Genomic DNA, 88,555 nt, shown 5'->3' with positions numbered 1-88,555 from the left:
TTAAAGCGGTACGCGAGCTGGGTTTAGAACGTCGTGAGACAGTTCGGTCCCTATCCGCTGCGCGCGCAGGAAATTTGAAAGGATCTGACCCTAGTACGAGAGGACCGGGTTGGACGAACCTCTGGTGTGTCAGTTGTTCCGCCAGGAGCACCGCTGATTAGCTACGTTCGGGATGGATAACCGCTGAAAGCATCTAAGCGGGAAGCCGGCCTTAAGATGAGATTTCCATGCCTTCGGGCGAGAGGCTCCCAGCCAGACTACTGGGTTGATAGGCCGGATGTGGAAGAGAGGACGAAAGACTCTCGGAGCTGACCGGTACTAATAAGCCGATAATTTGATAACACTTTCTTTGTTTGAATACGAAGATGCTACGCGTCCACTGAGTGGTTCTCGATGTACGGTCGAGAACCCGCAAACAACACCACTGTGTTCGCACAGCGTGTTGGTTTGCTTGTTCACTTTGATACATCAATAGTGTTTCGGCGGCCATAGCGAGAGGGAAACGCCCGGTCACATTCCGAACCCGGAAGCTAAGACTCTTTGCGCCGATGGTACTGCAGGGGGGACCCTGTGGGAGAGTAGGACACCGCCGGACTTCTTCGTTGAAATGGCCACCCAAGGTTCTTGGGTGGCCATTTTGCGTTAACGAAGCACAACAGAATGCAGTTGCTTGTCGGGTCTACATGGCGTAGGCTCGATCTTTGGTGTGGACGCTCCATGTCCCCATCGTGATCACGGTCACTGAGCTCCGGCTCGAGGACCGCGACGCCGACAAGAGATCTTGGGCAGGACAGTCGTCCTGCGGTAATGAAGGAGAAACTACTATGGCAGCAGTGTGCCAGGTGACAGGAGCCGTTCCAGGCTTCGGTCACAACATCTCGCACTCGCACCGTCGCACGAAGCGCCGCTTCGACCCGAACGTGCAGAAGAAGACCTACTACGTGCCCTCGCTGCGTCGTAACGTCACCCTCAAGGTGTCCGCCAAGGGCATCAAGGTGATCGACGCTCGTGGCATCGAATCCGTCGTCAAGGACATTCTCGCTCGTGGGGTGAAGATCTAATGGCTAAGCAGCAGGACGTCCGTCCGATCATCAAGCTCCGTTCGACGGCTGGTACCGGTTACACCTACGTGACCAAGAAGAACCGTCGCAACAACCCCGACCGTCTCGTGCTCAAGAAGTACGACCCCGTAGTGCGCAAGCACGTTGAATTCCGAGAGGAGCGCTAACGATGGCTAAGAAGAGCAAGATCGCCCGTAACGAGCAGCGCAAGGTTATCGTCGACCGCTACGCCACGAAGCGCGCCGAACTGAAGAAGGCCCTGGTCGACCCGGCCGGCACCGACGAGTCGCGCGAGGCAGCTCGCGTCGGCCTGCAGAAGCTTCCCCGCAACGCTTCGCCGGTCCGCCTCCGCAACCGCGACGCGATCGACGGTCGCCCGCGAGGCAACCTCTCGAAGTTCGGCATCAGCCGCGTTCGTTTCCGCGACATGGCGCACAAGGGCGAGCTGCCCGGCGTCCGCAAGTCGAGCTGGTAACACCCGCTCAGCCGGAACACACATTCCGCTGACACAGCAACGCACCATCGAACGGGCCGTCCGCATTGCGGGCGGCCCGTTCGCGTACACCGTCATCGACGACAGGAGCAGCAGCTGGACGTTCGCACGCAACGCGCCATCGCGCTCCTCGTCGCCGGGTGCTTCTTCATGGAGAACCTCGACGGCACGATCCTCACGACCGCGGCCCCGAGCATCGCACGCGACCTCGGTACGACGTCCACCGCGGTCGGGCTCGCCGTCACCGCATTCCTCCTCACCGTCGCCGTCCTCATCCCCGTGAGCGGCTGGCTGACCGACCGTTTCGGCGCGAAACGCGTCTTCGCTGTCGCCATCGCCGTGTTCACGGTCGCCTCCATCCTCTGCGCCCTGAGCTCCACACTGCCGATGCTCGTCGGGTTCCGGGTCCTCCAGGGCGTCGGAGGCGCGCTGATGGTTCCCGTCGGCCGGCTCGCCGTCCTTCGCGTGACCCCCAAGGACCGGCTCATCGAGGCCATCGCCCTCCTCACCTGGCCCGCCCTGGCCGCACCGATCATCGCGCCGTTCCTCGGTGGCGTCATCACCCAGTTCGCCTCGTGGCACTGGATCTTCCTCATCAACGTGCCCCTCGGTATCGCCGCATTCATCGTCGCCCTCCGCATCGTTCCCGACTTCGCCGCTGACGAGGTGCCGCCACTCGACTGGTTGGGCCTGTCGCTCAGCTGCGTCGGTCTGGCCTCGCTGCTCGTCGCCGCGTCGCTCGTCACCGGCATCGGCTTCGAACCGCTCTGGTTCGCCGTGTCCCTCGCCGTCGGGGTGACGCTGCTCGGGCTCGCCGTCCGACATCTCCTGCGCTCCTCGCATCCCTTCGTCGACCTCCGCTCCCTGCGCGTGGAGACGTTCCGGCTGGCGAACGCCGGGGGCAGCGTCTACCGCCTGACCATCAGCGCCGTCCCGTTCCTGCTGCCACTGCTGTTCCAGGACGCGTTCGGGTGGACGCCGGTGGAAGCCGGGTCGATGGTGCTGTTCCTGTTCGCCGGGAACCTGGCTATCAAGCCCGCGACGACGTGGATGCTCCGACGGTTCGGGTTCAGACTCGTGCTCGTCTCGTCGAACGTCATCGGGGTGCTGTGCATGGTCGCCATGGCGTTCCTGACGGCCGACACCTCCATCGTCGTCATGGCGCTCCTCCTGTTCCTGAGCGGTGTGGCGCGGTCGGTCGGCTTCACGGCGTACAACACGATCACCTTCGCCGACGTCGAACCAGCGGACATGTCGCGGGCGAACACCCTGAACTCGACCCTGCAACAGGCGGCGAGCGGGTTCGGCGTCGCGGTGGGAGCGATCCTCCTGTCCACAGGGTTCTCGCTCGAGACTGATGTCGGCGGGGGCCTCCTCCTGCCGTACCAGTTCGCCTTCTTCGCGATCGCCGTGCTGACGCTGTTCCCGACCATCGAGGCGTGGTTGCTCTCGCGGGCCGCCGGGCACAGCGTGATCGGCGCTCGGTGAGGGTCGACGTCCGGGCCGCTCCCAGCTGGGAAACGACCGACACGCAGGTCCGTTTGTCCGCGAACAGCGGATACATCCCTGATTTCTCGCGGATTGCTGCTACATTCGAGGCGGTCACACCGACCAGTTGGTGCCGTATCAGCGACACCTTCGCTACCAACCAGTCAGCTGTACGTTGCAGCAACGTCCGAGGAGGACCCTCACAATGGCAAATTTGAACAAGACCGAACTCGTCGCCGCCATCGCCGCTTCGACCGGCCAGAGCCAGGCGACCGTCGGCAGCGTTGTCGACGCGCTGTTCACCACCGTCGCTGAGACCGTCGCCAAGGGCGGCAAGGTTTCGATCCCGGGTTGGATCGCCTTCGAGCAGACCGATACCGCCGCTCGCACGGGCCGCAACCCGCAGACCGGCGCCGAGATCCAGATCCCGGCCGGCAAGCGCGTCAAGGTGACCGCCGGCTCGAAGCTCAAGGCTTCCGTCAAGTAACTCCTCGCGGACCACGGTCCGCGACGGCTCGGCCCGGACCCCACGGTTCCGGACCAGACCACGACAGCAGGGCGTCGCGAAAGCGACGCCCTGCTGTCGTTCGTCTTGGAGGACCTGTCGCAGGGCATCGACGGGTCGTGCATCCCGCCGTCCCCGGACGCTGCGGTGTCGGCGCATCCGCCTAGCATTGCTTGCATGCGGATCCTCCACACCTCGGACTGGCACCTTGGGCGGTCGCTGCACGGCGTGGACCTCCTCCCCTTCCAGCGCACCGTCCTGGAGCACCTCGAGCAGCTCGTCGAGGGGCACGCGGTCGACGTCCTCCTCGTGGCCGGTGACATCTACGACCGCGCGATCCCGCCCGTCGAGGCCGTGACGCTGCTCTCGGAATCACTCGGGCGCCTGGCCGCCCGGACGCGCGTCATCCTCGCCCCGGGTAACCACGACTCCGCGATCCGTCTGGGCTTCGGAGCGGCCATGCTGCGGGAGGGCATCGACATTCGAGCCGACCTCACGCGTGTCGGCGAACCGGTCGTCGTCGACGACGAGCATGGCCCCGTCGCCTTCTACCCCCTGCCCTACCTCGACCCCGACACCGCGAGAGGCGTGCTCGGATCAACCGACGCCCCGCTCGCCCGTTCGCATGCCGCCGTGATGGGCGCCGCCCTTGAGCGCGTCCGAGCCGACCTCACCGCACGACGGCAGGAGCAGCCGGTGCGGTCCGTCGTCGCCGCCCACGCCTTCGTGATCGGTGGGCTCGCGAGCGACAGCGAACGCGACATCCGGATCGGCGGGGTCGACGCGGTGCCGGCTCAGCTCTTCGACGGGTTCGACTACGTCGCCCTCGGCCACCTGCACGGTGCTCAGCACGTCGGCGCTGCGTCGGGCGTCGAGCGGATGCGCTACTCAGGCTCGCCATTGGCCTACTCCTTCTCGGAGCGGAACCAGGTGAAGTCCAGCGTGCTGGTCGACCTCGGAGCCGACGGTTCCGTCGAGCTGCAGCTGCTCCCGGCGCCTGTTCCGCGCCGCCTGGTCGACGTGACCGGCACCCTCGCCGAGCTGGAGGGGCCCGCCGGGGACTCGGCGACCGACGCATGGGTGCGCGCCACGGTCACCGACGACGTCCGTCCGCCGGAGCTCTACGCCGCGTTGAGCCGACGGTTCCCCCACCTGCTCGTCTGGTCGCACGCGCCGGCGAACCGTTCGGAGGACGCCCGGGCCGCGGCGGTCACAGCGATCTCCGACCCGGTGGAGGTCACCGCGGAGTTCATCGAGTATGCGACGGGCGCGCCCGCGACACCGCGCGAGCGCGAGCTCATCGCAGCGGCCAACGAAGCCGCCCTCGCGATGGAGGGCAGCGCCTGATGCGACTGCACCGACTCACCCTCCAAGCCATCGGCCCGTACGCCGGTGAACACACCATCGACTTCGTCGAGCTCGGCCGCGCAGGACTCTTCCTGCTCGAGGGGCCGACCGGGGCCGGGAAGTCCACGATCATCGACGCCATCGTCTTCGGCTTGTACGGCGAGCTCGCCGGCACCGGCGCCAGCAAGGACCGACTGCACTCGCACCACGCGCTCCCCGGCACGGAACCGTTCGTGGAGCTCGTGTTCGAGACCGGTTCTGGCGTGTACCGCGTGCGCCGGACGCCGGCGTATCAGCGACCCAAGCAGCGTGGCACCGGCTTCACGCCGCAGCAGGCGAGCGCCACCCTCGTCCGCCTGACGGATCCGGACGCCGCCACCGGGGAGACCCTGTCGACGCGCGCCCAGGAGATCGGTCCCGAGATCAGCCGCATCGTCGGACTCACCCGCGAGCAGTTCGTGCAGACCATCGTCCTGCCGCAGGGCGAGTTCGCGAAGTTCCTCGCCGCGGGTGGCGAGGAGCGCAGCGAGCTGTTGCGATCGCTCTTCGGGACGGAGCACTACGAGCGGCTCGCGAAGCACCTCGTGGAGCAACGCCGTCAGGCGCAGCGCGACATCGAAGGGGCGAAGGAGGCGCTCGGACGAGCGATCGCCCGGTTCGCCGGGGCCGCGGAACTCGACGACGCCCGAGCGCTCGCGGATGCTGCGGGGTCGGACCCCTCAAATGGAGTGGACTCCACCGCGCTCGAGCTCGCGGTGCCTGATCCCGGTACGAGCACCGAGGCCGGTCCCGACGCAGAGCGCGATCCCGGACCCGACGCCGAGCTGACCGCCCTCGCGGTGCCGCTCGAAGCCGATTCGCCGGACCTCCTCGCGAACGCCGAACGCGTGGTCGCCGTCCTCGAACGGTTCGCCGTGACCGATGCCGCTACCGCCACCGAGGCGCGGCAGGCGCTCGATCAGGCTCGGTCCGAACACGTCGCCGCGACGACGTTGCTCGCCGCCCTCGACCGCCGCGCCGAGCTGCTGCGGGAGCGCGAGTTGCTCGCGATCGACGACGAACCGGTCGCCACCCTGACCGAGCGGATCGCCGCAGCCGCGCGCGCCGAGACGGTCGCATCCGCGATGGCCGGAGCCACGGCCGCTGCCACCGCGCTCGACGACGCGACCGAAGCGCTCGCGGAGGTTGAGCGGCGGACGGATGAACGGATCGTCGCCTTGGACGACGCGGGGCTCGCGTCGCGTCGCGAGGCGATCACCGTCGAGCGCGCCGGCCTGACCGCCGTGCTCGCGCTCGAGGCCGGCACCGCGGCACGCCAGCTGGCTCTCGACGGCCTCCGCGCCGAACTCGCCCAGCTCGACGACCGGCTCGCGGAGCTGGCTGAGGAACAGACCCGCCGAGACGCCCGTCGAGCAGCTCTCCAGGAAGCGCCGCAACGCGCCTCGGACGCCGTCGCCGCGCTGGAGCACGCGAGGGCTTCGGTGGCGCGAGCCACTGAACGCCGGGCGGCACTCGATCAGGTGGACGCCGCGGATGTGCGCCTCACCGGACTCACCGCACGGTTCACCAGTGCGGCGGCAGCGGCGAAGACCGCGGTCGAAGCCGAGACCGCTCTGCGGCTCCGCCGGATCGACGGGATGGCGGGCGAGCTCGCGGCAGGCCTGGTCGACGGTGAGCCGTGCAGCGTCTGCGGTTCGCTCAGCCACCCGGCCCCCGCCGCGCTCGCGGGCGATCACCCCGACGCTGACGCGGTCGAGGCGGCCGCCGCCGCGCGCGACGAGGCCGAGACCGCCCTGCACGCGGCACAGCAGGCCCGTGACCTCGCGCTCGCCGAGCGCCGACGTCTCGTCGAGACGGTCCTGACGCTCACCGCCGACAGCGGTGTGGACCCCGCCGGAACCGACGCCGAGGTCGTGGACACGGGATCCGAGCCCGACCACGACACCGAGCCGGTGGCCGCGCCGGCCGGCTTCGACCCCGCGGCGGCCAGGAGTGAGGTCGACGCCGCGGTCGATGCTGCCGAGCGGCAGCGCACGGAGGCCGCCTCCGCTGCGGAACACGCACAGGCCGAGCTCGCGGAGGCCGCTCGGCTCGCCGAGGAACACCTCGCCGGTGTGGTCGCGGAGGCGCAGCTCGTCGCCGAGCGCGCGACCCTGATCGAGCGGTCGGCGTCGGCTGCACGTGCGCACGAGCAGGCCCGCGTCGAGGTGCTCAGCGTCCTGGACGACCGGGCTCCATCGCTGGCCGAGCTGGATGCCCTGCTCGCCGCCGAACTCGCCGCGCTCACCGAGCTCGCCGGCGCACGCACGTCCCTCGCAGAGCGGCGTCGGCGCGACACGGAACGGTCCGTGGAGCTGGAGGCGGCGCTCGAGCGCGCCGGCTTCCCGGACCGGGCTACAGCGGAAGCGGCGGCGATGGGTGGCGTGGAGCGCGCGAACGCCGAGGCGCGGGTCGCCGACCACCTGCGTCACACGACGGCGAACGCCCAGGCCCTCGCGAGCCCGAGCATCGTCGAGGCGGCGGATGCCGAGGCCCCGGACGTCGAGGCCACGGCCCGACGCTTGGCGGAGGCCGAGGCGGCGTCGGCGGCAGCGACAGCCGCGGCCGCGGTGTCGGCACGACGCGCCAGCAATGCGGCGACGGCCGGTGCCGCGCTCGAAGCAGCGGCGGAGGAGAACGCCGAGGCGGTCCGAGAGGCCGCGGCCGTCGTGCGCCTCGCCGACGTGGTGTCCGCCTCCGGCGGGGAGAACGCCACCCGGGTGACGCTCGGCACCTACGTCCTGCTGCGCCGCTTCGAGGATGTCGTCGCTGCGGCGAACGCCCGCCTCGAATCGATGTCCGGCGGCCGCTACGAGCTCGTCAGAAGCGACCTCAAGGAGGGGCCGTCCCGCAGCCAGAAGGTCGGCCTGTCACTCACCGTCCACGACCACCGGACCGATCGCCGACGCGACCCGAAGTCGCTCTCCGGCGGCGAGACCTTCTACGCGTCCCTCTGCCTGGCGCTCGGGCTCGCCGACGTCGTCACCGGAGAGGCCGGTGGTGTCGAACTCGGCACGCTCTTCGTCGACGAGGGGTTCGGCAGTCTCGACCCCGAGACCCTCGACACGGTGATGGCCGAACTCGGCCGTCTCTCGGCGGGTGGCCGGGTCGTCGGTGTCGTCAGCCACGTCGAGGAGATGAAGCAGCGCATCGGCGAACGGATCGAGGTACGTCGCTTGGAGGACGGCTCGTCCACCCTGCTCGTGCGGGCGTGAGCGGCGTCCCACTGCGGTCCGGGTTCCCAGCAGCGCCGCGTAGGCTTGCACCGTGAATCGTGCCGTCCGCCTCGCAGGTCCCGCCCTGCTGCTCCTCGTGGCGGTGGCGACCCTCCTCGCGGGTCTGGCCTTCGGTGGCGGCGCCGACGCCCAGTTGCTGGGCGATCCCGGTACGGTCGTCCGCTGGGGCCTGCCCGTCGCGCAGCTCCTCGTGAACCTCAGCGCAGCGGTCACCATCGGTGCGCTGCTCATGTCCTGCTGGGCGCTCAGCCCGGATCGTCGCGAATACGGTGCGGCGCTCGACGTCGCCGCGGCAGGCGCGGCGGTCTTCACCGTCGCCGCCGGTGTGACCGGGTTCTTCACCTTCCTCAACGTCACGCAGGTGCCGCTCACCTTCGACGACGCGTTCGGCGCCAAGCTCAGCCTGTTCTTCACGAGCATCGAGTCCGGTCAGGCCTGGCTCCAGACCACGCTCATCGCCGCGGCCGTGACGGTGCTCTGCTTCGCCGTCCGCAACCACACGGTGCTCGTGTTCGTGTTCGGGCTGTCGCTCGTCTCGCTCCTGCCGATGGCCCAACAGGGTCACTCGGCCGAGGCCAGCGGGCACAACGCCGCCGTGACCGCGCTCGGGCTGCACCTCGTGTTCGCCGCCATCTGGCTCGGCGGGCTCCTCACGCTCGTGTTCATCCGCAAGACCCTCGAAGACGGCCGACTCGCGCCTGTGCTCCTGCGGTACTCGACGGTCGCGCTGGTGTCGTTCGTCGTCGTCGCGGTGTCGGGGTACGTGAGTGCCGAGTTGCGCATCGGCTCGCTCGACCGCCTGGGCACGCCCTACGGCATCCTCGTCCTGGTCAAGGTCTTCGCGCTCCTGGCGCTCGGTCTCTTCGGCGCGCTGCAGCGTCGGGTGCTCATCCGCCGTATCGAGCGGTCGGCGGCGGAGCGGGCGACCACGGCCACCGCGCGCACCGGTACGTTCTGGTGGCTCGTCGCCCTCGAACTCGGGTTCATGGGCATCGCGTCCGGGGCTGCAGCAGCCCTGGCGAAGACCGCTCCGCCCGTCGACCAGGCGATCCCGAGCACACCCACCCCGGCCGTCCTGCTCACCGGTGAGGAGCTGCCACCCGAGCTGACCTTCGCGCGCTACTTCACCGAGTGGAACATCGACCTCCTGTGGCTGCTGGCCTGCGCGTTCGGCATCTTCTTCTACCTCGCCGGCGTCGTCCGCCTCCATCGCCGTGGCGACTCCTGGCCGGTCCTGCGGACCGTGAGCTGGGTGCTCGGGCTGCTCGTACTCTTCTACCTCACCTGCGGCGGCATCAACGTCTACCAGCCCTACCTCTTCAGCGTGCACATGCTCGGCCACATGGGCCTCACCATGCTCGTGCCGGTGCTGCTCGTCCCAGGCGCGCCGGTGACCCTGCTCGCGCGGGCCGTCCGCAAGCGCCAGGACGATTCCCGCGGTGGTCGCGAATGGGTGCTGCTCGCCGTGCACTCGAAGTTCGCGGGCCTGATCTCGAACCCCATCGTCACCGCGGTGCTGTTCGCCGGGTCGCTGTGGGTGTTCTACTACACGCCGTTGTTCCGCTGGTCCATGGAGGACCACATCGGTCACGAGTGGATGGTGGTGCACTTCCTCATCACCGGGTACCTCTTCGTCCAATCGCTCATCGGCATCGACCCCGTCCCGTACCGACTGCCCTACCCGATGCGGCTGCTCCTGCTCTTCGGGACGATGGCGTTCCACGCCTTCTTCGGGCTCGCGATCATCTCCTCCACGGGGCTCTTCCTCGCCGACTGGTTCGGCGCGATGGGCCGGACCTGGGGGCAGGCCCCGTTGCTCGACCAGCAGACGGGCGGCGGCATCGCCTGGAGCGTGGGCGAGATCCCGACGCTCGCGCTCGCCGTGGCCGTCGCGATCTCGTGGAGCAAGAGCGACGCGAAGGACCAGAAGCGCCTCGACCGCAACGCCGACCGGACGAACGACGCCGAACTCAACGAGTACAACGAGCGCCTCGCCCGGATGGCCGCGAACGACACCCGCTCCTAGCGGGCGGGCCTCAGCGGAGGTCGATGTAGAGGGAGCCGTCGTTCCGGATGGTGACGAACGCCGACAGCGTGAACGGTACGTCCTCGTCCAGGGTCGAGACGGTCCCGTCGAAGAGTGACTTCACCGCGACGACGATATGGGCGGCGCCGCCCGTCGCGGGCATCTGCCAGCCGATGTCGCCCGGCTGGACGTCGACGACGGGGTAGCTCGCGATGGACCAGACGGGGAGGTCGTCGACGCGGTCGCGGATCAGCATGCCGAACGGGCACCCCGTGGGTTGGAGCACCTGTTGAGCTGCGCAGCCGTCGAGGTACTCGTCGACCTGCGTCTGCACCTCGGAGACGAACCCGGGGGTCGCGTTCGCCGTCACCTCGGCGTCGACGACACTCGCGACCTCGGTGGTCGTGGCCGTGTCCACGGACGCCGTCAGGTACGGGGTGTCGACGGAGAAGTCCACACTGCCCGGCGTGAAGGTGAGGAGCGGGACGGTGGAGGTGAAGGCCCCCTCAGAACCCGCAGCCACCCGGCGGCTGTCGAGCTCGAAGCCGTTCGCCAGGAACCCGGTGGTGTGCGCGACGGTCAGCCGGACGACGCTCAGGGGGCTCGTCTCGAACCGCCAGGACGGGAAGAGGCCGAAGGTGCGTTCGCCGCTCATGATAGAGAAGGCGGTGCGGTGCGGCTGGCCGGCGAGCCGGTAGGAGAAGGTCACCTCGTGGGTGCCGGCGGCGGTCGTGACGTCGGACACGAGCCGGACGTTCTCGATCGTGCCGAGCGCTTCGCTGCGCAGGAGGGCGTCCGAACTGTCGGCGGGGAGGCCCGCCTCCTCGAGTTCGGCGGAGCTCAGCGCGACCCCGGGGAGGGCGAGTGCCGCGGCCGCGTCGTCGGCGGCGAGTGCTTGGAGGTAGCTTCTCGCGAACGACCCCGCGCCGTAGACGTCCCGGGCGACGGCCGACCAGGCTGAGAGGATGGCCGCTGTGAGCAGCGCGGCGATGCAGAGCCACAGCACGACGGCGCGCACGAGTGCACCGCGCACCGCCCCCGGGCGTCGCAGCTCCCCACGCGTCGCGACATGGCTCATCCCCACATCCTAGGCGGGCGCCTCGCGTAGGATTGGAGGGCGAAAACGGGAGGGAACCGAAGCACCATGAGCGTAGCCCTCTCCGCCGAGCAGCAAGCCGTCTTCGATCGCATCGAGAGCACCCGCGAGCACCTGTTCGTCACGGGTCGAGCGGGCACCGGCAAGTCGACGCTGCTCAACCACCTCGCGTGGAACACCTCGAAGCAGTTGGCCATCTGCGCACCGACGGGCGTCGCCGCCCTGAACGTCGGCGGCCAGACGATCCACTCGCTGTTCCGGTTGCCGATCGGGCTCATCGCCGATCACACGATCGATCAGAACGACCAGACCCGGAAGCTCCTCAACGCGATCGACACGCTCGTCGTCGACGAGGTCTCCATGGTGAGCGCCGACCTCATGGACGCCATGGACCGGAGCCTCCGCCAGGCCCGGCAGCGGCCGCGTGAGCCGTTCGGCGGCGTGCAGATCGTCCTGTTCGGCGACCCGTACCAGCTCGCCCCGGTGCCGGGGAGTCTCGAGGAGCGGGCGTACATCGCCGACACCTACCGCTCGTTCTGGTTCTTCGATGCGAAGGTCTGGTCCGAGACCCCGCTGCAGCTCGTCGAGTTGACGGAGATCCACCGCCAGCACGAGGCCGAGTTCAAGTACCTGCTGAACGGGGTCCGACACGGGCAGGTCACCGCGGAGATGGCGGGGCGACTGAACGGCATGGGTGCGCGCACCCCACCCGAGGACGGCGTCATCACCCTCGCGAGTCGCAACGACGCCGTCGACCGCATCAACAAAGCGGCGCTCGCGAAGCTCGACGGCAAGCCCCTCACCGCCAACGCCGAGGTCTCGGGTGACTTCGGGGGGCGTGCGTTCCCGGCCGACGAGGCGCTCGACCTCAAGGTCGGTGCGCAGGTCATGTTCCTCCGCAACGACAGCGAACGTCGTTGGGTGAACGGCACGCTCGGGACGGTGGTGAAGATCGACTCCACCGTGTGGGTCGAGGTCGACGGCGAGCAGTTCGAGGTCGAGCCGGCCACCTGGGAGAAGTACAAGTACTCCTACTCCGCGGTGACGAAGCAGCTGAAGCGCGACATCGTGGCGGAGTTCACGCAGTTCCCGCTGCGGCTCGCGTGGGCGGTCACGATCCACAAGTCCCAGGGCAAGACCTACGACCGCGCCATCGTCGACCTCGGGAGCCGTGCGTTCAGTCCCGGGCAGAGCTACGTCGCGCTCAGCCGGATCTCCACGCTGGACGGCCTCTACCTCTCGCGGCCGCTGCGCCCGAGCGACATCATCGTCGACACCGACGTGAAGCGGTTCATGTCGGGGCAGTAGCGTCCGCTCGCCCATTTCTGGGCGAATCGGCGTTCGTTCGCCCAAGAAGGGGCGAACGAACGGGGCCGGTAACCCTACGATTATCGGTTATGACGCATCCGATGCCACAGGGCCAGCCGCAGCCCGGTCCGATCACCGCCTGGCGCACGCTCGAGCTGCACACCAGCAAGCCGCCGTTCGCCGGGTACTGGGGGTTCATCCCGCTCGTCGTCCGCATCGACGGCTTCGAGCACCGACCGAACTGGGGGCCGTCGCAGTTCACGGTGCCCGCCGATCGGCCCGTCCACGTGGCGTGCTCGATGGCCTGGCTGTGGGAGTTCGGCCAGGCCGACTACCTGCTGCACCCAGGCGAGGCACCGACGCTCGACTACATCGCGCCGGCGCAGCAGTGGGTATCGGGCTCACTCGCGCCGCGGGGCCAAGCGGTCATCAAGGGACGCGGCGCGCAGATCGCCGTGTACGCGGTGCTCGCCCTCGTGTTCGTCGCCATGTTCGGGGTCCTGGCGCTCTCGCTGACGATGTAATCGGACGAGACCTCGCGGCTCAGGCGACGGCGGTCGCCTTCGCGGTCGCGAGGTCGCGGAAGAGGTCGGTGTTGAAACGGTAGGCCACCATGACCTCTTCGATGACTCGCGCCTGCTCGTCGTCGTCCCACGGCACGGCGTCGAGTTGCTCGCGGTAGGTGTCCTTGAACTCGCGCGGCTTCGCGATGTCGCCGAAGAGGTAGAAGCCGACGCCGTTGGTGTCGAAGCCGAACTGACGCTGCATGAGCGTGCGGATGATCTGCCCGCCGGAGAGGTCACCGAGGTAGCGGGTGTAGTGGTGCGCGACGAAGCCACCCGGCCAGATCGCGCCGACCTCGTTGATGCGAGCCACGTAGCGGGCGGTGGTCGGGAGCGGGGTGATCTGCTCGCGCCAGTCGGGCCCGATGAGGAACTCGAGGTCCTGCACGATGGCGGGGAGTCGCGTGAGCTTGTCGCTGATGAACGGCGCGGCGACGGCGTCCGCGCGCATGCGGTCGGCCGCGGCCTCCAGGGCCTCGTAGATGAAGAAGTGCTGGGCCACCAGGGCGACGTAGTCCGCCTTCGACCCCTTCCCGGTCATGAGGTCGCCCATGAAGTCCGCGCCCTCGCTGGAGGCGTGTCCGGCAGAAGTGCGCTCGCGCAGTGCCTGGGAGAAGGGGATCACAGTGCTCATGTCGGACTCCACGTCGGCGTTGTCGGTAAGGGTTGCCTAAGTGTAGCCGTCTGCGCTCTCGGAGGGGAGGGTGATTCGGCGGGGGTGGAGCTGATCAGTGGCTGCTGTGCAGGGAACCGTGCGGCACCGCGAACTCGCCGGCCCTGGTCTGCGCGAGCGCCGGCGTCGTGAGGGCCGCCACCACCGCGGCGCCGGCGAGCAGGGTGAGCACGTATCGCCCGGTGCTCGGTGCCCGGTGCGGGCGGCGGCTCCGGTGGGCCACCAGCTCGTCCAGCTCGAGTTCCTCCGGTGCCGTCGAGGCGAGCGTGAGCCTCCGGAGCCGCCTGGCGAGCACGCCGGCCACCGTCAACAGGAGGACCGTCGACGACAGCGTGGGGAGGAACGGCGGGACCGTTGTGACGCCCACGGAGGCCAGGCCGTACAGGGTCACCCACACGACGACCGTGCCGACCGCACCGACGAACGACGCTCGGAGCCCGGGGACACGGTCGCGGACGAGGACCACGACGGCCCACAGCAGTGCGCCGACCCCGAGCACCACGAGCGGGACCGCGCCGACGGGCGAGGACCCGGCGCCGGTCGCGACCAACACGAGACCGGCACCGAGGGCGGCCATCGCCAACAGGCTGTTCGCGATCGACGTCGTTCCGGCGCGAGCCGAGACGCCGTCGTCCGCCCGGGCGGTCACGCGTGCGGTCGATGTGGACATGTCAGGCCGTCGCCACCCGCGACACGCGCTTGTCGGCGGCGAGTCCGGCGCCGAGCAGGACCACCGCGCTCGCGAGGTGGAGGAAGTGGTCGGCGGTGTTCAGCGCGAGGATGTTGAGCGCTGATCCGACGATGAAGAACCCGACGACGCCGAGCAGCAGGTAGAACGCTCCGATGACCGTGTTGACGGTCTTGGCTGCGACCGCGCTGGACAGGCCCGCGATGAGCAGGGCGGCACCGATGAGCACGTGTGCGATGTTGTGCAGCGGGTTGACCTCGAAGATCCCGAGGAGGAGCCCACCCTCGGTGGTGAGGAACGGGAGGCCACCGGCGACGATGCCGCCGAGCAGTCCGACCACCACGTAGACCGCGCCGAAGACGGTGGCGAGGAGCCGGTTGGGTGAGTGACGCATGGGAGCCTCCTGGGGTCCGTCGGGCCGCGGGCGCTTCCCGGGCATGGAGGAGTTCGGAGGTCGGACACCCGACGGTTTGGTCGCTGCCAACACTCAGCCGTGCGGGCGGGGCTCCACACCGAGGCGCTCGCAGGCGGTGTCGTAGAGGGCCACGACCTCGCGGCGGATCTCACCGCGCTCGGTGATCGTTCCCGCCGGCCAGGGTACCCAGCCGCCGGCTGCAGTCCCGTCGACCGTCCACGTCCACTCGCCGCCCGTCTCGTCGAGCGAGATCATCGTGGCGGCCTCGGCGGCCGGTTCGAGGAACGCGCGCACGATGAGCAGGTTGTCGTCGGGGTGGCCGCCGTTCATGTGTGCCAGGACGGCGTCGACGGTGGACTGCGGGAACGGGTTCGAGGTCACCTCTCCAGGGAACACCATCATCGGTCGGCGCACCAGGGCCGCGGGCGACGTGCCCGGCGCGCGGCGCGCGACCGCTGCTCCCAGCCGACCCCGGTTACAATCGGGAGCAGTCTGCAGTCCGGCAGACCGCTCATCAGGGGGATGACTTGACTGCAACAGCTTCGAGGCGCAGACGCCTCGCCGCCTTCTTCACGGCGGCGACGCTCGCGACGGTGCTTGTCGGCTGCTCGGGACCCTCGGTGTCCGACACCGACTTCCCCGACCAGGTGAGCGGTGCCCTGGCGGGCGACACGACCGACGCCATCACGGCCGCGGTCGAATCCGCCGTCGCCCAGTCCGGTTCCTCCGGAGCCATCGTCGGCGTCTGGGCACCCTGGGCCGGCAGCTACACGGCGGGCGTCGGCACGACGGAGCCGGGTGGCAAGACCAAGATGGATCCGTCCATGGTCTACCGCATCGCCGACACCACGCGTCCCATGACCTGCACGGTGCTCCTCGAGCTCGTGGACGAGGGCAAGATCAAGCTCACCGACCAGGTGAAGAAGACGCTGCCGCAGATCCAGGGCATCGACGGCATCACCTTCCAGCAGCTCTGCCAGGGGACCTCGGGGCTCGGCACGTACACGCCTGCCCTCAACGCGCAGTTCGTCACGAACCCGACCCGGAACTGGTCGATGGCCGAGATCCTCGCGAACGGCCTGGCGAGTGGTTCGCGCACGGCTCCCGGCGCGCTCTTCGGCTCGAGCGACACCGGCTACATCCTGCTCGGGATGGCGCTCGAAGAACTGACCGGGCAGTCGTGGCAGTCCCTCTACGACCACTACGTCTTCTCGCCGCTCGGCATGTCGAAGTCCAGCTTCCCCGACGCCGCCACGGTCACCCTTCCCGGCTCGCACCCGAAGGGGTACCTGACGCCGCGCATCGCCGACGGCACCTTCCAGTGCGACACCCCGACGGACGAGACCGAACTCTCCCCGTCCATGGTGTGGACCGCGGGCGGCGTCGTCTCCTCGGTCGACGACCTGCGCAAGTTCACCCAGTCCTTCGCCTCGGGTTCGCTGTTGAACGACAGCACGTACAAGAAGCAGTGGAAGGACCCGGTCGCTCTCGGCGACGACCAGCCGACGTGGAAGACGTTCGGTGTCGGTGGCGTGCAGCTCGGGCCGCTCCGCGGTCAGGCCGGATCGATGCCCGGGTCGCTCTCCGCGGCCTTCGCGGATCCGACGTCCGGCCTCACGGTCGTCGTCATGCTGAACAACTCCACGCTCGGCGCCGGCTTCGTGCAGGCGCTGGCGATGCAGCTCGCGTCCATCGGTGCCAAGGCGGCACCGGCGAGTGGGCAGAAGGCTCCGGAGATCGCACTCCCGTGGTCGGAGCAGCAGATGGCCGAACAGCTCGCCGCCTCGGCGATGGTCTGCGCGCCGCCCGTCGCCCCCGCCGGGTAGCGCGATCGGTCTCCGCGGCCGCAGCGTGGCGCTGGATCGTGGCACGATGACGGTTTCCGGGGGCCGCTGAGCGACGCCGCTTCCTACAGTGAAGCCATGACGACACACACCCCCGACGAGGCCGGGATCGTCCCGGAGACGAAGAGCTGGACCTGGGTCCTCGAACGACCCTGCCCCGACTGCGGGCTCGATACGGCCCAGGTGGCGTTCCGCGCGCTGCCCGACGCGATCCGTGAGGTCGCCGCCGCGTGGCCGGCGGTCCTGGAGCGGGCCGACGTCCGGACGCGGCCCGACCCGCAGACCTGGTCGCCGCTCGAGTACGCGGCCCACGTGCGCGACGTGTTCCGCATCTTCGACGTCCGACTGCGGCTCGTCCTGGACGAGGACGACCCGACGTTCGCGAACTGGGACCAGGACGCGACGGCCGTCGAGGAGCGCTACGGCGAGCAGGACCCGCGGGTCGTCTCAGCTGAGTTGACCGAGGCGGCGGCGACGCTGGCGGCCGCGTTCGAACGGGTCCCCGACGATGCGCTGGGCCGGACCGCCCTCCGGAGCGACGGAGCGCGCTTCACGACGGAGACGCTCGGCCGCTACTTCATCCACGACCCCGTGCACCACCTGTGGGACGTGACACGGGCGCAGGCGTAGCCGCGTCCGACCCGCTGTCGAGCGGTTCCTGCGCTCTCGCGCGGAACGCGATCGTGTTGACCCGGTTGCTGCAGCGCACGGAGCAGTAGCGTTTGGAGCCGTTGCGCGACAGGTCGACGAGGAGCCCGTCGCAGTCGTCGGCGGCGCACAGACGGAGCCGGTCCCAGGCGTCGGACCGCACGACGTCGACGAGCGCCATGGCGATCTCGGTCTGGATCCGGTCGACGAGCGGGGCGTCGAACTCGGTGGCGTGGAGGTGCCAGTCGAAGCCGTCGTGGCGGCGCAACTGGGGGAGCGCGGCCGACTCGCGGAGCATCGTGTTGATCTCCGTGACGGCCTGGTCGCGGGTGTCGGGGCCGTCCGCGTCGGTCCTCCACAGGGCGTGGACCCGTTCCCGGAGCGCCGCTACGGCGGTGCGCTCGGGCTCGTCGCCGTCCACCCTGCCGGAGTAGCGGCTGACGCGGAGGAGCTCGACGAGTCGTGCCGGTGTCGCCAGCTCGTCCTCGCCGCTCCTGGACGCTCCGGCGCGGGTGTTCACGAGCAGCGCGGCGAACAGCAACGCGTCCTCAGTGTCAGGGGCAAAATGCAAGTTGACTCCTTACTCGGTCCGACGATAGCTTCATCTCAGCCGGGCGTCCACCCTTCCGCCGGCCCCACTCGCGGCAGTCGGAGGCTCGCATGAAGTCCACATCCTCGACCACGGTCGGTCTGCTCGTCGCCGTGCTCGCCGCGGTCGCGTTCGGCACCTCGGGAGCCTTCATCAAACCGGTGCTCGCGTCCGGGTGGAGTCCGGCCGCAGCGGTCACCGTCCGGGCGCTGATCGGCGGTCTCGTGCTCGCGCCGTTCGCCCTCATCGCGCTCCGTGGACGCTGGGACTCGGTGTGGCGAGGTCGCTGGCGGCTCCTCGGCATGGGCCTCATCGGTGTGGCTGCGACGCAGCTCGTCTACTTCGCCGCCCTGCAGACCATCGCCGTCGGCACCGCGATCCTCGTCGAGTACATGGCGCCGCTCCTCCTCGTCGCGGTCGCCTGGGTGCTGACCAGGCATCGCCCTGCGACCGTCGTGCTCGTCGGTTCCGTCGTGTCGCTCGTGGGGCTCGTGCTCGTCGTCGCTCCGAGTGGTGGCGCGACCCTCGACCCTGCGGGTCTCGTCTTCGCGATCCTCGCGATGGTCGGGTGTGCGGCCTACTACGTCATCTCGGCTCGTCCGGCCAAGGGCCTCCCTCCCGTCGCCTTCGCGTCCATCGGGCTGCTCATCGGTGCGCTCAGCCTGTGGCTCGCCGGGTTGGTCGGGGTGCCGTTCACGACGTCGGACAGCGACGTCACCGTCCTCGGGACGGCGGTGGCCTGGTGGGTGCCCCTCCTGTTCGTCGGCGTGGTGTCGACGGCGGTGGCGTACGCGTCGAGCATCACCGCGAGTCAGATGCTCGGGTCCCGGCTCGCGTCCTTCGCCGGCCTCCTCGAAGTGGTGGCAGCGACCGGCTTCGCCTGGGTCCTCCTCGGAGAGCAGTTGTCGCTCGCGCAGCTCTTCGGAGGGTTGTGCATCCTGCTCGGGATCGGTTTCGTGCGCTCCGAGCGTGCTCCGGCCGTGCCGATCCCCGTCCCCGTGCAGTGACCGGCCGAGCGGATCCGGGCTCAGCCCACTGAGGTCGGTACCGTGTCGAGATCGGCGATGATCGCCGCGACCGCCGCCCGACCCGCCCGGTTGGCGCCCACCGTCGACGCGGACGGGCCGTAGCCGATGAGGTGCAGCCGTGGTTCGTCGGCGGCTCGGGTGCCGTCGATCCGGATCCCGCCACCGGGGAGACGGATCCCCAGCGGTGCGAGGTGGTCGAGCGCCGCCCGGAACCCGGTGGCCCAGAGGATCGCGTCGACGTGCAGGAAGGAGCCGTCGTCGAGGATCACCCCGTCCTCCTCGATGCGCCTGAACATCGGATGCCGCACGAGCACCCCTCGCGCCTCGGCCGACCGCGCCCACGGCGTCCAGTGCATGCCCGTCACCGAGATCACGCTGCCCGGCGGGAGGCCCTGACGGACGCGCTCCTCGACGCCCGCGATCGCCGCGACCCGTGCCGCGGTGTCGAACTCGTCCTCCACCCACTCCGGCTCGCGACGCGTCATCCACACCGTCTCGGCGACGCGGGAGATCTCGTCGAGGAGTTGGATGGCGGATACGCCGGCACCCACCACGATCACGCGCTGGCCGCGGAACTCCTCGGCCGAGACGTAGTCGGCCACGTGCAGCTGACGCCCGGCGAATCGCTCGCGGCCCGGATAGGCGGGCCAGAACGGCTTCGTCCAGGTGCCCGTGGCGTTCACGACCGCGCGGGCGCGGAACACCGTGGGCGGCTGACCGGCGCTCGCCGCGGTCTCGACGAGGAGGCGGCCGCGCGGGTCGTCGTCCTCCCGCCGCACGGCGCGCACGTGCACCGGCCGGCGCACGGCCAGCGCGAAGCGTTCCTCGAAGGCTGCGAAGTAGGGCGGGATGACGTCGACGCTCGGGGAGGCGGGGTCGAGTTCGGGCTTCGGCATCCCCGGGAGGTCGTAGATGCCGTTGACCGTCGACATCGTGAGCGAGCGCCAACGATGCTGCCAGGCGCCACCAGGGGCGTCGTCGGCGTCGAGCACGACGAAGGTGCGGGTGTTTTCGTCGGACGCGGGGCCCCCGGCTGCTTCGAGCGGCACGGCGTCGAGCGGCACGAACCCGCGACGGTGGAGGTGGTATGCGGCGGAAAGGCCGGCCTGACCCGCGCCGACGACCACGACGTCGACGGTCTCCGGAGTGCTCACACGGGGCTCAACGTCGCGGACCGCCCGCGCATTTCCGGAAGTCCGTGCCGGACACCGCGGAACCGCTTCACCCGGCTCAGCCGTGGGCCAGGACCTGCACGCCGATCACGAGCACACCGAGGAGGACGAGCGCGGCGAGGGCGATGAGCTGCTGCCAGATCGTCAGCCGTGCGCGACGGACCGCGAACCATCCGCTCAGCCCGAGCGTGATCAGGTACACGATCGCCGAGACGCGCAGCGAGGTCGCCACCTCCATGACCCCGACGACGGCGAGCACGAGGAGGATGGTCGGCGTCGCCACGGTGAGCAGCGAACCCCACGCGATCCGGAGCATCGTGCGCCATCCGGCCTGATCGGGGAAGGCACCGTGCGCGGTGAGATGCGCGATCATCTCGGCGACGAGTCCCGCGAGCGTGATCCCGACGACGCCGATGACGAGGGAGAACAGGGCGTCCGCCGCGTCGTGGTGCTCCACGTTCGCGGCGAGCACGAGCACGATCGCGAGGCCGGTGAACGTCGCGTAGACCCGTTCCTTGAGGTACTTCGCGACGGTCTCGACGTCGCCCGGTTCCAGTCCGCGGCGCTGGGAGCGGTCGAACCCCCGTCGTGCACCGTCGTGGCGCGCGCGCCGTCGATCCGCCCAGGTTCCGCCGTCCGTCATGGTCGAGATGCTAGCCGACGGGCCGGGCGACGGCCCGGCGGTCCCACGGGGCGCGGGGATAGAGTGCCCGGTATGACCGAAACGATCATCACCGTCGAGGGCCGCTTCGACTACCACCACCCGGCCGAGCGTGGGACCGTCCGTCTCTCCGCAGGGTTCGAGGGGCCGGCCCGAGAGCCCGTCGTCTCCCGGACCACCGCCGTGCACAACGCGCTCACCCAGGCCGCACAGGGCCTCCGCGCGCAGTCGGCCGTCACCTGGTGGTCCGCCGACCGTCTGCGCGTCTGGAGCGAGCGACCCTGGAACAAGGACGGGAAACAGCTGCCGCTCGTGCACCATGCCTCCGTCGTGCTCGAGGTGAAGTTCGCCGAGCTGCAGACGTTGGCACGCTGGGTCGAGGAGATCGCGAGCCAGGACGGCGTGACGGTCGGGGGCGTGACCTGGGCCCTCACCGAGGCGACCAAGCACCGCATCACGGCCGAGGCGCAGCACAACGCGGTGCGCGACGCCGTCGACCGCGCGACGAGCTACGCCAGGAGCCTCGGGCTCGGCACGGTCCGGCCCATCGCACTCGCGGAGCCCGGGATGCTCGGCGACGAAACGCGCTCGACGAGCACCCAGAACGCCGCCCCCATGATGCGTGGGGCGGCCGCGCCGGCGGGTGACGGCGGGCTCGATCTGAAGCCGGAGGACATCACGGTGGCCGCCCGCGTGCACGCCCGCTTCGCCGCCTCCTGACCCGCCACTCCACCGCCAAGCCGTCGCACGGCCGACGCGGGAGTGCGGCATCATGAGGGCATGAGGATCGACGAACTCGCGTACCTCCGTGCGCTCGCCGAAGACGGCCACGTCCCGTACGCGGCCGAGGCCCTGGGCATCTCCCAGTCGACCCTCACGAGGGCGATCGGTCGGCTCGAGGCGGACGCCGGGGTCGAGTTGTTCGACCGCCACAAGAACCGCCTCGAGCTCAACCGCTACGGCGAGATCCTCCTCGTGCACGCACTCCGGGCGCAGACGGAACTCGACAACGCGCAGTCCCGGATCGACGAGCTCCGCGACCCCTCGGCCGGACTCGTGTCGATCGCCTACGTGTCGTCACTCGGCGGCTGGCTCATCCCGCGGATCGTGAGCGAGTATCGGACGCTGCTCCCGGAGATCCGGTTCGTCCTCGACGGAGGCAAGGCGGACAGCGTGCTCGACGCACTCCGCTCCGGCTCGGCCGACGTCGCCTTCCTCAGCCCGGAACCGCGAGATCCGGAGATCGAATGGCGTCCGCTCACCTCCGAGCGGCTCGCGCTCGGGGTGCCGGCCGGGCATGCGCTCGCCGAACGGACGTCGCTCGCCGCCGGGGATCTCGAGCAGACGGAGTTCCTCGCGATGACCACCGACTCCGGTCTGCGGCAGATCGCGGACGCGTACTTCGCCCGCCACGGGATCGTGCCGCGGGTGTCGATGGAGGTCTCGGAACTGTCGACGCTCCGCGGGCTCGTGCGATCCGGGGTCGGCATCGCCGTGCTCCCCGACTCGACGAATATCGAGGGCGTCGTGCTCGTCCCGCTCGACGACGAGGCGGTCCGGGTGATCGGCGTCGCGACCAGCCGTGTGCGTGCGGTGTCGCCGGCTGTCGAACAGTTCGTGCGGTTCGTCCGTGAGGAGTGGGAGAGCGCGCGGATCGGTCGTCCGTGAGTGCCGCGGCAGCGCTGGTGAGCCGCGGCTCAGTGCTCGTGCGTCGAACTCCATGGCGTGAAGGCGTCGGGGTAGCGCGCCCAGGCCCCCGGACCGGCGAGGAGCTCCTCGTCCGTGAGCGTACAGCCGTGCAGGGCGGCGGTGATCGCAGCCTCATCGAGGTCGATCCCGGTGACGACGAGCTCCTGCCCGAGCGGGGCCCCCGGATCGCTCGTCTCGAACGAGGTCGGCTCCAGGTCGATCATCGAACCGACGTGCTGGAGGACACCGACGCGCGACGCTCGGGTCGCGAGGGCGAGGAAGCCGGCGGTGCGGATCACCTGTCCGAGGTCGCCTGCCTCGATGGGGCCGTCGAAGCAGGCGAGCAGGCGTTCCGGGTGCATCGGCCTCGGGCTGTCGAACCGGAGGGTGGTCACGCGGTCGTGGTCGACCCACGGGCGGTGCTCGCCGTTCAGCATCGCGATCCATCCGGGTGAGGTGGTGAAACGCTCGAGGTCGAAGGGCGAGTCGCGGTAGCGTGCGAGCGGCTGGCGGGTGCTCGCGCTCACCGCGACCCCGGGTGTCGCTCGAGGACGGGTCGCGACAGGTTCGACCAAGCGCGTCAGTGCCGTCGGGTTCAGGTGGCTGAGCAGGGCGAGCAGGACGGCGAGCTGCGCGTGGGTGACGCCGCGCCGCCCGGCGACGGCGATGGTGTCGGCGTACTCGATGTGCTCGACGGTGATCATGGACCGGGCGGTGTACACGGTGTCGCCGTCGTCGTCTTCGTGGGTCACGTACTCGTCGTCGTGCAGGTCGCGCAGGAGGTGTGCGGCGTCGACGACCGTCACCACCGCGTCGAGGAACGCCTCGTCCCGATGCCCGAGGACCGCGGAGACCGCGTCGACGGGACGGACCGTGCTCCCGCAGTCGAGGACGAGATGTCGCGGGGCGAGCGGGTGCCGCACGATCGCCTCGATCGCGTCGTCGATCTCGGCGTGGGCGCTCTCGCCGAGGTCCGACCGTTCGATCGAGACGAGGGCGGACGAGGAGCCGGCGATCTGGCGGGCGACGGTGCGGCGTTCCGGCGGGCAGGTGCCGAGGACGAGGGTCACGGTCAACAACGGGGCGCTGGTGCGGGTCACGGCTGGCTCTCCTGAACGGTGGTGCTACGGTGGCTTTTGTTGAGAATCGTTCTCAACAAGTTAGCACGCATCATCACCACGGGAGGCCACCATGAAGGTCCGCGCATCGCTCAAGTCGCTGAAGGACAAGCCGGGTTCACAGATCGTCCGACGGCGCGGGCGGGTCTTCGTGATCAACAAGCTGAACCCGCGTTGGAAGGGCCGCCAGGGCTGACCGCCCGCTCGCTCAGCTGGAGACGAACCCCACGACGATAGCGACCACACCGATCGCCGCGATGATGAACGCCCAGAAGCGCACCGGGATGAAGAACAGGGTCGAGCTCGGTCGGCTGTAGAGCTGTTCGCCGGTCTGCGGGTGGAGCACCGGCACGGCCTCCTGCTTCACCGTCAGGCCGTGCTCGTTGACGTACGGCTGCGCGAGCTGCTGCCAGACGACGACCGGGCGCGGGGCGTCCAGCTTGGCCAGCGCGTATTTCCCGAAGGCCCAGCAGGCGACGGCGCCGAGGAGGAATCCGATGCCGACGAAGACGCCCGTCTGCGGTGCGCTGTCGTCGAGGTTCGGTACCGTGATCGCCTTGATGAGGAATCCGGCGCCGACGGAGAGGCCGAAGATGAGGAAGACGACGATGCCCCAGCGGGTCCAGATGATCATGTGAGCTCCTCCTGAGGGGACGACGCCGGGTTCGGATGGCGCCGCGGCCTTCCGCGACGTCGTTCACGCTACCGTCGGCTCCTTCCCCGGGCGATGGGGAGCCCTGCCCATGCGCGGTGAGGACTGAGCTGCTGAGCCGCTGAACCGCTGTGGACGGCGCTGATCGCGCGATCATGCCCGGGATCGCCGGATACGCTGCTCTGAGAGAGCGGCGGACGGACGTCGTCAGGTGGGAGCCGGCAGCACTGGTGGGTAACGACGACGAGAAGGCACGGGTCGCGACCATCTTCGACGTCGCGCGGCTCGCCGGTGTCTCACATCAGACGGTGTCGCGCGTGCTCAACGACCTCCCGAACGTGCGTCCTGCGACGCGGCTGCGGGTCGAGCAGGCGATCTCGCAGCTGCGGTACACGCCGTCGCAGGCGGCGCGTTCCCTCGTCACCCGGCGGTCGCGGACGATCGGGCTCATCACGACCGGCGGGCCGGACTACGGGCCGTCGAGTACCGCGCTCGGCTTCAACGAGGCCGCACGGGACGCCCGGTATGCGGTGAGCATGGCGAGCATGCTCGAGTCGGACCCGGCGTCGCTGCGGCAGGCGGTCGAGTTGTTGTTGCGGCAGAACGTGGAAGCCATCGTGCTCATCGCCGCACATCGCGAAGCGCTCGACGCGGTGCGTGGCATAGACCTGGGGGTGCCACTCGTCGCGGTCGAATCGAGTCGGCACGACGGGTTCCACAGTGTCTCCATCGACCAGTACCAGGGGGCACGGATCCTCGTCGATCATCTCGTCGGGCTCGGGCACCGGCGGATCGTGCATCTCGCCGGACCGGCGGATTCGGTGGACGCCCTCGAGCGGGTGCGCGGGTGGCGGGATGCGCTGTCGCAGCACGGCCTCGTGGCTCGCGAGCCGCTCGTCGGGGACTGGACGCCGGCGAGCGGGTTCCGGTTGGGGCGGGAGCTCGTCGCGAGTCGGGGCGCCGGCGACGGTCCGACCGGTGCGGGCTCGTCCTTCACGGCGGTGTTCGCGGCGAACGACCAGATGGCGCTCGGCGTGGTCCACGCGCTCACCGAGCGCGGGCTCCGGGTGCCGGACGACGTGAGTGTCGTGGGGTTCGACGACATCCCCGAGGCGGAGCACTTCGCGCCACCGTTGACGACGATGCGGCAGGACTTCCCCGAACTCGGCCGGACGATCATGTCGACACTGCTGGAGGTGCTGACCGAGGCCGACTCCGTCGGCACGGTGCGTTCGGTGCCGCGGCTCGTGGTGCGTGCGTCGACCGCCGAGGTGGGCGTCGGCCGCTGAGGGGCTGACGGTGGTCGCCATTGGTCCCTGAGCGCGCCGCTGGTCCTTGAGCGCAACCCTGGTCCCTGAGGGGATCCCTGATCCGTGAGCGCAACCCTGGTCCCTGAGGGGATCCCTGATCCGTGAGCGCAACCCTGGTCCTTGAGTGCAGCGCTGGTCCTTGAACGCAACCTGGTCCCTGAGCTTGTCGAAGGGCGTGGAGGTGGTCCGTGTGCCCTTCGACAGGCTCAGGGACCGGGTGGTCGGGTTTCGGAGAGCGGCTCCGTTCCGCGGCAAGCATCCCCGGTTCCCGAGTTCGGTACCGGTCCCCAGGACGGCACCGACCTCCGACTGGTCGTTTTCGGTCCCTGAGCTTGTCGAAGGGCGTGGAGGTGGTGCGTGTGCCCTTCGACAGGCTCAGGGACCGGGTGGTCCGGTTTCGGAGAGCGGCTCCGTTCCCTCTGAGCAGTGCTGGTCCGTGGCTGGTCGTCTCCGGTCCCCGAGCTTGTCGAAGGGCGGTGCGTGGGCAGGCGGGTGCCTTGCGTCGGTGTCAGGCGGCGAGTTGTATGCGTCCGCCGCGGATGGGGGTTTGGTGTCGGTCGATGGTGCCGGGTGGGATGAACCAGGGCACGCCGTCGCGCACCTGGATGGTCCAGTGGTCGTCGTGGATGCGGTGGTGGTGGAAGGGGCAGAGGAGGATGCCGTTGTCGAGGTCGGTGGGGCCGCCTGCTGACCACCAGGTGAGGTGGTGGGCTTCGGTGAAGGATGGTGGGTGGGTGCAGCCGGTCCAGGCGCAGCCGCCGTCTCGTTCGGCGAGGGCGAGTTTCTGGGCGCGGGAGAACAAGCGGGCACCCATACCGAGGTCGAGGACCTGCGAGGGGCCGCCGAGGACCATGGGGATGAGTTTCGCGTCCGCGGCAAGTCGGCGGAGGGCGCCTGCGCCGATGGGTTCTTCGATGCCGTCGATGGTGGCGGTGCCGGCGCCGGTTTCGAGGGTGTCGTGATCGACGCGGATGACGACGGACACGGGTGCGAGCTCGGTGGCGGCACCACTGCAGCCGGCCGTGTGGCGGAAGATCTCGGTGAGGGCGATGGCGCGGCGTCGGTCGGTGGGGATCAGTGACGGCCCCTCCGGCATGGGTGTGCCAGTTCCGTCCGGGTGATCGGCGTCGGCGTCCACGAACTGTAGTCGGCGCAGTCCGGCGCCGATGAGGGCGTCGAGCCCGGCGCGGACGAAGGCGGCGCTTTCTGGGGCGAGCTCGGCGCGGAGGAGGGTCATGCCGGAGGGCAGTTCTCGGAGGGTGGCGCGTTCGGCTCGGCGGAGGAGTTCGTCGCGGGGCTCCCGGCCGTCCTGATCGAGGCGGGTGCGGACGAGTTTCGCGATGCGGACGACGTCCTGCAGGGGTGCGTTGGCGGCATGCTCGACCGCGATCACGGTGACCGCCTGGAGTTCGGCGGTGGCGCAGATGCGGCCGGCGTTCCGAAGCTCCCGGACGATGACCGCGGCGCCGTCGACGCTGAGCGGGGCGGGCGGTGTGCCGGGTGCGTCCGGTGTGTCAGCCACGGCCGGAGCTGGCCCGCGATTGTCCGTTTCGGCGGGGACGGAGGGAGCATCGGCTCTTGCTGCCGGTTCGAGGGCGGCGGCGATGTCCAGGAACGGGCACTCCTCCAGCTCGCCGAGGAGCCCGCGCGGCTGGGTGATCGCGGCGCCGACCTCGGCGATGGCAGCGCCGTGGGCGCGTGCCACCCGCCACCGCTCGGACACCATCACACCAGGGTTGGCGTAACCGGCCGCGCGGACGAGCGACCCATCGCGGCCCGTGGGGACGGGCGGAGGGCGATCGCCCCGGTGACCCGCGCCGCGAGCACCTCGACTGCGTGCTGCACGGCCCCGAGTTCATCGAGGACCCGGAACAGGGCCTCACCGTTCATGTTCTCGAGCTGCTCCGCGACATTCGACCCGGCACGGATCGCGTCGAGCGCGCCGTGCCACACGGCATCGAACCCGGCCGTGGCGGCGGCGAGGGGGTTCGGTGCTGTGCTGGTCATGGTTCCATCCAAACACGGACCACCGACACTGGAACGCGCGTGGAATGTGACGCTGATCTGGCTTTTTATGCGACAGGTGAGGTCTGCTCGGGTGCCCTTCGACAAGCTCAGGGACCGAGGGGCTGCGGTGGATGCGGCGGCCGGGAGCGTCCTGAGGTCGGTCAGACACGGCAAACCCGCTCACCGGGGTGCCCTTCGACAAGCTCAGGGACCGGGAGTGCGCTCCGGCAGGCTCGGGGACCGGGAACGCCCTTTGACACGCTCAGGAACCGGAGTCATCCGGTGACGGATTCGGCGGACGGGAACGCCCCTCGGCTGGTGCTGTGCCCGGGCGTACACTCACCGCATGCGTTCATCGGCGATCGACACGGTTCTGGCGCTCATGCGGGCCTTCCACGAGCAGGACCGAGCCGCAGCTGAGGCGCTCATCCACGAGGACTTCGTCTTCACCAGCCCGCAGGACGATCACCTCGACCGTGCCGCCTGGTTCGAGCGCTGCTACCCGAGCGCCGACCACTTCGACGCCCCGAGTGACACGCTGCAGATCATCGAGACCGACGGCATCGTCCTCCACCGGTACGAGTACCTCGTCGACGGCACGACGTTCCGGAACGTGGAGGCGACCCGCGTGGTCGACGGTGCCGTGCGCGAGGTCGAGGTGTACTTCGGCGGTGCCGTGTGAGCTCCGGCCGGTGGAGGCGCTCGTGCCGCCAGTCCGAAGCGGCGGGCTCCTGGGGGTGATCGGGGGCTGCCCCGATCACCTCGCGACACTCGTCTGACAGCATTGAGTCATGCACATCAGTTCTCGCCGAACGACCCTGGCTGCGGCTCTCGCGGTCACCGCCCTCGCCCTCGGCGGCTGCTCCGCCGGCGCTCCCTCGGCAGAGGATCGGCCTGTCTCGGCTTCGGCGACGCCGTCCGTGTCGCAGCCGCCGAGCACCCCGCTCCAGGAGCGCACGCTCACCGACGAGGTCGACGGCACCACCGTGACCGCCCTCGCGATCGTGGACGACTTCCCAGTGCCGGAGGGCACCAGCTCCGGGCTGCGGCCGCTCCTCGTCCAGGTCCGCCTCGAGGCCGGCGACGAGTACGGTGGCAGCGTCTTCCCGTATCGCGTCTCCGTCACCACCCGCGCGGTCAACCTCGACGCCGTGACGCTCGGCCTCGGAACCCCTGAAGAGCTGAAGAAGCCGATGTCGACCGCGGGCTACACGCAGCTGCAGGCGACGCCCGCCGGCGAGACGGCCACGGGTTGGATCGGCGCGTGGGTGCGGACCGATGAGACGGAATTCGACCTCGTCTACGACCGTCGGGAGGGCAAGGTCATCGGGGGGAGCAAGAGCGGCGAGGTCGTGCCGCCGAGCCGCGACATCATCCCCCTCATCCCGAAGGACTGACCCCGCGGCAGATCCGCGTGCGTCCCGGCGACTCAGTTCGAGGGCGATCGCGGGGCGCCGGTGGTCGCGCGTTCGACCAGCAGGCACGGCAGGGTGATGCGTGAGACGTCCTGCTCCGGCTGCCGGAACCGCGCGAGCAGGGACTCGACCGCGCCGACCGCCATCTCCCGGATCGGCTGCCGGATCGTCGTGAGTCGGAACGACTCCCAGGCGGCCATCCGGACGTCGTCGAAGCCGAGGACGGAGACGTCGTCGGGCACGGACAAGCCGAGCGCCGCAGCCGCGTTCAGTGAGGCGAAGGCGAGCAGGTCGTTGTGGCAGAACACGGCTGTCGGGGCGTCCTCGCGTCGGAGCATGCTCGTCGCGGCCGTGTAGGCGCGGTCGTACTCCATGTCGCCGACGTCGAGGAGCGATGCGTCGAGTTCGATGCCTCGCGCGTCGAGCTCGGCGAGGAAGCCTGCGTGGCGGTCGCGCACCGAGGCGGCGTCCAGCGGGCCCGCGATCACGCCGATGCGCTCGTGCCCGAGGTCGAGGAGGTGGGCTGCCGCGATGCGTCCGCCGGCGAGGTTGTCGGGTGAGATCGAGTCGGCGTCCGGCAGGGCGTCCGGTCCCATCGTGACGGCGGGCACGTCGAGGGACACGAGCCTGGCCTCGTCCTCAGGCGACAGGAGCGTGGTCGTCACGATGACGCCGTCGACGTCGCTCTCCCACAGGATCGTCGCCAGGTCCTCGACGCCACCGAGGCGGTCGCTGAGCATGAGGGTGCGGTAGCCGGCCCGACGCAACTCCTCGCTGACGGTCTGCAGGAGCTCCGCGTAGTAGCTGTTCGTCGGGTCGCCGAGGACGACGCCGACCGTCTGCGTGCGACTCGTGACGAGGCTTCGCGCGCTCAGGTTGGGCCGGTAGCCGAGTCGCGCGATCGCGTCCTGCACCTGCGCGTGCATCTTGGGCGACACGCTCGGGTGGCCGTTGAGCACCCGCGACACGGTCGTCTGCGACACGCCGGCAGCCTTCGCGACGTCGATGCTCGTGACTCCACGAGACCCTTTCGGCATGTCTGTGCTCCCTCGCGCCCGGTGTTCATCGTAGGCGACCGGCTCGTCCGTCGGCCAGCACGGAGTCGCCGGTCGTCGCCCGCGCGTGCTCCACGGCCGCGGGTCGGGCGAGTCGCGGCGTGGCGGTCGGCGTGGCTTGACAGGGCGTCATGAATACGTAACCATTTCAGGACCACCATTTCGATGCAGCAATGGAGACACGATGCGCACCCTCGGACCAGCACAGTGAGCGGGCCCCTCGACGGCCTCGTCATCGCCGACTTCTCGCAACTGCTCCAGGGGCCCTTCGCCACCCAGGCGATGGCCGACCTCGGTGCCCGCGTGATCAAGATCGAACCGCTCGGCGGCGACTGGACCCGCTCCTACGCGATGCTCAACGCCTACCCGGGTGGGGAGTCGATCAGCTACCTGGCGTTCAACCGCAACAAGGAGTCGATCGCGATCGACCTGAAGTCGCCGGAAGGCCTGGAGCTCGCCCGCCGGATCATTGCGCGGGCCGACATCGTCGTCGAGAACTTCCGGCCGGGTGTCATGGACCGCCTCGGCATCGGCTACGAGGCGTCGAAGGTCGACAACCCCGGCCTGGTCTACGTGGCGTCCAGCGGCTTCGGCGTCGACGGACCGTATGCGAAACGGCCGGGCCAGGACCTCCTCGCCCAGTCGGTCGCCGGACTGCCGAACCTGCAGGGGAACATCGACGACCCACCCGTCCCCGTCGGCATCAGCATCGCCGACGTCTCGGCCAGCCTCCACATCGTCTACGGCGCCCTCGCCGCCGTCGTGGAGCGCTCGCGCACCGGGCTCGGCCAACGGGTCGACGTCTCGCTCCTCAACAGCATCATCGCCGTCCAGACGCAGGAGTTCGTCGCCACCCTGGCCAGCGCGGAACCGCCGACGAGGCCGGGTGACGGAGCCGGCAACGCGTTCACCGGCGCCCCCTACGGCGTCTACCCCACCCTGGACGGCTGGATCGCGATCGCGATGAACCCTGTGAAGCTGCTCGCGGAGGTGCTCGACATCCCCGAACTCCTCGGGGAGGAGTCGAAGAACGTCATGACCGGCCGTGAGCGCATCAAGGGACTCCTCGACGCCAAGACCGCCGAATGGACGCGCGACGACCTCCTCGACGAACTGCTCACCCACGACGTCTGGTGTGCACCCGTCAACGACTTCGCGGACGTCCCGAAGGACCCGCAGGTGGTGCACAACGGCATGTTCCGGACCGTGCAGCACCCGCTCGCCGGTGAGATCACCCTCGTCGGGCCACCGATCGCGTTCTCGTCGCAGACGACGGACCGGTTCGACGCCCCTCCGCTCCTCGGTGCGGACACCAGGAGCATCGCGGAGGAGTTCGGGTCGCTGCGTCCCGACGAAATCGAATCGCTGCTCACCAAGGGGGTGCTCCGTGGGTGAACCGACCACCAGCTCGCCGTCGACCGAACCGGTCGTCCTGTCCAGGGTCGACGGTCGGACGGCCGTCATCACGATCAACCGACCCGAGGTGCGGAACGCCGTCGACGCGCGGGCGGCCGCGGGGCTGGCTGACGCGATGGCCCGTGCCGAGGAGGATCCGGAGGTCTGGACGATCGTCCTGACCGGTGCCGGCGACCGGGCGTTCAGTGCCGGGGCCGACCTCAAGGCCGTCTTCCGGGGTGAAAGCGTCCACGATCCCGAACGCGAGCACCTCGGCTTCGCCGGATTCGTGCGGCACGACCTCGGCAAACCCGTCATCGCAGCGGTCAACGGCCTCGCCCTCGGCGGCGGCTTCGAGATCGTGCTCCACTGCGACCTCGCGATCGCCGCCTCCTCGGCCGTCTTCGGGTTCCCCGAGGCCCGCGTCGGGAAGATGGCGGCAGCCGGGGGCGCGTTCCGCATCGGCCGGGAGATCCCGCCGAAACTCGCCGCCGAGCTCCTGTACACGGCCGCACCGATCAGCGCGGACCGGGCGCTCGAACTCGGCCTCGTCAACCGGGTCGTCGCCGACGGCGAGGCCCTGGATGCGGCCCTGGAACTCGCCGCCCTGATCAACCGGAACTCCCCGTTGTCCGTGCGCGCCAGCAAGCGCTCGCTCCTGGGTGTCGACCACGACGGCTCCGTGCGCGAGGCGGACGACTGGGACCGCATCGCGTCCATCGACGCCGAACTGTTGCATTCCGCAGACGCCGAGGAGGGCGTGCGCGCCTTCGTCGAGAAGCGCGAACCCCGCTGGACCGGCAGGTAGAGAGGACCACCGTGAGCATCGACACACCGACCAGACCGACCAGAGGGGCGAGCCCGACGCGGTCGCGTGAGGCGTTCGCCGCGCACATCCGGCGGATCGTCCTCCTCGAGGCGGAGATCGCGGGCAGTGGTCACTACGGCCCGAGTCTGTCCTGCACCGACCTGCTCGCGGCCCTCTACTCGGGCTTTCTGCGCGTGGACCCGGGCGACGCCGGACGGCTCGACCGCGACCGACTGGTGCTGAGCAAGGGACACGCCTGCTCCGCGCTCTACGCCGTCCTGGCCGACCTCGGCTTCTTCCCGGCCGAGGAGCTGCGCACGTACACGCGACTCGGCACTGCCTACGGCGATCACCCCGACATGAAGAAGGTCGCCGGGATCGACTTCTCCTCCGGCGCGCTCGGGCACGGGCTGTCGATCGCGGTCGGCATGGCGGTGCACGCACGGCTCCGCGGTGACGGCGCCCGCACGGTCGCGATCGTCGGTGACGGCGAGTTGAACGAGGGCCAGATCTGGGAGGCCGCAGGCTACGCGGGCGCCAACCGGCTGTCGGGGCTCCTCGCCATCGTCGACGTCAACACGGTCTGCGTCGACGGGACCACCCGGGAGGTGCTCGACTACGAGCCCATCGGCGACAAGTGGGCTGCTTTCGGCTGGGCGGTCGAGCGCATCGACGGGCACGACGCCGACGCGATCGACGCGGCCCTCGCCCGCTTCGAGGAGCGGCACGCGGCCGGCGGCGCGCCGACCGTCCTCGTCGCCGACACCGTCGCGGGCAAGGGCATCCCGGCGATCGAGGGCATGGCCGAATGGCACATCGGGTACCTCGGCGGTTCGGACCTCGCCACCGCGCTGGAACAGCTCGGCACCCGTGTCGAGGAGCCCACCGACGATCACGCCGCTCCGCGTCTGGTCGCGACCGAGGAAGGCCACTGACATGCCGCTCGAGAGACGAACCACGGTCCTCACCGACCCGAGCTCCTACGATCACGAAGGACGCGCCGGATACCCGACGCGCTCCATCGGGTCGATCCTCGCCGACCTCGCCGACGAGGACCCGCGCATCATGGCGGGCAGTGCCGACCTCACGTGGTCGACGTTCCTCGCGGACTTCCCGGCCAGGCACCCCGACCGGTTCATCCAGGCGGGCATCGCCGAGCGCAACCTGCTCGGCATCGCCGCCGGACTCGCCTCCTGTGGCGCGGTCCCCTACATGTCGACGTTCTCGGCGTTCGCGAGCATGCAGAGTCTCGACGTGATCCGGAACGACCACGCGTACACCAACCTCCCGGTCCGGACCATCGGCACCCACACGGGCATCTCGATGGGGTACTTCGGCTCCTCCCACCATGCGATCGAGGACATCGGGGCGCTCCGTTCGATCCCGAACCTCACGGTCGTCTCGCCGGCCGACCTCGTGGCGACCGAGGCGCTCATCCGTGGCACGGTCGACCTGCCAGGACCGGTCTACTTCCGGCTGGGGCGCGGCGCGAGCGGACCGGACGTCTACGAGGCGACGTCCGAGGTGGTGTTCGGGGAGCCGACCGTCGTCCGGCGCGGCTCCGGCGTCCTCGTCGTCGCCAGCGGGATCACGGTCCACGCGGCACGCGACGCGGCGGACGCCCTCCGCGCGGACGGCCGTCTGGAGGTCACCGTCGTCGACCTCCACACGATCCGGCCGTTCCCGGCGCAGGCGGTCGCGGACCTCGCCGCGCAGCACGACGCGGTCGTCGTCGTCGAGGACCACGTGGTCGACGGTGGCCTGGGCACCAGCGTCCTCACCGCGCTCGCTGACCTCGACGTCGGCGTGCCCGTGTACCGACACGGGTTGCACGACTTCGCGATCTTCGGTCCCCCGACGCACCTGTACCGCTACTACGGCCTCGACGCCGAGGGCATCGCGACGGTCGTCGAGCGCGTGTCCGACCGGGCGCCGCGTGACCGCACGATTCCGCTGTGGGAGGAGGCCGACCGGTCCAGGGTGCTCGCGGAGCAGCAGGCGGCCGATGCGCTCCGCAAGCCGGAGATCACCTTTGCCTGAGTCCCCGTTGCCGGCGCGCCTACGGAGGCTGGTGCGGATCGTGGACGCCGGGCGCGTCGTCGTCGAGACGGTCGCGCCGGTCGAACCCGGCGCGGGCGAGGCCGTCGTCCGGGTCGAGAGCTGCGGGCTGTGCGGATCGGACGCCACCATGTTCGCGGGCCGCCACCCGGTCATCCGGCCGCCGATCGTCCCGGGCCATGAGATCGTCGGCATCGTGTCGGCCGTCGGTGACGGCGCGGACGAGCTGCTCGGCCGGCGCGTCGCGGTCCTCCCGCAGCTCGGCTGCGGCGTCTGCCGCCAGTGTCGACGCGGCCATGCGCGACTGTGTGCCGACATGCGACTGATCGGCGGGCAGGTCGACGGGGGAGCGGCCGACGAGGTGACCGTCCCGGCGGCGTCGCTCGTGATCGTGCCGGAGGACGTCCCGGCCTCGATTGCCCCGATCGTCGAACCGCTCGCCGTCGCCAGGCACGCCGTCTCGCGCGTCGACGTGGCAGACGCCGAGGTGCTCGTCGTCGGCGGAGGGCCGATCGGGCTCCTCGTCGCGCTGTGCATCCGCGCCGACGGTGCTCGCTCGGTCACCCTCGTCGAACCCGTCACCTCGCGGCAGGAGATCGTCACCCACTTCGGGATTCCGGTCGTCGACGCAACGCCGGACGACGGCCCGGCCGTAGCCGAGTTCGACGTCGTCTTCGACTGCGTCGGCGGCGCCCTGCCGGAACGGTTGCTCGGCCTGGTCGCCGCGGGCGGTTCCCTGGTGCTCGTGGGGGTGGCTGCGCCGGAGCTGTCGTTCGACGGGATGCTGTTGCAGCGCCAGGAGCGGACGATCCTCGGATCCCACATGTACTCGCGGACCGACTTCGAAGCGGCCCTCCGGCTCCTCGCCGAGGGGCTGCTGCCGACCGACGCGGCGTCGCTCGGCCTCCTGTTCGACCGACGGCCGCTCGATGACGCCGTCGCTGCGTTCGACGACCTGGTCGGGCGTCGCTCCCCGGCGATCAAGATGTTGCTGATCCCCTGAGGACACGGCTGGGCGAGCCACCGCCGGGTGGGCGGCTCGCGCCACCCACCCGACGGATCTCACGCCTCGGTCGCGGTCTTCGTCCGCGTGCCCGTCGTCGCGTCCGCCGAGGGGATCTCGCGGTGCAGCGTCTCCGGGAGGGCGATGATGCCGATCAACCCGATCACGCTGAGGACGATGAGGTAGATCGCGACGAGCCAGGGGGCGCCGCCGCTCGCCGCGACGAGGGCCGTCGCGACCAGTGGCGCCGTTCCGCCGACGATCGCGACCGGGATCTCCCGCGAGATCGCGATACCGCTCCACCGCATGGAGGTCGGGAAGAGCTCGGCGAGCATCGCCGCCGAGACCCCGATCGTCGCGCCTTGCACGATGGCGAGGCCGAGGATGAGGGCGATGCCGACCAGCACGGAACTCTCCGTCTGGAAGAGGAGGAACATCGGGAACGCGTAGACGATCCCGAAGATCGCCGTCGCGATGAGGACCGGCTTCCGGCCGATGCGGTCGGCGAGCTTGCCGAAGAGCAGCACGGCGGGCACGGTGATGAGCTGCGCGATGATGAGGCCGGTGAGTGCGACGGTCGGTGCGACCGTGAGCGTGCCGGTGACGTAGGAGACCGAGAACGTACCGACGACGTACGTCCACGGCAGGGCGAAGACGAAGATCGCCATTCCGGAGAGCAGCACCCGCCAGTGTCCGCGCACGGCCTGGACGAGCGGAGCCCGACGGATCTCCCCGTCGCGCTCGACCGCTTCGAACGCCGCGGTCTCCTTCACGCGGAGGCGGAAGTACAGGGCGAACGCGACGATGACGACGCTCGCGATGAACGGGATGCGCCATCCCCAGGCCTGGAACTGCTCGACCGGGAGCATGGTGAGGAGCGCGAACGCCCCGGTGGCGAGCGCCATCCCGACGTACACCGCTGCGCCGGGGAACCCTGCGGTGAACGCCCGGTTCTTCACATCCGAGGACTCGCTGGCCATGGTCATCGCCCCGGCGAACTCGGCACCGGCGCCGGCACCCTGGAAGATGCGCAGAATGATGAGGATGATGGGCGCCCAGGCGCCGATGGTCTCCGCCGTCGGCAGCAGGCCGATGAGCGTCGTGGCCGTGCCCATCATGAGCAGCGTGACGAGCAGGGTGGTCTTCCGGCCGACGCGGTCGCCGAAGTGGGCGAAGATCAGGCCGCCGATGGGGCGTGCTCCGAAGCCGACGGCGAAGGTGGCGAAGGCGCCGAGAACGCCGGCCAGCTCACCCCCGCCGGGGAAGAACAGCGGGGCGAAGACGAGCGCCGTCGCGAGGCCGTAGAGCGTGAAGTCGTACCACTCGATGACGGTTCCGACGGAGCTGCCGATCACCGCCCTTCGGCGCTGTTGTCTGGAATCGAGTTCGATCTGGTCGTGGGGGTTCTGATGGGACATGTCACTCCTTCGTGGTGGTCCGTGAGGGGTCCCGTCGCAACCGGACCCGTCGTGGGATCCACGCTAGAGCGAAGCGTGTCGACTGTCGAGGTTACGTAGTCATATTTTCTGGACCAATCCTGATCTGGACCGCAGCGAGCTCGGATCGGACCGACTGACGGGGTCCGGTTCCGCTGATATTCGGTACGCTGATGCCGTAGCATTCGCCGACGAAGGAGACCCAGCATGCCCGTGCCCTCAGCCAACCCGCCCGTCGAGCGTCGGTCCCTCCGCGAGGTCGCGGTCGAGCGCATCCGCACCGCCATCTTCGACGGCACGCTGGAGCCCGGAGAGCACCTCAACGACGGCGAGCTGCAGTCCTGGCTCGGCATCTCCCGCACCCCTATCCGCGAAGCCCTGAACGACCTCGCCCGCGTCGGCCTCATCGAGATGGCCGCCCAGCGCTACACCCGCGTCGCCCTGCCGGACCCCGCCCAGCGCACCGAGGTCATGCAGACCCTCGGCGCGATGCTCGGCGGCATCGTCCGCGTCACCGTCCCCGGCCTCGGCGCGACACAGAAGAAGGCGCTCGTCCGCTCGATCAACCAGGTGATCGTCGTCGTCGAGCAGCGCGACATGGCCGAGCACGGACGTCTCAGCTGGGAACTCTTCGACGCCTTCATCGCCGCGTGCCCGAACGCCACCCTCGTCGCAGCGACGAAGGACATCATCGACGGGCTCACCTACCGCTCGTCCGCCACCCGCACGGAGGAGACGACCGACTGGGCCGCGAAGGAACAGGGCTACCCGGAGCTGCGTAAGGCGGTTGAGGCCGGCGATGCGATCGCCGCCGAGCTCGCGGTCGAGAACATCTTCCGCCTGTCCGCTCAGCTGTAGCGGGCCGCCCTTCGACAGGCTCAGGGACCGGGGCAGTCTCAGGGACCGGGGCCGGCTCAGGGACCGGGGCTGCGGTCCTTCGACAGGCTCACGGCCGCCGTCGAGGTGCCAGGATCGCCCGCCCGGCGAAGCCGAGCAGCACCACAGCACTCCCGACGGCGACGGACGTCGGGGGCAGCGTGCCCATGAGCAGCACGCACCCGGCAGCACCCACCACGCTCACCGCCCGCGGATACCGGCGGTGGCCGCCCGTCTGTCGCAGCGCCGCGACGTTCGCGACCACGTAGTACAGCAGGACGCCGAACGAGGAGAAGCCGATCGCGCTCCGGAGGTCGACAAGCAGGACGAGCACGATGACGACGGCGCCCGCGAGGAGTTCAGCCCGGTACGGGGTCGCGAAGCGCGGGTGCACGGCGTCGAGCGCCCGGGGGAGGTCGCCGGTCCTCGCCATCGCGAACGCGGTCCGTCCCACGCCCGCGAACACGGCGAGCAACGCACCCAGACAGGCTGCCGCCGCTCCGACCCGCACGAGCGTCGACGCCCCCGGCCACCCGTTCGCCTCCACCACGGCCGCCAACGGTCGTGACGCCTGAGCCAGGCCGTCGGCGCCGAGGGTGAGCAACGCCACCACGGCGACGCCCGCGTAGACCACCACCGCCACCGCGAACGCGATCCCGATGGCCCGCGGGATCGTCCGGGCCGGATCGCGGACCTCCTCGCCGAGGGTCGCGATGCGCGCGTACCCGGCGAAGGCGAAGAACAGCAGGCCGGCGGACTGCAGCACAGCGAGTGGCCCGGCATCGAACACGAGCGAGGCGGAACCGGTCACGCCCGCCGTCGGCCCGAACGCCCCGGACGCGACGACCACGGCGAGCACGAGCAGGACGCCCACCACGATCACCCGGGTCGCCGTCGCCGTGCGGGTCACGCCCATGCAGTTGGTCACGACCACCAGGGCGACCGCGACCGCCGCGACCGGGCGACTCCACTCGGCGGGGGCAGCGTAGGCAGCGAAGGCGACGGCCATCGCCGCGGCGCTCGCCGTCTTCCCGATCACGAAACTCCACCCGGCGGCGAACCCCCACCACGGCCCGATGAGCTCGCGACCGTAGACGTAGCTGCCTCCTGCGGAGGGGAGCTGGGCCGCGAGTTGCGCCGACGACATCGCGTTGCAGCAGGCGACGACCGCGGCGATCAGGAGTCCGACGAGCAGGCCGGCGCCCGCCACCTGGGCGGCCGGCTGGAACACCGCGAACACGCCGGCGCCCATCATCGAACCGAGGCCGATGAACACGGCGGCGCTGGTGCCGAGTCGTCGCTGCAGTCCGGGAGCGCTCACCCGATCACGCTAGCGGTGTCGGGTGAACAGCAGGGTCCGGATGAGGCCTGCGTCCATCACTGGCCTCGGCGGATCACCGTCTGCCGCAGGACGCGCAGCAGGCCGAGGAAGCCGAGGAAACCGATGAACGCGGCGATCAGGTCGAAGACGCGGAGTCCGCCAGGCAGGGTCGGGCCAGCACCCGTCACGACGAGGACCACGGCGATCACCATGGCGGCGATCGAGATCAGCGTGCCGACGATCTCCGCCGTCACCCCCTGGACGAGTCCCTTCGCGGGTTCGTCGGCGAGGCCCTTCAAGGTCACCCCGACCGTGCCCTGCTCGAGCCCGGAGAGCAGCGCGTCGAGTCGGCGCGGCAGGTTGCGGGCCAACGCGGCCGACACCGCGGCCTGAGCCTGCAACGTCACGGCCGTCTGACGGATCGACCGGGCACGCCGGAGCAGTCGCGGCACCATGGGCAGCGCCTGCTCGAACATGTCGAAGTCCGGGTCCAGGGCCTTGAGGCAGCCTTCGAGCGTCGCGAAGCTGCGGAACGCGGCCGCGAGGTCGCCGGGCAGGGCGATGTGGTGCTGGCGGATGACGTCCAGGAGGCGGCTGAAGATCGAACCGTCGCCGCCCGGGCGGTGTCGTTCGGTGGTGATGACGATGCCCACGTCGTGGCGGAGGGCGTCGAGGTCGGCGTCCTCCGGCAGGTCGACGATGAGGAGGAGCGCGTCGGTCGCGGCGATGTCGTCCTCGCTGACGGTGGCGAGCATCACCGCGGTGAGCCGCTGACGCTGGCTGCGCTCGATGACACCGACGGCGCCGAAGTCGATGAGCCCGAGGGAACCGTCTTCGCGGAGGATGACGTTCCCCGGGTGCAGGTCGGCGTGGAAGACGCCGTGCACGAGGATCTGTTCGAGCACGACCTCCATGAGCCCTGTCGCGAGGGCCTGCCGTTCCTCCAGTGGGATGGTCGCGATGCGGTCGCGGGCGCGGCTGAGGGGGAGCCCGTCGACGAGGTCCATGGTGAGCAGGCGGGCGCCCGACGCCGCCGGGTACACGCGCGGGACGGTGATCCGGACACCGTCGTCGTGCTCGTCGCGTCGCTTCAGGGTGCTGCGGATCATCTCCACGTTGCGGGCTTCGATCCGGTAGTCGAGCTCCTCGAGGAGGGTCGAGGTGAACGCTCGGGCGACAGAGGCGAGGCGGAGGTCCTGCCCGAACTTGGTGTGCGTCTCGGCGCGCTCGGCCAGGCGGACGACGATGTCGGCGTCGGCCTCGACCTGCACCCGAGCGGCGGGACGCTGGACCTTCACGACCACGGGCGTGCCGTCGAGGAGCTCGGCGGTGTGCACCTGCGCGACGGAGGCGGCGGCGAGCGGGTCGGAGTCGATGGACGCGAAAACCGTGTCGATCGGCGCGCCGAGTTCGGTCTCGATGACGACCTCCACCTCGTGCCACGGCAGCGTCGTCGCCTCCGACTGCAGGGAGGCGAGGGCGCTGAGGTAGGGCTCCGGCACGAGGTCACGGCGCGTCGACAGCACCTGCCCGAGCTTCACGAAGGTGACGCCGGAGTCGTTGATCGTCGCGATGATCGCGTTGGCGCGCTGCTCGCTCGTGGTGAGTTCCAGCTGCACGCGGGATCGGCCGTGCACGAGCCAGCCGGCGCCGTGACGCGAGGCGATCGTGAGGATCTGGAGGTAGCGGCGGGTGCGGCGTCGCCGGCGGATCGCCGAGCGGACCACGTCGATCGGGTTCATCAACGGGCGGGTGGGGATGATCACCTCGATGGCGACGAGGACACCGAGACCGAGGGCGAAGATCCAGCCGATCGCGAGGAGGGCGACGGCGATCGCGGCGAACGCGGCGCGGGCGTCGTCGGCCTGGCCGTCCTGGAGGAGGCCGGTCTGCTGGACGAGCCAGCTGGCGAACGGGGGACCGGTGACGAACACGACCAGGCCGACGACGATGCTGCGTGGCCAGCCGACCGGGGCATCGAGCACGCGACGGGCGGCGAATCCGAGGAGGAGCGCGGAGACGATCGCCAGCACGATGGTGAGCGCATCAGTCAGCATCCGGCATCCCCTCGTCGGTCGAGCGGTCGACTCGCCCCGTCCGCCAGCGTATCCGGCCGAGCTGAGCGCGCGCGAGCGGTCGTCGCTCGTCTACATTCGACTCAACACCCGAGCCGATCATCGGAGTCCGCATGCTTCCCCCGACCAACCTGTGGGCGTTCGCCCTGGCGTCGCTCGCGCTGATCGTCATCCCGGGGCCGAGCATCCTCTTCGTCATCGGCCGCTCACTCGCGCTGGGGCGGAAGGCGGGCGTCCTCAGCGTGGTCGGCAACGCCCTCGGCATGCTGCCGGCGGTGGCGCTCGTCTCCCTCGGCGTCGGGTCGATCGTCGCCGAGTCGGTCGTCGTGTTCACCGTCATCAAGCTCGTCGGAGCCGCATACCTCGTGTTCCTCGGTGTGCAGGCGATCCGTCATCGCAACGACCACATCCGCACCGCGGAGACGACGAAGGCGCGTCCGTCCTCACGACGGCTCCTGGGCGAGGGCTTCCTCGTTGGCGTGACGAACCCGAAGACGATCGTGTTCTTCGTCGCCGTCCTCCCGCAGTTCGTCGCGTACGACTCCGGGGCGATCCCGGTGCAGATGGCCGTCCTCGGACTCGTCTTCTTCGCGATCGCGCTCGTGAGCGACAGCGTCTGGGCGCTCTCGGCGGGGACGGCGCGGGCCTGGTTCGCGCGGAGCCCGAAGCGTCTCTCGAAGCTGACCGCGGGCGGTGGCGTGATGATGATCGGCCTCGGTGGCACGATCGCGTTGACGGGCAGCAAGGCGTAGCGCTGCGCCTCGACCGATGATCGACCGGTGTTCCCGCTAGGGTGGCCGGCGGGGAACGGGGAACGGGCATGGACGATCAGCGGGTGCGGAGCGAGGCCGGGGCGGGCGAGTCGGCGGAACGGACGAGCCAGCGGCGGCACCAGCGCTCCGTGCTGCAGGTGCTCTCCGGGGTCATCGCGGTCCTCGCCTTCACGACCGCCGCGGGGCTCACCATGCCGGTGGTCCCCGCTGACGGGCCGGCGTTCAGCGCCCCCGACCGGATCACGGTGACCACCGCCGCCGGAACGGAGGTCGAGCTCGAACGGTTCCAGGGGGCGACGACCCGCTTCGGCTCGTATGCGCGCAACGGCCGGACCTTCACGCTGCTGGACGTCGACACCCGTTCGCGCGTCGTCGACCGCGTGCCGATCGTCGAACCGGCCGACATCATCGGCTCCGATGAGCTGCCGGTTCGATTCGTCGCCAGGGTGAGTGCGCCTCACGGGGAGGAGGACCCCTCCGCCGGCGAGGTCCGGCTCCGGGACGAATGGCGCATGTACGTCCCGGTCGAGGACGGCCTGCCGGAGTACACCGACCAGCAGATCAACCGGGGTGAGGTGGGTGCGGACGGCGGATCGGTCACCACCGACGACCGCTCGATCCTCGCGATCGCACCGTCCTACCGGGACGGGTCGACGAGCCCGCAGCAGTGGGTGGTCCTCTTCGACTTCGCCGCCCTGCATGCCGCGGGGAACACCAATCTCGGGTTCCCGCTGCCCTGGTACATCGATGGTCCGGTGGTCCCCGCGATCCGTGCCGTCGCTCCGGTGCTCGGCGTCGTCTTCCTCGGTCTCGCGCTGTTCCTGCCCCGACTGCACTGGCGCGGCTCATCGCCGCGCACCGGGTGAATCGGGGTTTCTCCCGTCAAGCGGCTCGGTCGCTCGGGCGAAGCGTCACCCGAGGGCGTCGCGGTGGCGGATGAGCTCCTGCAGGCGATCGTCGCGGCGGTCGGCGTCCGCCCTGACCAGCCCACGAAGCGAGGTGTCGTAGACGGACGTGGCTTGCTCCGGCTCGCAGTCCAGAACGGCTGCGATGCTGGCGAGCGCCTCGTCGTCCGACACCGCGCTCCCGATCACCTCGGCGATCGCGGGCCAGGACCGGCGGGTGCTGACGCGCAGCCGCTCCGCCTCAATCTGTCGGTCGTAGGCTCGGCGCTCGCTCGCGGGGTCGGCCCGGTGGTGGTTCTGCCTGGCGAGCTGACGCTCGACCATCTCGGCCGTCAGCTCGACGCGGAGCGGCTCGGCGAGGCGCAGGCCGAGTTCGACGACCACGACGTGGAGGTCGTAGGGGCCGGGCTCCAGCGAGTTGGCGTCCGACTGCGGCTGGAGCTGCACCGGGACACGGGTGACCTCGCCGGGGTCGAGCGGGACGGCGCGGTCCGCCGCGGAACCCATCCACCCGAAGGAGAATCCGGTCTCGCCGGGCGCGGTGAGGGCCCCGACCGCTCGGAACCCCTCGCTCTCCGGCGTCCATCTGGTGGCACCCGCGTTCACGATGTCGACGACGAGGTCGCTCGGATCGGCGATCTCCGCGACGAACGACGGCCACCGCAGCTCCAGGCCCTGTCGCCGCTCGGCTCGGCTCGGTCGAAGGTCCATGGTGTTCGGGTGGACGCGCACCAGCGGAAGCTGCTCGCTCGGATGCACCTGCGCCACGCGCCAGGTCCGGTGGTCCGTGTCGACCGGCGAACCGAGGTACACCGCACTGCTCTCCATCCGGCGGAGCACCCGCCAACCACCCGACGGTGCCTCAACGGCGGTGGTCTCATCGATGCCGCAAGCAAGTTCGTCCGCTAGCTCCGCGAGTGTCGTGCCGTCGCCGGTGAGTGCATCGCCGTCGACCTCGAGGTCCCCGATCCGTGGTGCGTCATCCATGGAATCCATGCCCGATGGTCTCATGCGCCATGCTCGAGACCCCGGCTCAGGTGTCGATGCGGTGGTCCTGGATGGACTCGTAGGTGACGCGGAGCGACTCCGCTGCGACGTCGTAGCGACGCTGGGCGACACGGATGAACAGCAGGTCGACGAGCGCGAGTTGCGCGATGCGCGAGGACATCGCCCCGGAACGGTAGCGGCTCTCCCTCGCCTGCGTCACGAGGACGAGGTCGCAGCGGCTCGCGATGGGGGAGTCGGGGAAGTTCGTGATGCACACCGTCGTCGCCCCGGCGGCCCGGGCGAGCTGCATCGCCTGCTCGGTCTCGACCGTGAGACCCGAGTGCGAGATGCCGATGGCGACCCCGCCCGGCCCGAGGAGGGCGGCCGACGGCAACGCGAGGTGGGCGTCGACGAAGGTGTTGGCCGGCATGCCGATCCGGTAGAGCTTCTGGTGGAGGTCCTGCGCGGTGAGGTTCGAGGAGCCGAAGCCGATGATGTCGATGCGCGGCGCGACGAGGAGGGCGTCCACGACCGCGTCCAGGGCGTCGCGGTCGAGCGAACGGGCGGTCAGTTCGATCGCCTGCACCTCCTGGTACGCGACCTTCGCGACGACCGTCTCGACCGAGTCGTCCGGGTCGATGTCGGCGTCGTCGACCTCGAACCGGTCGCGCTCCGCCTGCTCGCGGCTCGTCGACGTCGCGACGGCCACCCGGAACTCCCGGTAGCCCGTGTACCCGATCGTCTGGCAGAACCGGGCCACGGTCGCCTGCGAGGTGCCGCACGCCTTCGCGAGCTCCGTGATGGTCAACTCGACGACGAGCGACGGGGTGCCGATGATCGTCTCGGCGACGCGCGTCTCGGCGGCGCTCAGGCGTGGGATCGCCTGGCGGAGCACGAGGAGCGCGTCAGTGGACATCCGGTGCGGCCCCCGTCGACTGGGCGGCCGCGTGGGCTGCGATGGCCGCGCTCAGGGAGCCGTCGCCGCTTCGGAGGCGGGCGACTGCTTCATCTGCGGCGATGCCGGTCACGAGGACGAGGATAGCGGCCTTCACCCAGCCGTCGACGGATGCGAGTGTCGCAGCGGCCGTGGCGGCGTCGACCTCGGTGGCCAGCATGACCGTCCGTTCCGCGCGCGCTCGCAGCTTCTCGTTCGTCGCACGCAGGTCGACCATGAGGTTCCGGTACGTCTTCCCGAGTCGCACCATCGAGATTGTCGACAGCATGTTGAGCACGAGCTTCTGCGCCGTCCCAGCCTTCAGCCGCGTCGAACCCGTGAGGAGCTCCGGACCGACGACCGCCTCGATGCTGATGTCGGCGTCCCGTCCGAGCGGGGAGCCCGCGTTGCACGACAGGCCGATGGTGATCGCACCGACCGAGCGCGCGTCCTCGAGGGCGCCGAGGACGTAGGGCGTGCGACCGGACGCGGAGACCCCCACGACGGCGTCGTCCGCGGTGATCGACAGCGACGCCAGATCCGCGCGCCCGAGGTCGTCACGGTCCTCCGCGTTCTCCACCGCCTGCTGGATGGCTCCGGGGCCACCCGCGATGAGCCCGACGATGAGCCCGGGATCGGTGCCGAAGGTGGGCGGGGCCTCGCTCGCATCGAGGATGCCCATGCGGCCCGCCGTGCCGGCTCCCAGGTAGATGAGCCGACCACCGCGCCGGAGTCGGTCGACGATCGCATCGACGGCTGCGGCGATCTGGGGTGCCACGGCGGCGACGGCCTCGGGGACGGACCGGTCCTCCTCGTTCATGGCCGCGACGAGCTCACGCGTGGTGAGGGCGTCGAGGTCCGGGACGCGGTCGCCCACCTGCTCGGTGGACATCGTCGCGAGCTCGGCGCGGAGGGCGTCGCAGTCGGAGGCTTGCCCGGTGGTGATCGGTCCCCGCCCTTCGACAGGCTCAGGGGCCGCTAGCCCGGCAGTCGAGGAACCCTCAGACAGCGTGGACATCGTCGCGCACGACCCTTCCGGCGTAGGAGATCGCCGTGTCGAGGGCCACGAGCCTGGCGCCGTCCAAGGCGTCGCCCCGAGGCCCGACGAGGTCGACGCCGACGTCGCGCATGGCCGTCGCGAGGTGGGCGGCGAAGTAGGGCTGTGAGGCGATGCCGCCGACGACGCACACGGCACCGCTACCGGCCGCGGCGGCGCTCGCCGCGAGGTGCGCACAGGCGGCGTCGACGATGCCCGCGGCGACCTGGTCGCCCTGCTCGGCCCGGGCGATGACCGTCGGAGCGAAGGTGCCGAGTTGGCGGGCCGGCGCCCCGGTGCTGGAGACCCAGAGCGGAAGCGCCGGGATCGTGCCGGCGAGTGCCTCGGCGTCTGCGAGGAGTGCCGTCGCAGGGCCGCGACCGTCGAATGCGCGCATGCAGGCCTCGAGACCCTCCTGTCCGATCCATCGGCCGCTGCCCTCATCGCCGAGCCACGGGCCCCAGCCGTCGATCTGCTTGACGGCACCCGCCGCGTCGACGTCGAACACGACGGCACCGGTCCCGGCGATGAGCACGGTACCCGGACCACCGGCGAAGGCGCCGGCGTGGGCCGCGAGGGCGTCGTTCACGACCGCGATCGTGGCACCGAGCGCCAGGCGGAGCTCCGCGGTGAACGCGGCGACCTGGTGCGGGGCGGCTTCGACCCCGGCGGCGCCGATACCGACGTGCCGGACCTCGGCCAACAGAGCCGCCGGCAGCTGCGAGACCGTGTCCATGACCGCCCGAGCCGAGAGCTCGGCACCCTCGTGGTCGGCGAGGCCAGGCGCGCCGTGGCCGTGGGCCTCGGCGAGGATGGTCGGCTCCTCGGCGGAACCGCCGGTGATGCGGGCGCGGCAGGACGTCTTCCCGAGATCGATGGCGAGGACGGGTGGTGCGAGGTGGGTCATGATCCGTTCCGGTGGTGCTGGTGGTGCGAGGGTGCGGCGGTGGTCCCCGAGGCGAAGAGCTCCGTGACCCGGTCGGCCGAGGCGCGTGACGCTGCGAGACAGTCGATGACGGGGAGTGGGAGCCGGAGCTCGTCGGCGAGCGGCAGACCGACGCTCACGACGACGGCGTCGGGCCGGGTGGCCGCGATGCGCTCCACGGCGAGCCGCTGCGGGGTGTCGTCGTCGAGGCGGTCCGCCAGGAGGGCGACGCCGTGCTCGGCGGGGATCGTGTCGAGCAGGAGGGACAGCTCGTCCGAGGTGGACGCCTCCGCACGGGGATCCGGTGTGCGGAGACTCGGGCCGGCCTCGAGCCGCGTCACCTCGAACCGTTCGGCGAGAGACTCGGCGAAGGGGTCGTGCGCCGAGGCGACGGCGAAGGTCGGTCGGTCGCGGAGGTCGACGAGCGTGATCGCCGAGGCGTCGACGACGACGTCACCGCGGACCCGCACGACCCGGCGGATGGCGTCGGCGAAGCGCCCTTCGACCAGCTCAGGGACCGGGGATGCCTCGGGGACCGAGTCGCCGGTCTCTGAGCCTGTCGAAGGGCCGACCGTCGCAGCGAGCCGCGCGACGCGGGCGGCCGCACGCTCGACGATCGCGCGGTCGAGACCACCGTCGGTGATCGCGGCGCAGACCGCCTCGAACACCTCGAGGTAGTCGTCCTCGTCGGTGGTGGCGCCCTGCTTCGGTCCGAGGTTCGAGGGGTTGCCGATGCAGAGCAGGTCCACGCCGGCCTCGAGCGCGAGGACCGCCCCGCGTCCGGAACCGGTGGTGGAACGGATCGCGGCCATGTCGAGCGCGTCGGAGATGATGACGCCGTCGAAGCCGCTCTCGCGAAGCCGTCGAAGCGGGATCGGGTTGAGGGTCGCCGGGGCGTCACCGAAGGCGGGGACGACGATGTGGGCGGTCATGACGCTCGCGACCCCGGCCGCGACGGCAGCGTCGAACGGCGGCAGGTGCTCGGCCTCGAGCTCCTCCAGCTCCAGCTCGATGCGGGGGAGGTCGAGATGGGAGTCGCTCGCGGTGTCGCCGTGGCCGGGGTAGTGCTTCACGCAGGCGGCGACCCCACCCGACTGCAGACCCTCGACCATGGCGGCGACGTGGCGGGACACCAGCGCCGCGGTGGTGCCGAACGAACGTACGCCGATGACGGGGTTCGCCGGGTTGGTGTTCACGTCGGCCACGGGGCCGAGGTCGACGTTCGCCCCGGCCGAGCGGAGTCGGCGCGCGAGCTCGGAGCCGACGGCCCGGGTGGTCTCGACCTCGTCGAGCGCACCGAGCTGGGCGTGCCCCGGCAACGTCGATCCGGTGAGGGCCTCGAGACGGGAGACGTTGCCGCCCTCCTCGTCGACGCCGATGAGGATCTCCGGTCGGTGGGCGCGGAGCGTCGCCGAGAGGGCCTCGACCTGCGCCGGATCGGCCGAGAGGTTCTGGCCGAAGTAGACGACACCGGCGAGGCCGCCGTCGAGTTCGCGCAGCAGCCAGTCCGGGGCGGTCCGGCCGAGGAACCCCGGCCAGAGGACGCCACGGACCAGCCGGGCGACGTCGGGGTCGGTCATCCCTTCACCGCACCGGAGACGAGGCCGCCGGACAGGCGTCGCTGCACGAGGATGAAGAAGATCATGACCGGGATCGTGATGATCGTCGACGCCGCCATGACCGAGCCCCAGTCGTTGGAGTTCAGTCCGAAGAACTGCTTGAGGCCGATGGCGACCGTGTAGTTCTCCGTCGAGCCGCCGAGCAGGGTCATGGCGAAGATGAACTCGTTCCACGCGGTGATGAAGCTGAACACGCTCGTCGCGACGAGGCCGGGGGCCACGAGCGGGAGCATGATCGAACGGAACATGCGCCACCAGCTGGCGCCGTCGAGGAACGCCGCCTCTTCGAGCTCCACCGGGACCGCCGCGACGAAGCCGCGGAGCATCCAGATGCCGAACGGCAGGGCGAGGGCCACGTAGACGATGATGAGCCCGAGCAACGTGTTGAGCAGCTGCAGGTCGCGGATCTGCACGAACAGCGGGATGACGAGCGCCTCGAGCGGCACCATCTGCACGACGAGGATCATGAGCAGCACCGCGGTGCGGAACTTGAACCGGAAGCGGGCGACCGCGACCGAGGCGAGGAGCGCGACGGCGGCGGAGATGATGACCGTCGCCGCTGCGACGATCGCGGAGTTGCGCAGGAAGACGGCGAACCCACCGTCGGTCAGGACCGACTCGAAGTTCGTCAGCGACAGTTCCTTCGGGAAGAAGGACTGCCCGCCACTCGACGCCTGCGCGTCGAAGGCGCTCGAGAGCATCCAGTACGCCGGGAACAGCGTGAACACGAGGAGCAGGGTGACGAGGACCGCCTTGACCGTGTTGGAGCGGATCTTCCGACCGCTCGCCTTCCGGTGCATGGGGACCTGCGGCTTGGTCGATCCGTCGGTACCCGGTCCCTGAGCCTGTCGAAGGGCGGTGGTGGGGGCGGGGGCGTGGGTTGTCACAGTTCGTCCTCCTTCATGAGGGCGCGGATGTAGACGATCGTGATGCCGAGCAGCACGAGGGTCAGCAGCACCGCGATGGCCGAGCCGAAGCCGTACCGGTTCTGCCCGAAGGACTCCACGTAGGACCACACGCCGAGGTTCAGCACCTCACGGTTCGAGCCGGAACCACCCGGCATGAGGTAGATCTGCGCGAACACCTTGAAGTCCCAGATCGTCGACAGGATGATGACGACGGAGAACACCTGACGCAGCGACGGGAAGGTGATCTGGAAGAAGCGGCGGAACGCGCCGGCCCCGTCCATCTCAGCGGCTTCCAGCATCTCCTTGGAGACGCCGAGCAGGCCGGCCAGCACGGTGATGGCCACGAACGGGAACCCGTGGTGGATGACGTTCAGCAGCGCGATGCCGTAGAACGTGAACTGGTTCGTGAACCAGTTGAAGGGCTCGTCCATGAGCCCGGCGCCCATGAGCGTCTGGTTGACGATGCCGCGGTCGGCGTCGAAGATCCAGACCCACACGTAGGTGCCGGTGACGGCGGGCATCGCCCAGGCGACCATGATGGCGCTGCCGACGATGGTGCGCCAGAAGGAGCCGAGGTTCGCCATGAGGAGGGCGACGAGCGTGCCGAGGACGACCGTGCCGATGACGGCGGCCGCCGCGAAGAAGACGGTGTTCGGGAGGACGACGGTCCAGAGCGTCGGGTCTGCGAAGACCTCGGCGTAGTTCGCGCCGCCGTTGAAGTTGGTGTCGCCGGAGACGATCTCGCGGAGGCCGTAGTCCTGCAGGGAGAACAGCACGACCCGGATGAGCGGCCAGAGCAGGAGGACGGCGAGGATGAGGAGGGCCGGCGTGAGCAGCAGCCAGGGGCGGGTGCGCATGAGGAGCCGCAGGCGCTTGGGGGAGGGGCCCCCGGCCACCCGCGAAGCGGGGGCTTCGCGGGTGACCGTGGGCGGGGTGAGGGTCGACACGATCGGCTACTTGCCGTTCATGATGTCGTCCATCTCGGTGGCGGCGTCGGTCGTCGCCTGGTCGACCGACTTGCTCCCGGAGAGGATGGCCTGGATCATCGCGTTGGTGGTCTTCTTCGCCTGCACCGCACCGAACTTCGGGGTCACGGGGAGGGAAGCGCCGCCGTCGACGAACTGCTCGGCGAAGGGCTTCACCAGCGGGTCGTCGCTCTCGGTCGCGTCGCTGAGCAGCGAGGTCTGGCCGGGGAAGTACCCGGTCTGCTCGGCCCACTCGGAGGCGTACTTGCCGGTCGTCATCATCTCGATGAACTGGAACGCGAGGTCCTTGTTCTTCGAGGTGTTGAACATGCTGAGGTGCGAGCCGCCGAGCACGGAGGGCGACATGCCGCCGTCCTCACCCGGGATCGGGATGGCGGCGAACTTGCCCTCGAGCTCCGGGTTCTTCTGCACGATGGTGGCCGGGGTCCAGGAGCCCATGATCGCCATGGCGACCTTGTCCTGCACGAAGTTGTCGAGGACGTCGGTCTCCTTCCAGGTGGTGGCACCTGACGAGGAGAGGTCGTACTTCGTGGCAAGGTCGGTCCAGAACTGGATGCCCTTGCGCGAGTCGTCGCTCGCGAGCTGGGACTTCCAGGTGTCGCCGTCGAGCTCGGAGACCTCGCCGCCGGCACCCCAGACCCACGGGTAGGCCGTGAACTCGGCGTCACCGGGGACGGGGAACGGGATCATGTCGGGCTTCGCGGCCTTGATCGCGGTTCCGGCGTCGATGATCTCCTGCCAGGTGGTCGGCGCCTTGAGGCCGAGCTCCTCGAAGACGTCGGTGCGGTAGACGATCGAACGGACGCCGGCGTACCAGGGCATGCCGTAGAGCTCGCCGTCGTAGGTGCCTGAGTCGGCGAGGCCCTTGACGAGGTCGTCCTTCAGGCCGGCCTTGTCGACGTAGTCGCCGATGGGGGCGAGCGCGCCGGCGTCGGCGAACTCGGCCGTCCAGGTGGTGCCGGTCTCGGCGACGTCCGGCGTGGTGTTGCCGGCGATGGAGGTGACGAAGCGGTCGTGGGCGTCGGCCCACTGCACGTATTCGACCTTCAGGGTGGCGCCGGTCTCCTTCTTGAAGGCCGAGCCGACCTCCTTGAAGAAGGCCTCGGAGTCGGGGTTGGTGCCCTGCATGATCCAGACGGTGAGCGTCTGGCCGTCGGCCGAGACGTCGCCTGAGCCGGATCCGCCACCGGCACAGGCGGTGAGGCCGAGTGCCGCGGTGGCGAGGACGGCCAGCGGAAGGGTGCGCTTGCGCATGGTGCTGCTCCTCGATTCTGGGATCGGGAGTCCGAGCCGTCGTTGGCCCGGGATCCGTGATGACCGTGGGGTCGATCCCTGCTGTTTTCAGTGGGTGTGGAAACAGTATTCAATAAGTACAGGGAGCTTGCAAATATTTTCCAGCACTGCAACACGGTCGTTACCTGCGTGACGCGCGTGTTTCACGAAGCTGCGAGAACCGTGTGCGGACGGGGTGTGCGGGCCCGCGCGAGCGGCCTTCCCGCGAGGCGCTCAGGCGGTGCGGACGATGATCGCGCGCATCGCCGCTGCGGCGGCGTCCCCGTCGCGTCGCTCGACGGCGAGCGCGAGGTCCCGGTGCAACAAGGCATCGTCGAGGTCGATCGCGCCCGCCGGAAGGCGGTCGACCCGGTCCACGAGGGCTGCATCGATGGCGTCCCCGACGCGGTCGAGCAGCGGGTTCGCGGCAGCCCGGCGCAGCAGCCGATGCAGCCGGAGGTCGGCGTCGAGGAAGGCCTCGACGTCCTGGACCGCCGCGGCATCGAGGAGCGCGTCGCCGATCGAGCGCAGCTCGAGCGCGTCCGTGTCACGGCGTCGATCCGCCGCCAGGCGGGCGCACTCGGGCTCGGTGGCGGCGCGGAGTTCACGGATCGCCAGCAGCGTGGCGTCGCGCCGTCCGCTCGCGAGCGACCAGCGGAGCACACGTGGCTGCAACCAGTCCCACCGCTCCGGCGGCTGGACCGTGTGGCCGACATGGGCCTTCCCCTCGAGGAGGCCGAGCCCGCCGAGGACGCGGGTCGCCTCGCGGACGACGGACCGCGAGTGTCCGGTCCGCCCGGTCAGTTCCTCGACCGTGCACACGGCGCCGGGCGGGAGCCGTCCTTCGACGATGTCGGAGCCGATGCGGTCGAGCGTGCGCTCGAACGCCGAAACCCCCGGGGAGCCGGCGACGGTCACCGCGCGGCGGCCGGGCGGGTGGGTGAGATGACCAACTCGTCGATCCGGACGTGGGAGGGACCGTCGAGGACGAAGGTGACCGCGCGGGCGATGTCCTCAGGGGTCAGCATCGTCTCCCGTGCCGCGGCGTCCGGCACCTGTGGTCGCATCGAGAGGAAGGGGGTGTCGACGTCGCCGGGGCAGAGGTGGGTCGCACCGACGCCGTTGACCCCCTCCTCCTCGTTCAGCGTGGCGCAGAGGGAGGACAGCGCGGTCTTGCTCGCGCTGTAGGCGACGCCGCCCTTGGTGGAGAAGCGCCACCCGGCGAAGGAGGAGATGACGACGACCCGGCCCTGCGCCGCGCGGAGCCCCGGCAGCGCGAGGTCGATCGCGCGCGCCACCGAGGTGAGGTTCGTGTCGACGATCGTCGCGAATTCGGCCATCGACTGGTCGTCCCAGCGCCGCCGCGGCGAGTTCAGTCCCGCAGCCGTCACCAGGTCGTCGACCGTCCCGAGCTCGGCGACGATGCGCTCGTGGGCACGCGCGAGTGCCGCGGGGTCGGTCGCGTCGGCGGCTGCGGCGAGGGCTGTTCCGCCCGCTGCGGTGATCTCCGCCACCGTCTCGTCGAGCGCCTCCGCCCGGCGGCCGGTCACCGCCACCCGACGCCCGGAGCGGGCCGCGGCCAGCGCGACCGCTCGTCCCATCCCGCTTCCGCCACCGGTCACCCACAGCACTCGATCCGTCATGGCTTCAGTGTAGGCACGGTAGGCCATTCGTATGTTTTAATCGCCTGGCATGGGCGGCACTGCGGTCGACCAGGCCACGACTGGACGGAGACATCGATGTTGCTGGATCTGACGGACCGCCGGGTGATCGTGACCGGAGGAGCGCGCGGGATCGGTCGGGCGCTCGCGGAGTCGTTCCTCGCAGAGGGCGCTCGCGTCGCGGTCCTCGACCTCGACGTCACCCCGCTCGACGACTTCCTCGAGGCGTGGGGTGACGCCCTCGCCGCGATCCCGTGCAACGTGCGCTCCGAGACCTCGGTGACGGAGGCGGTCGCGGAGGCCGCCGCGCGCCTCGGCGGGATCGACGTCCTCGTCAACAACGCGGGCGTCAACGTCGAGGCGCTCCTCGAGGAGACGAGCGACGACGCCTGGACGGCGTGCTTCGACGTGAACGTCGGCGGGGTCTTCCGGATGTCGAAGGCCGTCATCCCCTATCTGAAGGAGCAGGGCTCGGGCCGGATCATCAACGCGGCCAGCTTCGCGGCGATCATCCCGAGTGTCGGCAGCGCGGCGTACGCGGCGTCGAAGTCGGCGGTGGTGCAGCTGACGAAGGTCCTCGCCAGCGAACTCGGCCCGTGGAGGATCACGGTGAACGCCTATGCGCCAGGCATGGTCCCGACCGCGATGAACGGCTTCGCCGAGCTGCCCGCCGATCGGCAGGACGCCTTGCTCGACACCCTGTCGCTGCGCCGGTGGGAGGAGCCGGAGGACGTCGCGAACGTCGTCCGCTTCCTTGCGAGCGATGAGGCGGGCTACGTGACCGGAGCATTGATCGACGTCAGCGGTGGCAAGTTCGCGACCCAGTTCCCGGCTCGCGCCCGCGGCTGATCCGCGCGGATCCGGTGGCCGCCGCCGGGTGGTCGGAACGGCCGATTCCGCCTCGACGAAAGCGACAGTCGTCGGATCGACGCGCCCGGGGAACGGTTCCTGAGCACGGATTCGCAGCCAGCCCGAAGGACGCTTACGATACCGTGGACGGCACATCCGGAAGCCCGCTGAGCGGGTCCCTGGACGGCAGTCGAGTGGGCTGACCGGGGCAGGTCCACACCCCGCATCATCGTCGGGATCACCATCTGGAGCAGAGGAGTTCGGTCAGCCGTGGCTTCACGAGTGCAAGTGTCCGAGCGTCGCCGATCACGCGATGCGCGTCGAGGGCGCCACCGGGCCGCAGCGCCGATCGAACCGTTCACCCGAGGGTTCAGCGCCCTCGGCGAGCTCGCCGCCTCGGGCGCGCAGGTCAGCCTCCGGATCAACGACATCACGACCGGCGAGATGCTCATGTCGGCCGACGACCACGTGGTCGTCCCCACCGCCTCGATCGGCAAGGTCCTCCTCCTCATCGAGGTGGCAGCGCGGCTCGGTGACACCGACTTCAGCGGGCTCACCATCCTCGACCGCGAACCGCTCGACGCGGTCGCCGACTCCGGCATCTGGCAGCACCTGCAGGCACCGTCCCTGCCCGTCGCCGACCTGGCGGCGCTCGTGGGTGCCACGAGTGACAACCTCGCCACGAACGTCCTCCTGCGTCACATCGGCCTCGAAGCCGTCCGGCACCGCGCCGAGGAGATCGGACTCAAGCGGACGGCGCTGCTCGACATCGTGCGCGACCACCGGGGTCCCGACAACGCACCCCAGCTCTCCGTCGGCTCCGCCCGCGAGCTCGCCTGGCTGTTCCAGGCCCTCGCGACGGGCGAGATCGTCGACGCGACCACGAGCCGTCGCGTGCTGGCGTGGTTGTCGCTCAACACCGACCTCTCCCTCGTCGCCTCGGGGTTCGGCCTCGACCCGCTGGCGCATCGCGAACCCGACCACGGCATCCAGCTCTTCAACAAGACCGGTTCCGGCGTGGGTGTGCGCGCCGAGGCGGGCATCCTCCGCGGCCCGAACGGCGCCGTGAGCTACGCGGTGTGCACGAGTTACGACGACACCGAGCTCGGAACGCGACTCGGCGTCGTGGACGCCGTCCGCACCCTGGGCCAGGACCTCCTCGAATACGTGCACTGAGCCCGCCCGGTCCCTGAGGTCACCATCCCCGGTCCCGGAGCCCAACTCCCGGTCCCTGAGCCTGTCGAAGGGCCACCCGGTCCCCGAGTCAAACCCCCGGTCCCTGAGCCAAACCCCCGGTCCCTGAGCCAAACCCCCGGTCCCTGAGCTTGTCGAAGGGCTCAGTCGATGCGCCCCAAGGCCGCCAGGCGCTCGAGCACCTCGCGTCCGGCGGGCGGGCAGCGGTCGAGCGACTCCGTCCCTACCCAGTGCACCGCGCTCACCTCGGCCGAGGGCTGTGGGACCGCGTCCGTCTCCGCCGCGAAGACGTGCATCCGGACGAGCCGGCCGTCCGGTTCACCGTGGGCCTGTGTGAGGACGGTGAACAGCGGCGTCACACTGGCCGGGTCGAGCTCAACCGCGATCTCCTCGCGGGCTTCGCGCACCGCGGCCTCGGCCGGCGTCTCGCCCGCGTCGATCTTCCCGCCCGGCATGTAGAGGACGTCGCGCCCTCGGGCCGTGACCATGAGCACCCGTCGGTCCCGGACGATCGCGACGGCGGACACGAGGATGTCGGCGAGCGGTCCGCGCCCGCCTCCGGTCGGATCGCTCATCGGGTCGTCGATCCGTCCCGGTCGTGGTGTGCGTCTCGCCGTTCCGCGAACCCGTCGACCGCCAGCTCCACCGCCTCCCGGAGCTCCCTCGTGCTGAGGATGACGAAGTGGCCGGGGACGGGCAGGAGCACGTTCGTCGCCCCTGGCAACACGCTGCTCGACGGGACGTGGGGGTCGAAGGTGCTGTAGATCGAGACGATGTCGGCGTTCACGTCATGGGGTGCGCCGAGCGCGACGATGGTCTCGTCGGTCGGCAGGAACGCGCGGAGGCTCGGGTCGACGACGTACTTGGCGAGCACCGACCCGGAGAAGGGCGAGCAGATCGCGACGACGCCGAGCAGCCCGAGACGTTCTCGATCGGTCAACAGGAGCTCCTTCCCGACGAGGCCCCCTTTGCTGTGCGCGACGATGACGCAGCCTGCGTTCGGCTTCGGCAGGCGGCCGAGCGCCCGGGCGAAGCGGGCCGCGGTGTCGCGGATCGGTTTGCGGTTGTAGCCGAGGCCGCGCGCGATGCGGATGCGGTACCCGGCGGCGTTCAGGTGGTCGGCGACCGGCTTGAGGAAGGCCCAGGTCTCGTAGACGCCCGGGATCAGGACGACGACCGGGCGTCCGGTGTCACCGCGGCCGTACTCGCGCGGGATCCGGCCGCTGAAGAAGGCCCTCGTGTGCCACACCACCGAGTGGATCCAGTCGACGGCGACGATCCCTGCGATACTCAGTGCCCCTGGTCGTTCCGCAACGGGTGGGGTGTCAGCGAGCGCGACATCGTCGGCATCCGCCACCGATTCCTCGTCCATCCGCACCCCCTCGTCCATCTTGCCACCGGCCGGCGCTGCCGCCGTCGTGTGCCGTGGTCGCCGCGCTCGACCGGGGTGGCGCGAGCCCAGTGATCCTGCGGGAACGCGGGTTACGCTGTGTTGACAAGGCGACGGCGCGCTGCAAGCATGAGTCCGTTCGTCGAACCCCTATGCGCGAGGTGCACCCACATGACCGATCCGAACTCCGGCCAGCCGAACGACCCATACGGTCAGGGCCAGGCTCCCCAGCAGCCGCCCTACGGCGAATCGCAGGTCCCGCCGGCTCCGCAGTACGGGGAGCAGGCGCCGCAGTACGGTCAGCCCTCGCCCTACGGTGAGCAGCAGACCCAGCAGTACGGTGAGCAGCCGAAGTACGGTCAGCAGCAGTCGCCCTACGGTGAGCAGCAGCAGAACCCCTACGGTCAGCCGCAGGCTCCGTACGGTCAGCAGCAGAATCCCTACGGCCAGCCCGCAGCGCCCTACGGTCAGCCGCAGGCACCGTACGGCTACGCGCAGCCCGCCGCCCAGAAGACGAACGTCATGGCGATCATCTCGCTCATCGCGCCCTTCGTCGGGTTCGGCGTCGTCGGTCTCGTCCTCGGCATCATCGCCCTGGGTCAGATCAAGCGCACCGGTGAGCAGGGCCGTGGCCTCGCGCTCGCCGGCACGATCGTGAGCGGTGTGTCGGTCCTCGCCGGCATCATCGTCATCATCTTCTACTTCCTCCTCCTCGCCGGCATCATGGGCACGGCGGCCACGTACGACTACGACAGCTACTGATCCACAGCCTGCTCGGCAGGCGGAGTCATGACGGGCATCGGCATCGCGCCGGTGCCCGTTCGTCGTTGTTGCCGTCCAAGCCCTTCGACAGGCTCAGGGACCGAAGCACTCAGGTCCCTGAGCGGCGCCGTCCGAGCCCAGTGTGGACTTGTCCGGTCCCTGAGCTTGTCGAACGGCGGAGGCCGTCAGCCTAGGACGCGGAGGCGGCCGAGTCGGTGTCGGTGACCGGCACGACGGCCGCGGGAACCTGCGGGACCTCGATGCCGAAGAGCGTCTGCAGCGCCGTGGTGTACGCAGCCTGATCGCCGTTGCGGGCGAGGTTGCGCGCCCGGACGGTCGGTTCGTGGAGGAGCACTCCGGCGAGGTGGCGCAGGGCGCGGGCGGTCGAGCCGTCGTCGTCGCCGCGTGCCGTCGCTCGGGCGACCTCGGCTTCGACCAGGGCGTGCACGTGGCTGCGGAGGGCGACGACCGCGGGTTCGAGGCTGCGTTCCTCGCCCACGGCGGCGAACTTCTGGGCCGCGCGGCTGACGATGGAGCGGGCGACCTCGGTGGCCTGCAGCTCTTCGAGCGGCGCGTGGATCCGGATGGTCTCGAGGTCGAGGAGGACGACACCGGCGACCGTGGCGACGTCGGGGTCGACGTTGCGCGGCAGGCCGAGGTCGATGACGAGCTGGGCCGAGGCGTGCGGCACGGGGCACTCCGCTGCGGCTTCGGTGATGACGTCGTGGACGAGCTCCGATACCCCGGTGGGCTCCAGCTCGGCGGCCGGCGCGGCGGCACCCGACACGAGAGAGAGGATCGGTGCGTCCTGGGCGGCACCGGCGCGGGCACGGTGGTCGGCTGCGACCGCTGCGCGACCGGCACGGAGCAGCGCGGCGTCGACGACGTGGCCTTCGGCGGTGGTGCAGGTGACGATGATGTCGACCTCGCCCGTGGTGCGCGCGAGCTCGTCCTGGCCGATCCAGCCGATCTCGTGGGAGCGAGCGAACTTCTCGGCCCGGCCGGAGGGCGAGTGCACGAGGACGTCGGTGACGCCGCGGTCGCGGAGGGCCGCGAGGCTCGCTCCGGCGTAGGCCCCGGTGCCCACGAGGAGGACGCGCTGCGTGGCCCAGTCGTCGATCCGGCTCTCGGCGAGATCGAGGGCGAGCCGCACGATCGAGCGGCCGGCGCGGCCGAGCGGCGTGCGGTTCTTGATGCCGCGGGAGGTCTGCGAGGCGCGCTGGAACAGGCGCTCGAGTTCGGAGCTGGTGGTGCCGCCGGCCCGAGCGGACTCGAGCGAACGCCGGACCTGCCCGGCGATCTCGCCCTCGCCGACGACGACGGACTCGAGCCCGGCCGACACGGCGAAGAGGTGCTCGGCGGCCGCGGTGCCGACGCTGAGGTCGAACACCTCGCGCAGCTGCTCGGCGGGGATGCCGGTGGTCTCGCTGACGGCCTCGGCGGCGGCCTCGAAGGCTACGGAGGCGGCTGCGGTGACGGGCTCGTCGAGGTCGATGTAGGCCTCGAAGCGGTTGCAGGTGGCCACGACGACGGCCCCGGAGACGCATTCGTGGTGGGCGACCAGGCGCGCGGCAACGCCCTCCGCGCCGACTGAGAGTCGTTCGAGGAGGTCGAAGGTGGCGTTCTTATGGCTCGCCGTCACACACATGAGCACCCGTCGAGTGTACCCGAGCGGGCACGTCGGCCTCTCCGGGAAGCCACCCAGGTGACCCTCACCGAGCGGTCGGCTCGCCGCACTCGTGCAGGAGGGAGATGGGAGGATGGAGGGGTGAGTCTTCCACCCGAACATCCCCTGGTCACCGGCACCACCGAGGCGTCGCCCCTCATCACCGCGTACCGCGGCACCCGTCCCGAGCGGACCCCCGTCTGGTTCATGCGGCAGGCAGGTCGGTCGCTGCCCGAGTACCGCGAGCTCCGGATCGGCACGGCCATGCTCGACGCCTGCCTCGACCCCGAGATGGCGAGCGAGATCACCCTGCAGCCGATCCGTCGCCACGGCACGGACGCGGCCATCTTCTTCAGCGACATCGTCGTGCCCCTGAAGCAGGCCGGCGTCGCCGTGGAGATCGTGCCGGGCCGCGGACCGGTCATGGGCTCCTCCGTGCGGACGGCCGCCGAGGTCGACGCGCTCGTCGCCCTCGACCCCGCGGTCCTCGACGACACCCTGGAACCCATCCGAGCCGGCGTCGCGCGCACGGTGGCGGGGCTCGCCGGCATCGGCGACGGCTCCACGCCGCTCATCGGGTTCGCCGGCGCACCGTTCACCCTCGCCGCCTACCTGGTCGAGGGTGGCCCGTCGAAGGACCACCTCGCCGCCCGCACCCTCATGCACGCCGACCCCGAGTCGTGGGCTCGGCTCATGGCCTGGTGCGCCGACGTCACGGGCCGTTTCCTGCGGGCGCAGATCCTCGCCGGAGCGTCAGCGGCGCAGCTGTTCGACTCCTGGGCGGGCGCCCTGTCGCTCGACGACTACGAGCGGTACGTCGCTCCGGCCTCACGAGCGGCCCTCTCTCATGTCGCCGACCTCCCGGTGCCGAAGGTGCACTTCGGTGTCGGCACGGGCGAGCTGCTCGGCGCCATGCACCGGGTCGGCGCCGACGTCGTCGGGATCGACTACCGGCTCGCGCTCGACGAGGGCATCCGCCGTCTCGGGGGGACCGTGCCCGTGCAGGGCAACATCGACCCGGCGCTCCTCGCCGCACCCTGGCCGGTGCTCGAGGCGCACGTGCTCGACATCCTGCAGCGCGGCACGGCGGCGCCGTCCCACGTCCTCAACCTCGGCCACGGCGTCCCGCCCGAGACCGACCCGGACGTCCTGACGCGCATCGTCGCCCTCGCCCACGATTGGCAGCCGTCATGAGCCTCGAACCGAAACGTCTCGTCGTCATCGGTGGTGGCGCGGCGGGCCTCGTCGGCGCGGTCGACTGCGCCAGGGTCGGGATCGCGGTGACCGTCGTCGAGGCGCACGAGTCGTTCGGGGGAGCGCTCGCGGCCGCCGACGTCGCCGGCCTCCGGGTCGACGTGGGGGCGGAGAGCTTCGCGACGCGTGGCGGCTCGGTCGCCGAACTCATCGAGCAGCTCGGCCTCACCGACCGCGTCGTCCGACCGAATCGGGCCGGTGCGTGGCTGCACGTCGCGAAGCCGGGTCAGGCCCAGCGGAGCGTGCCGCTCCCCAAGGCCGGGCTCCTCGGGATCCCGACGAACCCGCTGGCGGACGACGTCCGGCGGGTCATCGGCTGGAAGGGCGCCCTGCGCGCGTACCTGGACCGCATCCGTCCGCCGCTCACGATCGGTTCCGAGCACAACCTCGGCGCGCTGGTCAGGAAGCGGATGGGGACCGCCGTCCACGACCTCCTCGTCGCCCCCGTCACCTCGGGCGTCTACTCCGCCGCTCCCGACGACCTCGACGTGGACCGCGCGGCTCCCGGGCTGAACCAGGCCCTCACGCGTACCGGCGCACTCTCGCTCGCGGTCGCGGCGCTCCGGGAGAACGCTCCGGCAGGCGCAGCGGTCGGCGGTCTCGACGGCGGCATGACCGTGCTCATCGACGGGCTCGTCGCCGAACTCGAACGGTGGGCGTCCACGCTCATCACGGGCGTCGCCGTCACGGCGATCTCCCGGCATCCGTTCGACATCGATGTCGACGGTCCAGGCGTCGGGCTCGGCGACGCCGGACTCCCTCGCATGAGTGAACGTGCCGCAGACCCGGGAGCCAGGCCTGCCCCCTGGTACGTCGCGCTGACGGACGGGCGGGTCCTCGAAGCGGACCTCGTCCTCATCGCGGCGCCGGAGCAGTCCGCTCGTGCCCTGCTCGCCGATGTGGGTGCGTCCCTGCGCGAGTTGCCGGCCGCCGGCGACGACGCGGGCGACCCACTGCTCCCCGCCCCGATCGAGCTCGTGACGATCGTGCTCGACGAGCCGGCCCTGGACGCGGCGCCCCGTGGCTCCGGGCTGCTCGTCGCGCCCGGTTCGACCCTCCACGCGAAGGCGCTTACGCACTCGACCGCCAAGTGGGCCTGGCTCGCCGGACGCGCGAAGGAACAGGGGGAGCACCGACACGTGATCCGCCTGTCGTTCGGTCGTCAGGGTGAGGCCGACGCGACCAGTGAGCTGTCCGACGACGAGTTGCTCGCAGTCGCGCTCGCCGACGCGTCGGCCATGCTCGGTGTCCCGCTCGACCCGGACACCGTCCGAGGCTTCCACCGGATCTCCTGGACGGGGACGCAGCCGACCGCGGCGCGTGGGCAGCGCGAACGTTCGACCGCGATCCGCGAGGCCGTCGCAGAGGTCCCGGATCTCGCGGTCACCGGCGCCTGGTTGTCCGGTACCGGACTCGCCTCGGTCGTCCCGGACGCCCACGAGGCGGCCGCGCGTCTCCGTCACCAGGCGCTGCAGCGGTAGACGATCGGCGGCGGCCATATGCCCGACCCGGCATCTTTTCCTGTCAACCCCCGACCCGATGGTGGCGCCGGACGGACACCCGACTACGCTGGTCCCGTTGGATGCAGCAACCCAGCACCACTCGAACAGACGGAGGCGCCATGAAGGGCAAGGTCATGTTCGTCGTCGGTGGGCTCACGGGCTACGTGCTCGGGACCCGCGCCGGACGCGAACGCTACGAGCAGATCAAGACGCAGTGGGTCAAGCTGTGGAACGCGAAGCCGGTGCGTGCACAGCGCGGCAAGGTCGAGGACTTCGCCAAGGCCCGCATCAGCGAGGTCCCCGCAGCCCTGTGGAGCGGTGTCAGCGCCGTCGCCAAGGTCGTCAGCCAGCAGGGCTCCACGCCCGGCCAGAAGCTCGACCGCGCGATCTCGAAGACCGAGGACACCGTCCAGGACGTGGCCGACACCGTCTCCGACGCGCGTACGGCCTCCGGCACCTCCACGTCGACGGCCTCGAAGCCTGCAGCACGGAAGCCCGCGGCTCCGAAGCCCAAGAGCGGCGAGTAGCGCCGACGATGGGTTTCATGAGTGACCGGAACCGGTCGGAACCTCGGTACGACAAGCGAGACGAGTCCCTGCTGACCCTCGTGGGTCAGCTGCCCGGCGTCGTCTCGAACCTGGTCAAGGCCGAGATCGCGAACGTCAAGACGCAGCTCGCCCACAAGGGCAAGTACGCGGGCATCGGCGCGGCGTTCGTCGCCGGTGCGGCCGTGTTCCTCTTCTTCGCGATCGGGGTGCTCGTCGCCGTCCTGATCCTCGCGCTCGCACTCGTCATGCCGTCGTGGCTCGCCGCGCTCTGCGTCTTCGTCCTGTTCGTGCTGGTCGCGGCCGTCCTCGTGCTCATCGCATTGCGGTACTTCAAGAAGATCAACGAGGACCCGAGCCCGATGGACAACGTGAAGGAAGACATCAAGGCAGTGAAGGGGCTCGGCGAGTATGACCGTTGACCAGTTCCCGGGGGCCACGCCCTCGCCCGAGCAGGCTCGCGCCGAGCTCGTCGCAACGCTGAACGCCATCGAGGACAAGCTCAACGTCCCGAAGCAGATGCATCGCGCCAAGCGTCGTGCCATCGTTCGGGTCGCGACCGTCAAGGTCGAGCGCCCAGCGGTGTTCTACGCCGGTGTCGCCGGTCTCGCCGGTGCAGCCGGCCTGGCCGTGTGGGGCATCGTCCGCGCGATCGCCCGCTAGCGCGTCCCTGCCGCTCGCTGCGCCTCAGGACGTCGGCGGGGTCGCCGCGCGGGTCATCGGCACGTGCACGATGTCGTCCTCGACGTAGTCCGGGCCGCTGATCACGAACCCGAACCGTCCGTACCAGTCGGCGAGACGCTTCTGTGCGCCCATGCGGAGTTCGCGGTGTCCGTGTTCGGCGATCGCGCGACGGATGAGTTCCGCGGCGAGACCCCGGCCGCGTGCGGTGAACGCGGTGGCGACGCGCCCGATCTCCGAGTGCTCCGGCTCCGTGAGGATGCGGATCGTGGCGAGCACCTCCGAGCCCTCCTGAGCCCACGCGATGAGGGTGCCATCCTCGAGGTCCCGCCCGTCGAGGTCGGCGAACAGGGCCGTCTGCTCCACGACGAACACGTCGACGCGGATCTTCAGCACCTGGTAGAGCGTCACCGGATCCATCTCGGACAGGTGGGCGACGTGGTACTCGACGGGGGCCTGCAAGCTGGTCATCAGCCGACTGTATCGACTGTGAGGGCAACCTCAGTGTCAATCGTGACCTGCCACTTTTGCCCATTCGACCGAACTGGGTGAGGATAGGACTATGACTCACCCGGCCTCTGCCGAGGCATCGCACCACCCGACCGACTCAGCCACCCCGACTGGCCCCTCAGGATTCACCCTTTGGGCTGTCCTGCGCCGCGAGCCGGCGAGTGCGCTGCCGCTCGGCGAAGAGCATGTCTCCGAACTCGAAGCATCCATCGCGCTCATCGAAGCCCAGGGGGTGACGCTGCGCGGCATCTACGACGTCTCCGGTCTCCGCGCCGACGCCGACCTCATGCTGTGGCTGCACGGCGACACCGCTGAGGGCCTGCAGGCGGGTCTCCGCGAGTTGCGCCGCACCGCCATCCTCGCCTCGCTCGCCCCGACGTGGAACGCCATGGGCGTCCACCGCGACGCGGAGTTCAACCGCCAGCACGTCCCAGGCTTCCTCCGTGGCATCGAGCCGAAGGGGTGGCTCTGCCTGTACCCCTTCGTCCGCAGCTACGAGTGGTACCTGCTGCCCGAGGAGGAGCGTCGCAAGATGCTCGCCGAGCACGGCCGCCAGGGCGCCGCCTTCACCGGCGTGCTCGCCAACACGGTGGCCTCCTTCGCCCTCGGCGACTACGAGTGGCTCCTGCCGCTCGAGGCCGACGACGTGGTCGAGCTCGTCGACCTCATGCGCGACCTCCGCAACACCGAGGCACGTCGCCACGTGCGTGAAGAGGTGCCCTTCTTCACGGGACGCCGCATCACGCCCGCCGAGGCACTGGAGGTGGTTCGCTGATGGCCGCGATGAACCTGGGCAGCTCAGGGGCGGACGCTCCGGAGCGCATCGTCCGCGGAGCGACCGACGCCGCGGCAGCCGGTCCCGAGCACGTCTCCGAGCCGACGAAGTACGACGCCATCCTCCTCGCCGGATTCGGTGGGCCGGAAGGCCAGGACGACGTCATCCCCTTCCTGCGCAACGTCACGCGTGGTCGTGGCATCCCCGAGGAACGTCTCGAGGAGGTCGCCCATCACTATCGCCACTTCGGCGGGGTGAGCCCGATCAACGACCAGAACCGCGCGCTCAAGGCCGCGATGGAACTCGAACTCGCCTCGCGCGGGATCGACCTGCCCGTGCTCTGGGGCAACCGCAACTGGGACCCGTATCTGAGGGACGCGCTGACGGAGGCGCACGAGCGTGGCTTCACGAAGCTCATCGCCGTTGCCACGAGCGCCTACTCGTCGTACTCCAGCTGCCGCCAGTACCGCGAGGACTTCGCGATGGCGGTCGACGAGACGAACCTGCAGGGTGAGATCCAGATCGACAAGGTGCGTCAGTTCTTCGACCACCCGGGCTTCGTGACGCCGTTCATCGACGGTGTCCGCGACGCGATCGCGGACTACCTGCGTGAGCAGCCGGAGCTCGTGGCCGAGACCCAGATCGAGGTGCTCTTCGCGACCCACTCGATCCCGACCGGTGACGCGGCCCGCTCCGGCCCCGACTTCCGGAACTTCGGCGACCACGGTGCCTATGAGGCCCAGCACCTCGCGGTGGCGGAGGTCGTCATGGCCAACGCGATCGACCAGCTGCGTGAGAACGGCGTCCTCGGTGGTGCCGTCGGCAGTGGCATCTCCGTGCCGTGGCAGCTCGTCTACCAGTCCCGCTCCGGGCCGCCGAGCATGCCGTGGCTCGAGCCCGACATCAACGACGCGATCGCCGAGCTCCCCGCCGTGGGTCGCAAGGCCATCGTCATCGTCCCGCTCGGATTCGTGAGCGACCACATGGAGGTCATGTGGGACCTCGACAACGAGGCCATCGAGACCGCCGGTGAGCACGACCTCGCGGCCGTCCGCGTGCCGACCCCTGGGACGTCCGCCGCCTATGTGAAGGGGCTCATCGACCTCGTCCTGGAGCGTCGCGACGGGACCCCGGTCGAGGAGCGCCCGCACATGACCGACCTCGGTCCGTGGTACGACGTCTGCCGCCCCGGGTGCTGCGAGAACGCCCGCCTGGGCTTCAAGCCGGCGTTCTCGGGGATCGCCCCATGACCCTTCGTATCGGAACCCGCGGCAGCGCTCTCGCGTTGGCGCAGACCGGTCATGTGGCGGACGCCCTCACGGCGGCCACCGGCGAGGAGGTGGAGATCGTCACCATCACCACGCAGGGCGACACCAGCCGTGAGTCGCTCGCGACCATCGGCGGCACGGGCGTGTTCGTCAACGCCCTCCGCGACGCCTTGCTCGACGGGGCGTGCGACCTCGTCGTGCACTCGCTGAAGGACCTCCCGACGGCGCAGGCCGAGGAGTTCACGATCGCCGCGATGCCGATGCGCGAGGACCCGCGCGACGCGCTGTGCGCCTCCGGCGACCGGTCGCTCGACGACCTGCCGCAGGGTGCCCGCATCGGCACCGGTTCCCCACGTCGCATCGCCCAGCTGAAGCGCGTCCGTCCCGACCTCGACGTCGTCGACATCCGCGGCAACATCGACACCCGTCTGCGCCGCATCGACGACGACCTCGACGCGGTCGTCCTGGCCGCCGCCGGGCTCACTCGTCTGGGCCGACTCGACGCCGTCACCGGTCTCTTCGACCTCGACACCTGGCCCACCGCACCCGGGCAGGGTGCGCTCGCGGTCGAGTGCCTCGCCGACGAGGAGTCCTCCATCGCCGGATCGATCGCCCTGCTCGACCACGCTCCGAGCCGCTGGCAGGCCACCGCCGAGCGCGCGGTGCTCCGACGCCTCGAGGCGGGTTGCTCGGCTCCGGTCGGCGCGGCCGCCTGGCTCGACGACGAGGTCCTCGTCCTGCAGGCCGCCGTCTACTCGCTCGACGGCACCCGGATGATCCATCTGGAGAGCCGCTCAGAGGGCTTCTCGGGTGAGGGCCACGGGCGGGAGCTGCTGCAGGCTGCGGACGCGCTCGGCGTCTCCCTCGCCGACGAACTCATCGAGGCCGGCGCAGCCGACCTGGCCCCGCTGGGAGGCACCGCGTGAAGGACTGGACGAAGCCGGACACTGTGCCCACCCCCACCAAACCGCTCGGCGGGTGGCGCGTGCTGGTGCCGCGCGGCGGCCCATGGGGCGACTCGGTCGCCGGGACGGTCCGCGGCAAGGGCGGCACCCCCGTCGTCGCCCCGATGATCAACTTCGCCAGCACGGACGACCCCGAGACCCTCGCGACCGCGCTCGCCGCGCTCGAGGCTGGCGAGTTCGACTGGCTGACGGTGACGAGCGCGACCACGGTCGACGTCCTGTCCTCGCAGCGGATCCGGATCCCCGAGACGACCCGCGTCGCCGCGGTCGGCGAGACCACCGCTGCGGCGCTCACCGCGGTCGGCTACAGCGTCGACCTCGTCCCGGCGAAGGACAACTCGGCCAAGGGCATGGTGCAGGACCTCACCGTCCTCGAACCGCACCCGAAGCGCATCCTCACGCTGCGTTCTGCCATCGCCAAGCCACTGCTCACCGAGGGCCTCATCGCGGCCGGGCACGACGTGCAGTCGGTCGTCGCCTACCGCACGGTGGGTGTCCCGGTCGCGGAGAAGATCGTGGCCGACGTCGCGAGCGGGCGCGTGCGTGCCATCCTCGTGACCTCGGGCAGTGTCGCCGAGCAGGTCCGGTCGCAGTTCCCGGAGATCCCCGACAGCACCGTCATCGCCGCGATCGGGCCACGCACGGCTCGCGACGCGCGTGGCTACGGCCTCCGGGTCGACGTCGTCGCCGAGCAGCAGACGGTCGACTCGCTCATCGAGGCGATCGTGTCTGTCGCGCTCCGTCGGAACCGCGAGGACGGCGCCGACGGCGGCAGGGCCTGACCGGCGTCACGCCCTGCGCGAACCGGGAGGGTGCGTCGGTGGTGACGCGTAGGCTTGACGGGTGAGCATCCCCGAGACCCGTCCCCGTCGTCTCCGGCAACAGCCGGCCATCCGTCGCCTCGTGAGCGAGACCCGGCTGGATCCGGCGGAGCTCGTCCTGCCCATGTTCGTCCGTGAGGGCATCTCGGAGTCCGTCGAGATCACCTCGATGCCGGGCGTCAGGCAGCACACGATCGACAGCGCCAAGCGCGCGGCGGTCCAGGCGGCCGAGGCCGGCATCGGCGGGGTCATGCTCTTCGGTGTGCCGTCGGAGCGCGACGCGATCGGCTCCGGCGCGACCGACCCCGAGGGCATCCTCAACGTCGCGACGCGTGCGCTCGTCGCCGAGGTGGGCGACGCCCTCGTGGTCCAGACCGACCTCTGCCTCGACGAGTTCACCGACCACGGCCACTGCGGCGTCCTCGACGCCCGCGGACGCGTCGACAACGACCGGACGCTCGACCGCTACCGCGACATGGCGCTCGCGCAGGCCGAAGCCGGTTCCGCGCTGCTCGGCCTCTCCGGCATGATGGACGGCCAGGTCGCCGCGGTCCGAGAGACGCTGGACGCCGCCGGATTCGACGAGACGATCATCCTCGCGTACTCCGCCAAGTTCGCCTCGGCCCTCTACGGCCCCTTCCGCGAGGCCGTCGACTCGCAGCTCCAGGGCGACCGCCGCACGTACCAGCTCGACCCCGCCAACCGTCGTGAAGGACTCCGCGAGGCGCTCATCGACGAGGCCGAGGGTGCCGACATCGTCATGGTGAAGCCCGCGGGGAGCTTCCTCGACGTCCTGGCCGACGTCGCCGACACGGTGTCGATCCCGGTGTGGGCGTACCAGGTGTCCGGCGAGTACGCCATGATCGAGGCCGCCGCCCGCCAGGGCTGGATCGACCGCCGTCGGGCGATCGAGGAGTCGGTGTTGTCGATCAAGCGCGCCGGCGCCGAGGCCGTGCTGACGTACTGGGCCGTGGAGCTCGCCGCCTGGCTGGACGAGTCGCGCGGCCTGCGCGTGGGAGGAACCCGATGAACGACGCAGCATTCGCGAGAGCCCAGCGCTCCATCCCGGGCGGCGTGAACTCGCCCGTCCGCGCCTTCCGCTCGGTCGGTGGCACACCGCGCTTCATGGTGTCGGCCACGGGGCCGTACATCACCGACTCCGAGGGCGTCGAGTACGTCGACCTCGTCAGTGCGTGGGGTCCGGCGCTGCTCGGTCACGCCCATCCGCAGGTCGTCGAGGCCGTCCAGGCGGCCGCCGCCCGTGGGCTGTCGTTCGGGGCGTCGACCCCGGCCGAGACGGAACTCGCGGAACTCGTCAAGGAGCGCGTCCAGGCCTCCGGTGTCGCGCCGATCGAGAAGCTGCGCATGGTCTCCACCGGAACCGAGGCGACCATGACGGCGATCCGTCTCGCGCGCGGTGCCACGGGCCGGAGCCTCATCGTGAAGTTCGCCGGGCACTACCACGGTCACTCCGACGGCCTGCTCGCCGAGGCCGGTTCGGGTGTCGCGACCCTCGCCCTGCCGGGGTCGGCGGGCGTCACCGCCGAGACCGCCGCGCAGACGATCGTCGTCCCGTACAACGACCGCGCGGCGCTCCAGACGGTCTTCGCGGAGCGTGGGGCCGACATCGCCGCGATCATCATGGAGGCGGCCTCCGCCAACATGGGTGTCGTCCCTCCCGCGCCCGGGTTCAACGCCGCGGTCGTCAAGCTCGCCCACGAGCACGGAGCCCTCGTCATCATCGACGAGGTGCTCACCGGTTTCCGCGTCTCCTCCGCCGGTTGGTGGGGACTCGACAACCGTGGCCTCGCCGCGGTCGCGCCAGGCACGGTGCCGACGCCCGGCGCCGAGGACTGGGAGGCGGGCAACCACGCCGTCGCGAACCCCACCGGTGCCATCAGCATCCCGGTCGGGGTGTACCAGCCCGACCTCTTCACCTTCGGCAAGGTCATCGGCGGTGGCATGCCGCTGGCGGCGCTCGGCGGGCGGGCGGAGCTCATGGATCTGCTCGCACCGCTCGGCCCGGTCTACCAGGCTGGCACCCTCTCGGGGAACCCGGTCGCCCTCGCCGCGGGCATCGAGACGCTGCGCCTGGCCGACCAGGAGGTCTACCGTCGGGTGGACACCGCGGCCGCGATCGTCTCGGAGGCCACGTCGAACGCCCTCACGGAGGCCGGCGTCGCCCACACCGTCCAGCATGCGGGGAACCTGTTCTCCTTCGCGTTCAGCGAGACGGCCCCGACCGACTACGCGGCCGTGCTGCGCCAGGACGCCTTCCGGTACCCGGCGTTCTTCCACCGCATGCTCGATGCCGGGGTGTCCCTGCCGCCGAGCGTCTACGAGGCCTGGTTCGTCTCCGCGGCGCACGACGACGAGGCGATCGGCCGTATCGTCGACGCGCTCCCCGCTGCGGCACGCGCGGCCGCGGCTGCCATCCGCTGAGGCGGGCGGGCGCTCGCGGGCTGTCGTCCTCGCCCGACAGGTCATGCGTTACCGCTTTGTGAACTTCCGGCAACACGAACGTCGGTGGGGCTTGGCAGACTAGAGGCATGGCCTCCTTGCGTCTGCACCCCGACCGACTGGAGATCGAACTGTCCGCGTACGACAAGGCACTCTCGCTGCGTCGGAGCAACGTCGTCGTGCCACGGTCGAGCATCCGTTCAGCCACCATCACCGACGATCCGTGGATCTGGGTCCGCGGCATCCGCGCCCCCGGCACAGCGATCCCGCTGACCCTCGCGATCGGGCAGTGGAAGTTCCACGGCGGCAAGGACTTCCTCGTCATCAAGGGCACGAAGCCGTCGGTCGTCATCGATCTGGAAGACACCGAGTACTCGCGGCTGATCATCACGACCCGTCGGAGCGCCGAACTCATCGCCGCGCTCGACCTGCACTAGGCGAGTCGCGGGAGGCTTCGTGGGCAGCCCGATCCTGGCCGCGCCATCGGCGGTGATGCACCCACACCGTGACATCGATCAGGGTCGTTCGCGACGAATTGCCCCGAACAGGGCACAAAACGGCATCTGACCGGTATTCTGGGGCCGCTCGAACCTCCGAAGACCGCCTGTTCGAAAGGACCACAGCCCATGTCGACTCCTCCTCCCGGTGAATACCCCGGCCAGCCGCCGCAGGCCCCGCAGGCACCGCAGCCGCCGAAGGATCAGTACGGCTCGGCTCCCGCCTACTCCGGCGGTTCGGCTTCGTCCGGCGACGCGACCGCGGGCAAGACCCTCGGCATCGTCGGCCTCATTCTCGCCTTCCTCGCGCCGCCGATCGGTCTCATCCTGAGCATCGTCGCGCTCGTGCAGTCGAAGAACGCCGGGGTCAAGAACACCTTGGCGAAGGTCGGTCTCATCCTCTCGATCGTCTTCATCGTGCTCGGCATCATCATCACGATCGCCGCAGTCGCGATCGGTGCGTCGGCCTTCAACGAGGCGTGCGAGTCGCTCGGCAGCGGCGTCCACACCGACGGCACCACCACCATCACCTGCCCGTAGATCTGCGACGCCCGTCGGATATTGGGGAGTTGTCCCCATCCCCTGTCGGGTACCTCACCCACTACTGTTGGCTCGCGCCCCTGGCGCATCAACCATCCTCGAGAGGAACCATCATGACCAACGCACCGCAGTACAACCCCGGCCAGCAGCAGGGCGCCGCACTGCCCGCCGACTACCCGGGCAAGACCCTCGGCCTCGTCGGCCTCATCCTCGCGATCGTCGTGCCGCTCGTCGGCCTGATCATCAGCCTCGTCGCGAAGAACCAGTCGAAGGCCGCCGGTTACCCCAACCAGCTCGCGAAGATCGGTGTCATCATCGGCGCCATCCTCCTCGTGCTCGGCATCATCGGCTCGATCCTCTACTTCGTCGCCCTCGGTTCGGTCATGTCGACCGCCGGCTACTGAGTCTCAGCAGTCCCGTCGACAGCGGTCGGTGCCTTCGGGCACCGGCCGCTGTCGCGTTCCCGCGTTCGCAACTCAGGAGCACGCCGGCGTGCCGGCATCGAGCGGTGCGAGCAGTGGGGCGACTCGCCGGGCCCGTCCTGAGTTGCGAACGCCGAGGGGACTCAGCTCCGGTTGTTCGCAATTCAGGAGCGTGCCGGTGTGTCGGCCGTGGACCGCGTGAGCAGTGGGGCGACACGCCGGGTCCGTCCTGAGTTGTGAACGCGGGTCAGGCGCGGACGTCGACGACGATGCGGCCGTGGACCGAGCCAGAGAGGACCCGCTCGGCAGCGTCGACCGCGTCGGCGAGGGCGACCGTCTCGGTCAGGGTGTCGAGGACGTCGAGGTCGAGCGCGCTGGTGACGCGCTCCCACGCCGCCTGCCGCAAAGGGAGCGGTGCCTCGACGGAGTTCACGCCCGCGAGGGTGACCCCGCGCAGGATGAACGGCATGACCGACGTCGGGAGGTCGGACCCACCCGCGAGACCGCACGCGGCGACCGTCCCGCCGTACGCTACCTGTGACAGGACCGTCGCCAGCGTCTGCCCGCCGACGGAGTCCACCGCACCGGCCCAGCGCTGACTGCCCAACGGACGGCCCGCCTCGGAGAGCTCCGCTCGATCGACGATCGACGACGCACCGAGTGCCCGCAAGGCGTCGCCGAGTTCGTCGACGCGGCCGGTGGACGCGGCGACCTCGAACCCGGCGGAGGCCAGCAGGACGATAGCGACGCTTCCGACCCCACCACCTGCTCCCGTGACGAGCACCGGGAGCCCGCCGACACGGACGGCGCCGGAGGTCGCGCTGCCGTGTTCCAGCGCGAGCACGGCGAGGGCAGCGGTGTACCCGGCGGTGCCGATCGCGGCGGCCTGTGCGCTCGAGACGTGATCGGGCACCCGGACGAGCGCGTCGGCGCGGACCCGGGCGCGCTCGGCGAGCCCGCCGTACCGGGTCTCGCTCAGGCCGTCGCCGAACAGGGCCACGCGGTCGCCGGCCGTCCAAGCTGGATCGTCCGACTCCGCGACGACGCCGACGAGGTCGATGCCGGCGACCATCGGGAACGCCCGCACCACGCCTGGCTTCCCGGTGAGGACCAGGGCGTCCTTGTAGTTGATGCTCGAGAACTCGACGTCGACGCTGACGGCGGCGTCGGGGAGTTCGGCGTCGGCGAGATCGCGGAGCTCGACGGTCCGCGTGGGCTTCCCGCCCTCGTGCTCGACCTGCTCGATGACGTATGCGCGGCCCATGGTGCTCCCGTCTCCGGCGTTGGCGCCGGTGGTTGGCTTCGTCGAGCCTACGCTTCCGGCTCGGGCTAGGTCACGTCGCGTCGCCAGGTGGTGGCGTAGCCGATGAGGGCGACGACGACGCCGATCCCGAGCAGCACGAGCCCGCCCTGCCACCAGGTCAGCGCGTCCTGCTGCGCGGACATCATCGAGTAGAAGCTCGGGCCGACCAGGGCGTCGGTTGCGGCTCCGGGGAGGAATCGGCCGATCGACGCGGTGACCTCGGAGAACGACGACGCCAGCCGCAGGAGCGGCTCCACGAACTGGGTGAACGCGAGCACCACGATGATCGCACCGACCTGGCTCGGGAGGACAGCACCGAGGCCGACGCCGATCGCACCCCACAGCGCCATGGCGAGGACCGCCCGGCCGATGAGCGCCCAGGTGTCCGGATCGGTCAACAGGGGATCGACTCCGCTGATAGCGAGAGCCCCACCACCGAGGCCGACCGACGCCACGAGGGCGATCACGCCGTAGAGCGCGCCCACACCGGTGAGGGCGAGGACCTTGCCGACGAGCACATGGCCGCGGTTCGGGTTGGCGAGGAACGTCGGCGTGAGGCTCTGATGCCGGAACTCGCCGGTCGTCGCGAGCGCTCCGAGCAGCACCGGGAACACGTACCCGATGCTCGTCGCGAACCCGTAGATGAGGCCCGGCTGCGTGAGCATCTCGCTGGTCGCCTGCGCGCCGCCGCCGCTGGACTCCGCGGCCCCCGGGATGTTGGCGAACAGGAGCGCAGCCCCGGCCGCGGCGAAACCGACGTACACGAACAGGATGAGCGCGAGCCCCCACCACACGCGGGTGGTGAAGACCTTGAGGAATTCGGAACGGACAGCTGCCAGGAGCGAGTTCATGCGTGGTCCTCCCCGCCGCTGACGAGGGCGAGGAACGAATCCTCGAGCCCCGATCGATGCCGCGACAGTGCGCTGAGCGGGATACCGGCGGCGAGCGCGACGCGGCCGATGTCGATGGACTCGACGTCGTGCACGACGAGCCCGGAGCGGGCCTGGTCGAAGGTGTAGCCGGCGGCGGTGAGTGCCTCGGCGAGGCGTTCGTGCTCGGGCGAGTTGACGACGACTCGGAGGGTGTCGGCGGCATCGAGGCTCGCGAGGGTGCCGACGTGCGCGAGGCGTCCTTTGGCGATGATGACGACCTCGTCGACCGACTGCTGCACCTCGCTGAGCAGGTGGGAGCTGATGAGGACCGTGCGGCCCTCCGCCGCGAGGGCGGTGAGGAAACCGCGGATCCACTTGATGCCTTCGGGGTCGAGGCCGTTGATGGGCTCGTCGAGGACCAGCACGCCGGGGTCGCCGAGGAGGGCGGTCGCGAGACCGAGGCGTTGCCGCATGCCGAGGGAGTACCCGGCGACGCGGCGGTCGGCCACGTCGAGCAGCCCGACCTGCGCGAGCACCGCGTCGACGCGGTCGGACGGCAGCCGTGCTGCCGAGGCGTGCACGCGCAGGTGGTTGCGGGCGGTGCGCCCGGGGACGAAGCTCGCCGCCTCGAGGGCCGCGCCGACGGTCGCCGCAGGCACGGGGAGCTTGGCGTACGGCACGCCACCGAAGGTCGCGGTCCCCGAGCTGGGCTGCACGAGCCCGAGCAGCATGCGCAGGGTGGTGGTCTTCCCGGCGCCGTTCGGCCCGAGGAAGCCGGTGACCTTCCCCGGTTCCACGTGGAACGTCAGGTCGTCGACCGCCTGCACCGCCCCGAAGGATTTCGAGAGTCCGTCGAACTCGATCGTCACGCCAGCGGTCATCCGGTGCCTCCCCACGGGCGCGGCCGGATCCGCGCCTCGTCCGTCCACGCTATCCGGGGCGACCCCGGTCGCGCATCGGCCGCTCGGGGGAGATCCGACCGGCCTGCTAGAGCCCGAGGGAGTCGAGCGAAGCGCGGACGGCCGCAGCCGAGTCGGCGAACTGCTGCTCCTCGCGCGGCGACATGGCGACCTCGACCACCGAGCGCACGCCGGAGCGGTCGACGATGCTCGGCACCGACAGGGCCACGCCACTCACCCCGTGGTACCCGTCGAGCACAGTGCTCACCGGGAGGATCGCGTGCTCGTCGCCGAGGATGGCTTCGACGATGCGCGCGCCGGACAGGCCGATCGCGTAGTTCGTTGCGCCCTTGCCCTCGATCACCCGGTAGGCGGCGGTGCGGACGTCGACGGCGATCTCGTCGAGCTGCTGCTCGGTGAACCGTGAGCCGTCGGGCAGCTCCCAGTCGAGGATCGGCACGGGGCCGATGGTCGCCTGCGACCACAGGGGGAGCTCACTGTCGCCGTGCTCGCCGACGATGAGCGCATGCACCGCGGAGGTCGCGACCCCGGCGCGCTCGGCCAGCAGCCAGCGCAGACGGGAGGTGTCGAGGACGGTCCCGGAGGAGAAGACCCGCTCCCGAGGCAGGCCGGTGATCTGCTGGGCGGCGACGGTGAGGACGTCGCACGGGTTCGTGACGAGCATGTAGACGGCGTCGGGTGCCTGCTCGACGAGCTTCGGCAGCAGCTGTTCGAGGATGCGGACGTTCGTCCCCGCGAGGTCGAGGCGGGTCTGGCCGGGTTCCTGTTTAGCGCCGGCCGTGATGACGACCACGTCTGCGTCGGCGACGACGGAGATGTCGTCACCACCGGTGATGCTGCTCGACCCGGTGAACTGCGTCCCGTGCGCGAGGTCGAGGACTTCGGCGGAGGCCCGCTTGCCGTCGATGTCGTAGAGCGCCACCCGCCGGGCGCTGCCGCGGATGAGCGAGGCGTACGCGAGGGACGAACCGACGCTCCCCGCCCCGATGATGGCCAGTTTCGACTTCGTGCGAACACCCATGGCACCATCTTGGCAGGGGCGGATGTGCGCGGTCGGAGTCGAGCCCGTCAGACGGCGGGTTGTCTCGATGTCGAGGTATCGCCCGCCCTTCGACAGGCTCAGGGACCGGAGCCGCCGCGTTCGGTCGCTCAGCCGCCCCTCCCGGTCACTGAGCCGCTCCCTCCGGTCACTGAGCCGCTCCCTCCGGTCACTGAGCCTGTCGAAGTGCGTCCGCCAGCCACCGGTTCCGCGCGCGGATGAGCCGCTGCAGGTGCCTCGTCAGGGCGAGGTGCTCGGCGACGACCCCCAGGGGGCCGAGCGGTGCCGAGAAGGTGATGTCGTCGAGCATGATGGTGCGCGCCGCGCCCATCGGGCGCTCGAGTGGTTCGAAGAGGTGGATGTGCCGGAAGCTGCGGAACGGGCCGCTCACCTGCTCGTCGGTGAAGCGGTCGTGTTCCTGGTACTCGGTGATCCGGCTCGTCATCGTCCACGGGATGCCGAAGTGCCGCGCGCGCCAGGTGACCGTCTCGCCCAGGCCGATGAGGCCGGAGGTCACTCCGCCGATCGCGCGCTCGCCGGTGTGTTGCATCGAGCCGAGGTGCGCGTCGATCGAACGCGAGAGCTCGAACGCCTGCTCCATCGTGCCGTCGAGCTCGGTGCGGAGGATGAAGTGGGAGGTCACGGGTGCTCGCTCAGGCGATCGCGGCCGGCGCTGCGTCGGCGTGGACGACGCACCGCGGGCCACCGTTCGGGCCGTCCGCGTGCGCCTCGCAGACCACGAGTTGCGTCTTGCACGACGGGTCGGCGCAGTTCTGCAGGTGCTTCGTCGCCGAGTCGCAGACGACGCAATGCCCGATGACGGCGGCGTGGTCGCTGAAGTCCAGCGAACCGCGCTTGTCGAACACGTACAACGAACCCTCCCAGAGGCCGTCGTCGCCGAACTGCTCGCCGTACCGGACGATGCCGCCGTCGAGTTGGTAGACCTCGCCGAAGCCGCGCGAGCGCATGAGCCCCGACAGCACCTCGCAGCGGATGCCGCCCGTGCAGTAGGTGACGACGGGCTTGTCCTTGAGGTGGTCGTACTTGCCGCTGTCCAGCTCCGCGACGAAGTCCCGGGTGGTCGCGACGTCCGGCACGACCGCGCCCGCGAACCGGCCGATCTCCGCCTCGAAGGCGTTGCGGCCGTCGAAGAAGACGACCTCGTCACCGCGTTCGGCCACGAGCTCGTGCAGTTCGGTGGGCTGGAGGTGCACCCCTCCGCCGGTGACGCCGTGTTCATCCACCCGTAGCTCGCCGGGGGCGCCGAAGGACACGATCTCCTCGCGCACCTTCACGCTGAGTTTCGGGAAGTCGCTGATCCGCCGCCACGGCGCGGGCCGGTGCTTTGCCGTGCGGACGGTGTCGTCCTCGTCGAAGCCGGAACCGTCGCTCCACTTCACGTCCAGGCCCCGGAAGGCGGGGTGCTCCGTCGTCTTCCGGACGTACAGCTTGCACGCGTCGAGCTCACCGCCGACGGTGCCGTTGATGCCGTCCTTCGAGATGAGGATGCGGCCGCGGAGCCCGAGCGACTCGCAGAGGTCGCGCTGCCACAGGCGGATCGCCTCCGGGTCCGCGAGGGGCGCGAACGCGTAGTACAGGAGGATCTTCGGGTCGGCCACCGGTCAATCGTAATCGCCCATGCACGGCCCACTCCCGCGTCCGGCCCCGGCTCCGGTCCCTGAGCTCCCGCCCCGTCCGATCCCTGAGTCCCCCTCCGTCCGGTCCCTGAGCTTGTCGAAGGGCGCCCGACCCGATCCAGCCCCCGCCTTGTGCGCGGTCGACAAGCCTCGTGACCCTCGCGCGCCGCGCGCCTAGGGTGGACGCAGACTTCGAAGGAGATGGCTATGCGCACAGCAGTGATCGTCGACGCGATCCGGACCCCGTCCGGCCGTGGCAAACCTGGCGGGGCACTGAACACGGTGCACCCGACGGACCTCCTCGCTGGCACGATCCGCGCGCTCGTCGAGCGGACCGGCATCGACCCGGCCGTCATCGAGGACGTCTACGCCGGCTGCGTCACTCAGTCCGGCGAGCAGGGGCAGAACATCGCACGGAACGCGGCACTCGCCGCAGGGCTCCCGCAGGAGACGCCCGGCACGACGATCGACCGCCAGTGCGGCTCCAGCCAGCAGGCGACGACCTTCGCCGCGCAGAGCGTCATGGCGGCCGGGAACGACGTCGTCATCGCCTGCGGGGTCGAGTCGATGAGTCGTGCCCCGATGGGGTCCAACGTGCAGGGGGCTGACCCGTTCGGTGCAGCGCTCCGCGCACACTTCCCCGACGGGCTGGTGGGCCAGGGCATCGCGGCTGAACTCATCGCCGCCCGGTGGAACCTGAGCCGAGACGAGCTCGACGCCTTCGCCGCGCGCTCCCATGAGCGGGCCGCGGCCACCTGGTCGTCGGGCGGCTTCGACCGTGAGGTCGTCTCGGTTACCCTTTCGGACGGCTCGGTCGTCACCATCGACGAGACGGTCCGCGCCGGCACCACACCCGAGGGGCTCGCGGGTCTCCCCGCCGTCTTTCACGACGACCGCATGGCGGCGCGCTTCCCCGAGATCGCCTGGCGGATCACACCGGGCAACGCCTCGCCGCTCACGGACGGCGCCTCGGCGGCGCTCATCATGAGCGAGGTGCGGGCTGCGGAGCTCGGGCTCACCCCGCGTGCCCGCTTCGTCTCCTTCGCCGCGGTCGGCAGTGATCCGATCGAGATGCTCACCGGCATCCTCCCCGCCACCCGTCGCATCCTCGAGCGCAGCGGACTCGACGTCGACGACATCGACGCGTTCGAGGTCAACGAGGCCTTCGCCTCCGTGCCGCTCGCGTGGCAGCGCGAGTTCGGGGTCGACGACGAGCGGCTCAACCCGCGTGGCGGGGCGATCGCGCTCGGGCACCCGCTCGGTGCCTCCGGGACGAAGCTCCTCGCCACCCTGCTGGGGCAGCTGGAGGCGACCGGCGGGCGCTACGGCCTGCAGACCATGTGCGAGGGCGGCGGCATGGCCAACGCGACGATCATCGAGCGGCTGTGACGGCCGTGCGTTCCGTTCCCCGTCCCGTGCGCGGGTCGAGGAGGCACCACCAGAGGAAGGGATCACCGACATGGATGTGACCGGAAGCTCGGCGATCGTCACCGGCGGCGCCTCAGGACTCGGATTCGCGACCGCGACCCGCCTGGCCGGCGCGGGCGCGCGCGTCGTGCTCGTCGACCTGCCCGGTTCCGCGGGCGAGGAGCGAGCCGAGGAGTTGGGTGGGTTCGCCACGTTCGTCCCGGCCGACGTGACCGACGGCGAGCAGGTGCAGGCGGCCGTCGAGGCGGCGACGTCGCGCGGCCCGCTCAGGGTCGTCGTCAACTGCGCGGGGATCGCGCCACCGGCGAAGGTGCTGGGGCGTGACGGGCCCGCGGACCTCGGAGCCTTCGAACGGGTGCTGCGGGTCAACGTCCTCGGCACGTTCAACGTCATCCGACTCACCGCGGACGCCATGCAGCACAACGAACCGGACGGCGACGCCTCCGACGGTGGTGGGGATCGCGGCGTCATCGTCAACACGGCCTCGGTCGCCGCGTTCGACGGCCAGATCGGCCAGCCCGCCTACGCCGCGTCGAAGGGTGCGGTGCACTCGATGACGCTGCCGATCGCCCGCGAGCTGGCACGCCACGCGATCCGGGTCGTGACGATCGCGCCGGGGATCATGGAGACACCCATGCTCGCGGGGCTGCCGGAAGCGGCGCAGGCGTCGCTCGGGCAGCAGGTCCCGTATCCGGCCCGGCTCGGCCGGCCCGACGAGTACGCCGCCCTCGCGCTCCACATCATCGAGAACGGCTACGTCAACGGCGAGACGATCCGCCTCGACGGCGCGATCCGGATGGCGCCCAAGTGAGCCGCCGCCCACCGATCGACGCATCGACCCATCACCGACCAGGGAGCACCACGTGACCAGTGACGACACGATCCTCTTCGAGGTGAGCGACGGCCTCGCGCACCTCACGCTCAACCGTCCGAAGAGTCTCAACGCGATCGACGACCGCGCGGCCAGGCGGTGGCGCGACCTCGCGATCGAGATCGCCGAGCGGGACGATGTCGAGGCGGTCCTGTTCGACGCCAACGGACCGGCGTTCTGCGCGGGCGGCGACGTCCTCGCGATGGCGGGCATGGGCGACGGCAGCCCGGGGTCGACCGGCGCCTTCGTCACGGAGCTCGCCGACCTCATCCACGAGGGGCACCGGACGTTGCAGCAGGCCGCGAAGCCGATCGTCGCCGCGGTGCAGGGGGCCGTCGCCGGAGGCGGGCTGGGCTTCATGCTCGTCGCGGACGTGATCATCGCCTCGGACCGCGCCAAGTTCGTCAGCAAGTACGCCGACATCGGCCTCACGCCCGACTGCGGGGTGAGCACGCTCCTGCCCGAGGCGGTCGGGATGCGCCGGGCCCTCGAACTCACGCTGAGCCCGCGCACGTTGAGTGCCGAGGAGGCGCTCGACTGGGGGCTCGTCACCGAGGTCGTTCCGGCCGAACAGCTCGACGCGCGGGCCCGCGAGGTGGCCGCGTTCTGGTTGGAGGGCGCGACGGCCGCGTTCGGACAGGCCAGGCGTCTCCTCCGGGCAGGCGTCGGCAGGACGTACCAGGACGCACTCGACGACGAGGCCCGCACGATCGGCGCCGCCATCGAGACACCGGAGTCCGTCGCCCGCGTCTCGGCGTTCGCCGCCGCCTCAGCCAAACGCGCAACCGCCACCACCACCCCGAAGGAGCCCACCGCATGACCACCCTCGCCGGCAAGACCATCCTCATGTCGGGCGGCAGCCGTGGCATCGGCCTCGCGATCGCCCTCCGAGCCGCCCGCGACGGCGCCAATGTTGCCATCCTCGCGAAGACCGACACTCCAGACCCCCGGCTCGAGGGCACGATCCACACCGCCGCGGAGGCGATCCGTGAGGCGGGTGGGCGGGCGCTGCCCATCCTCGGCGACGTGCGGAACGACGACGACATCACGCGCGCCGTGTTCGAGACGGCGGGCGAGTTCGGCGGCATCGACATCGTGGTGAACAACGCCAGCGTCATCAGCCTGGCGCGCTCCCTCGACCTCGACGCGAAACGCTACGACCTCATGCAGGACGTCAACGTCCGCGGCACCTTCATGCTGTCGCGCGCGGCCATCCCGATGTTGCGCGACGCGGAGAACCCGCACATCCTCTCGCTCTCGCCGCCGCTGAACCTCGACCCCAAGTGGCTCGGTGCCCACACGGGCTACACCCTCGCGAAGTACGGCATGTCGATGGTGACCCTGGGCCTCGCGGCGGAGTTCGGTCGGGACGGCATCGCGGCCAACACGCTCTGGCCGAAGACGACGATCAAGACGGCGGCCGTCGGCAACATCCTCGGCGGTGAGGCGCTCTTGGCGAAGAGCCGGACCCCGGAGATCTACGCGGACGCGGCGTACGAGGTGCTCATCTCGCCATCGCGGGAGCTCACGGGCCGGTCGCTCATCGTCGAGGACGTGCTCACCGAGGCCGGCGTCACCGACTTCGCGAAGTACTCACCGGGCGTCGACGAGTCGGAGCTGTACCCGGACATCTTCTTGTAGCCCTTCGACAAGCTCAGGGACCGGGGGGGTGGGGCTCAGGGACCGGGGCCCTTCGACAAGCTCAGGGGCCGGGGTGGAGCTCAGGGACCGGGGGCCGGGTGTCCGCTGACGGCAGAACGTGGGCTCCCCGCCTCCGGTCGACTCGCGCCTACAGTGAGACCAACGAGCCGGAAGGGGACGCCATGTTATACCGCGAAGCCCTCGGCGCCGCCTTACGCACGCGCCGTCTCGAACAGGGGCGGACCCTGCAGGACGTCGCCCTGGCGGCCGCCGTCTCGACGCCCTACCTGTCGGAGATCGAGCGCGGCCGGAAGGACGCCTCGTCGGAGGTCGTCGTGACCATCGCCGACGCCCTCCGCACCAGGCTCGACACGCTCATGTTCGACATCGCCGACCGCTTCGACGCCGCGACCGCGCCGGCGCTCGTCGAGCCTCCGCTCACCGACGCCCCGCTCGCCGAGGCGACCGTCACCGTGCTCCGCCACCCGGCGGACGCGCAGCTGCTCGCCGCCTGAGGCCCGTCCCGCGCGCGCCTGCGTGGTGTCGCCAGCCCCGTGTGGACCGCCTCCGGGCTCAGCCGGCAGCGAGCGAAGCGAACACCGAGGCGAGCTGGGGAGCCGCGGACTCCCACGTCGTGTCCGCGTCCCAGTGCCCGAGCGCCGTCACCTCGGCGTGCCGTCCGGCCTGGTGCTTGGGTTCGGGGTCGCCGGGCAGCCGGAGCTGTTGGGTGAACCGCCCGGAGGTCCGGTCGAAGTCGAGGACGTGGAAGGCGACGTTCCGGTTCCAGTCCTCCGACGGCCAGGAGATGAAGTCCACCCGAACCCGATCGGCGTCGAGCGGCCCTTCGGCGACGTAGCTTCCCGGGTGGTCCTCACCCGGCGACAGGATCCGGTAGGCACCGTTCGCGCAGAACAGGAGCAGCGCTGGTTCGAACGGCTTCTCCGCGAACATCGTCGTGTAGTGGAGGGCGTCGGCGCGCACCACCTCCGCGAACAGCTGCGGGGTGCGCGCCCCGTCGGCGGCCTGGTCGGTCATGGTCGTCTCCTCAGGGGCGTCTCGTGCCACATCGCCGACCTCGGGATGGTCGTGACGGGGGACCGCTCGCGCAGCCCGGAGCCAGCCTGGCCACCCTCGCCGGGTGCGCGGTGTGCGTCGGCTGAACGGTCGTGGAGAGCGCGCCTGGTATGTCAGTCGGGAGGGAGCCCGCCTCGCGCCGAGCGCCGTCCGTGCGGGAAATCCCCTGTTCCCGGCCGGTTCTCCTGCCGCTGTCGGCGCGGCCGTCGGGCGTAGGCTGGGAGGAGGTGCCGGCGCCCGCAGCACCTGAGAGGAACACCCGTGATCCAGCACCACCTGCGTGTCCACCGCAGCGACGAGAACCTCGCACGCGAAGGGCAGCTCGCCTGGCAGCTCGCCCGGGTCGCCACCGATCCGGTCGAGGTGACGCCAGAGGTCGTCGACATGATCATCAACCGGGTCATCGACAATGCGGCGGTCGCAGCTGCCTCGCTCACGCGTCGCCCGGTCTCCTCGGCACGAGCGCAGGCGCTCAGCCACCCCGTCAGCACCGGCGGCGACGGAGCCACCGTGTTCGGTCCCGACCTCGCCCGCCGCGTCTCGCCGGAGTGGGCGGCCTGGGCCAACGGTGTCGCCGTGCGGGAGCTCGACTTCCACGACACCTTCCTCGCGGCCGAGTACTCGCACCCGGGCGACAACATCCCGCCCATCGTCGCGGTCGCCCAGCACGTGGGGTGCACGGGAGCCGACCTCGTGCGTGGCATCGCGACCGGGTACGAGATCCAGATCGACCTCGCGAAGGCGATCAGCCTGCACCGCCACAAGATCGACCATGTCGCGCACCTCGGCCCGAGTGCCGCCGCCGGCATCGGCACCATGCTCGGGCTCGATCAGGCGACCATCTACCAGGCCATCGGTCAGGCCCTCCACACGACCACGGCGACGCGGCAGTCGCGGAAGGGCGAGATCTCCACGTGGAAGGCTCATGCCCCCGCGTTCGCCGGCAAGCTCGCGGTCGAAGCCGTCGACCGGGCGATGCGCGGCGAGACCAGCCCCTCGCCCATCTACGAGGGTGAGGACGGCGTCGTCGCCTGGCTGCTCGACGGCCCGGACGCCTCCTACGACATCCCCCTGCCCGGTGCAGGGGAGCCGAAGCTCGCGATCCTCGACTCCTTCACGAAGGAGCACTCGGCCGAGTACCAGGCGCAGGCCTGGATCGACCTCGCCCGCAAGCTGCACCACGAGCACCCGGAGCTCCTCGTCCCCGGCGCGGTCGACCGCATCGTCCTCCACACCTCCCACCACACGCACTACGTGATCGGCTCCGGAGCGAACGACCCGCAGAAGTACGACCCGACGGCCTCCCGCGAGACGCTCGACCACTCCATTCCGTACATCGTCGCGGTCGCCCTGCAGGACGGCGCGTGGCACCACGTCGACTCCTACCGGCCGGAGCGGGCACAGCGCGAGGACACGGTGGAGCTGTGGCACCGGATCACCACGGCCGAGGACCCGGAGTGGACGCGCCGCTACCACTCGCTCGACCCGTCCGAGCAGGCCTTCGGCGGCCGCATCGAGATCACGCTGACCGACGGCTCGATCATCGTCGACGAGATCGCCGTCGCCGACGCCCACCCGCTCGGTGCCCGGCCGTTCGCGCGCGCCGACTACGTGCAGAAGTTCCGCACCCTCGCCGCCGGCGTCCTCGACCCGGAGGAGATCGACCGCTTCCTCGCGCTCGCCGAACGCCTGCCCGAGCTCGATGCGGACGAGGTCAAGCAGCTGAGCATCCAAGCGTCCTCCGGGGTCCTCGCCTCGGCGCCGCACCCGACCGGTCTCTTCTGATGCCGGCCGACGACCAGACGGGACACCGCTGATGTTGTACAGCCAGACCACGCCGGCCGAGAAGCGCCGGGCGTTCCGCGAGCGGCTCGCCACCGGTGAGCTGCTCCGATTCCCCGGCGCGTTCAACCCGCTGTCGGCTCGCCTCATCGAGCAGAAGGGCTTCGACGGCGTCTACATCTCGGGAGCCGTCCTCTCGGCCGACCTCGGCCTGCCCGACATCGGCCTGACGACCCTCACCGAGGTCGCCGGGCGGGCGAAGCAGATCGCGCGCATGACCGAGCTGCCGGCCATCGTCGACGCCGACACCGGCTTCGGAGAGCCGATGAACGTCGCGCGCACCGTCCAGGAGATCGAGGACGCCGGGCTCGCCGGCCTCCACATTGAGGACCAGGTCAACCCGAAGCGCTGCGGGCACCTCGACGGCAAGCAGGTCGTCGACACCGCGACCGCACTCGGTCGCATCCGTGCCGCCGTCGACGCGCGCCGCGACCCGAATCTGCTCATCATGGCGCGCACCGACATCGCGGCGGTCGACGGTCTCGACGCGGCGATCGACCGGGCCAAGCAGCTCGTCGACGCCGGTGCCGACGCGATCTTCCCTGAGGCCATGCGGTCGCTCGAGGAGTTCGCCGCCGTCCGGGCGGCCGTCGACGTGCCGATCCTCGCCAACATGACCGAGTTCGGCAAGAGTGAGCTGTTCACGAGTGAGCAGCTCGCCGACGTGGGCGTCAACCTCGTCATCTGGCCGGTCTCCCTCCTGCGCATCGCCATGGGCGCGGCGGGTCGAGCGCTCGACACGCTGAACGAGGAGGGCTCGCTCACGCGCAAGTTGGGGGAGATGCAGCACCGCGCCGACCTCTACGAACTCATCGATTACGAGGGCTACAACCGGTTCGACACCTCGGTGTTCAACTTCACCGTCGACCGGTAGCCCGCAGGCACGCTCAGGTACCGGGTGGTCGACCGGCCCCGATGAACACCACCTGGGTCTCCGCTCCCCGCGCTTGTCGAGGGGCGACCCTGGTGCCAAGCTCGACCCACGCATGACCACTGCACCACCGCAAAGGAGCACCGCATGACCGAAGCGACCAGCGACATCAAGAAGGGTCTCGCCGGCGTCGTCGTCGACGTGACGAGCGTCTCGAAGGTGAACCCGGAGACGAACTCCCTCCTCTATCGCGGGTATCCGGTGCAGGAGCTCGCGGAGTACTGCACCTTCGAGCAGGTGGCGTACCTCCTGTGGAACGGCGAGCTGCCGAGCGAGGCCGAACTCGCCGAGTTCACCTCGCTGGAGCGGTCGCAGCGCGCCCTCGACGACAACGTGAAGGCCGCGATCGACCTCCTCCCCACCACCTCGCACCCCATGGACGCGCTGCGCACCGCGGTGAGCGTCATCGGCGCGAACGACCCGACCGCCGAGACCAACACGGCTGAGGCGAACGCGGTGAAGGCGGCGAGCCTGTACGCGAAGCTGCCGGCGATCGTCGCCTACGACCAGCGTCGCCGTCACGGCCTCGAGCTCGTCCCGCCGCGCGAGGACCTCGGATACAGCGAGAACTTCCTCTTCATGACCTTCGGTGAGGAAGCGGACCCGGTCGTCGTGGACGCGTTCGACGTGTCGATGATCCTGTACGCGGAGCACTCGTTCAACGCCTCGACGTTCACGGCCCGCGTCATCACCTCGACGCTCAGCGACCTCTACTCGGCGGTCGTCGGTGGCATCGGGGCTCTCAAGGGCGCGTTGCACGGCGGCGCGAACGAGGCGGTCATGCATGTGTTCGACGAGATCGGCACGGCCGACCGAGCCAGCGCCTGGCTGGATGCGGCGCTCGCCGAGAAGCGCAAGATCATGGGATTCGGCCACCGCGTGTACAAGAACGGCGACTCGCGGGTGCCGACGATGCTGGCATCGTTGGAGAAGCTCGCGGGGCACTACGGCAAGCCGGAAGTTCTCGAGCTGTACACGGCGCTGGAGTCCGACATGGTCGAGCGCAAGAACATCAAGCCGAACCTCGACTACCCGTCCGGCCCGGCCTACAACCTGATCGGCTTCGACACGGAGACGTTCACGCCGCTCTTCGTCGCGGCCCGCGTGGTCGGTTGGACGGCGCACATCGCGGAGCAGCTGGCGTCGAACGCGCTCATCCGCCCGCTGTCCGAGTACGTCGGTCCTGACGAGCGGCACGTCCCCGTCAACTGACACCCGCTGCACCCGCACCCCGCCGAGCCTGTCTCGGCGGGGTGTTTCGCGTGCCAGCCACCTCGGTCACTGAGCCTGTCGAAGTGCCCCGCCACCCCGGTCACTGAGCGCCCCATCTCGGTCACTGACCTTGTCGAAGTGCCCCCACCATCCTCGCTCGCTGGCCTGACCATCGCGCTTCGGAATACCACACTCATGTTGTACATACTAAAATATCTGTTACGATCAAACGTGTTCGGCTCCGAACGCATCCCCCAGCTGCGCGCTCCTCCTCGACCCGAAGACCGAGCCGCTCTGCGCTGCAGCGCCTGCTCACGAAAGGAAGCTTCCTCCCTATGAAGCTCAGAAAAACCCTGTCGGCCTTCGGGCTGATAGCCATCACGGCGACCGGTGTCCTCACCGGCCCAGCGGCCGCGATCGCCGACTCGCCGGAGGTCTCCGTCACGGACACCTCGTCAGCCCGAATGACGGGCAAAATGATTCTGAAAGCGCCAGCATTGCCGAACTACCGTTATCCAAACATGGCTACGGGCGGCAGCGAGTCGGTTGGGAAGACTTCGCTCGAGGTTGCGCGGATGTACGCCCCGATTGTGACGGTTCCGGCTGTGGGGGCGAAAGGACCCATCACGTCCGGCGAAACGTGTCTGCAACCAACCGGTTTCAACCATGGTTCCACTGGATTCGGCAGCTGTGACGCGGTTCATGCTGACGAGATGACGGTGGATCCTGACGGCACGATCCGCAACTGGACGGGCGTACCGCTATACACGGATATAAATCTGTTCGAGTGGTCGAGGGCTCCCGGCGGCGCTGACTACCAAGACCGCCTGCTCCTGAGCGAGTTCAGTCCGATCGACGCCCCATCGGCATCCATCGGCACCCCGACCCTGGCCCAGGGCGGGTCTGCTCAGGTCACGGCGACGTTCAACGCCGCAGCCGGCGGACAGCGCATCGACATCGACCACCCCGCAGGCACGAAGATCACTGCGGTCGGCAACTCGGCCTTCACGCTGAACAGTCGGGGCATGACCGGGACGCTGCCGAGCGGCACGACGTCGGTCACCTTCACCCTGACGGCAGACCAGAATGCTCCGATCGGCACCGCCCTCGGTGGTCAGGTCGCGTACGGTGCGAACCGCACCAAGCTCGCCGACTTCACGGCTGAGATCGAAGCACCAGCCGTTGCCCCGGCGGTGTCGATCGAGTCGGTCACCGTCCAGCAGGGCGACTCCGTGGATGTCGATGTCGAGTTCAACGAGGCCGTCTCCGGCCAGGTCGACATCATTCTGCCGGCCGGCCTCACCCCGACAGGCAGGGCTCCCTCAGGCTTCACCTGGACCCCGAGCATCAAGGGCTTCCGAGGAACGGTGACCGACGCCAACCGCGCGTTCACGATGGACCTCACCGCCGCCACCGATGCGGCGGTCGGCACGTTCACCGGCGTCGTCCGCGGTTCGGGCCTCGAGCAGGCATGGTCGGCGACCATCACGGCGGCCCAGGTCGCGCCGGACGTGACGATCGAGTCTGTGACGGTGCAACAGGGCCAGTCGGTCGATGTCGATGTCGAGTTCAACGGCGCCGTCTCCGGCGAGGTCGAGATCGTCGTTCCGAAGGGGCTGTCGCCGGTCGGCAAGGCTCCCGCCGGCTTCACCTGGGAGGCGCCCGCGAACGAATACGTCGGCACGGTCACGAATGCGAACCGGGCGTTCACGATGCATCTCGCTGCGGCCGCCGATGCACCGGTCGGCACGTTCCGCGGCTCGGTCTACGCTGATGGCCTCGCGAAGCGGTGGAACGTGACCATCACGGCTGCGCCGGTCGCGCCGGACGTGACGGTCGAGACCGTGGACGTGCAGCAGGGCGAGTCGGTCGATGTCGATGTCGAGTTCAACGGGTCCGTCTCCGGAGCCGTCGAGATCATCGCTCCCGCCGGTCTGACGCCGGTGGGTAAGGCTCCTGCCGGCTTCACGTGGTTGCCGAGCATCAACGGGTACAGCGGCACGGTCTCGAACGCGAACCGTGCGTTCACGATGCATCTGCAGGCGGCCGCTGACGCGCCCGTCGGGTCCTTCCACGGGGTCGTGCGGGGTAGCGGCCTCGACGAGTGGTGGTACGCGACCATCACGGCGGCGCCGGTCGCTCCGGCCGTGACGATCGACTCCGTCACGGTGCGTCAGGGTGAAACGGTCGATGCGCCGGTCGAGTTCAACAAGAGTGTCTCCGGGCAGGTCGAGATCGTCGTTCCGAACGGCCTGTCGCCGGTGGGGAAGGCTCCCACCGGGTTCACCTGGTTGCCGAGCATGAACGGCTTCAGTGGCACGGTCACCGATGCGAACCGCGCCTTCACCTTGCACCTGCAGGCCGCCTCAGACGCGCCGATCGGCACGTTCGACGGCGTCGTGCGTGGTGGCGGTCTCAACCAGACGTGGTCGGCGACGATCACGGCGGGTGTGCCCATCCCCGACGAACCGGTCGTCCTCACCTCGCCGGCCATCGGTGCGGTGCTGGAGCCTGGTGCTCCGGTGTTCTCCGGAACCGGTCAGGCCGGTGCGACGATCCAGGTCTACAGCGCCGCCCAGG

General features: G+C 70.2%; 90 protein-coding genes and 2 rRNA genes (1 of these 92 cut by a window edge). 55 read left to right on the top strand and 37 right to left on the bottom strand.

Annotated features, from left to right (window positions below; all coding sequences use genetic code 11):
• From QRN27_RS16160 to QRN27_RS16115, 10 genes are all read left to right on the top strand, one after another.
• A 23S ribosomal RNA gene (locus QRN27_RS16160) occupies positions 1-342 on the top strand; the annotation flags it as partial.
• 136 nt (positions 343-478) lie between these two features.
• A 5S ribosomal RNA gene (rrf, locus tag QRN27_RS16155) occupies positions 479-595 on the top strand.
• A gap of 229 nt (positions 596-824) precedes the next feature.
• The gene (rpmB, locus tag QRN27_RS16150; RefSeq protein WP_056010522.1) at positions 825-1,061 is read left to right on the top strand and encodes a 50S ribosomal protein L28; all 237 of its coding nucleotides are present in this window, start codon (positions 825-827) and stop codon (positions 1,059-1,061) included.
• Positions 1,061-1,228 carry a 50S ribosomal protein L33 gene (gene rpmG, locus QRN27_RS16145; RefSeq protein WP_056010525.1) on the top strand — a complete coding sequence of 56 codons (168 nt, stop codon included), beginning with the start codon at positions 1,061-1,063 and terminating at the stop codon, positions 1,226-1,228. Before rpmB ends, rpmG begins: the two co-directional genes overlap by 1 nt.
• Before the next feature lie 2 nt (positions 1,229-1,230).
• Positions 1,231-1,536: a 30S ribosomal protein S14 gene (gene rpsN / locus QRN27_RS16140; RefSeq protein ID WP_056010528.1), complete on the top strand. Its 306-nt coding sequence runs from the start codon at positions 1,231-1,233 to the stop codon at positions 1,534-1,536.
• Positions 1,537-1,650: 114 nt separating this feature from the next.
• Positions 1,651-3,042, top strand: coding sequence for an MFS transporter (locus QRN27_RS16135; RefSeq protein WP_285043125.1), 1,392 nt, complete (start codon positions 1,651-1,653; stop codon positions 3,040-3,042).
• Between the two features lie 205 nt (positions 3,043-3,247).
• On the top strand, positions 3,248-3,529 hold the full coding sequence (locus QRN27_RS16130) for an HU family DNA-binding protein (protein WP_056010531.1): 282 nt from the start codon (positions 3,248-3,250) through the stop codon (positions 3,527-3,529).
• A gap of 195 nt (positions 3,530-3,724) precedes the next feature.
• Positions 3,725-4,894, top strand: a complete 1,170-nt coding sequence (locus tag QRN27_RS16125; protein WP_285043105.1) for an exonuclease SbcCD subunit D — start codon at positions 3,725-3,727, stop codon at positions 4,892-4,894.
• On the top strand, positions 4,894-8,148 hold the full coding sequence (locus QRN27_RS16120) for an AAA family ATPase (protein ID WP_285043104.1): 3,255 nt from the start codon (positions 4,894-4,896) through the stop codon (positions 8,146-8,148). Before QRN27_RS16125 ends, QRN27_RS16120 begins: the two co-directional genes overlap by 1 nt.
• Before the next feature lie 52 nt (positions 8,149-8,200).
• A complete protein-coding gene (locus QRN27_RS16115; protein WP_285043103.1) occupies positions 8,201-10,195 on the top strand; it encodes a bifunctional copper resistance protein CopD/cytochrome c oxidase assembly protein in 1,995 nt (664 codons plus the stop codon).
• A 10-nt stretch (positions 10,196-10,205) separates the two neighbouring features.
• Here QRN27_RS16115 and QRN27_RS16110 read toward each other — a convergent pair whose 3' ends face one another.
• On the bottom strand, positions 10,206-11,273 hold the full coding sequence (locus tag QRN27_RS16110; protein ID WP_285043102.1) for a hypothetical protein: 1,068 nt from the start codon (positions 11,271-11,273) through the stop codon (positions 10,206-10,208).
• Between the two features lie 66 nt (positions 11,274-11,339).
• Here QRN27_RS16110 and QRN27_RS16105 point away from each other — a divergent pair, with 66 nt between their 5' ends.
• Both QRN27_RS16105 and QRN27_RS16100 read left to right on the top strand, forming a co-directional pair.
• On the top strand, positions 11,340-12,599 hold the full coding sequence (locus QRN27_RS16105) for an ATP-dependent DNA helicase (protein WP_285043101.1): 1,260 nt from the start codon (positions 11,340-11,342) through the stop codon (positions 12,597-12,599).
• Positions 12,600-12,688: 89 nt separating this feature from the next.
• The gene (locus tag QRN27_RS16100; protein WP_056782299.1) at positions 12,689-13,123 is read left to right on the top strand and encodes a hypothetical protein; all 435 of its coding nucleotides are present in this window, start codon (positions 12,689-12,691) and stop codon (positions 13,121-13,123) included.
• 19 nt (positions 13,124-13,142) lie between these two features.
• On the opposite strand, the gene QRN27_RS16095 is transcribed toward QRN27_RS16100, so the two are convergent.
• The 4 genes from QRN27_RS16095 to QRN27_RS16080 form a co-directional block, all read right to left on the bottom strand.
• Positions 13,143-13,796, bottom strand: a complete 654-nt coding sequence (locus tag QRN27_RS16095; protein WP_056782297.1) for a biliverdin-producing heme oxygenase — start codon at positions 13,794-13,796, stop codon at positions 13,143-13,145.
• Between the two features lie 94 nt (positions 13,797-13,890).
• Positions 13,891-14,505, bottom strand: coding sequence for a hypothetical protein (locus QRN27_RS16090; RefSeq protein WP_285043100.1), 615 nt, complete (start codon positions 14,503-14,505; stop codon positions 13,891-13,893).
• Between the two features lies 1 nt (position 14,506).
• On the bottom strand, positions 14,507-14,917 hold the full coding sequence (locus tag QRN27_RS16085; protein WP_056010550.1) for a DUF4383 domain-containing protein: 411 nt from the start codon (positions 14,915-14,917) through the stop codon (positions 14,507-14,509).
• 93 nt (positions 14,918-15,010) lie between these two features.
• Positions 15,011-15,319, bottom strand: a complete 309-nt coding sequence (locus QRN27_RS16080; RefSeq protein WP_350224102.1) for a DUF2470 domain-containing protein — start codon at positions 15,317-15,319, stop codon at positions 15,011-15,013.
• A gap of 146 nt (positions 15,320-15,465) precedes the next feature.
• Between QRN27_RS16080 and QRN27_RS16075 the strand changes: the two genes are divergently transcribed.
• Together QRN27_RS16075 and QRN27_RS16070 are read left to right on the top strand one after the other, a co-directional pair.
• Positions 15,466-16,764: a serine hydrolase domain-containing protein gene (locus QRN27_RS16075; protein ID WP_285043099.1), complete on the top strand. Its 1,299-nt coding sequence runs from the start codon at positions 15,466-15,468 to the stop codon at positions 16,762-16,764.
• Between the two features lie 96 nt (positions 16,765-16,860).
• Complete coding sequence (locus tag QRN27_RS16070; RefSeq protein ID WP_285043098.1) at positions 16,861-17,412, top strand: DinB family protein; 552 nt, start codon at positions 16,861-16,863, stop codon at positions 17,410-17,412.
• On the opposite strand, the gene QRN27_RS16065 is transcribed toward QRN27_RS16070, so the two are convergent.
• On the bottom strand, positions 17,360-18,001 hold the full coding sequence (locus tag QRN27_RS16065; protein ID WP_285043097.1) for a CGNR zinc finger domain-containing protein: 642 nt from the start codon (positions 17,999-18,001) through the stop codon (positions 17,360-17,362). The genes QRN27_RS16070 and QRN27_RS16065 overlap by 53 nt on opposite strands.
• 89 nt (positions 18,002-18,090) lie before the next feature.
• On the opposite strand from QRN27_RS16065, the gene QRN27_RS16060 reads away from it, so the two are divergent.
• Positions 18,091-19,026: an EamA family transporter gene (locus QRN27_RS16060; RefSeq protein ID WP_285043096.1), complete on the top strand. Its 936-nt coding sequence runs from the start codon at positions 18,091-18,093 to the stop codon at positions 19,024-19,026.
• 20 nt (positions 19,027-19,046) lie between these two features.
• Here QRN27_RS16060 and QRN27_RS16055 read toward each other — a convergent pair whose 3' ends face one another.
• Together QRN27_RS16055 and QRN27_RS16050 are read right to left on the bottom strand one after the other, a co-directional pair.
• Positions 19,047-20,201 carry an NAD(P)-binding domain-containing protein gene (locus QRN27_RS16055; RefSeq protein ID WP_285043095.1) on the bottom strand — a complete coding sequence of 385 codons (1,155 nt, stop codon included), beginning with the start codon at positions 20,199-20,201 and terminating at the stop codon, positions 19,047-19,049.
• 76 nt (positions 20,202-20,277) lie between these two features.
• Positions 20,278-20,862 (bottom strand): hypothetical protein, encoded by a 585-nt coding sequence (locus QRN27_RS16050; protein ID WP_285043094.1) that lies wholly within the window; start codon positions 20,860-20,862, stop codon positions 20,278-20,280.
• 72 nt (positions 20,863-20,934) lie between these two features.
• On the opposite strand from QRN27_RS16050, the gene QRN27_RS16045 reads away from it, so the two are divergent.
• Together QRN27_RS16045 and QRN27_RS16040 are read left to right on the top strand one after the other, a co-directional pair.
• A complete protein-coding gene (locus QRN27_RS16045) occupies positions 20,935-21,600 on the top strand; it encodes an SIMPL domain-containing protein (RefSeq protein ID WP_285043093.1) in 666 nt (221 codons plus the stop codon).
• A 60-nt stretch (positions 21,601-21,660) separates the two neighbouring features.
• Positions 21,661-22,548 (top strand): LysR family transcriptional regulator, encoded by an 888-nt coding sequence (locus tag QRN27_RS16040; RefSeq protein ID WP_285043092.1) that lies wholly within the window; start codon positions 21,661-21,663, stop codon positions 22,546-22,548.
• A 29-nt stretch (positions 22,549-22,577) separates the two neighbouring features.
• Here the strand turns inward: QRN27_RS16040 and QRN27_RS16035 are convergent, their stop codons facing one another.
• The gene (locus tag QRN27_RS16035) at positions 22,578-23,669 is read right to left on the bottom strand and encodes a GTP-binding protein (RefSeq protein ID WP_285043091.1); all 1,092 of its coding nucleotides are present in this window, start codon (positions 23,667-23,669) and stop codon (positions 22,578-22,580) included.
• Between the two features lie 91 nt (positions 23,670-23,760).
• Between QRN27_RS16035 and ykgO the strand changes: the two genes are divergently transcribed.
• A complete protein-coding gene (gene ykgO, locus QRN27_RS16030) occupies positions 23,761-23,883 on the top strand; it encodes a type B 50S ribosomal protein L36 (protein ID WP_056010578.1) in 123 nt (40 codons plus the stop codon).
• A 12-nt stretch (positions 23,884-23,895) separates the two neighbouring features.
• On the opposite strand, the gene QRN27_RS16025 is transcribed toward ykgO, so the two are convergent.
• Entirely contained in the window at positions 23,896-24,321 is a 426-nt protein-coding gene (locus QRN27_RS16025) for a hypothetical protein (protein ID WP_056782284.1), read from the bottom strand.
• A 248-nt stretch (positions 24,322-24,569) separates the two neighbouring features.
• Between QRN27_RS16025 and QRN27_RS16020 the strand changes: the two genes are divergently transcribed.
• Positions 24,570-25,628 carry a LacI family DNA-binding transcriptional regulator gene (locus QRN27_RS16020; protein ID WP_285043090.1) on the top strand — a complete coding sequence of 353 codons (1,059 nt, stop codon included), beginning with the start codon at positions 24,570-24,572 and terminating at the stop codon, positions 25,626-25,628.
• Between the two features lie 529 nt (positions 25,629-26,157).
• On the opposite strand, the gene QRN27_RS16015 is transcribed toward QRN27_RS16020, so the two are convergent.
• Both QRN27_RS16015 and QRN27_RS16010 read right to left on the bottom strand, forming a co-directional pair.
• On the bottom strand, positions 26,158-27,375 hold the full coding sequence (locus QRN27_RS16015; protein WP_285043089.1) for an HNH endonuclease signature motif containing protein: 1,218 nt from the start codon (positions 27,373-27,375) through the stop codon (positions 26,158-26,160).
• The gene (locus QRN27_RS16010; protein WP_285043088.1) at positions 27,375-27,656 is read right to left on the bottom strand and encodes a hypothetical protein; all 282 of its coding nucleotides are present in this window, start codon (positions 27,654-27,656) and stop codon (positions 27,375-27,377) included. Before QRN27_RS16010 ends, QRN27_RS16015 begins: the two co-directional genes overlap by 1 nt.
• Positions 27,657-28,002: 346 nt before the next feature.
• Here QRN27_RS16010 and QRN27_RS16005 point away from each other — a divergent pair, with 346 nt between their 5' ends.
• Together QRN27_RS16005 and QRN27_RS16000 are read left to right on the top strand one after the other, a co-directional pair.
• On the top strand, positions 28,003-28,338 hold the full coding sequence (locus tag QRN27_RS16005) for a DUF4440 domain-containing protein (protein WP_285043087.1): 336 nt from the start codon (positions 28,003-28,005) through the stop codon (positions 28,336-28,338).
• 109 nt (positions 28,339-28,447) lie between these two features.
• Positions 28,448-29,053: a hypothetical protein gene (locus QRN27_RS16000; RefSeq protein WP_285037518.1), complete on the top strand. Its 606-nt coding sequence runs from the start codon at positions 28,448-28,450 to the stop codon at positions 29,051-29,053.
• 32 nt (positions 29,054-29,085) lie between these two features.
• On the opposite strand, the gene QRN27_RS15995 is transcribed toward QRN27_RS16000, so the two are convergent.
• The gene (locus QRN27_RS15995) at positions 29,086-30,108 is read right to left on the bottom strand and encodes a LacI family DNA-binding transcriptional regulator (protein WP_285043086.1); all 1,023 of its coding nucleotides are present in this window, start codon (positions 30,106-30,108) and stop codon (positions 29,086-29,088) included.
• Between the two features lie 225 nt (positions 30,109-30,333).
• On the opposite strand from QRN27_RS15995, the gene QRN27_RS15990 reads away from it, so the two are divergent.
• Genes QRN27_RS15990 through QRN27_RS15970 form a run of 5 tightly spaced genes read left to right on the top strand, consistent with a single transcriptional unit; the run spans position 30,334 to position 35,390 of the window.
• On the top strand, positions 30,334-31,521 hold the full coding sequence (locus QRN27_RS15990) for a CaiB/BaiF CoA transferase family protein (protein WP_285043085.1): 1,188 nt from the start codon (positions 30,334-30,336) through the stop codon (positions 31,519-31,521).
• The gene (locus tag QRN27_RS15985) at positions 31,514-32,329 is read left to right on the top strand and encodes an enoyl-CoA hydratase-related protein (protein WP_285043084.1); all 816 of its coding nucleotides are present in this window, start codon (positions 31,514-31,516) and stop codon (positions 32,327-32,329) included. Before QRN27_RS15990 ends, QRN27_RS15985 begins: the two co-directional genes overlap by 8 nt.
• 11 nt (positions 32,330-32,340) lie before the next feature.
• Positions 32,341-33,264 (top strand): transketolase, encoded by a 924-nt coding sequence (locus QRN27_RS15980; protein ID WP_285043083.1) that lies wholly within the window; start codon positions 32,341-32,343, stop codon positions 33,262-33,264.
• Between the two features lies 1 nt (position 33,265).
• A complete protein-coding gene (locus QRN27_RS15975; protein ID WP_285043082.1) occupies positions 33,266-34,369 on the top strand; it encodes a transketolase family protein in 1,104 nt (367 codons plus the stop codon).
• Positions 34,370-34,400: 31 nt separating this feature from the next.
• Positions 34,401-35,390: a zinc-dependent alcohol dehydrogenase gene (locus QRN27_RS15970; RefSeq protein WP_285043081.1), complete on the top strand. Its 990-nt coding sequence runs from the start codon at positions 34,401-34,403 to the stop codon at positions 35,388-35,390.
• A 59-nt stretch (positions 35,391-35,449) separates the two neighbouring features.
• Here the strand turns inward: QRN27_RS15970 and QRN27_RS15965 are convergent, their stop codons facing one another.
• Positions 35,450-36,808 carry an MFS transporter gene (locus QRN27_RS15965; protein WP_285043080.1) on the bottom strand — a complete coding sequence of 453 codons (1,359 nt, stop codon included), beginning with the start codon at positions 36,806-36,808 and terminating at the stop codon, positions 35,450-35,452.
• 225 nt (positions 36,809-37,033) lie between these two features.
• Here QRN27_RS15965 and QRN27_RS15960 point away from each other — a divergent pair, with 225 nt between their 5' ends.
• Positions 37,034-37,684, top strand: a complete 651-nt coding sequence (locus QRN27_RS15960; RefSeq protein WP_285043079.1) for a GntR family transcriptional regulator — start codon at positions 37,034-37,036, stop codon at positions 37,682-37,684.
• A gap of 88 nt (positions 37,685-37,772) precedes the next feature.
• Here the strand turns inward: QRN27_RS15960 and QRN27_RS15955 are convergent, their stop codons facing one another.
• Positions 37,773-39,023, bottom strand: a complete 1,251-nt coding sequence (locus tag QRN27_RS15955) for an APC family permease (RefSeq protein ID WP_285043078.1) — start codon at positions 39,021-39,023, stop codon at positions 37,773-37,775.
• Positions 39,024-39,079: 56 nt separating this feature from the next.
• Entirely contained in the window at positions 39,080-41,080 is a 2,001-nt protein-coding gene (locus tag QRN27_RS15950) for an ABC1 kinase family protein (RefSeq protein WP_285043077.1), read from the bottom strand.
• A gap of 131 nt (positions 41,081-41,211) precedes the next feature.
• Between QRN27_RS15950 and QRN27_RS15945 the strand changes: the two genes are divergently transcribed.
• Positions 41,212-41,850, top strand: a complete 639-nt coding sequence (locus QRN27_RS15945) for a LysE family translocator (protein WP_285043076.1) — start codon at positions 41,212-41,214, stop codon at positions 41,848-41,850.
• Between the two features lie 68 nt (positions 41,851-41,918).
• Positions 41,919-42,737, top strand: coding sequence for a hypothetical protein (locus tag QRN27_RS15940; RefSeq protein WP_285043075.1), 819 nt, complete (start codon positions 41,919-41,921; stop codon positions 42,735-42,737).
• Between the two features lie 45 nt (positions 42,738-42,782).
• On the opposite strand, the gene QRN27_RS15935 is transcribed toward QRN27_RS15940, so the two are convergent.
• From QRN27_RS15935 to QRN27_RS15890, 10 genes are all read right to left on the bottom strand, one after another.
• Complete coding sequence (locus QRN27_RS15935; protein WP_285043074.1) at positions 42,783-43,763, bottom strand: hypothetical protein; 981 nt, start codon at positions 43,761-43,763, stop codon at positions 42,783-42,785.
• Positions 43,764-43,809: 46 nt separating this feature from the next.
• Complete coding sequence (locus QRN27_RS15930; protein WP_285043073.1) at positions 43,810-44,679, bottom strand: MurR/RpiR family transcriptional regulator; 870 nt, start codon at positions 44,677-44,679, stop codon at positions 43,810-43,812.
• Positions 44,669-45,715, bottom strand: a complete 1,047-nt coding sequence (gene murQ / locus QRN27_RS15925) for an N-acetylmuramic acid 6-phosphate etherase (protein WP_502929534.1) — start codon at positions 45,713-45,715, stop codon at positions 44,669-44,671. The genes QRN27_RS15930 and murQ overlap by 11 nt, the downstream gene beginning before the upstream one ends.
• Complete coding sequence (locus tag QRN27_RS15920; RefSeq protein WP_285043072.1) at positions 45,699-46,640, bottom strand: N-acetylglucosamine kinase; 942 nt, start codon at positions 46,638-46,640, stop codon at positions 45,699-45,701. Before QRN27_RS15920 ends, murQ begins: the two co-directional genes overlap by 17 nt.
• A complete protein-coding gene (locus tag QRN27_RS15915; RefSeq protein WP_285043071.1) occupies positions 46,637-48,238 on the bottom strand; it encodes a glycoside hydrolase family 3 N-terminal domain-containing protein in 1,602 nt (533 codons plus the stop codon). The genes QRN27_RS15920 and QRN27_RS15915 overlap by 4 nt, the downstream gene beginning before the upstream one ends.
• Positions 48,235-49,077, bottom strand: a complete 843-nt coding sequence (locus QRN27_RS15910) for a carbohydrate ABC transporter permease (RefSeq protein ID WP_285043122.1) — start codon at positions 49,075-49,077, stop codon at positions 48,235-48,237. Before QRN27_RS15910 ends, QRN27_RS15915 begins: the two co-directional genes overlap by 4 nt.
• Positions 49,078-49,160: 83 nt before the next feature.
• Positions 49,161-50,132 (bottom strand): carbohydrate ABC transporter permease, encoded by a 972-nt coding sequence (locus tag QRN27_RS15905; protein ID WP_369796463.1) that lies wholly within the window; start codon positions 50,130-50,132, stop codon positions 49,161-49,163.
• 6 nt (positions 50,133-50,138) lie between these two features.
• On the bottom strand, positions 50,139-51,425 hold the full coding sequence (locus QRN27_RS15900) for a sugar ABC transporter substrate-binding protein (RefSeq protein ID WP_056010615.1): 1,287 nt from the start codon (positions 51,423-51,425) through the stop codon (positions 50,139-50,141).
• Between the two features lie 252 nt (positions 51,426-51,677).
• Positions 51,678-52,361, bottom strand: a complete 684-nt coding sequence (locus QRN27_RS15895; protein ID WP_285043070.1) for a FadR/GntR family transcriptional regulator — start codon at positions 52,359-52,361, stop codon at positions 51,678-51,680.
• Positions 52,358-53,086, bottom strand: coding sequence for an SDR family oxidoreductase (locus tag QRN27_RS15890; protein ID WP_285043069.1), 729 nt, complete (start codon positions 53,084-53,086; stop codon positions 52,358-52,360). Before QRN27_RS15890 ends, QRN27_RS15895 begins: the two co-directional genes overlap by 4 nt.
• A 96-nt stretch (positions 53,087-53,182) precedes the next feature.
• Here QRN27_RS15890 and QRN27_RS15885 point away from each other — a divergent pair, with 96 nt between their 5' ends.
• Together QRN27_RS15885 and QRN27_RS15880 are read left to right on the top strand one after the other, a co-directional pair.
• Complete coding sequence (locus tag QRN27_RS15885) at positions 53,183-53,953, top strand: SDR family NAD(P)-dependent oxidoreductase (RefSeq protein ID WP_285043068.1); 771 nt, start codon at positions 53,183-53,185, stop codon at positions 53,951-53,953.
• Between the two features lie 270 nt (positions 53,954-54,223).
• Complete coding sequence (locus tag QRN27_RS15880; protein WP_194671404.1) at positions 54,224-55,129, top strand: serine hydrolase; 906 nt, start codon at positions 54,224-54,226, stop codon at positions 55,127-55,129.
• Between the two features lie 161 nt (positions 55,130-55,290).
• On the opposite strand, the gene QRN27_RS15875 is transcribed toward QRN27_RS15880, so the two are convergent.
• A complete protein-coding gene (locus QRN27_RS15875) occupies positions 55,291-55,722 on the bottom strand; it encodes an NUDIX hydrolase (protein WP_285043067.1) in 432 nt (143 codons plus the stop codon).
• The gene (locus QRN27_RS15870) at positions 55,719-56,519 is read right to left on the bottom strand and encodes a lipase family alpha/beta hydrolase (protein WP_285043066.1); all 801 of its coding nucleotides are present in this window, start codon (positions 56,517-56,519) and stop codon (positions 55,719-55,721) included. The genes QRN27_RS15875 and QRN27_RS15870 overlap by 4 nt, the downstream gene beginning before the upstream one ends.
• A gap of 189 nt (positions 56,520-56,708) precedes the next feature.
• On the opposite strand from QRN27_RS15870, the gene QRN27_RS15865 reads away from it, so the two are divergent.
• Entirely contained in the window at positions 56,709-57,299 is a 591-nt protein-coding gene (locus QRN27_RS15865) for a DUF4190 domain-containing protein (protein ID WP_285043065.1), read from the top strand.
• A gap of 190 nt (positions 57,300-57,489) precedes the next feature.
• Here QRN27_RS15865 and QRN27_RS15860 read toward each other — a convergent pair whose 3' ends face one another.
• On the bottom strand, positions 57,490-58,947 hold the full coding sequence (locus tag QRN27_RS15860; protein WP_285043121.1) for a glutamyl-tRNA reductase: 1,458 nt from the start codon (positions 58,945-58,947) through the stop codon (positions 57,490-57,492).
• Between the two features lie 120 nt (positions 58,948-59,067).
• Between QRN27_RS15860 and hemE the strand changes: the two genes are divergently transcribed.
• From hemE to QRN27_RS15835, 5 genes are all read left to right on the top strand, one after another.
• Positions 59,068-60,159, top strand: coding sequence for a uroporphyrinogen decarboxylase (gene hemE / locus QRN27_RS15855; RefSeq protein ID WP_285043064.1), 1,092 nt, complete (start codon positions 59,068-59,070; stop codon positions 60,157-60,159).
• A complete protein-coding gene (locus QRN27_RS15850) occupies positions 60,156-61,700 on the top strand; it encodes a protoporphyrinogen/coproporphyrinogen oxidase (RefSeq protein ID WP_285043063.1) in 1,545 nt (514 codons plus the stop codon). The genes hemE and QRN27_RS15850 overlap by 4 nt, the downstream gene beginning before the upstream one ends.
• Positions 61,701-61,840: 140 nt before the next feature.
• A complete protein-coding gene (locus QRN27_RS15845) occupies positions 61,841-62,248 on the top strand; it encodes a hypothetical protein (protein ID WP_056010646.1) in 408 nt (135 codons plus the stop codon).
• 17 nt (positions 62,249-62,265) lie between these two features.
• A complete protein-coding gene (locus tag QRN27_RS15840) occupies positions 62,266-62,688 on the top strand; it encodes a phage holin family protein (RefSeq protein WP_162235765.1) in 423 nt (140 codons plus the stop codon).
• Entirely contained in the window at positions 62,678-62,929 is a 252-nt protein-coding gene (locus QRN27_RS15835; RefSeq protein WP_056010652.1) for a DUF3618 domain-containing protein, read from the top strand. Before QRN27_RS15840 ends, QRN27_RS15835 begins: the two co-directional genes overlap by 11 nt.
• A 24-nt stretch (positions 62,930-62,953) precedes the next feature.
• Here QRN27_RS15835 and QRN27_RS15830 read toward each other — a convergent pair whose 3' ends face one another.
• Positions 62,954-63,418, bottom strand: coding sequence for a GNAT family N-acetyltransferase (locus QRN27_RS15830; protein WP_285043062.1), 465 nt, complete (start codon positions 63,416-63,418; stop codon positions 62,954-62,956).
• A 91-nt stretch (positions 63,419-63,509) separates the two neighbouring features.
• On the opposite strand from QRN27_RS15830, the gene hemQ reads away from it, so the two are divergent.
• The 9 genes from hemQ (at position 63,510) to QRN27_RS15785 (ending at position 71,187) form a co-directional block, all read left to right on the top strand.
• Positions 63,510-64,232, top strand: coding sequence for a hydrogen peroxide-dependent heme synthase (hemQ, locus tag QRN27_RS15825; RefSeq protein ID WP_056010659.1), 723 nt, complete (start codon positions 63,510-63,512; stop codon positions 64,230-64,232).
• On the top strand, positions 64,232-65,482 hold the full coding sequence (locus QRN27_RS15820; RefSeq protein WP_285043061.1) for a ferrochelatase: 1,251 nt from the start codon (positions 64,232-64,234) through the stop codon (positions 65,480-65,482). The genes hemQ and QRN27_RS15820 overlap by 1 nt, the downstream gene beginning before the upstream one ends.
• Positions 65,479-66,426 carry a hydroxymethylbilane synthase gene (gene hemC / locus QRN27_RS15815; protein WP_285043060.1) on the top strand — a complete coding sequence of 316 codons (948 nt, stop codon included), beginning with the start codon at positions 65,479-65,481 and terminating at the stop codon, positions 66,424-66,426. Before QRN27_RS15820 ends, hemC begins: the two co-directional genes overlap by 4 nt.
• A gap of 23 nt (positions 66,427-66,449) precedes the next feature.
• Positions 66,450-67,247 carry a uroporphyrinogen-III synthase gene (locus QRN27_RS15810; RefSeq protein WP_285043059.1) on the top strand — a complete coding sequence of 266 codons (798 nt, stop codon included), beginning with the start codon at positions 66,450-66,452 and terminating at the stop codon, positions 67,245-67,247.
• Positions 67,248-67,308: 61 nt separating this feature from the next.
• Positions 67,309-68,316, top strand: coding sequence for a porphobilinogen synthase (hemB, locus tag QRN27_RS15805; protein WP_285043058.1), 1,008 nt, complete (start codon positions 67,309-67,311; stop codon positions 68,314-68,316).
• Positions 68,313-69,728 (top strand): glutamate-1-semialdehyde 2,1-aminomutase, encoded by a 1,416-nt coding sequence (gene hemL / locus QRN27_RS15800; RefSeq protein WP_056010667.1) that lies wholly within the window; start codon positions 68,313-68,315, stop codon positions 69,726-69,728. Before hemB ends, hemL begins: the two co-directional genes overlap by 4 nt.
• Before the next feature lie 107 nt (positions 69,729-69,835).
• The gene (locus QRN27_RS15795) at positions 69,836-70,183 is read left to right on the top strand and encodes a hypothetical protein (RefSeq protein WP_056010669.1); all 348 of its coding nucleotides are present in this window, start codon (positions 69,836-69,838) and stop codon (positions 70,181-70,183) included.
• A 189-nt stretch (positions 70,184-70,372) separates the two neighbouring features.
• Positions 70,373-70,783, top strand: coding sequence for a DUF4190 domain-containing protein (locus tag QRN27_RS15790; RefSeq protein WP_285043057.1), 411 nt, complete (start codon positions 70,373-70,375; stop codon positions 70,781-70,783).
• Positions 70,784-70,896: 113 nt separating this feature from the next.
• Positions 70,897-71,187: a hypothetical protein gene (locus QRN27_RS15785; protein WP_056010675.1), complete on the top strand. Its 291-nt coding sequence runs from the start codon at positions 70,897-70,899 to the stop codon at positions 71,185-71,187.
• Positions 71,188-71,452: 265 nt separating this feature from the next.
• Here the strand turns inward: QRN27_RS15785 and QRN27_RS15780 are convergent, their stop codons facing one another.
• From QRN27_RS15780 to trhO, 6 genes are all read right to left on the bottom strand, one after another.
• Entirely contained in the window at positions 71,453-72,469 is a 1,017-nt protein-coding gene (locus tag QRN27_RS15780) for an acrylyl-CoA reductase family protein (protein WP_285043056.1), read from the bottom strand.
• Between the two features lie 65 nt (positions 72,470-72,534).
• On the bottom strand, positions 72,535-73,359 hold the full coding sequence (locus QRN27_RS15775) for an ABC transporter permease subunit (protein ID WP_285043055.1): 825 nt from the start codon (positions 73,357-73,359) through the stop codon (positions 72,535-72,537).
• The gene (locus tag QRN27_RS15770; RefSeq protein ID WP_285043054.1) at positions 73,356-74,261 is read right to left on the bottom strand and encodes an ABC transporter ATP-binding protein; all 906 of its coding nucleotides are present in this window, start codon (positions 74,259-74,261) and stop codon (positions 73,356-73,358) included. The genes QRN27_RS15775 and QRN27_RS15770 overlap by 4 nt, the downstream gene beginning before the upstream one ends.
• A gap of 106 nt (positions 74,262-74,367) precedes the next feature.
• Positions 74,368-75,321 (bottom strand): L-lactate dehydrogenase, encoded by a 954-nt coding sequence (locus QRN27_RS15765; RefSeq protein WP_285043053.1) that lies wholly within the window; start codon positions 75,319-75,321, stop codon positions 74,368-74,370.
• Between the two features lie 187 nt (positions 75,322-75,508).
• Positions 75,509-75,982 carry an SRPBCC family protein gene (locus tag QRN27_RS15760; RefSeq protein ID WP_502929533.1) on the bottom strand — a complete coding sequence of 158 codons (474 nt, stop codon included), beginning with the start codon at positions 75,980-75,982 and terminating at the stop codon, positions 75,509-75,511.
• A gap of 10 nt (positions 75,983-75,992) precedes the next feature.
• Positions 75,993-76,958, bottom strand: a complete 966-nt coding sequence (gene trhO / locus QRN27_RS15755; RefSeq protein ID WP_285043052.1) for an oxygen-dependent tRNA uridine(34) hydroxylase TrhO — start codon at positions 76,956-76,958, stop codon at positions 75,993-75,995.
• Between the two features lie 225 nt (positions 76,959-77,183).
• Here trhO and QRN27_RS15750 point away from each other — a divergent pair, with 225 nt between their 5' ends.
• The 5 genes from QRN27_RS15750 (at position 77,184) to QRN27_RS15730 (ending at position 81,431) form a co-directional block, all read left to right on the top strand.
• Entirely contained in the window at positions 77,184-78,365 is a 1,182-nt protein-coding gene (locus tag QRN27_RS15750) for a thiolase family protein (RefSeq protein WP_285043051.1), read from the top strand.
• 70 nt (positions 78,366-78,435) lie between these two features.
• Positions 78,436-79,215, top strand: a complete 780-nt coding sequence (locus QRN27_RS15745) for an SDR family NAD(P)-dependent oxidoreductase (RefSeq protein ID WP_285043050.1) — start codon at positions 78,436-78,438, stop codon at positions 79,213-79,215.
• A 52-nt stretch (positions 79,216-79,267) separates the two neighbouring features.
• Positions 79,268-80,095 (top strand): enoyl-CoA hydratase/isomerase family protein, encoded by an 828-nt coding sequence (locus QRN27_RS15740; RefSeq protein ID WP_285043049.1) that lies wholly within the window; start codon positions 79,268-79,270, stop codon positions 80,093-80,095.
• Positions 80,092-80,916: an SDR family oxidoreductase gene (locus QRN27_RS15735; RefSeq protein WP_285043048.1), complete on the top strand. Its 825-nt coding sequence runs from the start codon at positions 80,092-80,094 to the stop codon at positions 80,914-80,916. Before QRN27_RS15740 ends, QRN27_RS15735 begins: the two co-directional genes overlap by 4 nt.
• Positions 80,917-81,098: 182 nt before the next feature.
• The gene (locus tag QRN27_RS15730; protein ID WP_285043047.1) at positions 81,099-81,431 is read left to right on the top strand and encodes a helix-turn-helix domain-containing protein; all 333 of its coding nucleotides are present in this window, start codon (positions 81,099-81,101) and stop codon (positions 81,429-81,431) included.
• 58 nt (positions 81,432-81,489) lie between these two features.
• Here the strand turns inward: QRN27_RS15730 and QRN27_RS15725 are convergent, their stop codons facing one another.
• Positions 81,490-81,951, bottom strand: coding sequence for a hypothetical protein (locus QRN27_RS15725; RefSeq protein WP_285043046.1), 462 nt, complete (start codon positions 81,949-81,951; stop codon positions 81,490-81,492).
• A gap of 300 nt (positions 81,952-82,251) precedes the next feature.
• On the opposite strand from QRN27_RS15725, the gene QRN27_RS15720 reads away from it, so the two are divergent.
• The 4 genes from QRN27_RS15720 to QRN27_RS15705 all read left to right on the top strand — a co-directional run.
• Complete coding sequence (locus QRN27_RS15720; RefSeq protein WP_285043045.1) at positions 82,252-83,775, top strand: MmgE/PrpD family protein; 1,524 nt, start codon at positions 82,252-82,254, stop codon at positions 83,773-83,775.
• A 31-nt stretch (positions 83,776-83,806) separates the two neighbouring features.
• Positions 83,807-84,706 carry a methylisocitrate lyase gene (gene prpB / locus QRN27_RS15715; protein WP_285043044.1) on the top strand — a complete coding sequence of 300 codons (900 nt, stop codon included), beginning with the start codon at positions 83,807-83,809 and terminating at the stop codon, positions 84,704-84,706.
• Between the two features lie 144 nt (positions 84,707-84,850).
• On the top strand, positions 84,851-85,975 hold the full coding sequence (locus tag QRN27_RS15710) for a bifunctional 2-methylcitrate synthase/citrate synthase (RefSeq protein WP_285043043.1): 1,125 nt from the start codon (positions 84,851-84,853) through the stop codon (positions 85,973-85,975).
• Between the two features lie 713 nt (positions 85,976-86,688).
• Positions 86,689-88,555, top strand: partial view of an Ig-like domain-containing protein gene (locus tag QRN27_RS15705; protein WP_285043042.1) — the 5' portion only. Its footprint extends 1,274 nt past the window's final position; the window shows 1,867 of its 3,141 coding nt (coding positions 1-1,867); its start codon is at positions 86,689-86,691; the stop codon falls past the right edge of the window.

Source organism: Plantibacter sp. LMC-P-059a (genome assembly GCF_030209505.1).
Classification (GTDB): domain Bacteria; phylum Actinomycetota; class Actinomycetes; order Actinomycetales; family Microbacteriaceae; genus Plantibacter.
This window is presented reverse-complemented; position numbering and strand designations above follow the sequence as displayed.

Coding starts and splice junctions, on each gene's coding strand:
- QRN27_RS15885 (WP_285043068.1), top strand. CDS start 53,183: ATGTTGCTGGATCTGACGGACCGCCGGGTGATCGTGACCGGAGGAGCG.
- QRN27_RS15835 (WP_056010652.1), top strand. CDS start 62,678: ATGACCGTTGACCAGTTCCCGGGGGCCACGCCCTCGCCCGAGCAGGCT.
- murQ (WP_502929534.1), bottom strand. CDS start 45,715: ATGTCCACGCTGTCTGAGGGTTCCTCGACTGCCGGGCTAGCGGCCCCT.
- QRN27_RS15795 (WP_056010669.1), top strand. CDS start 69,836: ATGGCCTCCTTGCGTCTGCACCCCGACCGACTGGAGATCGAACTGTCC.
- QRN27_RS15765 (WP_285043053.1), bottom strand. CDS start 75,321: ATGGGTGTTCGCACGAAGTCGAAACTGGCCATCATCGGGGCGGGGAGC.
- QRN27_RS15890 (WP_285043069.1), bottom strand. CDS start 53,086: ATGACGGATCGAGTGCTGTGGGTGACCGGTGGCGGAAGCGGGATGGGA.
- prpB (WP_285043044.1), top strand. CDS start 83,807: ATGTTGTACAGCCAGACCACGCCGGCCGAGAAGCGCCGGGCGTTCCGC.
- QRN27_RS15750 (WP_285043051.1), top strand. CDS start 77,184: ATGCGCACAGCAGTGATCGTCGACGCGATCCGGACCCCGTCCGGCCGT.
- QRN27_RS15710 (WP_285043043.1), top strand. CDS start 84,851: ATGACCGAAGCGACCAGCGACATCAAGAAGGGTCTCGCCGGCGTCGTC.
- QRN27_RS15945 (WP_285043076.1), top strand. CDS start 41,212: ATGCTTCCCCCGACCAACCTGTGGGCGTTCGCCCTGGCGTCGCTCGCG.
- QRN27_RS15775 (WP_285043055.1), bottom strand. CDS start 73,359: ATGAACTCGCTCCTGGCAGCTGTCCGTTCCGAATTCCTCAAGGTCTTC.
- QRN27_RS16130 (WP_056010531.1), top strand. CDS start 3,248: ATGGCAAATTTGAACAAGACCGAACTCGTCGCCGCCATCGCCGCTTCG.
- hemC (WP_285043060.1), top strand. CDS start 65,479: ATGACCCTTCGTATCGGAACCCGCGGCAGCGCTCTCGCGTTGGCGCAG.
- QRN27_RS15735 (WP_285043048.1), top strand. CDS start 80,092: ATGACCACCCTCGCCGGCAAGACCATCCTCATGTCGGGCGGCAGCCGT.
- QRN27_RS16095 (WP_056782297.1), bottom strand. CDS start 13,796: ATGAGCACTGTGATCCCCTTCTCCCAGGCACTGCGCGAGCGCACTTCT.
- hemQ (WP_056010659.1), top strand. CDS start 63,510: ATGACTCACCCGGCCTCTGCCGAGGCATCGCACCACCCGACCGACTCA.
- rpmB (WP_056010522.1), top strand. CDS start 825: ATGGCAGCAGTGTGCCAGGTGACAGGAGCCGTTCCAGGCTTCGGTCAC.
- QRN27_RS16100 (WP_056782299.1), top strand. CDS start 12,689: ATGACGCATCCGATGCCACAGGGCCAGCCGCAGCCCGGTCCGATCACC.
- QRN27_RS16015 (WP_285043089.1), bottom strand. CDS start 27,375: ATGGTGTCCGAGCGGTGGCGGGTGGCACGCGCCCACGGCGCTGCCATC.
- rpmG (WP_056010525.1), top strand. CDS start 1,061: ATGGCTAAGCAGCAGGACGTCCGTCCGATCATCAAGCTCCGTTCGACG.
- QRN27_RS16025 (WP_056782284.1), bottom strand. CDS start 24,321: ATGATCATCTGGACCCGCTGGGGCATCGTCGTCTTCCTCATCTTCGGC.
- QRN27_RS16045 (WP_285043093.1), top strand. CDS start 20,935: ATGACCGAAACGATCATCACCGTCGAGGGCCGCTTCGACTACCACCAC.
- QRN27_RS15875 (WP_285043067.1), bottom strand. CDS start 55,722: ATGAGCGATCCGACCGGAGGCGGGCGCGGACCGCTCGCCGACATCCTC.
- QRN27_RS15820 (WP_285043061.1), top strand. CDS start 64,232: ATGGCCGCGATGAACCTGGGCAGCTCAGGGGCGGACGCTCCGGAGCGC.
- QRN27_RS16085 (WP_056010550.1), bottom strand. CDS start 14,917: ATGCGTCACTCACCCAACCGGCTCCTCGCCACCGTCTTCGGCGCGGTC.
- ykgO (WP_056010578.1), top strand. CDS start 23,761: ATGAAGGTCCGCGCATCGCTCAAGTCGCTGAAGGACAAGCCGGGTTCA.
- QRN27_RS15910 (WP_285043122.1), bottom strand. CDS start 49,077: ATGCACCGGAAGGCGAGCGGTCGGAAGATCCGCTCCAACACGGTCAAG.
- QRN27_RS15850 (WP_285043063.1), top strand. CDS start 60,156: ATGAGCCTCGAACCGAAACGTCTCGTCGTCATCGGTGGTGGCGCGGCG.
- QRN27_RS15730 (WP_285043047.1), top strand. CDS start 81,099: ATGTTATACCGCGAAGCCCTCGGCGCCGCCTTACGCACGCGCCGTCTC.
- QRN27_RS15940 (WP_285043075.1), top strand. CDS start 41,919: ATGGACGATCAGCGGGTGCGGAGCGAGGCCGGGGCGGGCGAGTCGGCG.
- QRN27_RS15725 (WP_285043046.1), bottom strand. CDS start 81,951: ATGACCGACCAGGCCGCCGACGGGGCGCGCACCCCGCAGCTGTTCGCG.
- hemL (WP_056010667.1), top strand. CDS start 68,313: ATGAACGACGCAGCATTCGCGAGAGCCCAGCGCTCCATCCCGGGCGGC.
- QRN27_RS15870 (WP_285043066.1), bottom strand. CDS start 56,519: ATGGACGAGGAATCGGTGGCGGATGCCGACGATGTCGCGCTCGCTGAC.
- QRN27_RS16000 (WP_285037518.1), top strand. CDS start 28,448: ATGCACATCAGTTCTCGCCGAACGACCCTGGCTGCGGCTCTCGCGGTC.
- QRN27_RS15745 (WP_285043050.1), top strand. CDS start 78,436: ATGGATGTGACCGGAAGCTCGGCGATCGTCACCGGCGGCGCCTCAGGA.
- QRN27_RS15865 (WP_285043065.1), top strand. CDS start 56,709: ATGACCGATCCGAACTCCGGCCAGCCGAACGACCCATACGGTCAGGGC.
- QRN27_RS15975 (WP_285043082.1), top strand. CDS start 33,266: ATGCCGCTCGAGAGACGAACCACGGTCCTCACCGACCCGAGCTCCTAC.
- QRN27_RS15830 (WP_285043062.1), bottom strand. CDS start 63,418: ATGACCAGCTTGCAGGCCCCCGTCGAGTACCACGTCGCCCACCTGTCC.
- QRN27_RS15845 (WP_056010646.1), top strand. CDS start 61,841: ATGAAGGGCAAGGTCATGTTCGTCGTCGGTGGGCTCACGGGCTACGTG.
- QRN27_RS16010 (WP_285043088.1), bottom strand. CDS start 27,656: ATGACCAGCACAGCACCGAACCCCCTCGCCGCCGCCACGGCCGGGTTC.
- QRN27_RS15785 (WP_056010675.1), top strand. CDS start 70,897: ATGACCAACGCACCGCAGTACAACCCCGGCCAGCAGCAGGGCGCCGCA.
- QRN27_RS15935 (WP_285043074.1), bottom strand. CDS start 43,763: ATGGATGACGCACCACGGATCGGGGACCTCGAGGTCGACGGCGATGCA.
- QRN27_RS15965 (WP_285043080.1), bottom strand. CDS start 36,808: ATGTCCCATCAGAACCCCCACGACCAGATCGAACTCGATTCCAGACAA.
- QRN27_RS16040 (WP_285043092.1), top strand. CDS start 21,661: ATGAGGATCGACGAACTCGCGTACCTCCGTGCGCTCGCCGAAGACGGC.
- QRN27_RS15860 (WP_285043121.1), bottom strand. CDS start 58,947: ATGTGTGTGACGGCGAGCCATAAGAACGCCACCTTCGACCTCCTCGAA.
- QRN27_RS16125 (WP_285043105.1), top strand. CDS start 3,725: ATGCGGATCCTCCACACCTCGGACTGGCACCTTGGGCGGTCGCTGCAC.
- QRN27_RS15995 (WP_285043086.1), bottom strand. CDS start 30,108: ATGCCGAAAGGGTCTCGTGGAGTCACGAGCATCGACGTCGCGAAGGCT.
- QRN27_RS16050 (WP_285043094.1), bottom strand. CDS start 20,862: ATGACGGACGGCGGAACCTGGGCGGATCGACGGCGCGCGCGCCACGAC.
- QRN27_RS15840 (WP_162235765.1), top strand. CDS start 62,266: ATGAGTGACCGGAACCGGTCGGAACCTCGGTACGACAAGCGAGACGAG.
- QRN27_RS15900 (WP_056010615.1), bottom strand. CDS start 51,425: ATGCGCAAGCGCACCCTTCCGCTGGCCGTCCTCGCCACCGCGGCACTC.
- QRN27_RS16110 (WP_285043102.1), bottom strand. CDS start 11,273: ATGAGCCATGTCGCGACGCGTGGGGAGCTGCGACGCCCGGGGGCGGTG.
- QRN27_RS16090 (WP_285043100.1), bottom strand. CDS start 14,505: ATGTCCACATCGACCGCACGCGTGACCGCCCGGGCGGACGACGGCGTC.
- QRN27_RS15780 (WP_285043056.1), bottom strand. CDS start 72,469: ATGGGCCGCGCATACGTCATCGAGCAGGTCGAGCACGAGGGCGGGAAG.
- QRN27_RS15950 (WP_285043077.1), bottom strand. CDS start 41,080: ATGCTGACTGATGCGCTCACCATCGTGCTGGCGATCGTCTCCGCGCTC.
- QRN27_RS15920 (WP_285043072.1), bottom strand. CDS start 46,640: ATGACCCACCTCGCACCACCCGTCCTCGCCATCGATCTCGGGAAGACG.
- QRN27_RS16005 (WP_285043087.1), top strand. CDS start 28,003: ATGCGTTCATCGGCGATCGACACGGTTCTGGCGCTCATGCGGGCCTTC.
- QRN27_RS16105 (WP_285043101.1), top strand. CDS start 11,340: ATGAGCGTAGCCCTCTCCGCCGAGCAGCAAGCCGTCTTCGATCGCATC.
- QRN27_RS15960 (WP_285043079.1), top strand. CDS start 37,034: ATGCCCGTGCCCTCAGCCAACCCGCCCGTCGAGCGTCGGTCCCTCCGC.
- rpsN (WP_056010528.1), top strand. CDS start 1,231: ATGGCTAAGAAGAGCAAGATCGCCCGTAACGAGCAGCGCAAGGTTATC.
- QRN27_RS15770 (WP_285043054.1), bottom strand. CDS start 74,261: ATGACCGCTGGCGTGACGATCGAGTTCGACGGACTCTCGAAATCCTTC.
- QRN27_RS15915 (WP_285043071.1), bottom strand. CDS start 48,238: ATGACCGACCCCGACGTCGCCCGGCTGGTCCGTGGCGTCCTCTGGCCG.
- QRN27_RS15790 (WP_285043057.1), top strand. CDS start 70,373: ATGTCGACTCCTCCTCCCGGTGAATACCCCGGCCAGCCGCCGCAGGCC.
- QRN27_RS15930 (WP_285043073.1), bottom strand. CDS start 44,679: ATGTCCACTGACGCGCTCCTCGTGCTCCGCCAGGCGATCCCACGCCTG.
- QRN27_RS16120 (WP_285043104.1), top strand. CDS start 4,894: ATGCGACTGCACCGACTCACCCTCCAAGCCATCGGCCCGTACGCCGGT.
- QRN27_RS16070 (WP_285043098.1), top strand. CDS start 16,861: ATGACGACACACACCCCCGACGAGGCCGGGATCGTCCCGGAGACGAAG.
- QRN27_RS16060 (WP_285043096.1), top strand. CDS start 18,091: ATGAAGTCCACATCCTCGACCACGGTCGGTCTGCTCGTCGCCGTGCTC.